The sequence below is a fragment of the Prosthecobacter vanneervenii genome, assembly GCF_014203095.1.
Classification (GTDB): Bacteria; Verrucomicrobiota; Verrucomicrobiia; order Verrucomicrobiales; family Verrucomicrobiaceae; genus Prosthecobacter; species Prosthecobacter vanneervenii.
In genome coordinates this window covers 857,650-972,992 of sequence record NZ_JACHIG010000001.1, presented here as the reverse complement: position 1 = coordinate 972,992, position 115,343 = coordinate 857,650, and the positions used below count along the sequence as shown (strand labels likewise).

The window sequence follows — 115,343 nt, the reverse complement described above, 5'->3', positions numbered from 1 at the left end:
CGGGCAGCCGCGCCAACTACCCCAGCAAAGTTACGGAGCTGATCGGCGCTGGCATGACGGAGTTTCCCCGTCGTGGCGACAAGCTGGCGCATGAAACCCTCAAGCGCATGGCCGATGGCGGCGAGAACACGCTCAAGATCGTCGCGGACGCCTGCCACGAGGCCGGGCTGGCCTGCTATGCCTCCCTCCGCATGAACGGAGACTACCCGGAAAACATGTGGCAGGGCAGCTTTCCCAAATACGCCAACAGCACTTTCTGGTGGCAGCACCCGGAGCTGCGCATCATCGATGCCAAGGGCAAGACCGGCTACCGCTTCTCCTTCGCCTTTCCCGAGGTGCGCGAGTTCAAGCTGAGCATCCTCCGCGAGGCTGTGCAGCAGGACATCGACGGCATCAATCTCGACTTCCAGCGTCATCCCGTGTTCTTCGGCTTTGAGAAGCCCATGGCCGATGCCTTCAAGGCCAGATACGGTGTCGAAGCCGCCACCGTGGGCCAGGATGATCCGCGCTGGGTGCCGCTGCGCTACGAGGTCATGACGCAGTTTGTGCGCGAGGTGCGCCGGATTCTCGATGAAGCTGGCAAGGCCAAGAACAAGCACCTCGGCCTCTCCGTGCGCATCGACTGGCAGAAATACCCCACCTGGGGCTGCGACATCGCCACCTGGCTCAAGGAAGGCCTGCTCGACTACCTCGTGGTGGGTCAGTATGGCCTCGGTGGTTACGACTTTGACATCGCCCCCTTTGTGCAGATGGCCAAAGGCAGCGGCTGCGCGGTGCTCTTTGGTGAGGAAGCCATCACCAAAGGCCATGACCGCACCGCCGAGGAGGACCGCCTCATCGCCGCAGGCAAGCTCAAGCCGCCACCCAGCGAGCTTCTCACACGCGAGCAGTATGAGGCCCGCGCCGCCAAAGTGTACGCCGCAGGTGCGGACGGCCTGCATCTTTTCAATGAGACACGGAAAGAAATGTTCACCGGTCTCGGTGATGTAAAGACCGCCCATGCACGCTGAAGCGGTCTTCTCTCCTCACCATCCACTTCTCTCATGAAAGCCCTGCTCCTCCTCGCCTTGTTCCTTTCACCCCTCGGCCTCGGGCAGTCCGCACGCGCCGCCGAGCCTGTGCGCATCGCCACCTTTGACGTGGACGCCACGCCGCCGCTCGGCTCGGCCATGGCCTATGATCCGGTGAAGCGGGTGGATGAGCTGACTCTGCGCTGCCGTGGCATCGTCATTCTCGGCTCCGCGCAGCCCGTCGTGCTCTGCGCGGTGGACTGGATCGGCATCGCCAATGAAGGGCACGATGCCTTTCGCACCGCGCTCTCCGAGGCCGCAGGCACTGTGCCGGGCCGCGTGGCCGTGCATGCCTTGCATCAGCACGATGCCCCCGGCTGCGACTTCACGGCGGAGAAAATCATCCAGGAACTCGGCGTGCAGGGCTACACCCGTTTCGACGGCACCTTTCACCGTCAGGTCATCCAGCGCGCGGCAGATGCCATCCGCGCGGCATTGCCCAATGCCCAGCCCGTCTCTCATTATGGCTATGGCGAGGCCGTGGTGAAGGAGGTCGCCTCCAACCGCCGCGTGGAGCGCCTTGCCGATGGTCGCGTGGGCCGCATGCGCGGCAGTGCCTGCAAAATCGAAGGACTGATCTCCCTGCCGGAAGGTCTCATCGATCCCCTCGTCTCTGTGCTCAGCTTTTGGAATGGCGACAAGCCCGTGGCGGTGCTCACCAGCTACGCCTGCCATCCGCAGAGCTACTACCGCCTCGGCATTCCCAGCCCGGATTTCCCCGGCATCGCGCGCTTCATTCGCGGTCAGGATGTGAACGCCGCGCTGCATGTGCACTTCAATGGCGCAGGTGGAAACGTCGCCGCAGGCAAGTACAACGACGGCGCTCAGGCCAATCGCGTCATCCTCGCCACACGCCTCGCAGCAGGCATGCGCGAGGCCTACGACAAGACTGTGAAGCAGCCGCTCACCAGCGCGGAAATCGGCTGGGGCAGTGTGCCGGTGAAGCTGCCGCTCTCCCCACGCCTGAACGAGGAGGACCTCATCGCCAAGCTCAAATCCACCGCCGCCAAGGGCTACATCTCCTTTGCCGACCAGCTCGCCTTTGTGCGCCGCAGCAAGGCCGGTCATCAGATCGACATCACCTGCCTCCAGGTCGGAGACACGCGCATGCTTCATCTGCCCGGCGAGCTCTTTGTCGAATACCAGCTCGCCGCCAAGGCCTTGCGCCCGGACCTCCACGTCATGATGGCCGCCTACGGCGACTACGGCCCCGGCTACATCGGCACCGCTGCCGCCTATCCCGAGGGTGGCTACGAAACCGGTCCCACTTCCTCCAATGTCGCCCCCGAGGTCGAGCAGGTGCTCACCGGCGCCATGCAGCAGCTGCTTGGCAAAAAGCCGTGAGTCAGACAACCGAACACGCTTTTGAGACATGAAGGTCAGCAGCAAAATCCTCGGCGAATACGAACGCGATGGCGTGGTGCTGATTCATCAGTTTCTCAATGCCGCTGAGATTGCCGCCGTGCGTGCGGAGCTGGAGCGCTATATCCGAGATGACCTCGCAGCGCTGCCTGCAGATGCACGCACCTTTGAGAAGGACGAGAAGACCGTGCGCAATCTCTGGCGTCTGGAAAAGTACAGCACCTACTTCCGCCGTCTTGGCGAACGTGCTGATATCCTCACACTGGTGGCTCCGCTGGTGCATGGAGATCCGGTGCTGGTCGGAGTGGAGACTTTCAACAAGCCTGCGCGCATCGGTTCCGGAGTGCCCTATCACCAGGACAACGCCTACTTCTGCCAGAGCCCGCCGGACATGCTCACTGTATGGATCGCCATCGATTCGGTTACCCAGGCCAATGGCCCTGTCTTCTTTGTCAAAGGCTCACATCTCGGCGGCATGCTGCCCACCCGGCCCAGCGGCGTGCGCGGAAACAGCATCGGCATGGCGCATCCGTCCGATGTGCCGCTCAGCGAGCAGTTCTGCGCCCTCCTGGCCCCCGGAGACGCCACCATTCATCACTGCGAGACGATTCATCACTCTGCGCCAAACACCACAGAGCACTCACGCCTCGGGCTCCTGCTCGTCTATCGCGGCAGCCACACGCAGACCGATCCGCATCTCAAAACAGCCTACGCAACGGCTGTGGCCGCCACGCCTCCTGCATGAAGCACCTCCTTGCTCTTTTCTGCCTGCTCGCAGCGCTGGTGCCGCTCGGCGCTCAGGAAAGCTACGCGCCCATGCACCGGCTCACGTGGGATGAGTACGTGGGCACGCTGATCCACTGGCGGCAGATGTTCCCCAAACGCATGACGATGGAGTCCCGCGGCATGAGCGGGCAGACCATGCCCGTTTATCTCCTCAAGATCACCGACACCACCGTGCCCGCTGCGGACAAGCAGGTGTGCCTCATCACCACGCTGCATAGCGGCCCCGAGCGCACCGGCACCACCGGTGCCATGGCTTTTGCGGAGTGGTGTCTGAGCGATGATCCGCTCGCGGTGGAGACGCGAAAGAAGCAGATCATCCTCGTCATGCCCTGCGTGAATCCGCTGGCCATGTTTTACACCGACCGCTTTCGCAATGAGCATGGAGTGGACCCCTACACAGGCGGCGGCCGTCTCAGCAAGCTGTGGGATGTGAAGACCCTCACGCTCACCCGACCGGAGGATGCACCCGAGCTCACCGCAGTGCTTTCCGTCATCGATGAATACCAGCCCGATGTGCATGCCCATCTGCATGGCACCGGTCTTCAAGAATACGCGCCCGAGCAGCTCGGCGCACGCCGCTTGTATCACGGTCAGATAATGACGGAGGTCACCGGCGGTGCGTATTCCAACTACGCCCTGCGCCCCTGGGACTGGCGCGTGACGGAGGCGATGATCGAGGCCGGACGCGCAGCCGGATTCCCCTCGGATCGTTTTGAGGCCGATGCCCAGCGCACCTTCTGGGGCCCGGAGCTCGCCCCGCTCGGGCGCAAGCTCTGGCACGGCATGCCGCTCTTCTACTCCGCGCACTACGGCTACGCCAAATACCACACCATGCTGCTCACGCAGGAGGTGGCCTGGGAGCAGAGCCTCGTGGCCCGCATGCAGGGCCTCATGCGCATCGGCAATGGCGTGTGGCTCGATGAGCGCACTCCCGGTTATCCCGTGAACCGCATGCGCCACTTCGTCGGCCACTACGTCACCGCCTATGGCAGCGCCGCTGCAGAGCGCCGCGCCAGCCGCGTGGAGCTGTGGAATCAGCAGAGCGACTTCGCCCTCGGCTTTCTCTATCCGCAGACCGTGGGCCGCGAGACCTTCGTCGTCGCCACCACCGCAGCCGCCAAGCACGCCATCGCCCTCAATGACTTCCGTCATCTGCTGGGAGATTCCGCCACCGAGATCGAGCGCTTCATCAAAGCAGGCCCCGAGCTCAAGATCGCCATGGAGCAGACTCCAGAGCAGCTTCTCGCCGCCACGACCGACGCCTCCTTCTCCCACGGCATCGGCTTCCGCCTGCGCCTGCCTTATCGCGAGCCCCGGCAGATCGAGGTCCGACTCAATGGCGCGGCATTGAAACAAGATGCCGCCGACGGCTACGAGAGCTGGCATGCCGATGGCTTCACCCAGGTGCAGGTAAACGTGCCACCACAGAAGCTGCCCGCGCATGGCCTTTACTTCATCACCTGCGCCTATACGCCCGACGAGCAGCGCCCCACTGGCTGGATGCCGCCTGCGGAGGTGCAGAAAAAGTACGCCACGGACAAGCTCGACGCCACACCCGCCACCTTCACCGATCTGCCCTACGGCTCCCACTTTCGCCAGAGCATGGACGTCTGGCTCACCGAATCCACCAAGCCCACCCCAGTCGTGTTTTACATCCACGGCGGCGGCTGGAATGCGCAGGACAAGACGGACATCCACCAGCACCTCGACGTCCGCGCCCTTCTCGATGCCGGCATCTCCGTCGCTTCGATCAACTACCGCTTCCTCGCCGATGCCAATGCCGCCAAAGTCACGCCGCCGCTCCAGTGGCCTCTGCAGGATGCCGCGCGTGCCTTGCAGTTTCTCCGCTCCAAGGCGGACGAATGGCATCTCGACAAAACACGCATCGCCGCCAGCGGTGTGAGCGCAGGCGGCTGCTCCTCTCTCTGGCTGGCTATGCACGATGACATGGCCGAGCCGCAGAGCGCCGACCCCGTCGCACGTGAATCCACCCGTCTCCTCTTCACCGCCACCAAGGCACCGCAGGCCTCCTTCGATCCGCAGCAGCTTGTCGAATGGATCCCTAACAGCGAATACGGCGCGCACGCTTTTGGCTACCCGCTGTCAAAGTCACGCAAGGAAACATTCCCGCTCTTCCTCGCCGATCGTGAAAAGCACATCGCAGACATTCGCCGGTGGTCGCCCATCGCCCACGCCAGCGCAGACGATCCACCCGCTTTCGTTGTTTACACCAAAGACGACAAGCCTCCCGTCAAAGGCCAGCCGCAGACAGACCCGAGCCACAGCGTGCTGCATGCGCTCATGCTCCAGGCCACGCTGCAGCCTCTCGGCGTGTCATGCGAGGTTCACCATCCGCAGGATGGGAAGCCCGCCACCACTATGCAGGAACTCCTCGCGCAACATTTGAAACCCGCTCAACCATGAAACCACAGCTCCTTTTCTCCCTGCTGCTTGCCAGCTCTCTGCCTGCTGCCGACGCCCCCGTCCAGATTGGCAGCCGTCGCGAGCTGTTTGCGGACTCCTTCTTGATCGAGAGCTTCAGCGGCACGCACCTGCAGCTGCAAACTCCGCGCGATGAGGGCGTGGCCTTTAAGTTTGACCAGCCATGGGAGGGGCTCTTCAGCGGCTATGCCACGCTCGTCACACTCGGCGATGGCCGCCTGCGCGCCTACTACCGCGGCAAGGCCGTGGCCAACAAGGACGGCAGCGAGGAGGAGCTGACCTGCGTCGCGGAGTCCGCCGATGGACGCACCTGGACCAAGCCCGAACTCGGCATCTATGAGGTGATAGGCACTCGAAAAAACAACGTCGTGCTCATGAAGGCGCACACCGCCACGCACAATTTCAGCCCATTTCGCGACCAGCGCCCTGGCGTGCCGGAAGGCGAGCGCTTCAAGGCCTTCGGCGGCACCATGGAGGGCGGCGGCCTCACCGCGTGGAAATCTCCCGACGGCCTGCGCTGGGAAAAGCTCGCTCCCGAGCCAGTCATCACCAAGGCCATGGTACCCTACAAGTACATGTTCGATTCGCAGAACGTCCCTTTCTGGTCCGCAGCCGAGGGCAAATACGTCGCCTATTACCGCGTGTTTGAGGGCGGCATCCGCCGCATCGTTCGCAGCGAGAGCAGCGACTTCCGCACCTGGTCCGCGCCCGTGCTCATGGAGTATCGCCATCCTTCCATGCAGGCGCCCATTGAGCATCTCTACACCAATCAAACGCACCCCTACTTCCGCGCACCGCATCTGTATGTCTCCATCGCCGCGCGCTTCATGCCGGGCCGCCGCGTGCTCACTGATGAGCAGGCCGCCGCCATCAAGGTGAACCCCAATTATTTCAAGGACACCTCGGACGCCATCTTCATGACCACACGCCCCGTGGAGGGCACCGCGCATTCAGGCGTGTATGACCGCACCTTTTTGGAAGGCTTCATCCGGGGTGGCATCGGCGCACAAAACTGGGTCTCCCGTACCAATTATCCCGCCCTCAATGTCGTCCCCACCGGTCCGCATGAGATGTCTGTGTTTGTGAATCAGGACTATGCCCAGCCCACCGCGCACATGCGCCGCTACTCGCTGCGCACGGACGGCTTTGCCTCCCTGCATTGCAGCTACGCAGGCGGTCATGCCATCACCAAGCCGGTGGTCTTTGCCGGACGTGAGCTATCGCTGAATTTCTCCACTTCTGCTGCTGGCGGTGTGAAAGTGGGCTTTGAAGACGTCGATGGCAAACCCGTGCCCGGTTTCGGCCTTGAGGACTGTGTCATGCAGATCGGCAATGAACTCGACCGCAAGGTCGCATGGAAATCCGGCACCGATGTCAGCAAGCTCGCTGGAAAGCCGCTGCGCCTGCGCATCTCCATGAAAGATGCCGACGTCTTCTCCTTCCAGTTCATGCCGTGAAATGCTGCTTCCTCCTCCTCCTCCTCCTCCTCCTCGCGCTCACCGGGCTGGCGGGCGCTGCGGATTCCACGACCGCCATCTCCGGCATCTGGATGATGGGCCAGTCCTTGTGCGATGGCTCCGAGTCCCTGCCCATCGTCACCAGCGCGGACACCGGCTGGGGAAATCGAGCCTTTCAGCGCGGCGTGCGCACCTGGCTTGCATCAGATCATCCTGCCTCGCCCGATCAGCGGGCGCCAGAGTCATTCCAGCTCGTGCCGCTGCTCGCGCAGACGAATGGTGGCCTAGGCGAAACCATCGCCAATGGCATGGCCGACCACTGGAAGTCGCTGCGATTTGAAAACAACAAGACGCGGGCCGCTCAGTCAGCCTCCCGCTTCCTCGTCGCCTGCGCAGGGCAGGGGGGAAGGCAAATTAATGAGCTCTCCAGCGCCGACCTCTCCACCGACACACGCACGCCTGAGTCCCGCAGGCATGGCGGCGGCTACTACCGCACCAGTTTGGACGATGCACGCCGCGCCGTCGCACAGGCCAAAGCTGCGGGCTCGTCATTTCAAATCGCCGCGCTCTACTGGATGCAGGGGGAGGGAAACAGCGGCCCCACCGGCAGCATCGTCCCCACGCGTTGGGATGCCGAGCTGCCACGCGCGCAGGGCCTCGCCTGGTATCGCGATCAACTCATCGCTTATCGCAAGCAGTGGTCGGCTGACCTGTGCGCCATCACCGGACAGAAAACAGAACTCCCCCTCTTCACCTACCAGACCCTCGGCCCCGCAGGCGAGGCGCAGCTCATGGCCGCCGATGCCGATGCCAGCATCTGGCTTGTCGGCCCCCACTACGCCGTGCCCAGCGCCATCAACAGCCGCACCAAACCCGGCCGCCATGGCGCCCCCATCCATCTCTCCGCCGATGGCGAACGCTGGTGGGGCGAGCAGGTGGGCAAGGTCATGCACCGTGTGCTGGATCGCGGCGAGCGCTGGCAGCCGCTGCGCCCGCACAAGGCATCCTTGGAAGCCACCCGCGACACCATCCTCGTCAGCTTCAGCGTGCCCCGTCCTCCTCTGGTATTAGATACCACCTTCCTCCCTCGACAAGAAATCACCGCAAACGGCACCTTCACCTCGCTGGCCGGATTCCGCGTGCACGACAGCACCGGCGCTGCCGTTCCTCTCACCTCCATCGAAGTCGTCGCCCCCGCCCAGCTCCGCATCCGTCTGGCCGCACCCTTGTCCGCAGGCAAAACCTGCCGCCTCAGCTACGGCCACCCGTATGCAGGCGCGCTTGGCAAGGTGGCCTCAGTGCGTGCTGGCGAGCTCCTTCTTTCCAGCGGCATCACAGAATCCATCAAGCAGCTCATGAACGAAGGCGCCTTCCTCGCCACCACCACCTCCGACGCCGTCGCCCGCGTCCCGGTGCGCTCCGTGCGCGAAGAAAACGGAGCCGCCGTGCTGAGCTACGACCCCGCAGAACTCCGCGACGCCCGACCCTTCGAGCCCGGCCAGGACCTCGTGGCCATGCGCTCCTTCAGCTACGGCAACCTACGCGACTCCGACGACGAGCGCTCCGTCTTCACCTTCACCGACTCAGCTTACGGCACCCGCTCAGGCCAGCCCTATCCGCTGTGGAACTGGTGCGTGCTATTTTCGGATCTGCCTGCGGAGTGATACCACGCACAGCTGAAAACGGGTCCCATGGGTGAAATCCAGTATCCCATGCGGCCACCCAGCGCTCTGCGGAGTGGGATCGTCCCGATCCCACACGCTCCCGCATCATCCAGCGCCATCGCACATCCGCGAACCCCTTGCAGGTGGGGGGATCAAGATGATGCCCCTCCGTCGGCTCGTGCCTCCGCCTTCAGACCCGTTTTCATCGCATCGTGGTATGAGTGTGGGCGCAGAATCGAATGCGTCATTCCTGGTTCTCGTAAACGCTTCTCCTGCGGGCTGTTGTTTGACGAATGAATCAGCAGATGCCACAAGGCCCGCTGTCATCCGCATGCCAAACAAAACGGGCGGCTGAGCTTGTGGCTCAAACCGCCCGTTTGGGGAAGAGGCTTTCAGGTCTGTTCTGCGGGGCGAACGGACTGCTGGGGCATCAATGGTTGAAGTAGAACTCCTTCGAGTTCAGCAGGGCCCAGAAGAGGTCTTCCAGCACCGTCTGGCGGCCGTTGGGATCGTCTGCGATGGCCTGCTGCACATTGGTCCATTCTTTCTCAAGAGGCATGCGGCCAAAGACACGCAGGAAGAGGTCTTCCACGATCTCGCGGTCGGTCTTCTTGTCCTTGATCATGTTGGCCACCACACGGCCCTGCTTGATGCGGTCGTTCACGGCGTCGCCGTTCATGAGGTGCAGGGCCTGGGAGAGCGTGGGCTCCATCTTCACCTCGCAGGAGCAGACGGATTCACGCTTGGCGCGGCCAAAGGTGGTGAGGAAGTAGTTCGTCACCGCACCGTCGGCGATCTGCACGGCACGTGCGCCCAGCGGCAGGCCCTGGAATTTGTTCGGCGTGTCGGTGATCTGGGAGATGGCGTCCAGCAGCACCTCGGCACGCACGCGGCGCACCTGGGCGTGGGAGAAGTTGCGCTTGTCCCCGGCGTTGGTCTCGTTAACCTTGGTGCTGCGCTGGTAGGTCTGGGAGGTGCAGATGTCCCGCACAAACTTGCGCATGTCGTACTTGTACTCCGTCAGGTGCTCGGCCAGCGCGGCGATCAGCGCGGGGTTGGACGGCGGGTTGGACACACGCACATCATCCACCGGCTCCACCACACCGACGCCGTTGAAGTGCGCCCAGATGATGTTGGCGATGTTGCGTGCAAAGAAGGGATTGCGCGGGGATGCCATCCACTCGGCCAGCACCTTGCGGCGGTCTTCTCCGGGCTTCATCTCTGGGGTGTCTCCGCCGAGGAACTTCGGCTTCATCACTGCCTGCGTCAGGAAGTGCTTCGATTCACCGCCCTTGCTGTTGTAGATGATGACTTCAGCAGGATCGTCCGTGGGCTTGCGGCCGATCTGGGAAAAGAAGGCCTTGAAGCCGTAGTAGTCGTCCATCGTCCAGCGGTCAAAGGGGTGGTTGTGGCACTGCGCGCACTGGATGCGCATGCCCATGAACACCTGGGCCACGTTTTCCGTCAGCTTCAGCTGGTCCAGCTCGGTCTGGTAGAAGTTCACCGCAGGATTGGAAACGGTGCCGCCGGAGGAGGAGAGCAGCTCCTGCACGATCTCATTGATCGGAACGTTCTTGCCGATGCGCTCAGAGAGCCAGTTGTAGTAGAGCAGCGCGTTCTTGTAGAAGGGCGGCTGGTTGTTGTTGCCAGCGATGCCGGAGCGGATCTGCAGCAGCTCGGCCCACTTCATGACCCACAGCTCGGTGAATTCCTTGCGCTCCAGCAGAGTGTCCACCAGCGCGGCGCGCTTGTTGGGGTTGGTGTCCGTGATGAAGGCGCGCATGTCCTTGGACTCCGGATACACGCCAGCGATGTCGATGTAGGCGCGGCGCACAAACTCTTCGTCCGTGCAAATGGGGGAGGGCAGGATGCGCAGCTTGTGCAGGTTTTCGTCCACCAGCGTGTCGATGTAGTTCGTCTCAGCCAGCTTGGGCCGCTCATACTTGAGTTCGGCGGGAATGACCAGCACCTGCGCGGTGACGGAGTACACATCAAAGCGGGCCAGCATGAAGGCTGCGCCACGGTCGCCGGAGGTCACCACGCCGGCCTTGCTGATGGTGGCGGTCGGGTCGTTGTTGGACATGAACAGCGCCAAGTTCGTCACATCGCGGTCGGTGCCGTCGGAGTAGGTGGCGCGCACGGTGATCTGCTGTGTGGCGTTCTTGCCCTCCAGCACGATCTGGCTGGGGAAGACCTCGATGCCGGTCACCTTGGCCACATCGGCAGCATCGTTCGGAGCGCCTGCGGCGATCCATTCCAGCAGCGTCTTGTTGTAAACGGAGTCAGGTTCAAAGCACTGGTTGCCGGAGTGCGGCACGGCGCCCACGGCTTTTTCGATCAGCGCGCTCTCTTCCGGGATGGCCAGATTGATGCGGCGGCCGGGCATCTCGCGGGTGATGCGGATGTAGTCGCCTGCGGGGTCCATGCCAAAGAGGGAGGTGCGGAAGCCGTCCTTGCCACGGGCGGCGCCATGGCAGCCGCCCTGATTGCAGCCGCCGCGCATCAGCACGGGCATGCAGTCCAGGCGGAAGGAGATGGCGCGGTCCTTGGTGCCGTTCTTCACATCCACGGGGGCCTTCACCGTCTGGCCGCCGATGGAGGCGATGACCTCCGTGCTGCCGGCATCGGCCACAGGCTTCAGCGTCAGGCCGTCGAGCGTGGCTACTTTGGAGTCGGCCACTTTGAGATCGCACAGGCCGGTCACGTCCTTGGTGGTGGCGTCCTTAAAGGTGGCCAGCACCACCACGCGGTGGTAGTCGCGCTTGGTTTCCAGGGAGTACTTGTCCGGCAGAATCTGCAGGTTCTTCAGCGTTGGCAGCTTCTTGTTCAGTTCGGCCAGGGCCTGGCGCTGCTCGGGGGTCTTGTACTGCAGCGTGAGGTTCTGCGGCCAGGGGGCGCCAGCTGCCACCCAGCGCTTGAGCACGTCGATCTCATGGGCCGCGAGCGGTCCGCCCTTGGGAGGCATGATGTCGTCGTGATCTTTCGGCAGCACGAGGCGCTTGATCATCTCGCTCTCATCGGGCTTGCCAGCCACGAGGGCCGGGCCGGTGGAGCCGCCTTTGAGCAGCGCAGCCAGGGAGTCCATGAGGAGCTTGCCTTTGATCTTGCCGGGGTTGTGGCATTCGAGGCACTTGGCCTCCAGGATGGGCTGCACATCGCGCACAAAATCCATTGCTGCTACCGCAGGAGCGGCGGGTGCTGGAGCAGGTGCCGCCGCAGGGGCTGCGGGAGCCGGGGCCGGTGCAGGGGGAGCCGCCACAGCTGGGGCAGGGGCAGGGGGAGCCGCCACAGCTGGGGCAGGGGCAGGCGCTGCGGGATCGGCCGCAAAAAGGCTGGTGGAAACGGCGAGGGTAAAGAGAGAAGCTCGCAAGGGGCTTTTCATAAAGGTAGGCTGAAGGGGTTAATTCATGCTACGCCCCTGAGGGGATGCATTTATCACGGATGCGAAAAAAGGCTGTGAATAAGCTTGTCACTTTTCCAGTGCCGCCAGCCGCTGACCGATGGGCGGGTGGGAGTAGTGCAGCCAGACGGTGAGCGGGTGGGGGTTGGGGTGCGTCAGGTGGTCCACGGAGAGCTTTTTCAGCCCGTCCATCAGCGGTGCGCTGCCGCAGGCGCTGCGGGCATAGGCGTCTGCCTGAAACTCATGCCGGCGGCTCAGCGCGCTGCTCAGCAGGCCCAGCAGCAGGCTGGCGGGCTGATAGATGATGCTGAAAAGCACCAGCCCCAGGCCCAGCGGCTGCCCCGTGACTCCAAAGGCGCTGAAAAACTCCGGCGACTGCAGCGCCAGGTGCAGCAGATAAAACATCAGCCCGCTCTCCAGCAGCCCTAGGATGAGCTGCTGCGGCACATGGCGGCATTTGTGGTGGCCGATCTCATGCGCCAGGATGGCTTCCAGCTCCGCCTGCGTGTGTTTCTCGATCAGCGTGTCAAAGAGCGCGATGCGCTTGTTTTTGCCAAAGCCGCTGAGGAAGGCGTTCGCCTTGCTGGAGCGGCGGGAGCCGTCCACCACCGAGATGTCCACCACGGGAAACTTCAGCCGCGCGGCCAGCGCCAGCAGCCCCTCGCGCAGCGGGCCGTCATCCAGCGGTTTGAACTTCAGAAACAGCGGCATCAGCAGCCGGGGAGAGAGCCAGGCCATCACGATGCTGAAGCCCGCCACGGTCAGCCAGGTGTAGAGCACCGCGTGGACCTGCGTCTGGAAAAACCACAGGATCAGCCCCAGCAGCGGCCCGCCCAGCAGCGCGGTGAGCAGCAGGCCTTTCACGCGATCGCCGATGAAGGTGCCCACCGTGGTGCGATTAAAGCCGTACTCGGCCTCGATCTTGAAGGTGTCCCAGGCATCAAAGGGCAGGGAGAGGAGATTCTGCGCCAGCAGCAGCACACCGATCACGCCTATGCCCGTGTACACCGCGCTCCAGCCCCATCCGGCGCTCCAGCGCTGCAGCCAGTCAAAGCCGCCACCCCACCAAAAGCACACCAGCACCGCCACGGAGGCCGTGCTGCGCAGCACATCCAGATGCGAGGACTTGCCGGCATACTCGCCCGCCTTCTGCACCGTCTCTTCGGAAAAGATCTCCCGCAGGCGGGCAGGCAGCGCATGGCGGAACTGCGCCAGATTCAGAAACGTGGCCACGATCTCCAGATGAAAGACGCCGAGCACGCCGACGACGGCGGCGATGAACCAGGGATTGGATAAAGACATGTGGTTGGGGTTGGGAAGAAAAAGCGGGAAAGATGCAGCAGGAGCGGCACGAATCCCGAAATTTTGTGTAACCACTCGCCCGGTGCTGCATTTCAGTCAATGACCACCTCCCCTCGCACGCCATGATCCGCCCGCTGCTTTTTCTCCTCGCTCTTGTCAGCATCACCCCGGCCTCCGCCCAGCTCGGCGGCAGGCTGCGCGATCTCATTGCCAACCGCAGGCAGTCCGGCTCGGGCTCTGCGCAGCAGGGTGGCAAGGAAGAGCTGAGCTACGGCAGCGACTCGATGCAAAATCTCGACTACTGGCGGCCCACCACGCCGGGCTCTCCGCTGGTCATCTACGTGCACGGCGGCGGCTGGAAGCGCGGTGACAAAGGCCTGGCAGCAGGGGAGAAAAGTGTGCATTACCTCCAGCAGGGCTACGCCTTTGCCTCGCTCAATTACCGCCTCGTGCCCTCCTGCACCGTGGAGGAGCAGGCCAGCGACGTGGCACACGCTGTCTCCTTCCTCATCCGCCGCGCCGAGCAGCTCGGCTTTGATGGCAAGCGCGTGGTCCTCATGGGCCACAGCGCCGGGGCGCATCTGGTGGCGCTGGTGGGCACGGACATGAGCTATCTGCAGAAGGCCGATCTGGGCCCCCAGGCCGTGTGCGGCATCATCCCGCTGGATGGCGCGGCCTATGATGTGCCCCAGCAGATCGCGGAAGGCGGTGACTTCATGCACGACACCTACCTGCAGGCCTTTGGCACTGACCCCGAGCGCCAGGCCAAGCTCTCGCCCACCAAGCAGGCCGCTGCGCCCAATGCTCCCGCCTTCCTCATCCTGCACGTCCAGCGCGTGGACGGCACCGCCCAGTCCATCGCCCTCGGTGAGGCCCTGCGCAAAGCCGACACCCCCGCCGAGGTGAAAGGCTTCGAAGGTCACGGCCTCATCGGCCATGCAGAAATCAACCGCCGCATGGGAGATCCCACGTACCCGGCCACGCCAGTGGTGGATGCGTGGCTGAAGAAGATCTTTGCGAAGTAGGGCGCAGTCTTCAAATACGCAGCCCATTTGGAGTGCGGTCGCGGAGCGAGGCACGAGCGCAGCTACCGCTTTCGCAAGCTGCACGGCATACCAAATCTCTGGAGATGCACGCAGGCGACCGCTCGGCGTCTCTCGAAAGCCAGTTTGTTCTCGTTTACCACGAGATACTCGAAAGCGGCAGCTTTGCGTGCCGCACTCCAAATTGACGCTGGGCCGCCCGCACGCTACTCGGCATCCGCGTCCACTTCCACATTCACCGCCGCCTCATGCCCATGCGCCGCCTGATGCTCCAGATACCCCGCAAAGATGTCCTCCAGCTCCATCAGGCTGCCGATCTGTGAGAAGCGCTGGCGCAGCCATTTGCCGCCGGGGATGGACTTGGTGTAGTTCATGAGGCGGTTGCGCATGGAGCGCAGCGTGGGCAGCTCGCCCATGTGCGCATTGCGGGCGATCGCCATCTGGCAGTGCCGGCGCATGAAGTTGAAGCGCTCCTCCACCGTGGCATGCGGCACATGCGTACCCGTGGCCAGGTAGTGCTTGGCCTCTTTAAAGACCCACGGATTCGTCATCGCCGCACGGCCGATCATCACGCCCTTCACATTCGTCTGCGCGCGGCGGATCTCCACGTCTGCGCCGCTGGAGATGTCGCCATTGCCGATCACCGGCACCTTCACTGCATCCGCCACCTGGCCAATCACGTCCCAATCTGCCAGGCCGGTGTAGCCCTGCGCACGGGTACGCCCGTGCACGGCGATGGCCTGCATGCCGCAGTCTTCCAGAATACGCGCCACTTCGACCGCATTGACGTGGTTTGCATCCCAGCCGATGCGCATCTTGGCGGTGACGGGGATGGACACCGCCTTGGCCACCTCCCGCGCCACGCTGGCGAGAAGGGGGCAGTCTTTGAGCAGGGAGGAGCCGCCGTTTTTGGAGACGACCTTGTTCACCGGGCAGCCGAAATTGATGTCGATGAAATCGGGCTGCTTCCAGTCGATGATCTTGCGTGCAGCCTCGCCCATGCGCACGCCGTCGGAGCCAAAGAGCTGCACGCCGAGCGGGCGCTGGCTGTCGTCAAAGTCCGTGTAGTGGCGGGTGCGGTCGTCCCGCTGCAGGATGCCCTCGGCGCTCACAAACTCCGTCACCATCACATCCGCGCCCTGCTCCTTGCAGAGCTGGCGGAAGATCACGTCCGTCACCCCGGCCATGGGGGCCAGGTAGAGGGGGAAGCGGTCGTTTTGAAACCAATGTAGCATCTTCCATGATAGCCGCACTGGCACAGAGCGGCAAGTCGTGTCACATTATACGATGGCAAGACGCCGCCGACGCCAAAAACCTCTCCTCCCGGGCCTCTGGACCGTGCTGGTGGCGTTCGCCCTTCTGGGCAGCATCGGTGGCTTTTACTGGGTGCTGGGCAAGAAGACGCACCTCGTGCGGAATGACGCGCCGCCGGCGGCTGCGGTGGCGAAAAGGAAATAGTTTGGCCTATGCATACCCGCGTGGTTTGATTAATGCTGGAGAAACCAGCATTTGAGTCGTGCTGCAGTCTTATCTATACCATGCGCAAGCACCTGCCTTTTTTGATCTTCGCTCTTGCTCTCCCGTGTTTGGCTCAGCAGCGATCTACAGCTCCGAGGTTTCTGCAGAAGAGCGAGGTAGTAAATTTCATTTTCCAAAGACATGCAGCTGGAAAGACGGTGGTGTTTGTCTCACGCGATGGAAAAATATACGGGATGGATTCAGATTCCGTCATTAGTTTCGAGCCGGAAGGGAGGGTGGTCTTGGGAGAATTCGGGGCCGGTATTGCAGGCTATGGGGGCACGTATCAGGTGGCCAAGGATGGCAGCGTCTCGATCTCCCTGAAGGGGTACCGTGCCAAATGGCCAGAGATGAGGTTTTCGAACGAACTCGGGAAAATGAGGCTGTATGCGCCAAAAAGCGGCGATGGGTTTGTGATGGGCGGCCGTGGCGGGGCTGTGGAGATGGGCGGAATGAGACCATTTTGGCCGTTTTTTCTGGTTGATGGCGCGCGAACCCCGCAGGTCACGCCTGTCTGGTCTGGAGGAGAAGTGAAAATGTTCATCAGTCCGCAGTTGCCTCCAGATTTTAAATGGGGCGGCTCAAAGGCCAGCTTCCGTCTGAATTTCACCATATCTCCGGAAGGCAAAGCGTCAGTCAGCAAGGCAAATAGCGGCCCATTTGAAGATAATGACTGGAGAACGCCGTCGGTAAAAGTCGCGATTCAGGCTGTGGAGAACTGGAGTTTCAATCCACCGCTAGAGGATGGTAAGCCGGTGGCAAGGAGCGCAGCTTTGGACTTTACTCTTTCCCGTGTGGAGGACAGCATCCGCTGGATCGTGCAGGACAACGGGAAGACGCTTTTTGACAACGTGCCAGGCTACCCCACCGCTGACTGATCAGCGGCTGGCTCCCGGAGTGTTCATTACACCGCAGGCCGCACCACCACGATCTCTCCCAGCAGCTGCTCCTGCTCCACCTGCAGGTGGTTCAGCTTGATGAGCTCCAGCATGGCCAGGAAGGTCACGATCACCTCGCCACGGCTGGCGGCGCTGGAGAAGAGCTCTTCAAACTTGATGCGCGCGCCCACCGGCACCGTCTGCAGCAGGTGCTCGATCTTGTCCGCCACGGTGAAGCGGTCATTGACGATCTCACGGAAGTCGCTGGCGTTTTCAAAGCGCTTGAGGATGCGCTGGAAGGCGCGGATGAGGTCAAAGATGCCCACCTGGCCCACGCTGTCCACCGGGGCGTCCAGGTCTGGCAGCTCGGGGGTGGTGACGAAAAGCTCGTCGCTCTTCACCTCCTGAGAGCCCAGGAACTGCGCGGCCTCCTTGAATTTCTTGTACTCCACCAGCTGGCGGATCAGCTCCCAGCGCGGGTCATTTTCCTCCGCATCCTCCTCCGGCGGCTGCACATCCTGCGGCAGCAGCTCGCGGCTCTTGATGTACATGAGGTTGGCCGCCATGACGATGAACTCGCTGGCCAGCTCGATGTTCAGCGCCTGGAAGGTGTCGATGTAGTCGAGGTACTGCCGCGTGATGCGCTCCAGCGACACATTGTAGATGTCGATCTCCTCTTTTTTGATGAGGTAGAGCAGCAGGTCCAGCGGACCCTCAAAAATCTCAAGCTTAACTTTGTAGTCGGAATCTTCCACGGATCGAGATAGAACGGGGAATCAGGGATGGCGAGAGGAAAATGGTGGGGAGGGTGGCCCATCTACGCAGGTGACCTTCACCGCCGCCCTCGCTTTTTCCCGTCTATGCGTTTATCTGCCTTTCTCCCCGCATGCCCGCCAAAAAGAAACCCAGCGACAAGCCGCTCAGTGGTGCCGCCCTCATCAAAGAGGTGTGCCGGCGCATCCGCGTGGCGCGCAGCTACTGGGATGCGCACAACAACCGCGCCTGCCGGGGCGAGCGGGAGAAGGCGATGGCGCTTTATGAGACTTTGAGCGAGACCGAGCGTGACAAGGTGCCGCAGGTGCTGCGCGTGTGGCTTCGCTACCGCAGTGAGAAATACTTTGGCGAGCACCGCACGCCACCGGGAGGGGGCCGGTGAGCAGGTGACCGGCCGCAAAAAGGCACAAAAAACTCAAGAAATCAGCATGGGAAATCCTGTCTCTGATCCCCGTCTTTTTTGCTTTTTTTGCGGCTCTTTGCGGCCATCTGCATTCTGCTGACATGAACCACGCCACCAAAGCGGGACTACATCCGCGCAACCGCTTCAATACGCGCTACGACTTCCCCCAGCTCATCGCGTGCAGCCCGGCGCTGGCGGTGTTTGTGAAGCCGAATGCGTATGGCAGCGACAGCATCGACTATGCCGACCCGCAGGCGGTGAAGGCGCTGAATGAGGCGCTGCTGCGGCAGGCCTATGGCGTGGAGCAGTGGGACATCCCGCCCGGCTGCTTGTGCCCGCCCATTCCGGGGCGTTGCGACTACATTCATCATCTGGCGGATCTCATCGGCGTGCTGCGTGGTGCAGACGTGCGCGTGCTGGACATCGGCACCGGCGCGAGCTGCATCTACCCGATCCTCGGCGCATGCGCGTACGGCTGGAGCTTTGTGGGCGCGGAGGTGGACGCCGCCTCCTGGCGCTGGGCGCGCAAGATGGTGGCGGCAAATCCGGTTGTGGCGGGCTTTATTGACTGCCGTTTGCAGAAGTCGGCGCAGCATTGTTTTCAGGGCATCATTCAGAAAGGCGAGCGCTTTCATCTCACCATGTGCAATCCGCCTTTCCACACCTCCGCAGCCGAGGCGGCGGCAGGCACGCAGCGGAAACAGCGCAACCTCGGGCAGAAAAGCAGCGCGCTGAATTTCGGCGGCAAGGCCAACGAGCTCTGGTGCCCGGGCGGGGAGCTGGCGTTCATCCGCCGCATGATCGCGGAGAGCACGGAGTTCGCCACGCAGTGCGGATGGTTCACCACGCTGGTGTCGAAAAGCGATCACCTGGCACCGCTTCAAAAAACATTGCGCCAGGCCCAGGCGGCCGAGGTGCGCATCATCGACATGGCACAGGGCCAGAAGAAAAGCCGCATCCTCGCGTGGCGCTTCTGAGGTAGGGAGGGCTGTCCTCAGCCCTCCGAGTGAGGGGCAAGCGTGTGCGAATCATGAGTCGTAGCAGCGGAGTTTGCAATGTCCTGCGACGGCTGGTTGTCCTACTTGGTATTTCACAGCACGCTGGGCAACGGCGGCTGGAGGACCAGCCGCCCTACCTGCCCAGGGCATGCGCACGCCCAGCGCGAGAATCCTATCCTCCATCTTCCGCGCTGGCGCTAGATCGCGCGCTTCGGTTCGTATAGCCTTGCCACATCTCATGAAACTTTCCTTCGCCTGCGTCTCCCTGCTTCTGTTTGCCTCCGCCCTTCAGGCCGAGGTGAAGCTATCCAAGGTCTTCACGCCACACATGGTGCTGCAGCGTGGCATGGCGGTGCCCGTGTGGGGCACGGCGGCACCGGGTGAGAAGGTCACAGTCTCCTTTGCCGGACAGAGCAAGACGGCCACGGCGGATGACAAAGGTGCCTGGAGCGTAAAGCTGGAGGCCCTGCAGGCCAGCACCGAGCCGCGCACGCTCATCATTGGAGACAAGAAGATCGAAGACGTGCTGGTGGGAGATGTGTGGGTGGGCTCCGGCCAGTCCAACATGGACATGACGGTGAGCAGCTACACCAAGGATGACCCCGTTCTGGATGCCGCCTCCAAGCAGAGCTACCCGCACCTGCGCCTGCTGCGCAAGGACCCCACTGCCACCTGGGAGCAGGCCACGCCGGAGACGAATGTGAAATTCAGCGCGCTGCTGTTCTCCTTTGGCTTCCCATTGCAGAAAGAGCTGAACGTGCCCGTGGGCCTCATGGTGGGTGCAGTGGGCGGCACGCCCTCCGGCTTCTGGCTGAGCGAGGACATGTATCGCAGCGACGCCGCCTGCGCGGAGGCGGTGAAAGCCTTTGCTCCGACCTACAAGTATGACGAGCTGATGGCCAAATACACCGTGGAAAAAGCCAAGTGGGATGTCGAGCTGGCCGCGTGGAAGAAGCAGGCCGAGGCCGCGAAAAAAGAGGGCAAGGAACCCACCCGCCCACCGCGTGGACCCCAGCCTGTGGGCAAAGCTGGTGAACCCAATTTCGGCAAGGTGGGCCAGCTCTTTGAGCAGTTCATCCGCCCGTATGTAGGCTACGGCATCAAAGGCGTGCTGTGGGATCAGGGCGAGAGCCGCACCAACATCGCCGGTGTGGATCAGGTCACGCTCATGGGCGCGCTGATCGGCGGCTGGCGCAAGGCCTGGGGGCAGGGCGACTTCCCCTGGCTCTATGTGGAAAAGCCCAGCGGCGGCGGCTGCGCCTATGACTACACGCAGCCGATGAACCGGCTCGCAGAAAAATTCGCCCCGCTGCCCAAGACCATCCCCAACAATCCGGACAAGGAGTACTCGCACGTGGCCTTTGAGCAGATCATGAAGTACAAGAACACGCACATGGTCATCAGCAGTGATCTGGGCAATGGCATCCACCCGCCGAATAAGTCCGGCTACGGCGCGCGTGCGGTGCAGGTGGCGCTGGCCGTGGCGTATGACAGGGGCAATGAATACCTCGGCCCGCAGCTGGCCTCGCATAGCATCAGTGGCGGCAAGGTGACGCTGAAGTTCAAGCACAGCGGCAAAGGACTCGCCTTCAAAAACGGTGACAAGCTGCAGGGCTTTTCCATCGCCGGAGCTGACAAGAAATTTGTGTGGGCCGATGCCGTGATCGAGGGCGACAGCGTGATCGTCTCCAGCAAAGACGTGCCCCAGCCCGCCGCCGTGCGCTATGCCTGGAGCAATGCCTTCCAGTGGGCCAATCTCTTCAATCAAGACGGCCTGCCCGCGCAGCCGTTCCGGACGGATGCATGGTGAGGGGCGCAGGCTGGCAGGGTAGGGAGGGCTGTCCCCAGCCCGCCGAGCGAGGTCTTGAACAGGCTCAATGCAGATGTGCGGCAGCGAAGCCCATCAGCCTGCGAACGACGGCGCTTGGAGGACCAAGCGCCCTACCTCGCGCTGAGCCAGCGCGCAGTAGAACGGGCAATCCTGCCCGTGATCCGAAAGCGCTCGAAAGCGGGCAGGATTGCCCGCGCTACCTCGGAATGGGCAGCCCACTCGGCACTTTCTCCGGCGCAGTCTTGTCATAGTCATCACTATTGAGCGCGTCGAGAAACGCTTTGATCAGCGCGTGATCTTCCGGCAGCAGGTTCATGTGGCGGAGCAGGGGATCGAGGGCGGGCTGGGTGGCGGTGTCGGCACCTTCCAGAGTCTCGGCAGCCTGATCCATGAGGCGGTCGTAAAAGAGCAGCACCTCATCCAGCGTGGAGCTGCCGCCGTGGTGCATGTAGGGGGCGGTGTGTGCGAGATTGCGCAGCGTGGGGGTGCGGAATTCGCTGCGGTTCGTTGCATTGTCCGTGAGGCCGATGGCATGCAGCTTGTAGTCGGAGAGCATGGGACCATTGTGACACAGCGCGCAGCCGGCTCTCTGAAAGGCGGCCATGCCCTGCTGCTGCACGGGAGTCATCGCGGTCTTGTCGCCACGCATGAAGCGGTCAAATGGCGTGTCTGGTGTGATAAGCGTGCGCTCATAGGCGGCGATGGCCTGTGTCACTTTCGCAGCGGTGATCTTTCCGCCAAAAAGACGCACATACTCCGGTATGGTGCTCAGCCTCTCCACCATCGCGGGCACAGCCTCGGCCTCGCTGCACGCATCTCCGCGCATCTCCTCACGCTGGCGGATGGGCCCCAGCACCTGCGCCTCGAGACTGCGCATGCGGTTGTCCCAAAACATGGGGGCCTGCGTGGGATCATAGGGCTTGCCGATGGCAATGCCGTTGAAGGCGGTGTTCAGGATCGTGGGTGTGTTGCGGGTGAGCGGCAGAAAGGCACCACCCGCGACAAGCCTGCGTGCCGGGCCGATGCCGCTGGCATTCACCCCCAGCGGTGTGGGGCGTGCGTCCGCCCAGCCATGCTGCGGGCTGTGGCAGGTGGCGCAGGCCACCGTGCGCGTGGCGGAGAGGATGGGGTCAAAAAACAGCAGCCGCCCCAGCGCCACCTGCGCGGGTGTGTCTCCCGGCAGCGCCGCACTCTGCGGCAGCGCCTCCAACCGGGTGTCCGGCAGAGGCTCCGCAGCGGCGGTGGCCAGGATGACGAGCAGGGTGGGGAGCATGGGTACTTCAACGCGCCTCGGGCCGTGCTTCATCCAGCGGGCGGCTTTCGTGCTTGAGAAACTCCGCCACATCATGCTCGGCCTGCGCGGCGCGTGGGTGGCCGGCGGCGCGGTAGGTTTCCAGGCGGAATTGCAGAAACTCCAGACGCCAGGGCGGGTGCGGTTCAAAAAGGGACATCACCTCCACCTGCTGCGCGGGGCTCAGCGGCGAGCTGATGCCCAGCAGCGTGTTCACGCGCAGCGGCTCCATCAGGCCGCCGGGAATGGGCTTTTGCAGCAGCGGCAGGAATTCGCGCGCCAGATCGTGATTGTCCGCCACCAGCGGCGGCACCAGCGCCAGTGCGGCGCGCACCAGCGGCGGGCGCACCCACACCTGGCTGCGCAGCGCTGCAAAGCCCTGCATCAGCTCCGCAGCGGCATCATCGGCGGAGCCCTGGCGATAGGCGAACACCGCAGCGGCCAGATGCGCATCGGCAGGCCAGTCTTTTTTCACGGCCTCATGCAGCGGGCGGAACTGCTCCTCCGTGCCTGCCTGCGCGGCGCACTCCAGCAGCATGAGCTGCTCGTAGGGGCTGGTGGCGGGGCCCGTCCATGCGGCCAAGGCGTGGTCGTGCCGACCCATAGTGTAGGCGGCGCAGGCATGGGCGCGGCGTGCATCATCGCCCTCCAGCTCATCCATCAACGAGAAACTGGACTGGTCTGCCGAGAGCATGCGCTGGCGCTCGTAGGTCAGGCGTGTGCGGTCCACCTGCGCGGCGAGATGCGCGGGCACATCCGTGCTGTCTTGAATGGCCTGCGCCAGCACCTGCGTGGTGTTGAACCCGCCCTCCTGGGACAGCGCGCGGGCAAAGCCATACTCGAGCAGGTTGCGGTCATCCGTGTTCACGGTGGCGGGGCGGGTTTGCAGCAGCTTGCGGGCAAAGTCCGGCGTGGCCAGATGCCGCGCCAGCACGCCCTCGATGCTGTCCGTGAGCCACACGCGGCGCAGCGCCTCGGTGAAGAGCGGCAGCGCCATGCGTGCGCGCAAATGGTTCATGGTATAATCTGGTGCCACCAGATGCCCGATGAAGAGCAGGTCGTTGGGCCCTGAGACCCACGTCTCCACATGCGGAAAGACAGAGCATAGCGTGGCATACACCTGGCGGATGGCCTGCGAGTCCACCTCATACCCCTGCACCCACTGGGCAAAGAGCCCGCGCTCATTCAGCCGCGCCCTGGCGGCGGCGTAGAACTCCTGGGTGAAGAGCGTGGAGACTCCGGCGCGGTAGGGGTTAGACGGCTCTGAGATGACCAGATCGTATTTGCGGCCTGCAGCCAGCAGCGCCTCGCGGGCATCGCCGGGGATGAGGCGCACGTTTTTCTTGTCCAGCACATCACGGTTCACCGGGGCAAAGTGATCACGAGCCAGCGTGGTCATGGCGGGCTCCAGCTCCACCACATCCACCTGCTGCATCTCCGGCACATCGGCCACCCAGCCAGCGGTGGTGCCGGTGCCCAGGCCCACCACAAAGGCGCTGTGCGGCGCGGCATGCAGCAGCGCGGGGACGAGCCCCTGCATCACCTGCGTGTCGGCATCGCCAAAGGCGGAGCCGTCGCTCTTGCCGTTCACGTAGAGGCACCAGCCGTCGTCACTGGCCACGGCGGCCACGCTGGCCTCACGGCCTTCAAATTCATGCGCCACCCGCATGCGTGCGGCATTTAGCCAGGCGTGCAGGTCATTGATGTAGCCCGGCAGCACCTCCACGCGGCCGTAGCCGATGGGCTTGTGCCGCCATGCGGCGGTGGGCCCCGTGCCGCCCAGCATCAGCGCGCCAGCACCCAGCCAAAGCAGAGCGCACAGCGCCCACGCACGCCATGAGGCAAGGCGTGCGCCCAGCAGTGCCGCTCCCACGCTGAGCAGCAGCGTCAGCAGGAAAACCAGCCGCCACGCCCCCGGCGCGGTGAGCCACGGCAGCATCACAAAGCCACCTGCCAGCGAGCCTGCGATGGAGCCCAGCGTGTTCGCCGCATAGGCCAGACCCGTGTGCCGCCCGGCATCGCGACTGCCACGACCTAACAGGCCCACCAGCAGCGGAAACTGCACGCCTGCCAGCACGGAGGGGCCCAGCACCAGCAGCCCCGCGATCAGCGTCCAGCCGGTGATCTGCCCCGCCATGCCCAACGCACGAAGTTGATTCACATCCACCGCAAAGACCGCGATGCGATCTCCCAGCGCCCAAGGCAGCGCGAGAAAGAGCGCCTGCCACGCCGCCACCCGCGCCAGTGACGGAAGAGTCACCGCTCCGGGGCGTGCCGCCCACAGCGTGCGGTATAGCAGCCCGCCCAGCCCGATGCCTGCCAGAGCCAGCGCGAGGATCAGCCCAAAGCCATACACCGAGCTGCCCAGCAGCGGCGCCAGGATGCGAAACCACACCAGCTCCGCCAGGAAGAAGGTGAATCCGGTGATGCCTGCGGCTGCATAAACAAATCTCCGTTTCAAAGCACGAGCGGAATCTTCCTCCTCCTCTTCCTCATACTCCTCCTCCCTTTCTGGCATTCCATTCCCATCCTCCCCGAGCGCCGCATACCATGAAATACCACCAATCAGCAGGTTCACGCATGCCGCCGCATTTACCGTGGCGCGGATGCCCCACAGCTCCAGCAGCCAGAAGGTGCTGAGCAGCACGCCTGCCAGCGCGCCGAGGGTGTTCACCCCATAGAGAACGCCCAGGCTCCCGCGCTGCGCGTCGTGGTCGGTTTCCACCCATTTAAAGGCCGCTGGCAGGCTGCCGCCCATCAGCAGGCAGGGCGGAGCCAGCACCACCGTCGCGAGCAGAAGCTGCAGCAGCGTGGCCGGCACCACTCCCAGCGCGGCGATCCCTCCGGTGCTCAGATACAGCGCACGCACCAGCCAGAGTAGCAGCGGTGTCAGCAGCGCCGCCACGCCCACGCCCAGCTCGATCAGCGCATAAAGCCGCAGCGGATTGCACGAAGCCTCCGCCTTCCGGCCAAACAGGGCACTGCCCGCGCCCATGGCTCCCATAAAGATGGCCAGCACCGCCGCCGTGGCCGGAGTGGCCCCGCCAAACATCAGCCGAAACTCCCGCAGCCACGCCATCTGGTAGATCAGCGCGCACGCGCCGGAAAGCGCCAGCAGCGCGGCGAGGAAGGGCAGGCGGGGAAGGGGATGTTGACGGCCTGTCCTTCTCAGCTCGGAGAGCAAAGGAGGATTGTTGACGGTCTTTGGCGGTGATTGACGCTTTTTAATGATGAGGCCTCCGGTGGTTTGGTGGGGATTGGATAACAAACGTCGGCGAGCGTCAACCGTTGTAAGCCGCCATCAACGACCCCCAGCGGCTCCGTTTTTGCATTTACGGCTCTGAAAGCACACCGACGAAACCGACAAAACTAGGTTTCGTCAGTTTCGTCAGTGTGTTTTGCGCGCGCAGTTTTTTTTCGCGGTCTGAGCCCGGGCTGGCTACGGCCAGGGATGCGCTCTCAAAGAGGCAAAATGCGCTTTTGGCGGGGGGCATGAGGTTTCGTCAGTTTCGTCGGTGTGTTTTAGAGCGTGAGATTTTTTTCGTGAGCGGCCCCGCTGAATGAGGGAAGCCAGCCACTGCATTCCTCCAGGATCATTGGATTCCCACGGAACAGGAAGAAAACTCATGGAAGGAAGAGGTTCTCAGAGAGCATCCTGTGGATGTGATGGCATGAAAGTACATCGGCTCCCTTCTTTCATGTCATAGACATTCACTCTGCAGGTGGGGGGGGATCAAGATGATCCCCCTCCGTCGGCTCGTGCTTCCACCTTCAGACTCGCTTTCATCTCATCGTGGTATGAGATGGTTGTGCCATGAAGGTACGATGACTCTCGTAGCATTGCCTCACAGCGTTTTCAGTCAGTCTATGGAGACATCTTCATGATGTGTTATCAAAATACCACTAGATAACATGAGGTCATATGCAGCGCCTCAGGTTAGCAGGCTGTGTGCTAGGAGTGTCTTGGGTATTCTGGGGCAGGCTTCTTCATTCATCCTCCTGCCTGCTGGCTGACTGAATGAAAATTTTTCACTGCTGGAAAACACACCGACGAAACTGACGAAACCTAGTTTCGTCGGTTTTGTCGGTGTACTTCGGATCGGAAGCGGCGCAGCACCCGTCGAGTGAGTTGTGAGGCTTGAATCTCGGAGCTTCAAATGCCGTGCCTGTTTCAGTTTCTGGCCGGCTTAAACTCTGCACCGGAGTTGGTGGAGAGTGGCGACCCCTACGAGAATCGAACTCGTGTCGCATCCGTGAAAGGGATGTGTCCTAACCGCTAGACGAAGGGGTCGTTGTTTCGCTCAGAACGAGCGGGCATTCATAGTGCGTTTGATGCGAAGTTTCGCAAGAGGAAAATCATCATTTTGAAAACATTTTTTGTCATGACGCTGCTTTCACCGGCATGTGTGGCGCATTTCTGCCATTTCATGGCAGGCGGATGAAACAACAAAGCCGGAACCCGCCGCCGTTCTTCATCACGTGGATAAAGCTCTGGCCGACGAGATCCGGCTTCTCTGGAGGTCCTGATCTCAAGCGGTGCGCCTGAGTGCTAGTGGTGGTGCTGCCAGTTTCCTGGCGGCATGCTTTCATAGCAGAACCAGCCTCCACCTGAAAAGCAATGCTCAGCTGGCGGCGGTTCCCCCCATAGGGAGGCACCACGGACGGGCCGGGGTGAACCTGTGCTTGCAAATCACGCCAAACTCGCCAAGAAAGCAGGCTCATCTTATGCCAGCCACCCCAGTCATCAATCTCCGCAAGGGCCACGCCGTCCGCTACAACAACGACGTCTGCGTCGTCACCGACACCGAACTCAAGACGCCTCCGCGCATGGCTTCCTTCGTGCAGATGTCCGTCCGCAGCATCACCATCGGCAAGATGTACAACCTGCGCATGACCTCCAACGAGTCTCTCGAATCCGTGAACCTCGTGAAGGACAACCATGAGTTCAGCTACAAGGACGGAGACGGCTACCACTTCATCCACCCTGAGACGTTTGAAGACGTGCTCATCGGTGAAGACAAGCTAGACGCCAAGACCCGCGGCTACCTCATCGAAGGCCAGAAGTACCTCGTCGTCTTTGCTGACGATGTTGTCGCCGGCATCGAGCTTCCCGCCAACATCATCATGACCGTGACGGACAGCCCCGCCGGCGTGAAGGGAGACTCCGCCAACAACGTGTACAAGGAAGCCACCACCGAGTCCGGCATGCGTGTGCAGGTTCCTCTCTTCATCGGCCCTGGCGACAAGATCAGCGTCAAGACCGAAGATGGCACCTACCTCGGCCGCGCGAACTAATCCTTCCGCCCCGTTCATTCATCCAATCAGAAGCGCCCGCGTGAGATCACGCGGGCGTTTTTGTTGGGGGATGGGGGATGCCAAGGTGTCTGCCGTACGCAGAAGGACGGGACGGCTTTCGCCATGCCCGTCCTGCGTTGATTCATGAATCTGCTGCCGCCTTGATCAGCAGTCGCCGAAGGAGATGCCGATCGCGCGCGAGGCGCGGACGATCTCGCTGTCTTTGCTGACCAGGCGCAGCTGGTGCACGGCTTCTTCGATCGGCACGTCGCCCACCTGATACTGCTGGTAGCTGACCATGCGGCCAAAGCTGCCCTGGGAAATGAGCTCCACGGCCTTGGCGCCAAAGCGCACACCGAGGATGCGGTCCAGCGCCGTGGGTGCGCCACCGCGCTGCAGGTGGCCCAGGGTGCAGGCTCGGGTTTCCTTGCCGGTGTCTTTCTCGATGTGCTTGGCCACGTAGTCGCCGATGCCGCCGAGGCGGTCTTCGCCCTTGGTGCCCACTTTCTCCTTGGTCAGCAGCTCGCCTGTCTCCATGTGCGCGCCCTCCGCCACCACCACCAGGGTGCTGTGGCGGCCTGCGGCGTCACGTTTGCGGATGGCCTTGGCCACGTGCTCAAAGCTGAAGGGGATCTCCGGCAGCAGGATCACATCCGCACCACCGGCCATGCCGCCGTAGAGCGCGATCCAGCCTGCGTGGCGTCCCATCACTTCCAGCACGATCACGCGCTTGTGGCTTTCTGCCGTGGTATGCAGGCGGTCCAGGGCGTCCACTACAGCGGCCACGGCGGAGTCAAAACCAAAGGAGGTGGCGGTGGCCTGGATGTCATTGTCGATCGTCTTCGGCACGCCGATCACCGGCACACCCATCTGGTAGAGCTGCAGGCCGGTGGTCAGGCTGCCGTCTCCACCCACCACGATCAGCGCGCCCACCTCCAGGTGGCGCAGGGTGTTCTTGGCCTTTTCCACGATCTCTGCTGGCACCTGAGCCACATTGCCCTCGCCCACCTTGGCCACAAAGTGCCCCTTGTTGGTGGTGCCCAGGATGGTGCCGCCCAGTTTCATGATGCCGATGGTCTTCTCGGTGTTCAGCATCATGTAGTCGCCTGGGGGCAGCAGGCCTTCAAAGCCATCGCGGAAGCCCACGACTTCCCAGCCGAGTGTGTGCGCCGCGCCGACGACGCCGTGAATGACTGCGTTGAGTCCGGGGCAGTCCCCGCCGCTGTTCAAAATGCCGATTCTCATGGTGTTTTTCTTGGGAGGTTTGGGGTTGGGGGGAAAGGAAAGAAAAGGCGCTGAAGCGATGCCTGCCGGGAGGCCCCGTCTTAGTAATGATCCAGCATCTGCTTCTTGTCAGTGATCGGGCGTCCGGCTGCCAGCCAGCGGTCATAGGCAGCCCAGCCCTGATGCAGCAGCGCACGGGCTTCAGCAAAGGGGCTGGGGGAGTTCAGCACCACCACCACCATGCGGTGGCGGTAGATGAGGCTGGAATTGTCCGCCTGCACCTGCACGCTGGAGGGCTTTTCAGCGGAAATGACCAGGCAGCCGCCGGCACGCTGAGTGTTGCCCGATTTGAGTCCGTCGATCCGGTCCACACCTAGCAGCTCGTTGGTATTTGTGAGCGGCACGGAGATCTGCTGGCCGCTGCGGTAGATGGTGATGCTGCGGCTGGTCTGATTGGTATAAAAGCGCAGCGCAGGGCGGGACACCGCGTAGATGGAGAGGCGGGCGATGTCCGCAGCCGTGGAGTAGGGCATGGGGCGGGAGTTTTCCAGCCCGTGCGGATTGGTGAAGCGAGTGCCGCGTGCGCCCTCGCGTGCGGCGAGCTGGTTCATCTGTCGCACAAATTCCTCCATCGGGTGCCCGGCGCGGCCCAGGCGTGTCAGGTGGTCACGGCCCACGAAATCTCCCAGGGTGATGGCGGCGATGTTGTCTCCGCCCATCATGGTGGCGTAGATGAGGTCGCGCAGCGTGGCCTGGTCTCCGGGCTGAAAGCCCACAGAGCCGGCGTCAGACATCTGAAAGGCGTAGGCGGGCACGGTGGCCAGCACGCCCACGCCCACTTTGGAGGCCTCGGCCCAGTCCAGCGTGACCATGGCGGTGGCTATCTTGGCCAGGCCGCCCACCGGGCGCTTGGCATGGGCGTCTGCCGCCACGTGGACTTTTTTGTTGAAGGCATCCACCACCATGACGGCGGACTGCGCCTGCAGGACGGCACCGCCGGTGATGAACGAAAAACAGATGCCGAGGATCAATGCGCGGGAGCTGCTCCACGCCGTGCTGGGGGAAAACATAGACGTATGATGTTTAGCCGCCCCTCTCCGTCTCGCAACCTCCCATGCACGATTTTCTAGTTTGACGCCCGCACCACGGGATTCATGCTGGCTGCACTTTCATTCATCATGTCCACTCCGCAGCAACAGGCGCTCTCCCTCATCCAGACCTACTACACCACCTTCAATTCAGGAGACCGTGCGGCCTTCCTCGCGCTGCTGACCGATGACGTCGTGCACGACATCAATCAAGGCGGTGCCGAAACCGGTCGTGAGGTCTTCCGCGCCTTCCTGGAGCGCATGGACCGCTGCTACCGCGAGCAGGTGTGTGATCTCGTCGTCTTTGCCTCGGAAGACGGCACGCGTGGGGCGGCGGAGTTTTACATTGAGGGGCAGTACCTCTCCACCGATGACGGTCTGCCGCCAGCTACCGGCCAGCGCTACCGTTTGCGAGTAGGGGCCTTTTTTGATCTCAAAGACGGCAAGGTCAGCCGCATCACCAACTACTACAACCTCCAGGAATGGTTGCGCCAGGTGGGCGCGGCATGAGGTGAGGTCACACCACTGAAAAACAAAACTGCCATGCTGGGTTTCAGCATGGCAGCTTAGGGAAGGGGATGCTTGGGGCCGCAGCCTCAGATCACTTGTCAAAGAAGGAGGACTCTTCGCGGTCGCCCACCTTCAAGTAGCGGTAGTACACCTCCAGCTGCAGCGTGCAGAGGGTCTGGCGGTAGATGGCGTCGGCGGCGTCACCGGCAGGCCAGTTCGGGCGGCCATGCTTGAAGGAGCCGTCTGCCTGCTGGGCACTGAGGATCTGCGGCAGGAACTGCTGATTGTAGAACTTCCAGTCGTCTCCACCCTGCTGGAAGAAGGCCTGGGTGTAGTAGTACCAGCAGTAGAGATTGCAATTCTTGTTCCAGTCCAGCGGCTCAGCGGTGATAAACTCGCGCAGGAACTTGATGCCCTTCTTGATCGGGGTGGTCTTGCCCTTGGCCATGGTCTGCAGGCCCAGGATGCCCACGCCGGAGAGGCTCCACTGATTGTAGTGCGCGTCACGGTTGGTGCCGCCAAAGCCGCCGTCCTTGGTCTGCATGCTTTCCAGGTAATCGGTCATCTTGCCGATGGCGCTGTGCAGGCCGTCGATCTTCAGGCTGGTGTTCTTGGCCGCCTTGAGCGCCTGGAACTGCCAGCCCACCACGGAGAGGTCGGAGCCGCCCTGCTTGTTGTACACGATCTGGTCTTTGCCACCGTAGGCCCAGCCGCCCTTGTCGTTCTGGTAGTCGATGATGGTCTTCACACCTTTTTCAAAGGCCTCGCGCATGCCCGGCAGGCTCTTGCTGCCCAGACGTGCCAGGGTGTACATTTCACCGAGGGCGTAGGTGGCGATCCCGTGCTCATACGTGCCTGCACCGCCTTTGCCGCCTGCGGCCTCGCCTTTCCAGCCGGTTTCAGAGAAGATGCCAAAGGGGTTCTTCTTCCCGACTTCGATGAGGAACATGATGCCCTTCATCACGTTGTCGCCATAGAAGGGGGATTCCGGCGTCTCGCAGCGGCCGAGGTAGCACAGCAGGGCCAGACCGGTCATGGCGCACTTGTTGCTGCGCCCCCAGGAGCCGTCGGCGTTCTGCTGGGTTTTCAGCCATTCGAGAGAGGCGGACACGGCGGCCTCGCACTCAGGCGTTCCACCATTCTGGCGCAGCTTCTCCAGTCGCTCCTGTGTGGAGCAGCGGCTGCGCATGGAGGGCGGCAGCGTCACAAAACCGTTCGCTGCTCCCATGCCCACGCCTTTGCCAAAGCCGCCACCGGCTCCGGCCAAGCCCAGGCTGCCACCGGCACCCAAGGCTCCCCCGCCCATCATCGCGCTCATGTCCGGCATGTCCAGAGAGTCGGGCGGTGCCTCAGGAAGGGAGATGGCCGAATTCACGCTGGTGCTGACCAGCTTCTTCATCGGCATGGATTTATTGACCGAGCTGCGCTTCTTCTGCTGCACCTTGTGCTGCAGGTCGGAGCTGGCCTTGGCACCTGCGGCGGTGCCGCCACCGGGCAGGAAGTCCACCTGCTTGTCCATGACGCCGCTGGTGAAGACGATGAAGAGTGCGCCCACGCCCAGACCGGCGTGGATGGCAATGCTGAGCAGCAGGGAGCTGGCACCCGCCTTGCGCCACATCTGCACAAACTTGTTGGGCGGAGGTCCTGCCTCGATGTGGGTCAGCGCGGGAGGGTGGTACACCTGGCCTTCGACGTGTTCGACCGCCACTGCGGCCTCTCCTGCGTCATCGGCAGGCACCGCAGCCACGGCCACTGGTATGGCGGGTGCTACAGCAGAGGGGGCCGGCATCGCGGCAGCGACAGCCGAAGGAGCGGGCATGGAAGGGGTCGGCATCGCCACTGGCACGGCGGCGCTCACAGGCTTAACAGTTCCCGTGTTTCCTGTGGAGGGCGCGGGAGGCGGCATCATGGCCGGCATGGGCATGGCAGGCACATAGCCCGGAGGATAGCCCGGCATCTGCGGCGGGTAGCCCTGCGGCATGGGGTAGCCGGCAGGCATCTGCGGCGGATAACCCTGGGGCATCGGATAGCCCTGTGGATAACCCTGAGGCATCTGCGGCGGATAGCCCTGCGGCATGGGATAACCCTGCGGGTAGCCCTGAGGCATCTGCGGCGGGTAACCAGGAGGCGGCACGTACCCAGGCTGAAGCGGCTGGGTGGCTCCGGGGTTCTGCTGCGGATTCTGGGGGTTTCCTGACGGCGGCGGATTCATTGTAGTGACAGGCTAAAGCTCTATATACGCGGAAGCCCTGCTTCCCTACAAGGTTAATTTGCGCCCAAAATAAACGCGTTATGGACACTTTTGGTCCAGTTTTCGGCCAGATTCAGGCTGGGGGCTGTCCTTGGGGCCAGCGCTCAGGAGGAGTGGGATCATCCCGATCCCACACGCTCCCGCCCCGCCCAGCGCTTCCGCTCCATCCGCAAACCCCCTGCATGGGATCAAGATCATCCTTCTCCGTCGGCTTCCGCTGCCCATGGATCTGGCGTGGACTCACTTCTTCTTTTCTTCGTGAGCGTGGTCATGCCCATGCTCGCAGGTGCAGGCGTATTCTTTGTTTTTGCAGGTGGGGCACTGCTCAAGGTTGAGATTGAATTTCTCGTTCACGGGCTTGGCTCCTTCCTTGGCACGGATCTGCACCACGGTAGGGTGGTCGTTGCCAGAGGGGATGGCTTTATCGCTGATGAGCTTGTTGCCGTCCTGGGTGAAGGCCAGCTTGGTGGGGGCGGAGCGATCACCGAGTGTGACGGTGACGACCTGGCTGCCCGGAGGCACGATCTTGTTGTCATCATCGACAAAGCGGATCTCGACCTTGTTTTCCTTGTTCACAAAGAACTCGGCATGTGGCTCCACCTCCGTGATGAGGCGGCCGCCACTGGGGCCGGCTTTGATTTTTTCATGGTCATGATCATGCTTGTGCTCGGCGGCATTGAGCGTGCAGGCGAGGGCAAGGGCGGCGAGGGTGCTGAGCAGTTTGGTTTTCATGAGTGTGTTTGTGCTTGGGTGGATGTTTGCTGACGAAAATGGTTAATGAGATGCGGGCGCGTCTTCGGCGATGGCCTGCGCTGCGGCTTTGCGGCCAAGAAGCCAGAACATGGCGGGAGTGATGGCCATATCGAGGAAGGTGGAAGAGACGAGACCGCCGACAATGACGACGGCCACAGGATGCAGGATTTCCTTCCCCGGTTGATCGGCCGCGAGCACCAGCGGTATGAGGCCGATGCCGGCGCTGAGGGCCGTCATGAGCACGGGCACCAGACGCTCCAGCGTGCCGCGCTCGATCATGCTGCGGGAGAATTTCTCCCCCTCATGCCGCATGAGGTGCAGGTAGTGGCTGATCATCATGATGCCATTGCGCGCGGCCACACCACCCACGGCGATGAAGCCCACCAGCGTGGCGATGCTGATGTTGTTCAGCTTGAAGTAGGTGAAGGCGAGACCGCCCATGAGGGCGAGCGGGATATTGACCAGCACCTGCAGCGCCAGCGAGGCGCTGCGGAAGTAACCGTAGAGCATGAGGAAGACGGCGACGAAGACGACGGCGGAAAAGAGGGCGATGCGCTCAGTGGCTTCTTTCTGCGCCTGGAACTCGCCTTCAAAGGTGATGAAGTAACCCTGCGGCAGCTTCACTGTTTCGTTCACTTCCTTGCGCAGGCGCTCCACGAGGTTTGTCACATCCAGCACGGTGGGTTTGATGGCGAGCGCAAAGCGGCGCTGGCTGGCCTCGCGGAAGATGACGTTGGGACCTTTCGCTTCGCGGACATCGGCCACGAGATCGAGCGGGATGCGCTGGCCTTCCTCGGTCTCGATGGGAAGGGAGGCGATCTTGTCCGGTGAGTCGCGCCATTCGGGCGGCAGGCGCATGACAAGGCTGACCCTGCGCTGGCCTTCGCGCAGCTCGGCCAGCTCCTGCCCGCCGATGAGGGCGGAGAGCATGTTGTTCAGACGCCCGGGCGCGATGCCGTAGGCCTTGGAGCGGTCGCGGTCTGCCTCGATGCGGAGCTGCGGGATAGTCGCGGTCTGGTCGAGCTTGCAGTCTTCGAAACCGGGAATGGTCCGGGCAATTTTTTGAATCTCGATGCCGATGCTGCGCAGTTGTTCCAGGTCGGGGCCAAAGATCTTGATGGCGACGGGGGCGGAGACGCCGCTCATCATGTGGCCGATGCGGTCTGCCAGCGGCCCCCCGACAACGGCGAAGACGCCGGGCACGGTCTTGATTTTGGTGGTGATGTCTGCCAGCACTTCTTTGCGGGTGCGAGAGTTGGCCTGTTGCGCCGCAACTGGCGTGGAAGAGGAGGTGGCAGACTCCAGTTGCGGCGCAACTGGACTACTTGGCTCGCGGAAATCGACATCGAATTCAGCGGTGCTGACCGGTACCACGTGGTCACCACGCTCGGCGCGGCCAAGGCGGCGGCCCACCTTGCGCACCTCGGGCACGCTGAGGAGCTGCTGCTCGATGACGTCGGAGATTTTGTTCATTTCCTCCAATGAAGTGCCCGGCGCGGCGGTGGCGGCGACGAGCGCGGTCTCCTCCTGGAACTTGGGCAGGAAGTCCTTGTTCATCTGTGGGTAGAGCGAGAACGCAGCCACGAGAAGAACGAGTGCGATGGTGAGCACGAGCGCAGGCTGGAGCAGGGCAAAGCGCAGCAGCGTGCGCCGCAGCAGGCCCTTCATGGCGCGGGTCAGCGGGCCGTCTTTATGCTCATGCCCCTGCTTGGGCCTGAGAAACACTGAGCACAGCACCGGGATGGCGGTGAGTGACACGATGAAGGATGCGACCATGGAGATGATCGTGGCGATGGCGATGGGCGCAAAGAGCTTGCCCTCCACCCCGGTGAGGCCGAGCAGCGGCAGAAAGACCAGGATGATGAGCACCGTGGCGTACAGAATGGAGTTACGCACTTCACCGGAGGCGGCGGCGATGACCTGCAGGCGTGGCCGTGGCTGTGCAGCGCTGGCATTTTCCTGCAGCCGGCGGAAGACGTTTTCCACATCCACAATGGCGTCATCCACCACCATGCCGATGGCCACGGCCAGGCCGCCGAGGGTCATGCTGTTCACGCTGATGCCCAGCACCTGAAAGATGAGCATGGTGATGCCAAAAGAGAGCGGCATGGCCATCAGGGTGATGAAGGTGGTACGCAGATTCAGCAGGAAGAAAAACAGCACGATGGTGACCATGACCGCGCCTTCAGCGATGGCGCTTTTCAGATTGCCGATGGCGTTGTCGATGAAGTCTTTTTGCTGAAAGAGCAGGGTGGTTTCCACGCCTTGCGGAAAGGTGGGCTTCAGCTCGTCCAGCGCGGCCTTGATCTGCTCAGTGAGCTTGCGGGTGTCAAAGCCGGGCGCCTTGGTGATGGACATGATGACGCCGTAAGTGGGTGATTTCTCCGGAGCCTGGCTGACGGTGGCGTCTCCGCGCATGGGCTCGATGCCCCAGGAAACAGCGGCCACATCTCCGATGGCCACCGGACGGTCATTGACCTTTTTGATCATGGTCTTGGCGATGTCTCCGAGATCCACGCTCATGGCCAGATTGCGCACCATGATCTCGGTGGGGCCGGTGTTGATGAAGCCGCCGGTGGTGGTGTTGGCAGCTTCGGTGATGGCCTCCTCCAGCTCCGCAAAAGTGACGTTGTTGGCCTGCATCTTCCACGGGTCGGGCTGCACTTCGATGCGCTTCACACCGCCGCCCATGTTGAGGATTTCGGCGATGCCGGAGATGCTTTGCAAACGACGCTTGATCGTCCAGTCGGCGAGGGAGCGCACTTCACGCGGCGGGATGTAGCCGGGCTCTCCCTCCTTGAGGGTGCTGCGCACGCCGACGAGGAGGATCTCCCCCATGAGCGAGGCCACGGGCGTCATGAAAGGCTGCACGCCCTCCGGCAGGCTGCCACGCGCGCTTTGCAGGCGCTCCTGCACCAGCATGCGTGCGCGGTAGATGTCTGTGTCCCAGCCAAACTCGGCATACACGAGAGACAGCGAGACATCCGAATTCGACCGCAGGCGGGTGAGACCGGCGACGCCCATGAGCGCGCTTTCAATCGGCTGCGTGACGCGCATCTCCACCTCTTCAGGGGCGAGGCCGGGGGATTCCGTCAGAATAATGACGGTGGGCTTGGTCAGGTCTGGCAGCACCTCCACGGGGAGCTGCGTGGCCGTGCGCAGGCCCATGACCATGAGGATGAGCGTGGCACCAAGGATGAAGGCGCGATTGTGCAGCGCCCATTGGATCATTCGATTGAGCATGGCCTAGGCGACCTCCTTGGGCGTGGGTGTGTCCTTGGGCTGCGCGTGCTCATCGTCGGGCGGGCTTTTGCGCGTGAGCAGTGAGATGACGAGGAGCAGGCCCAGCACGCCGCTGGTGTACTTCCAGAAGGGGCTGGCCTCCTCAGCGTGATCGTGCCCCTCATGGTCATGATGAGCCCCGCCATTCTTTTTGGCATCCATCTCGGCGCGCTTCTCCGGTGTGAGCTCGCTGCCGTCTTCCGCATGCTCGTGACCATGCGCGGCGTCGAGTGCTTCTTTGAGCGAGACGGTGCTGGCTCCGGCGAAGGAGAGCGAATAAGCGCCACGGGTGACGACTTCATCAGCCGGGAGCAAACCGCTGACGATTTCCACATAGCGGTCATTGATTTCACCGACAGTGACCGGCGTTTTGATGAAGGCGTTTTTCAGGTCGAAGTCCTTCACGTAAACAAAGCGGTTGCCACCTTCTCCCTGCAAGGCGGAGCGCGGCACGGCGACGACGTTGTCGCGTTTGCTCATGACGATGCTGAATTCGGCCCTCATCTCGGGGCGGAGCTGGCCGCCCGTGTTCGGCAGGCGGAAGATGGCGTCGATGGTGCCGCTCTGACGGTCGGCGCTGGTGCCAAAGCGCAGGAGCTCGCCCTCAAATTTCTCCGTGGGCAGTGCGGCCACCTTGATGTGCGCCCTGGTCCCAGGCTTCATCTGCCCCGCCTGGTGCTCGGGCACGCGGGCCACGGCATAGACCTCGGTGAGGTCGGTGATCTCCAGCACGGCATTGCTCGGCTCAATGGGTGCGCCCGGGTGCTGGTTCACCTGAGTGACGAGCCCGCTGATGGGGGCTTTCAGCGTGATGGTGGGCGGTGGATCGCCGGGCTGACGGCTTTCTATTTTCACCACCTCATCTCCCTCCTTCACGGTGTCTCCGGGAGCCACACGCAGGTCCACGATGCGGCCGGCAATGCGGCTGCTGAGATCGGCGATTTTTCCTGGGATGGCTTGGATGCGGCCCAGGGAGAAGAGCGTGGTTTCAAAATCCGCCTCCTCGACTTCGACAGTTTCGATGCGCAGATTTTTCACACCGGTTTCATCCAGCACGATGGTGTTTGCCGCGCGTTTGCTGTCCTCGGCGGCAATCGTGAGGACAGAGGTGAAAAGCAGGGTTGTAACAAAGAAAGTTTTCATGGCTTCAGAGCTTGAAAGATCAGGGCTGGGGTGTCACCGGAGCTGCAGGTGCATGCTTGCCCACCGCAGCCTCGTAGCGGATGCGGGCCAGATGGAAGTCGCGCAGCGCATCGAGCGTGGAGGATTCGAGCTGGAGGCGCTGATCTCGGGAGCGCAGCACGGACTGGAGATCTGCCTGCCCGGCCTCGTAGGCTTTTTGCATGGCGTCCATCTGCTCCGCTGCGAGCGGGAGGAGATTCTCACGCGTCTCGCGCACGATGGAGGCATTGGTCTCCATTTCCTTGCGCGCGGTGCCGGACTCGCCGTTGATCTGCATGGCCAGCGCATCGCGCTCCAGGCGTGCGCGATCGGCGGTGGCGGTCTTTTCTGCAATCATTCCCTGATTGCGATTCCAAAACGGCAGCGGCAGCGAGAAGCGGAAGCCGATGTAGCCGGTGCGCACGCGTCCGGTGCCGGGCACGTCCTGCATTTCATTGGAGGCAAAGAGGCCCATCTTCACGTCTTGGAGGCGGTTGGCGCGGGCGAGGCTTTGGTCGGTTTCAGCCGCCATGATCTTGGTCTGCGCGAGCTGGTAGTCCGGGCGCAGCGTCCAGGTGGTGACGGTGGGCAGCTCCATGGGAGGAAGATCACCGGAGATGCTGAGGGTGTCTTCAGCACGCAGGCCCAGCATGGGCTTGAGCTGACCCAGCAGGCTGACACTCTGCGCCTCCAGCAGGCGGAACTCCACGCGCAGACGCTGCGAGTCCAGCCGCACCTGCTTGGCGTCCAGAGGGGAGACTTCGCCTGCCTTGGCGCGGCCTTCGGCAAAGTCGGCCAGCTTTTGCGCGAGTTCTGTCTGCTGCTGGCGCAGGGCTTTCTGCCGCGTGAGAGTAAGCAGCCGCACGACCTGCTGCTGGGCCTCTGCGATGAGCTTGCGCTCCACATCCCGCACCTCCAGCGTGGCTGCCTGCACGAGCTGGGAGGTGAGCTTTTTCTCCAGAGTCAGACGCCTGGTGACGGGAAAAGCCTGGTCAAAGGAGAAGACACCCGTCTGCGGGCTGACGTGGCTTTGATTTTGAAAGTCGTAATTAAACGATGGATTGCTCAGTCGGCCGGAGCCGAGCTGGCGGCCCTGAGCCTCGGCGATGGCAAGGCGGGCGGCCTTGAGGGCGGGATGATGAGTGCGCACGCGCGGTGCCACGTCTGCCAGAGACAGGCTGAGGGCCGATGCGCTGCCCGCGAAGGAGCCGAGCGCGAGAAACAAAAGAAAAGACGCTTTCATGGAAGCAAAAGGATTTGAGAACACTGGCATGGAGACCCCATGCCTGAAGAGTGAGATGGGTGCATCACAGCCAGTCAGTCATCCGTCTTGGGATGGGCAGGCCGTGCCATTTCTCAAATTCTCAAAACCAGCGTGCGCGCCAGGAGCTGCGGCCAGGGCCGCTGCGCGGCGGGTGGAGGGTGCTCTGAATGAACTGCGGTGGAAGCCGCGGCCTCAGTCAAAAAGAGCGGGCTGTGCCACTCCTCCAGCGCCAGATCCATGATGATGGGAGCAGGCGCGGAGAAAGAGAAGGCAGGGGAGAGACTGGCGAGCAGGCTCTCGATGAGTGCGGGATGCTCGTGCGTATCGCCATCGTGATGCCCGCCTGATTCTTCATGGCAGGGCTCCTCCGCCTCGTGATCATGGCAGGCTGCCGAGTGAGGGCCGTGGCAGTGATCTGCCGCCGTGATTTTCTCCATGCCTCCGCAGTCGCAGACGAAACCCCTGTCCATCCCAAACACCTGCGCGCACGCCACCAGCAGGATCGCCAGTGTGGAAAGTGCGCGCTTGAGGACAGAAGACATGCTGGATACTAAGATGATCAAGCCTCCGGCTTATTCAATGTTTTTCACCATGGCGCAAACATCAGCTGTGCTGTTCCCCACGTGATTCGTTAAGGGGCCTGACAGCAGTCGCATTCCGCAGGCGCTTCCTGCTACGCTCTCGATTTGTCTTCCGCGAAGTCGCCCCCTTGAAGCAGCATCCACCGGCGCTGGGGGATCGTAACACGAGCGCTTGTTTTTCTGATCGAGGACGGCGGCTGGGAAGGGCCCGGTGCTGTTGCTGATTCAGTCTCTCCAGCAGCTGCCAACCCTCATCCATGACCCCTTTTCAAAAGACCACCTCCGCCGAAATCGAAACCGCACGCGCCGCCCTGCTGGGGCATTCCCTCTACGCCAGGCTGCGCACTCTGGAGGATCTGGCGCAGTTCATGGAGTGCCACGTGTTTGCCGTATGGGACTTCATGTCTTTGCTCAAAGCTCTGCAGCAGCGCCTTACCTGTGTGCAGGTGCCTTGGGTGCCTGTGGGAGACAATCAGGTGCGCCGTCTCGTCAATGAAATCGTCCTTGGAGAGGAAAGTGATCGCACCCCGGATGGCACACCCTCCAGCCACTACGAGCTCTATCTCCAGGCCATGCAGGAGGCCGGAGCAGACACCACCGCCGTGCAGGGCTTGATCCGCCAGTTGCAGCAGGGCACGAGCGTGACCGAGGCGCTGGCCGCCAGCGGCGTGCCGGAGTGCGTGGCGGAGTTTGTCAGCCACACCTTTGAAGTGATCGCAGGTGGAAAGCCCCACGTCATCGCCGCCGCCTTCACCTATGGGCGGGAGGACCTCATCCCCGCCATGTTTCACGAGCTCGTGGCGCGGCTGGAGGCCGAATTCCCCGGCCGTCTCAAAATCCTCCGCTACTACCTGGACCGCCACATCCAGCTCGATGGCGACGAACACGGCGAGATGGGCCGTGCCATGGTCGAGCTGCTCTGCGAAGGAAACCCCCAGCGTGAATCCGAAGCCCGCCAGGCTGCCCTCGATGCTCTCAACGCACGCCTGCACCTCTGGGATGGGATCGCCGAGCGGATCGTGAGTCGGTGAGGTCGGGCAAGGAGCAGTCCAGTCGCTGTTGCTGTCAGTGGGTTAACCCAAAAAGGCGATGGAGGCAGGGGGCTGAGTTTGGATAGGTTAACCCACGCAATGGCAGCGCCACTGAGTGGCATCACTGCACTTTTTATCACCATCCACCCCTCACTGCTTTCGTCCGATGCTTGAATTTTTTTCGGCCAGCACGCGCATGGTTAATTCAAGGCACGCCATCCAGGAGTGCCTCGAAACCGCCCTCGGAACTGACAAAAAATGCGACCTCGTCATGCTCCATGCCTCCATCGGTCATGATTACCAAGTCTTGGCGGATGAGGTGCGGCGCCAGATCCCAGGCGTGCGCGTGGTGGGGGCCTCCTGCTGCGGGATCGTGGGCAGCGAAGGCGTGAGCGAATCGATGAAGGACGTGGCGCTGATGGCGGTGCGCGGACCGGAGCTGGCTGTCGCTCATTTGGACGGCATCCATGGCCACAATGCCTTCGAAAAAGCGTCGGAGCTAGCCCGTCAGCTCAAGGCCCAGCAGCCCGGCATCACGATGGTTCACTTCCTGGCCTCGGGAATCGACATCGCTAATGACAGGGCCATCGCCGGCCTCGAATCCGTCTTTGGGCCGGAGGTCACGATCTTTGGCGCCACATCTTCGGACAACATGCGCGGCGTGGTCAGCTACCAAATCGTCGATGACCAGGTCTTCGAGCATGGCGCATGGGCCGTGGGCTTTGCCGATCCTTCGCTGGAGGTGGACACCCAGGCCACGCATGGCTTTCTCGCTGTGGGAGAGCCCATGGTGGTCACTCGTGCCGAGGGCACCCGCATTCTTGAATTGAACGGCCGCCCGGCCTGGCAGGAGTACACCAGCCGCCTGGGGCTCGATCCTGAAAAAGCCACCTGCGGAGACTCGATCCCCGTGGGGGCGCTGGCCGAGGAGCTTCCCGCCAGTCTGGCCGAGGAGTATGGCAATCCGCACATCCTGCGTGTGGTGACCAAGCGGGATGCCGAGGGTGCCATGCACTACGCCACGACGATCCGCGAAGGCACACGGCTCTGGCTCACCGTGCGCGATGAGGAGCGCATCTTTGCCGACATGGACCGGATGATGGCCGCGATGGTCAAACGCGCGGGCGCACGCAAGCCGGTGGCTGTTTTCCACGCGGACTGCCTCGCACGAGGCCGCTACCTCCTGAACCGGGTGATGAAGGAAGAGCTCGTGGGCCGGATGCAGTTTCCGCTCAGCAGCCAGGGTGTAGTGCCGCCCTGGCTGGGCATGTACGGGTTTGGGGAGTTCGCACGACTGGGCGGCGTCAACACCTATCACAACTACACCACGGCCATCTATGCCATCTACCGCCGCTGAGCGTGTCTCATCCTGCAGATGACTGACAAAGAAGAAGATTCCCTTGAGGTGCTGAAGCAAAACTACGACGAGCTGCAACGCCGCGTCACGCGTTTCTCCGTGGTCGAGCAGGGGCTCATCGACATGCGGAACCGGCTCGACTGCGAAATCGGGCGCTTTGGCCGCATTCACGCCTTCAGCACCCAGGCGCTGAATGCCGCCTCGGATGAAGCGTTCGCCATCATGGTGGCAGACGCACTCCTCGACGTCTTCGAGCTTGAGGTGGGCTTGTTTTGGCTCTTCGATGAGCAGGGCCGCCTGCTTTCGGAACCGGCCGCCTCATCGGGGCTGCGCGTTGGTCATGCCTCGTTTGAGAGCATGCGTGCCTGGCTCGAATCGCGCATCACCGTCCTGGGGGACACGGCTTGCTTTTTTGCGGCGGAAAGCTTGGAGCTCCAGCAGGCGGACCTCGATTTCTCCCACATGATGGTCGGCTGCTGCAGGCATCCCGGCGGGAAACCGCTCGTGCTTCTCATGACCGGCATCACTACAGCGGTGTCAGATTTTCACGATGCGCTGAGCGAGAATGAAGCGCAGTCATTCCGTGTCTTCACAGCGCAGGTGGCCGCCCTGTATGCCAACCGTGCCAGCGCCGCGATCATCCAGCGGCAGATGACCGACCTGCATGAGTCGGAGGAGCGCCTCTCGCTGGCCGTCAAAGGCAGCGAGATCGGCTTCTGGGACTGGTGTTTGGATTCGGGCGCTATCGTGCTCTCACCTGAGTGGAAGGCCACGCTGGGCTATCAGGATGATGAGATCGTGAGCCACCTGGAGGCATGGCAGTCCCGTGTTCATCCGGAGGATCTTGAGCGCAGCCTGCAGCTCGTGAGCGAGCACTTGTCAGGCATGACGGAGATCTACGAGAATCTGCACCGCCTCCGCCACAAGGAAGGTCATTATGTCTGGGTCATGGCCCGCGGCCGCGCTTTCCGGGATGAAATGGGCCGTGTCAGACGTTTTGTCGGCACGCATCTCGACATCTCAAGGCAGAAAGCCCTGGAAGAGCGTTTGCGGGAGGCTGAGGAGCTCCAGCGCCAGGCACGCCAGCAGGCCGAGTCTGCCAGCCGCGCCAAAAGCGTCTTCGTGGCCAGCATGAGTCACGAGATTCGCACGCCGATGAATGGGGTGATCGGCATGCTGCAGCTGCTGCAGGACACTTCGCTCACCCCTGTGCAGTCCTCTCTCGTCACCATTGCCGAGCAATCAGCCACCGCGCTCCTCGACATCATTGGAGACATACTTGACATCTCCAAGGTGGAGGCCGGCAGGGTGGAGCTCAAACATGAGCCCTTTGACCTCCAGGCGCTGGTGAAAAACGTCATCCAGCTCATGCAGCATCGCGCCGAGGCCAAGGATATCCTGCTCGAATGCCAGATGCCGAAACTGCGGGAAAACAGTGTCCTGGGAGATGAAGGCCGGCTCCGCCAGGTCCTGATCAATCTCATCGGCAACGCCATCAAATTCACCGACCGCGGCAGTGTGCGGCTGGTGATCAAAAAGGGCCGCAGTACCATCAACCGCGATTCCTTCACCTTCCGTATCACAGACACCGGCGTCGGCATCTCGCCGAAGGCCTTGAAGCATTTGTTTGAACCTTTCAATCAAGGCGACTCGACCCTCAACGCCCGCAAAGACGCTGGCACCGGCCTCGGCCTGGCCATCTCGCAGGCGCTTCTGCGGCTGATGGGCGGTGAAATCACGGTGGCTAGTGAGAAGGGCTCCGGTTCTACATTCTGCTTCACCCTCTCGCTGCCCCGTGCCAGCCCGGGCGCTTCTGTGGCTGCTTTGGCCACTGAGCCGCCTGCAGCCATTCCTGAGCGGCTCACGGGACGGATTCTCCTCGTCGATGACAGCCAGACGAGCCGAATGGTGGCCAAGCTCATGATGGAGCCGGCAGGGTTGAAGGTGGATCTCGCCTGCGATGGCGAAGAGGCCGTCGGCAAGGTCAAAAAAGGCCGCTACGACGCCATCCTCATGGACTGCCAGATGCCTGGCATGGACGGTTATGAGGCCACACGGCTGATCCGCAAGCTGCCCGGAAAGCGCGGCCGGCTTCCCGTCATCGCCCTCACCGCCAATGTCGAGACCGGGTTCATCGGCGAGTGCTACGCCTCTGGCATGAATGACCACCTTTGCAAGCCGGTCCAGAAGTCAGCACTGCTCGCCAAAGTGGCCCACTACCTCGCCCAATCCTGACCGCTTCTGAGGTCGTGCTGACGAAGCCATGATCTCAGAGCCTATGAGGTCATCGGCTCTCCCAGCTAAGAAATCAGCCGCATCATCCAGAGCTGGGTGTTGCCGGTTCTTTACTGGGAGCGCCGGTTTTTAACCGGCTCTGGAAGCTCCGCCGCAGAAGGCGCTCCGCATTTCTCCCAACTAGATTCCCTCACACCGCCTCAGGGCCACTCGCCCAGAGGCCGATGAGGACATCGGCGCTCCCAGTAAAGAGCTCCGCCGTAGGACAGCAAAGAAAAAAAGATGCCAGGCATTTAGTTGATTGATTTCTCTTAAATTTCACTCATTTTTCCGCCATGCAACCCGCCCAATCCGCTCATCCCCAGTCTCTCCCGCTTGAGGAGCAGCTCGTCGGTGTGAATGCCAAAACCGGCCTCTATCCTGCCGCGCGGTCCTGGTCCGGCGGGCGCAAGCGCATCCTCGGCAAGGGGCCCTTCGAGTCCTACTGCTACCACGTCATGTCCCGCACCTGCGGCGGCGAGATCTGGTTTGATGACGTCGAGAAGGAGGCCCTCCGCCGCATCATCTGGCGCATGGCCGAGTTCTCCGGCATCAAGATCGTCACCTACTGCCTCATGGGCAATCACTTCCACCTCCTCGCCGAAGTGCCGCACAAGAGGACCTGGCTGGAACGCTTCGACGGTCCCGGCGGCGAATCCAAGCTCTTCCAGCACCTCAGCATCCTCTACAGCAAGACCTACCTCGGCCTCCTGCGCGATGAACTTGCCGACCTCCGTCAGCGCGGCATGGCCATCCTCGCCGACCAAAAAATCGACGCTCTCAAAAAGCGCTTTTGCGATCTCTCGCTATTCGTGAAGGAAATCAAAGAGCGCTTCAGCCGCTGGTTCAACAAACGCCGTGGCCGACGCGGCACCCTGTGGATGGACCGCTTTAAAAGCGTGCTCGTCGAAGGCAAAGGTGAAGCCCTGCGCACCATGGCTGCTTACATCGACCTCAACCCCGTCCGCGCTGGCCTCGTCAAAGACCCGAAAGACTACCGCTGGTGCGGCTACGCCGAAGCCCTCGGTGGCAGCCGGAGAGCCCAGCGCGGCCTCTGCAAAGCCCTGGGCAAACCCGTGGACGGCTGGAAAAGTGCCGCCGCCGCCGAAGCCTACCGCAGCCTGCTGCACACTGACGGCCGCGAGATCAAAGATGCCCAAAACGAAAACGTCGTACGCCAAGGCCTCAGCACCGAAACCGCCCGTGCTGTACTAACCGAGAAAGGCAAGCTCAGCGCCGCCGAACTCGTACGCCTCCGCGTGCGCTACTTCACCGACGGCCTCGCCTTGGGCGGCAAAGAATTCGTGGATGGCATCTTCGAGGCGCAGCGGGAGATGTTTGGCCCCAGGCGCAAGGCTGGGGCGCGGCGTCTCACGGAATCAGCCGAGCCCTTTTATACACTGCGCAGGCTGAGAGTCAGCCCGGTGGGCTAGGGGGGGAGAGTCTTGGTTTGCCAGCCATTGGGCAATGCGGGGCATGTTGCCACAGCGGGGCTTCCAGAGCCGGTGAGGACATCGGCGCTCCCAGTAAAGAGCTGCGTCGCAGGACAGCAAAGACCGTTCCCACCTCCTCACACCCGCTCTTCCTTGTGCTTCGCAAAGATGGCCAGGCAGCGGTCGCGTTCGGTGTGGTGATCGACCATGGGGATGGGGTAGCCTTTGGCGAGGGGGAGGCCGGGGCGGGAGGGGGGCTCGTGGAGGAGGGGGGCGGGGACGTCTTTGAGCTCGGGCACCCACTGCTTGATGTACACGCCCTCGGGGTCAAAGCGGGCGCTTTGCAGCCAGGGGTTCTGGATGCGGAAGTAGGGGGCGGCATCGGCGCCGGTGCCGGCGCTCCACTGCCAGCCGCCGTTGTTGCTGGCGTTTTCGCCGTCCACCAGATGCTGCATGAAGAAGGCCTCTCCCAGCCGCCAGTCGCAGTGCAGGTCTTTGGTGAGAAACATGGCCGTGATCATGCGCAGGCGGTTGTGCATGAGGCCGGTTTTCAGCAGCTGGCGCATGCCCGCATCCACGATGGGAAAGCCCGTGGAGCCCGTGGCCCAGCGCTGGAAATCCGCATCTGTGCCTGGCCAGGGCAGGCCCACCCAGTCGGGGGAAAACTCCTGCTCAAACACCTGCGGGAAGTGCCAGAGGATGGCCATGTAAAACTCCCGCCATGCCAGCTCTTTGATATACGTCTGGATGGACGCCTGCGCGGCGGCGGGCTGTGGCTTGCCGGATTCATCCACCAGCGCCTCCTGGCAGCGCTGATAGATCTCGCGGATGCTGAGCAGGCCGTAGCGCAGGTCCGGGCTGAGCATGGAGGTGGTCTGCCCGGCGGGAAGGTTCCGCTCCTGGCCGTAGCGGTGCAGGATGCCGCTGCTGATGAAGTGCTTCAGCCTCTCCCGTGCGGCGCGCTCTCCCGGCGCGGGGATCTGCGCGGTGCAGGGTGGGAGCTGCCAGTGCTCCAGCGTGGGCAGGGGCAGGCTGGTCACCGTGGCCGGGGCGGCGGGGCCCAGCGTGCGCGGGCGGCCATGGGGCGCGGTCTTGGGCAGGCTGAGCCAGTTTTTGGAATACGGCGTGTACACCCGGTAGGGCAGCCCTGCGCCCGTGAGCACGGCATCGGGCTCATGCAGCACGCTGTCCTGGTAGGAGTGGCACTCGATGCCCAGGCGCGTGCACAGCTCCTGCACACGTTTCTCCATCGCGCGGCCGTAGGGATCATAGTCACGGTTGAAGTACACGGCTTGCGCCTGCGTCTCGCGGATCAGGCGCTCCAGCTCCGCATCGGCGCGGCCACAGCGGATGATCAGGCGGCTGCCCAGCGCCTCCAGGTTCTTGGCCAGAGACTCCAGATTCCCGCAGAGGAACTGCTGGCGGTTTGGCCCCGTCCAGCCGTGGCGCTGCTTCCAGTCGCTCAGAATGTACACGGGCACCACCTGTTCGGCGGCCTGGGTGGCGTGGTGCAGGGCTGTGTTGTCAGTGAGGCGAAGATCGCGGCGGAACCAGTGAATGACAGTGCGTGGCATGCGGCAGGGAGGAAGGGAGAGGAGCACAAGATACGGTCAGAATCAGACAAAAGGCGTGGTCAATGTTTGCAGCATTCACCATCAGGTTCCTGATGAATCTTTCGCCCATCTGCCGTTAGATAGGAGCTTTAGTTTTCAGGATTCCTCCCACCCTCAACCAAATCCCGCCCAGAATCATGTCATCGTACTCCCACGACTCCGACGGACCCAAATCATTCACCATCGCCTGGATCGCCACCAGCGCGCTGCTGGCGGCCTTTGTGCTGGGCCTGCTGATTTTTCCGCCGCTGTACGATGCACCGAAGGGGGAGGCTTCCAGCATGGTGCTCTTTGTGGGGCGCTTTCACCCCATCCTGCTGCACCTGCCGGTGGGCATCCTGAGTGTGCTGTGCCTGTTTGAGCTCATCTGCTCCACGCGGCGCGGAGAGCAGAAATACGGCGAGGCCTCCCTGATCATGCTCATCTTGGGTGGCGCAGGCTCGGTGCTGGCCGTGCTGGCGGGCATCATGCTCTCCAGAGAGGGCGGCTATGTGGGGGGGAACTTCAGCCTGCACCAGACGATGGCGCTGGTGGGGACTTTTGGCGTGCTCGCCTCTCTGGTGGTGCGCCTCATGGCCATGGGCCGGGAGAGCATGGAGCTGCTGAATGCCTACCGCGCGCTCTACTTCATCAGCTTTGGCATCATGGGCCTGGGCGCGCACTTTGGCGGCAACATGAGCCACGGAAACAAATTCCTCGTGGAGCACGCCCCGCCCGCAGTGAAGGGCCCCATGGTAGCCATGGAGAAGTGGATGCTCTCCTTTGTGGAGAAGCCCAAGGCTCCCAAGGAGACCACGCCCGAAGCCCCCGCCGCACCCGAGGCGGCACCCAAGGCCGATGTGGCTGAAAAGCCCACGCCCGCCCCTGCGCCCTCCGGCATGCCTGCCCCGGCCGCACCCACCACACCCGCAGCCCCTGCTGGCGGCAATGAAAAGCTCGTCTTCCAGCACGTCATCCTCCCCGTGCTCACCGCCAAGTGCAACAAATGCCACTGCGAGGAGAAGTCCAAAGGCGACCTCCGCATGGACACCTACGAGATGGCCATCAAGGGCGGCGAGAACGGCAAAAACTTCGTGGCCGGAAATCTCAAAGACAGCCTCAGCATCACCCGCATCCTGCTGCCAGACAGCGATGACGAGCATATGCCCCCGGAGGGCAAGGACCAGCTGACGCCCGAGGAGATCGCGCTGCTCAAGTGGTGGGTGGAGCAGGGTGCCAGCGGCACGCAGAAGGTGGGAGAGGCCAAATTCCCCGCCGAGCTGCAGGCCACCGTCGATGGAATTCTGAAAGGCTAGTCCAATTCGCGCCTTTTGTTGCCTAGTGCCATCTGCATCCGCTTTCTGCTGAATCTCGTCTTCTCCCCCCAACCCCTCTCTTTGTCCTCCCATCCATGATGAAACCCACCTCTCTCCTCCTCGCCTTGGCGCTGGCCATGGCCCAGGCCGCGCCTGCCGCCGATGACAAAGCCGCCGCAGATCCCGCCGTGGCCGCCGCGATGCAGAAAGTGAACGCCACCGGGGCCTCGCTCATGCCCATCGCTGCGGATGCCAAGGCCTACCGCTTCACCGCGCTGAATGTGGCCAAGGAGTTTGGAGACGCTGGTCTGGAGCCCCTCGGCCCTATCGCCGACAAGATCGCCTCCCTCGACATCGCCCGCAGCAAGGTGACGGACGCTGGGCTCAAGGCGCTCGCTGGCATGAAGCACCTCAAGGAACTGCACCTCGAAGGCACCGCCATCGGCGATGCCGGGCTGGACCACCTCAAGGGACTCTCCGAGCTGGAATACCTCAACCTCTACGGCACCAAGGTCACCGACGCCGGTCTGACCAAGCTCGCCACCCTCACCAAGCTGAAATCCCTCTACCTCTGGCAGAGCGGCGTGACGAAGGCTGGTGTGACCGCCCTTAAGGCCAAGTTGGCCTCCACCCACATCAACACCGGCTGGACGGCCGAGGATGATGCCAAGCCCGTGGCCGTGGTGGCCGCAGCCCCTGCCGCCGCCGCTCCGGCTGCCAAGCCCGTTGCTGTAACCGCACCCGCCGCTGCTGCCAAGCCCGCCGCTCCAGCCCCTGCTGCCGCAGCACCCGCTGCCGCTGGTGCCAAGCTGGACCCCGCCATCGCCGCCAAGGCCGTCATTTACAAAGACGTCGTCGCCTCCATCATGAGCGCCAAGTGCGTCTCCTGCCACGGCCTGGAAAAGAAAAAGGGCAAGCTCCAGCTGCACGACTACGCCGCCATGCTCAAAGGCGGCAGCGACGGCGCCACCACCGTCATCCCCAAGAACACCAAGGAAAGCCTCCTGCTCGTCCGCGCCAATCTGCCCAAGGACGACGACGACCACATGCCCCCCAGCGACGAGCCGCAGCTGACCAAGGAAGAGCTGGCCATCCTCACTTGGTGGATCGAGAGCGGTGCCTCCGAATCCGCCACCGTCGCCTCTGCCAAGGCTTCCGCCGATGTGGAGAGCGCCCTGGCCGTGCTGCTCGCCAAAGGCCTGCCCAAGACCGAAGCCCCCAAGGTGGCCGCCAAGCCCAAGGCCAAGCCCCTGACCGAGGCCGAGAAGAAGCTGGTGGCTGACATCTCCGCCAAGATGCAGGCGCTCAATGCCTCCCTCATGCCCCTCGCGCAGGACACCGAGCAGCTCCGCCTCGGCGTCATCAATGCCGCTGACAAGTTTGGCGACAAAGAGCTCGCCCTCCTCGCCCCCATCGCCACGCAGATCCTCTGGGTGGACCTCTCCCGCAGCCAGGTCACCGATGCCGGACTCGACACCCTGGCCAAGATGACCAACCTCGAGCGCCTGCACCTCGAAAACACCAAGGTCACCGACGCTGGCATCGCCAAGCTCGGTGCGCTGCCCAATCTCGAATACCTCAACCTCTACGGCACCAAGACCACCGATGCCGGCATCGCCAAGCTCGCCACCGCCAAAGACCTGAAGAAGCTCTACGTGTGGGAAACCGGCGTCACGCAGGCCGGAGCCAAGGCGCTCGAAGGCAAGCTGCCCGGCCTCAAGGTCAATGTGGGCCTCACTGCCGAGGAGATCGCCAAGCTCACCGCCCCGCCCCCTGCGCCTCCCGCCCCGGCCAAGCCCGCCGCCGCACCTGCTCCTGCTGCCAAGCCCGCCGCCGGTGGCAGCGAAGCCATCAAGACCGCCATGAAGGATTTCCACAAAGGCGATGCCGCTCTCTGCAAGAAAGTCGGCACCACCGCCACGGATGCGGAACTGGCCACGCTGCTCAAGGCCTACCAGGCCATGTGCGCCGCCACTCCTCCCAAGGGCGACAAAGCTGCCTGGGTCACCAAATGCCAGGCCCTCATCGGAGCCGTGAAGAAGGTGCAGGCCAAAGACCCCGCCGGTGCCGCCGCCTACAAGGCCGCCGTGAACTGCAAAGCCTGCCACACCGACCACAAGGGCGCATAAGCACGCAAAGCATCGCATCTCCCAGCACCGGGCCACTGGGTCCGTGCTGGGACTTTTTCTGTACTGGGAGCGCCGGTGTTTCACCGGCTCTGGAAAACTCCGCCACGAAAGTAGGTGCCGTGTTTGCAGAAAGCTATCCCCACGGAAGAGCGCCGAAAGGCCGCACGCCCGGAGCCGATGAGGACATCAGCGCTCCCAGCAAAGAGCTCCGCCGCATGACCCAGCGCTGAGTGGGCCGGTTCTTTACTGGGAGCGCCGGTTTTTAACCGGCTCTGGGAAGCTCCGCAGCGAAGAGCGCGCCGCGTTTGGAGAAAGCCCTATTCGCGGATGAGCGCCGCAGGGCCGCGCGCCCGGAGCCGATGAGGACATCAGCGCTCCCTGCAAAGAGCTCCGCCGCATGACCCGGCGCTAAGTGGGCCGGTTCTTTGCTAGGCTATTTTTTTCTCACTCCCTTATCCCAATCTCCTCCACCGGGATCCTCTTGAACCCGAGCTTGAACGCGGGTGACTCCGGCTTAAGTCGGAAGTCGTCGTGCTCCCAGTCCACAAACAATGGATCGGCCACGAGGCTGTGTTTGTCCCATCCGGCGTTCTGCCAGGCGGACCACTCATCCAGCGGCTCGGCTTCGGAGATGCGCACGTCGTCGATGAAGACCTGGCCTTTGGGCTCGTGGCAGTCGATGCGCAGCCAGAAGGCGGTCATCCAGGGTTTCCAGCCGGTTTCGTTCTCGCGCAGCATTCTGCCGGTGGCTTCCACTTCCTTCCATTCATTCGTGGCGGTGATGCTGGTGCTGCCGGTCTGCCAGTAGCCCGCGCCATTTTTAAAGGAGGCCAAGGCCACGCTGATCTTCGCGGTAGGTTCGCTGCTCTTCACCCGCAGGCGCACGCGGTAGGCCGCGCCGGGCTTGATCGGTACATCGGGGCTGTGAAAGACGCTCTTCGGATTGGGCGGCGTTCCGAGCGCGCAGTCCACTCGCAGAGCGCCCTCGGCCACCACGAGCTGCACGTCCTTGTTCGGGCGGTGGTTGAATCCCCAGCCGGGAGGTGTCTTGCCAGCGTCGAGGCCGTCGAAGTTTTCCGACACAATGGGCGCGCCTTTGTCCGGGCCCACCTGATTGATGCCGGTCACGATGGGGTGTCCACCATTCCATGCGAGGTTGTAGTCGAGCGTGTTGTACTTCGGCGAGGCATTGCGGATGTCGCCATACTTCACGCCCGGTGTGTTGCTGAACATGATGTTGTGCTGAAAGCTGTTGCCGCTCATCATGGTGCCGTCTTCGCGGATGGCGTCTTTTGGGTGCAGGTCCATGTTGCGCATGCTGGTCCAGGCCAGCTGACCGGCCACGGACTCGTAGCCCTTGATCATCTCATTGATGTGGCTGGTGTAGAAGCGCTGTTCCTTGGTCCAGCCGTGCAGGTCAAACTGGAACTTCTCGCCCAGCGCGAAGATGTTGTTTTCCACGATGCAGTCGCGTGAGTTGTGCATGTGGATGGGCGTGTGGGCCACGCGATAGACGATGTTGCCGATGATGTCGATGCCGCCGCTGTTGTCGTCCGGGTAGAGGCCAAAGGTGAACCATGGGTGCTTGAGTCCACCAGATTCCTGGCCGCAGCCGATCACGTCGTGGATCAGGTTGTACTGCCATTTGCTGCCACGGCTGCTGATCCAGTCGCGCCCGCCGGTATAGATGGCACCGCCGTCCTGCGTTTCCAGGCAGAGGTGGTGCAGGTGATTGAACTCCACCACGAGATTGTTGCCGCTCATCTGCACGCCCATGCGCGGGCCGTCGTGGATGTGGTTGTGCGTGGCGGTGTTGTCCACGCCGTAGATGCTGATGCCGCAGGCGTTTTTGTTGAACACGCCCATGTGGTGGATGTGATTGTCCGCCGCCACGTGGCCGGGGCCGGTCAGCGTCTTGCGGTCGCCGCCGCTGAGGCTGATGCCGTTGCTGCCGGTGTAGCTGATCTCGCAGTGGGAGACGCGCACGTTCCTGCCATCGCTCACGCCCACGCCGCTGCCATGAAAGGCACCCACCTGCGTGATGATGCAGCGCTCCACCACACAATCCTCCGCACGCTCAAAAGTGATCGCACTGCCGTGGCAGCCTGTGAGTGTGAGACCGCGAATGGCGATCTTCTTTGCTCCGGCCTTCACTTTGAAAAAGCTCTCCAGAACCGGCAGGCGCACCTCAGGAGTGTCCTTGCTGACGGGAGGCATGAAGTAGAGAGTGCCTTCGCGCTTGTCGTAGTACCACTCGCCGGGTGCATCCAGCTCTTCGAGCGCGTTTTGGAAGTGGTAGCGGTTGTACGGGTGCAGGTCGTAGCTGCAGTCCTTCTTCAGCGTGAGCAGTCGTGTCTGGGGATCGAGCGAGGCCACGGGCTCCACAAAGTTCCACCAGCCGTACTGCGCAAAGATGTCCAGCTCCACCTCCTCAGGGTGCGCCCATGTGCGCACGTCCTCAGGCTTCACATAGAGCGTGCGTTTCCACAGGTGCCCCTCCGGCGCGCCTGCGGGTGGAAAGGCCGCCACAAAGGCCCAGCCGCCATAGAGCGGATCTTTGGCGTCAAAGTTCGGGTAGCGCGCCAGGATCTGCCGCTCGCCATTGCAGAGGAGCTGCTTGGGCACAAAGCCCTTGGGCACCAGCTTGGACACATCCGCTTTCAGGATATTGCCTGCCATCGGGCCCCAGTTGGTGATGACCGGCGCGCCGATGAGCGTGCTCTTGCTGCCAGTGATGGTCAGATTGGAATCCTGCGCTTCCAATTGAATGGGCTGCGTCAGCTCCGTCGTGCCCTCGGGGAGAAGGATTGTCGCAGGCGAGCTGTCGCCAGCTTTGCGCGCGGCTCGCACCTGCTCCAGCGCCTGCGGAAGCGAGAGGGTGGGGGAGACACGCACCTCCAGCGCGTGCGTGGTGGTAATGGCAGCAGCCAGCAGGGTAATCAGAGAGCGGGAAAAAGACATGGTTGCCCGCAGCGATACGCCGCACAGCCCCGAGGGCAAATGCGACTTGTGCGCTCCGGCTGGCATGATGAATGCCGTGCCTGCGTCTTCTTACTTCAGCGTCTTGCGCAGCCAGGCGATGAGCTGCTGCTGGTAGTCGCTGTTCAGCTTTTCCCAGCCGCCCATGCCGTGGCCGCCGCCGGGCACAGTGATGGTTTCGCAGGAGTTGCCTGCGGCTTTCATCTTGGCTTCAAACGTCACGCTCTGGGAGAGGGGCACAGTTTCATCTTTGTCGCCATGGATCTGCAGAAAGGGCGGCAGTCCGGCGCGGATGTGGTTCATGGGAGAAATCTCTGCCAGCTTCTGCCATGCGGCGTCATTCAGCTCCGTCATGCCGATCAGCCCGCCCAGGCGGTCGAGCACCTTGCGGCGCTGCACCTGCACCACGAGATCGTGCGGCGCATAAAACGGCACCACAGCGGCCACGCGTGTGTCGCCCTCTCCCTTCACTCCGGCCCACGAGACGAGATGCCCGCCTGCGGATTCGCCGATGATGGCGATGCGATTTACATCCACCTTGTATTCTGCGGCGTGCGCCTTCACCCACTTGATGGCGCTCAGCACATCCTCTGCACAGGCCGGCCACGGATGCTGCGGGGCCAAACGGTAGTTGATCGTGAACCAGGTGAAGCCTGCTTTCGAGAGCGGCTCAAACAGCGGCTTGATAAACGAATGCTTGTCCCCCTTGGTGAACCCGCCGCCATGCACCAGGATGCACGTGGCAAAGGGGCCTGCACCCTCTGGAGTGAAGGCGTCCAGCGTCAGGCTCACGTCCCCCGCCTTGGCAAACTCGATGTCCTGCTTCAGCCCCGGCATGGAAAAGGGCGCATCGGCGGCGCAGAGTGCGGAAAGAGAGAGCAGGCTGAGAAGCAGGAGTGATTTCATGGCACGATACAACGCCCCGGCAGGCGCGGCTTTGCAAGCGTTCCTGCTTTCAAATCGTGTGCTGCCCTCAGCCTCCGATGAGCCGCACGGCATGCGCCTCTGAGAGCGTGGGCACTTCGGTCTTGGCTAGCAGGCGGTGGATCACGCTTTCAGGCACGCTGGCTTCGCGTGCTTTGTTCTGGCGCAGGATGGTGGCCAGCGGGGGCTCGAGGTAGATGATCTCCACGCGTGCGTGGTAACTCAGAAAGAGGTCGATCCAGCGCCTGCGCAGCATGGAGGTGAGGTTGGTGGCATTGAAGGCAAAGCTGCGATGCGCACGAAGGTGCTCGCGGCAGTGCTCCCGGGCGGTCTGGATGACCTGCCCTTGGTTGTCGGTGGAGGAGACGTCCAGCTCCTCGCGCACGGCATCCAGCGAGACGACAGAGAGGCCGCGCCGCTCAGTGGCCAGCCAGGTATCCTTGCCCGCGCCGGGCAGGGCGCTCATCATCGTCACCGTGCAGGTGTAGTCTTCATGCGGTGTGTAGTGCAGGCTGGTCAGTTCATCGCGGTGGTAGAGCAGCCGCGCGTGGTCATTGGCAAAGGGATATTCACAGTTGAAGCAGCCATGCTCCAAAGCCGTGTCCCGCCACAGATGCAGCGTCTCCTCCGGACGGCTCATCTCCTCGGCATGGCGACCACGGGTGTCCGCCAGTGCAAAGAGATAGAGCAGACGGTTGGAGAGCAGGCTGGAAAGCTGGATGACGCTGCGCTCAGGCTCGCGGGACTCCAGCAGGTAGGGCGGGCGGCCGTGATAGCGCACGAGACGCACGATATGCTCGCGGGTGGGCAGGTCGCAGCCGAGATCCCGCAGGATCTGGCGCGTCATGGCTGCACCCACGAGGGAGTGCTTGGGCGAGCGCGTGCGTCCGGTTTCAGGATCCAGCATGGTCGTGGCCGGTTTCCCCGCATCATGCAGCAGCGCCACCAGCAGGAGCATGATCTGCTCCTGCCGGCTGAGATCAGGGTACTCCGCCAGCCGTGTGACCTGCTCATACACCATGCATGTGTGCGTCCACACATCTCCCTCCGCATGCCACTGCGCATCCTGCATGCAGGCACGCATGGGCGCGGCCCAGGGCTGGCGGGAGGCCCAGTCGAGGATGGTGGCGTCGTCCGCCCTGAGCATGTTCGCCCAGGATCTCATGACCAGATGTCGGCTCCTTCTGCCAGCTGATTGGGCACCATCTGCTGATGCTGCCAGTGTGCGCTCTGTTTCACTTTTTCGACAAATTCCGGCCGCACGATCTTTGCGCGTCCCGTCACTCTGTCGCCCGCCTCAGTGCGCAGGTAGAGGCCCTCCATGCGTGAATCCGTGCGGCCGGTGAGCGGATTCTGAAACTCGGCCTGGTAGGCGGAGGTGGTGATGATCTCCAGCAGCTGCTCGTGCCTGGCCGCACCCGTGTGCACCACGGGAACGGTGTGCAGGCCGGTGCCCTCCAGCAGGGCCAGCCTGCGCTGCAGGGAGAGGAAGCAGCCCGCTTCTTTGTCATAGATGTCGAACTCAAAGAAGTAGTGTGGCAGGGCGTGGTAGAAAATGCTGTGCTTGGCGTAAACCCACTCGCCAAAGAGGATGTGGCGGTCTGCCAGCATGCCCTCCAGCACGGGGCGCTTCACCGCCACCCATTGCTTGAAGAGGTCATACTGCGGGTGCATGCCCTCGGTGATCTCATGGCCACGGCATTGCAGCACCATGCGCCCGGTGGACGCGAAGTGGATGCCCACATTCGTTCCGTCCAGCTTTTCCTCCACGATGAGGGAGGGATCGGCGATGAACGCGGCGGAATCCTTCGACCCCATGTGGCGGTCGTCGTCCGTGCCCTTCGAACCAAAGAGGTGCGGGGTGCGCGGGTATTTGATGAAGTCGTCTCGTGAAGCACCCATGGCGGAGGGGTGTGTTCAACGATCAGCGGCGGAGGTTGATTAGATTTTTTTCTCCATCCGCTTCAGCTTGCTGCGCGGCGGCCGTTCGCAGCCACCGCGCCGGCAGGCTTTTACTTCTTCTTCAAGATCACGTCTCCGAGGCTGAACATGGGGCCGTAGATGGCGTAGATGAGGAAGCCCACCATGACGCCGAGGATGAGCATGGTCAGGGGCTCGATCATCTTGTCCAGGGTGGAGGCCAGGTTGTCGAGGTCCTCCTCGTAGTCGTCGGCGATTTCGGAGAGCATTTCCGTGCCGGAGCCAGTTTCGGAGGCCAGTTCGATGAGGCCGCAGAGGTTTCGCGCATCAGGGCCGAGCCAGTGGGACTCCATGAGGAAGGCCTCATGCAGCGTGCGGCCCACAGAGATGTGTTCGCGCAGACGGATGAAGAGCTCCTTGTAGTGGTAGTGCCAGCTGGCCTGGGCGGTGATGTCCAGCGCGCTGGTGAGGCGCACGTTGGACTCGGTGAGCATGGCCAGGGTGCGGAAGCCGGTGGCGGCGGCGGATTTACGCACGATGACGCCCACGGCGGGCAGTTTCAAAAACAGATCCTGCATCGGGCGCAGGGAGCTGATCCTGCCCCAGTTCACAAAGAAGTAGTACAGTCCCACAAACGGCAGCGCGGCCATGTAGGGGCGGTGCAGGAAGAGGTCTGAGAGGGCGATGAGCACCTTCGTGCCCATGGGCAGTTCCGTCTTGAAGGAGGCGAAGAGCTTGGCCATGGCGGGCACGAGCGTGAAGCTCATGGCAATGACCACCGCCACGCCGAGCACGATCACCACGGCCGGGTAGATCATGCCGCCTTTGAGCTTTTTGATGATCTTGGAGCTCTTTTTCTGCGAGACGGCGATTCGCTTGCACACCTTGGCCATCTGACCGGCTTCTTCACCTGCGACGATGAGGGAGAGCATGTCGTCGGGAAAGAGCTTGGGGAATTTGGCGATGGCGTCGCTGAACTTGTCCCCCACCGAGATGCCGTGCACCACCTCGGCGATCATGCCTTTGTAGGTGGCGGATTTGACGCGGTTGGTCTGCAGCAGCAGAGATTTGGTCAGGGAGATGTTGCGCTCCAGGCATCGGCCCAGTCCGGCGAAGAAGGCGGCGCTGTCTTCGGTGTTGGGCTTGGGGCTGGTGAGGCGGTGCAGCTTCTCATCCAGGCCGGTGATGGTCTGGATGGTGGTGGTCTCGTTCTGCGCCACCCCGGCGCCGATGAGGGCTTTGTCATCGGTGTCCGTGTCCACGAGAGTCTCGGAGGACTTGCCTGAGTGGACGTTGGTGATTTTGACTTTTTTAAGCATGGCTAGTGTGGCTGAAAGGTGGAGCTCAGGGCGGGGCGCGGAGATCGGTGACGAGGCGCGGGCGGTAGGCGGTGAGAGTGTAGGAGGCGCCGGCGCTTTTGGTGCTGGGGTTCTGGGAGCTGTTCACCACTGCGGTGCAGAGCAGCGTCTCCATGACGACGCCGTTGACGGTGGTCTGCCCGCTCTCCACCAGGGTGGGGGCGGCAAACATGGCCTGCTGCAGCACGGCATTCTGCGTGAGGGAGGGCATGAGCGCGTTTACCTGCACGGTGGAAAGCCCCAGCTGCCAGAGGCGCACGGCGTTTTCCTGGTAGTTGCGCGTGACGCTGATGCGCAGCGCCATTTCCTCCTGCAGCATCAGCGTGGCGGAGAGGCTGACCATGGCGGTGGCGCTCACGGAGACGATGGCCGCCGCCGCGAGCACCTCGATGAGCGTGTAGCCGCCGCGCGCCCTGCGGGCGGTTTGCGGTTGTCTGCGATGGTTTGCCGTTGTTTGCGGTTGTTTGGAAAACCACTGCAAACAATGGCCAGCCATTGCAAACCACGGCAAACTCTGCGTGCGAAGGTTCTTCATGGCGGGGCTACGGGGGCAAAGTAGGACTCGAGCCACGCATCGCGCGGGAGGAAGGTGGAGAAGGCGGGGCCGTTGTTGGTGGCGGCGGGCACGGCGGGGTCGTTGTCGCTGGTGAAGAGCAGGCGGCTGGGATTGGTGCCGCCGGAGGCATAGCGCTTCACGGTCCAGTTGGTCATCACACCTCCGAGCCAGCGGATGCTCTGGGTCAGGTTGGCAGGCATGTTGAACATGAGGGACGTGTATTCATTCACCAGCACACAGCGCCAGCGGAACTCGCTGCCGGAGATGGGGTTGTTGACCCAGGACAAGTCGATCACGGGCGGTGCCGCGGCGGCAGAGCGTGTGTTTTTAAATGCCAGCACATGGCGGCGGTTGTTTTCGCGCTCAAAACGGATGTCGCGTATGCTGTCTCCATTGAGGGCGGGCATGATGGTGATGATCACCGGCTTCAGATAGGCTGCGTTGGCAAAGGCCGTGGCGTTGCTCTGGCCCACGAAGATGATCTGGTTCACCGCGCCGGTGATGCGCATGTTTTTGAGATACTGGCTGTCCAGCTTGATGAAGAGAACCTTCAGGCTGTCGCTGTAGCCGCGAGGCCAGTCCGGCGGCTTGTAGGTGGGATTGGTCTGCTGCGCGATCCAGTAGGCCTCGGTGGAGGAGTTGAAGACATTGTTGGTGTCGATGGTGACAGTGGGTGTGCGGCCTGCGGCGGCTTCGCGGTCCTGGAAGTGCCAGAGGGAGTTGTCCGGGTTGTTGTTGTTTTGGACGACGTTGAGGTAGCCTTGAAAGTCGCTGGTGCCGCTGCTGTCGATCGGGCCGGAGGTGCTGGGCACCACGGGGAGGTTGGAGGGCAGCAGCGCCTTGCCATTGGGATCTGTGCCATACACCGGGTAGGGAATGGAGGGCGGCTCCAGCGTGGCGTGGGACTGGATGTAGAGTGATTTGGTGAGAAACGGGAGCTGCAGCGGGCTGGGGGTGTTGGCTACGAAAAGAGAGCGCGGGTGGTGAAGCACGGTGCGGCCCTGCACAGTCCAGCAGGCGATGTGGCCGCCGGAGCTGGAGCTGGCGTCGGTATAGACGTCGAGCTGCGTCCTGGCTGCATCAGGCTTGCGGTAGATGCAGAAGAGATCCCCGTTGAGCACAGGGGGCATGGTCTTGAGAAACTGCCAGCTGTTAAAGTCGTCGATGTTTCCCGCCGTGTCGGAATCTGGACGCACGAGCTGCTCCACATTGAGGTAGGAGGCTCCGGGGCGCAGGCCGGTGTAGTTGTAGGGATACACGGTGGTCATGCCTCCAGGCGTGTTTTCGGAGGTGTAGACATTGAGGGCGTTCCATCCGGATTTGGTATTGATGCTGCCGGTGTTCTTTCCGAGCACGATGTCTTTGGAGGAGCTCAGGGTGCTGTTGGGCACCAGCGCCTGGCTGCTGGTGCACTGCCAGGCCAGCAGGCGGGAGCTTTCCAGACCCACGTGGCGCTCGATCATGCTCTCCAGGTAGCTCACCTGGGAGGCGCGTGTGCTCATCAACGCCACCCATGAGGTGACGAAGATGCCGCTGACCACCATGAGCATGAGCGCCGCCGCCATGAGGGCGCCACGGCTGCTGCTGCTGAGAGGGGTCTGTGGGTGGATGCGCATGGGGGATCAGAGGGCCGGAAACATGGGCACGGTAAACATGAAGGCGGTGCGCCCGGCCATGTGGTTGTAGGCCTGGCGCGGGTCGGAGGAGGCAAAGGTGTTGGCCACGGCTCCGAGGTGGCGGGCGGTGGGGTCCGGCCACCAGATGAAGTAGAAGGGCCGCTCGTAGGCGCGCTTAAAGCGGTCGATGGTGGCAGGCGTCTCCCGCAGCGCCAGGCGCTCGGAACGCTCAAAGGTGACAAAAAGCGGGACAAAGCCGTCTCCGCTCCACTGGCTGGAGCTGGTGGGGCTGGGGACGGATGGCGGGAAAAACACGTCGTAGCCGCCCGTGTAGCTCAGCGTGGAGGTGGTGGTGGCCGTGCCGGAGTCTGAGTAGCGTTTGACGGAGGCGTAGATGCCGTTGGGCTGGCTGGCAGCCGTGAAGCGCATGACGTCGATGTCATAGAGCGCGGTGACTTTGAGGTAGCCGGGGTACTTGCTGTAGCCGAGCACGAAGATGCTGGCGTTTTGCGGCACGGCGGTGTTGTCGTTGAGGGGGTTGCGGTAGTCGCGGTAGAGGGTGGTGGAGACGGATGCGCGGGCGATGAGGTGGGCGCGGAATTTCTGCGGGGTGTCCAGCTCTGCATCCTGCGTGGCGTCATACGCGATCATGGAGGGCTTGTAGGTATTGACACCGTCCCGCGGCAGGCAGAAGACGGCGGTGGCGCTGATGGTGTCTGTGAGAAACTGCTCCCGCAGTTCCTCGGCCAGGGAGAGCGCTCCATACTGCGGGGCCATGCCGGTGTTGACCGATGAGCCTGCGGTGCCGTAAAAATTGAGCATGGCCTGGCTGCCGACCGGCACGCTGACGATGGAGGAGACGCTGGGCTGGCTGCGCACGATGGTGCCATACGTCACCACGACGCCGCCCAGGATCATGGCGGAGAGTGCCAGCACCAGCAGGAGCTCCACGGAGGTAAACCCCCCTGGCTGATGATGTGCACGGCGGTTCATCATTTGGGGGCTGGCGTGGGATTGCCAAAGAGCATGCGCACCACGGACTCCACGGCAGGAGAGGGCGGCTGGCTGGCCGGCTGCTGCTGCTGATCTGCAGGCGCGGGAGCGGCGGCAGTGGCTGCAGCACCAGTGGGTGCGGCGGGCTGTCCCGGGGCGGAGGGGGCAGGCTTTTGCTGGGCCACGGCTGGCGGCTCAGGCTGGGCGGGCTGCGCCATGCGGGGCGGGGAGAAAGGGGTGGGATCGTCCGCCACGAGCTGGGCACGTGGGGGTACGGCCTCGGGCGTTGCGGCTGCTGCGGGCAGGGGAGCTGGCGCGGTGGCTGCCGGGGCTGCTGCAGGCTGCTGAGGCTTGGCGGCCAGGGCTGGGTCTCGCGGTGGCAGGGACATCTTCGCGTTGACGCTGCGGGACTTCTTGGCCTCCTCCTCGGTCTGCCCGTGCATGATGTAGCGCACCTGCGGCGAGATGTTGATGGGGATGAGCATGAGCTTGGGCGGCAGGCCGGTCATGCGCTTCTCCGTCCATGCCAGCTCGATGTGCTCGGCGGTGATGTTTTTCACGCGCAGCTCCACGAGCTGCCCAGGCAGCACCGGGGGCACCACGCGGCCGGTTTCAAGAATGATGTCTCCCAGCAGCACGCGCATGCGGCCATCTTCCATCCGCTTGATGCCCACCACGGGCAGCTTCAGCAGCCTGTCGCGCACACGGTTTTCCTCGGTGTCTCCGGTGTTCTGGCGGCTGAGCGCCTCGTTTTCAGATTCAAAGGGGTTGTGCTCCTCCGGCTTGACGGTCTCGGGGGTTTTTTCATCCGGGAGCACCAGCTGGTATTGCACGCGCTTGTCCTCTTCCTCCTCCTTGCCAGGCGGGGTGGTCTGGGCGCGGGCTGTGGCGGCCATGATCGTGAGAATCAGGCCCGGTAGCAGCAGTCGGCAGGCGGCGTTCATGGCTAGGATTTTTTGGCGGGCTTGGCGGCGGCTGCAGCGGCGGCGGCCTTTTTCTTGTCCGCATCTGCGGCGGCGAGGTCAAAGATGGGAGTCTCAAAGGAGACATCCATCTTCAGCTGGGAACTGGTGCTGCCGCCGGTGATCTGCACCACGCGCATGCGCGCGGTGGGCAGGCGGCGCTCGATGTCCCCGAGCCAGTTGAGCACCTTGGCGTACTCCTCCTCGATCGTCATGGTGGTGATGATGGACTTGGGGATGATCTTGTTGCCGGAGGAGGACTTGGGCTCGGTCTTGCGGGAGCGGACGAGGTTGATGCCGCGCTCGCGCAGGCTCAGCTCGATGGTCTGCTCCGCCTCCTGCTGGGTCTGCATGTGCTCGATGGAGGGCAGCCAGGCGCGCAGAAAGCGGCGCACCTCCTCGGTCTGCTCCTTGAAGACGGCGGTCTCGATCTCCGCCGTGGAGCGCTCGTTTTCAGCGGTGACGGCGGCGGTCTCAGCGTCCTCCGCTTCAGCACGGGTGGTGGCCACGGTCTTGTGGATCATCTGCGCGGTGTAGGTCAGCACACCGACGAACGCGAGCAGGATGAAGCAGGCTATTTGCTTGGGGTTCATGAGGGGCGGTGTGGGGGTTAGTCGGCCTGGCGCACGAGGGTGGAGTGGTATTCCACAAAGTCTCCGTTCTTGGTCTGCTGCGGGGAGTAGGAGCGGTAGAGCAGCTGGCCCAGCGCGGACTCGATGGCGGCCAGTTCGGTGGAGACATTGGTGCCGTTCACATGGATGGTGAGGGCGATGTTGGAGGGCACCTGCTCATTGCGCTCCAGCGCCACCTGGGTGATGCGGGTGTCCGGCTGCAGAGCGCGGGCGATCTTGACGGCGATGGGCTGCATGTTGCGCGCGCCTTCCATCCACTGCGCCACTTTTTCCGCCTTGGTGGCTTCGGACTCCAGCTCGGCCTTTTCAGCCTTGAATGCATCGCGCTTCTCCGCGCTGATCTTTTCGCGCTGCTGTGCTTCCGTCTTCTGCTGCAGGGCCTTCTTGTAGTTAAAGTAGTCCATGGTCATGACGTAGGCGCTGAAGAGCAGGGCCACGTAAAAGACCACGGGGATGGCGCGGAAGCTGGAGGGCAGGCGGCGCGCGGTGTCGGTGCGCGGCGTCTTGAAGTCATGGCAGAGATACTCGTTCATGGCAGGGGCTGGTGTTTAGTGTTCTCCGATGATGGTCCAGAGCAGGTCGTCCTGCGTGAGGTCGGCGGCGCCCACCTTCTCCAGGTGCAGCATGAGCTCGGTGCGGAATTTGTTGTCGTGCCCGTCTCCCACAAAGTACACCGGGCTGCCCTGCGGCACCTTGGCCAGCAGGGGGCTGATGATCTGCAGCGCCGTCTCCACGGCTTCGGGGCCCAGGCCGCTGCGGCAGCGGATGTCGCGCCACTGGCCCTCCTGCTGCACCAGCACGGCCAGGGAGCCCTCGCACGCGGCGATGAGCACAAAGTCCGGCGGCGTGCCGCCGCTGCTGGCGCGGAAGATGCTGAGCACGGCATGCTCCAGCATGGCAAAGAGGCCGCAGCACACACGGCCGGGCTTGAGGTTCACCGTCTTCAGCGTGTCCTCCGTGACCTTGACCATGGACTCCTCCACGGCCAGCAGCAGGCTGGCGGTGGTCTCGGGGTGGTGGCAGATGGCGTAGCGCTTGCCACGGTCGTACTTGGGCCCCAGCACGGCGCGCGGGTTGGTGCGCAGCAGGCCCACGACGTTGTCTCCGCGCATGAGGTTGTTTTCCAGGCTGATGATGAAGCGGTGGTTTACGGAGACGGAGCACCAGCCGTTTTCCACCATGCCCTTCCATTCTTCAGCGCGGTGGGGGGCGGTGTCTGTCAGCTCGCCCTCCTGCGTGCCGCCTTCTTCAAAGCGGCCGCGCTTGTTGACGGAGCGCCAGCTCACGGCGCTGCGGCTGACGTTGAGGAGAAGAGACTTGCGCCCCTCGTAGCGTTTCCCCCACGGCACGGCTGAGTCGTCGGGGTCGGCTTTGAAGGCGGCAAAGCTCAGTACGGATTTGATTTCATCCAGCAGCATATACGGAGGTCAGTTGTTCTTTGGAAAGGAAGTCGTACACCTCATGCTCGGTGTAGCCGGTCTTGCGGGCGGTGGAGGGCTTCCAGCCGTCGGACATGCGCATGTTCAGGCAGCGCTCAAAGCTGATCATCCCGCGTGTAAAGCCCGCCTCCAGCTCCTGCTCCAGGTTCTTGAACTCGCCGCGGCGGATCATGCCGCACACGGAGTCATAGGGCAGGAGCAGCTCATGGATGGGGAAGCGCTTGCCGCGCGCCTCATCAAAGAGCAGGCGCTGGCAGAGGATGCCGCGCAGGGAGTCGGCAAAGGAGAGCATGGCGTTTTCCATGCGGTCGCTGGGGATGAGCTTCAGGTAGCGCTGCACCGTCTGTGCGGCGGAGGAGGTGTGCAGCGTGGCCACCACCACGTGGCCCGTTTCAGCGGCCTGCAGGGCGATCTCCGCCGTCTCCCCGTCTCGAATTTCTCCCACCAGGATGACGTCGGGTGCTTGTCGCAGAGCAGCGCGCAGGGATTTGTTGAAGTCGAGCTCGTCGGTGCCGATCTCGCGCTGGGACACCAGGGAGGGGATGCCGGAGGGATAGACGAATTCGATGGGGTCCTCAAAGGTGAGCACGTGCTCCTGGCGGCGCTTGGCGCGCTCCAGGATCATGGAGGCGATGGTGGTGGATTTACCGGAGCCGGTGGCACCGCACACGAGGAAGAGGCCGTTTTTGGCCTCCAGGAAGGCTTTGATGGCAGGGGGGGGCACCATGAGCTTGCTGATGTCCGGAATGTTTTCCGGCAGCAGACGCAGCACCCAGCGCGGACGGCCGCGCGTGACCATGCGGTTCACACGATAGCGGCGGGAGCCGAGCTGCAGCGCGTAGTCCACGCACCCGGGGGTAAACTCCAGCGGCCGCTCCGGCTGGTAGATGAAGGAGTCGTAGAAGAGCTTGCCGTTGCGCTTGTAGGTCAGCGGCTCCCAGGGAGTGACATAGAAGTCGCTCACCCCGTTGTCCTTGGACAGGTGGAGCATGCGGTAACCGAGCTGGCTGCGTTCGTGAATGTCTTCCATGGAGCGGGTGGGTCAGAAGTTGCTGGTGAAGCGGGCGCGCAGCTCCACGGCCGCCGTGGCGCCCTCAAAGATGAGGAGGTTGTTTCCCTGGACGACGCTGGAGCTGGGGTCGAGAGACTGCCACTGCAGCTCCAGGCGGTACTGCACGCCGTCGATGGTGATGGTGAAGTCGGTGGTGGGGTTCAGCAGCTGCACGACGTCCGCGCTGGAGAGGGGATCGCTGGTGTTGGGCGTGCTGACGAGGCCGAGATTGATGTAGGCGGTGTAGCTGACGGCAGGCTGGCTGAGGTTCAGGTTCACCGTGAGGGTCACGGCGGTGGCTTCGCTGTTGTAGAAGGTGGTGCCGTTGGCGAGCTGCATGGCGCCAAAGTCGAACCAGGTGTTGGGCGCGATGTTGTTGAACCCGGCTGGGGTGAAGCTGATGGAGTTCTGCATGCCGGCATCGAGGTACTGGCCGCCGCCGAGGTCGAGCTTGGTATTGCCGGACTTGAAGGTGGAGGTGGTGTCGGTGTTCTGCGTGTTCGTCACCAGATTGGGGCCGCCTTTGGCATTTCCCCAGCTGCCGGTGTCAGTACCGGTAAAGCCGCTGATGAGGCGGTAGTAGGTCTGTGAATTGACGTTGCTGTTGGCAAACTCCGCCGTGCGCGTGCTCACATTCTGCGCCTGGATGTTCATGGCCGGTGTCAGCGGGATGGGGCCTGTGTACGTCTGCCATGACCCGCCATTGATGCTGTACATGAGAAGGGAGGCGCCCGCCGGTCCTGCCCCCACGATGGCCACGGTGCTGGGAAAGCTGCCAAAGGCAAAGGTGCCGCCGCTGGGGGTGAAGATGGGCGTGGTGAGCATGGCCAGCGTGGGCTGCGAGCCGGGACCGCCACCGCTGCCGCCATCTCCGCCGCCGCTGCCGCCACCCGAGTCTGTAGGGGGTGTGGAGGAGGCGGGCGCAGTCTCATTAGGATCAAAGCCGGAGGCCGGAGTCACGGGCGTGGTGGCCGTGGGGTCCATGTAGTTCGGGGTGCCCGGCGTGCCGGGGTTGCTCCACACCCAGCCAGTCTTGCCGGAATTAAAGGCATACAGGGATTTGGTGCGCGTCTCCGTGCCGTAGTCAGCGGAGGCCAGGGCATTGTCCAGATAGAATTCCTTCACACCGCTGCCACTGGTGCCAATATAGAAGCGCTGCTTGGTGCGGTCCCAGAGGGCGCGCTGGGCTCCGGCAGGGTCCGAGGTCGTCGTCATCCGGGCCTGCAGGCGTACGTCCAGCAGCTTGCCAGAGACCATGCCTGCATGCTGCTGCCACTCGGACTGCGGGCGGCTGCGCTTCATCTTGTCGATGATGGCCTGCGGGGAGGAAAGGCCCGCCAGACTGCCGCCATCTGCCAGGTAGAGAGCGATCATGTGATTGATCCCCGCCACGTCGGCCTGCAGCTTGCCGGCATTGCTGCCGCCCACATCGCCACCCATGCTGTTGACCAGGATGCCGGTGATGACGCCGAGAATGGCGATCATGCTGACGAGTTCGAGCACTGAAAATCCACCACAGCAGTTCTCACTGCACGTGCCCGCTTTGGGAACTGTGGATTTTATGGGGGTCATCAATCAGATACTAAATAGTTAAACTTGCCTAAATTCAAGGCGAAACATATGAAAATTATAGAAAATGGCGTAAAACAGTCAATCCTCCTGAATATTTTGCTAAAATCATAAAATCAAGACAACGGAGTGTTAAATGTCATTTGATTTGCTCGACCAGTGAAGGTATAATTTCCATAATTATGCGCCAATTTCATGCTTTGTTCCAGCTAAAACTCCTGCTCTGCCTAGCTCTGGCAGCCTTCGCAGGAAGCTCTCTGCGCGCCCAGTTCAACTCCAACGCCGCCCAGCTGTTATCCCCTGAGTATGAGGCGGAAGCAGGCAAGCTCAGAATCGCCGCGCCACAGCAGTATGACTTTTCCAAAGCCATGCTGAGCGACGTACTGCGCTTTCTGGCCACCGATGCGGGCATCTCCTTCTTTTCCCTGCCGGACGACAGCGCCGAAGGCAGCAAGCTCATCACCTTTTCCATCAAGGCCAGCCCCTTCCAGGTGCTGGAGACGCTGTGCAAGGCCAACGGGCTCGCCATCATACCAGACCATGGCATCTGGTACATCCGCCCGGCGGACGACCGTGAGCTCATCGGCAAGTCCTATGAGATCAAAAACAACGCCGTGGAAATGGTGGAGCGCGTGTCCTCCTCCGGCACCACCTCCATGAGGACCGGGGCCATCAGCAGCGCCGCCACCGGCATGGACCTGCAGGGCACCAGCCAGGCCTTTGAGGTCAAGCGCAGCGAGGTCGTCAATGACATCCGCGCCCTGCTGGGCCTGGGCCCGGAGGAGGCAGAAGGCGCAGCCGCCATGGGCGGCGGTGGTGCCGGCATCCCTGGCATCGCGGCCGGTGCAGGGGGCGCAGGCATGGGCGGCGGTGCGCTGGATGAGGCCCGCGCCATGAACTCGAATGAACTCAGCTCCGTGCGCAAGCCCAAGGTCATCTGGAAATCCGACTCCAACACCCTCTACATCGTGGCCACACGCCTGCAGCACATGTGGGTGGAGGGCTTTCTGTCCGCTGCGGACAAGCCGCAGTCCCTCATCGCCATCGAGGTGAAGTTTATCGAGACCTCGCGCGACCCCTCGCGTGAGTTTGGCATGGACTGGAGCTCCACGCTGGGCAGCGGCGGCACATTCCGCCAGGTGACGGAGTCCAACACCACCGTGGACACCACCACCGGCCTGCCCACCACCACCATCAAGTACAACAACACGCCCACCACCGGCGGCTACGCCACCTCTGTGCAGTCGCTGCTGGAGGTCTTTAACGTGAACCAGATGGCGCACAACTCCTTCCCCATGACCAGCATCCTCAGCGCGCAGGACGTGAACCTGAAGCTGCGTGCGCTCATGCAGGACCAGGAGACCAATACCACCTCCTACCCGCGCATGGTCACGCTGAGCAACCGAGAGGTGGCCATCCGCGCCGTGGTCAACCAGCCCGTGCTCGATGCCAGCTCCACCGCCAGCTCCGGCTCCACCGGCGCCACCACCACCACCAAGGTGGCCTACCTGCCCATCGGCACCGTGCTCAACATCCTGCCCAAGCGCATGCAGTCGGACAAGGTGCTGCTGAACATGGCCGTGACCGTCTCCAGCATCATCGGCTCCCAGGTCATCTCCGGCAATCCCTACCCGGTGGCCTCCTCCCGCGTGTACAATGCCCCCGTGGAGATCGAATCCGGCTACACCGTGGCCGTGGGCGGCCTGGATGAGGCCACAGAGAAGGAAGCGCAGACCGGCGTGCCCTTCCTGAGCAAGATCCCCGGCCTGAAATGGCTCTTTGACTACAAGAGCCGCAGCAAGAACCACAAGAGCCTCATGCTCTTCATCACGCCCACCATCATCGATGCACGCAATGGCGGCCTGCCTGCCGAGCCGCAGTCCGTGGTGCCGCGCCGCCCCGGCCTGGCCTCCAAGCCCCGCGTGGACAGCAGCACCGGCACCCTGGTGGGCGGCAGCAGGGCCCTGCCAGACGCCGTGGCCTACCTCTCCCGCGAATGCGAGATCCTCGGCAACACCGTCAAGGAAAGCCGCATCACCCCCGAGCTGACGCAGAAGCTCAAGGAGCTCAAGATCGCCGTGGAGCGCATCAATGCACAGTGCGAAAACCTCAAGCTCTCCGAGCCCCAGCAGTTTGGCATGATCGACCAGCAGCAGCAGTCCCTGAAGACCATCCTGGAGCGCCTCGCCTCCTTCCAGCGCACGCTCTTCACCAAGAAATACCTCTGAGCTGATCCCGCCCCCGCCTTCTTCATAGCCGAGCGCCACGTGCAGCGATGCCGTGGCGTTTTGTTTTCCGCAACGCACGCACGGCAGGTGGAAAAATGCCATCTCATAGCACGACATGCCATGGCACTGCACAGCACGGAAACCTGGCGCAGCGCGCGCGAACAAGGCGCCAGCAAAGTGGTCCGCACAACGCGAAGCCAGCCGAAGGCAATCCTCTGTGCGGCACGGACAGCCCATTTCTCCCTTTTTGAGAAGAGCTTTCGAGCGTCACTTGCACCAGCTCGCGTTGAGAGCATGGGGCCCATCATCAGAGGGAGGCCGCTGGATTCTGCGCAGGTGGATGCTGGACTTATACCACGAGTCCTTGAAAACGGGTCTGCAATTCTGTCGCCGCAGGCATGGCGTGCATCTGGATTTGGAGTGCGGTCGCGCAGATGCAAGGCGCAGGCCTGCATCGGAGCCACCGCTTTCGCGGGGTCGTGAAGGTTCTTCGGCCTCAGCCAGCTGTCCGGCCTGCGGAGCCGAGCGAAGCGAACCGGAGCGTAGCGGAGATAGCCGAAGGCAAACAGACGACTGAAAGGAGCCCGTAGGGTGAGCGAAGCGAATCAAAGCGGTAGCTTTGTTCGTTCCTCACTGCTCGACCGCACTCCAAATGGGACGCTGCGCTTTCAGGCCCCAGAACCTGCGTCACGCTCATGCACTTACGGGCTATCGCCACACCCATCCCACGATCCAAGATAGCGGACCAGCCATTCCACTTGTTATCCGAGGAAGACTCTGAGTCTGTGATCCTGTGAAGACTCGTTTTCAACTGCCAGTGGTATTATTCATCGGGGAGCTTGCGCACCGCACAGAGGATTGCCTTCGGCTGGCTTCGCGTTGTGCGGACCACTCTAAAACCCAGCTCCCCCGCGCAAAAAAAAAGCGCCGGGCTGCACTCAGGCATCCGGCGCTCGCTTGCTGCCATCTTGTGGCATCGGCATCCTCAGCGTGCGGCCACGCGCTCAAACACGCGGGGTGTTTCCAGTGCGGCACTCTTGGGCTTCGGCGCGGGCTTGGGGTCCAGATTTTGCGCCAGCTCCTCTTCAGTGACCTTCGATTCCACGCCCTTCTCAGGCACGTCCACCTTGGTGACCCACAGCAGGGCGTTCAGCACGGCCTTGCGCACGTTGTCATTGCCCCAGTTGGCATGGAAGTGACCGCCGGTGAAGCCAAAGCCGCGACCGCCATCGGTGCGCTCCACGGTCCACATCATGGTCTCAGGCGTGCCCTTTTCCGCCTGGATGTGCGGGTAGGGGCCCTTGGGGGCCACGTAGGGGCCGTCGCGGGTGGCATCGCTCGGAGGTGCCACCAGGATGGGCACAAACTTCGCCGCGCCATCCGTGGCCGGCTTGTCGCCATGACCAAAGGCCGGGCGGAAGCGCATGTGGATGTACCACTCGTCCTTGGTGGTGAAAGGCTGCACGCCATTCGTGATGGGGTGCTGCGGCAGCTGAGTGTAGTTTGCGTCCCAGATCGGGTTGCAGGAATACGCATTCTCATAGTGTCCGCCCAGCCACTCCTGGAATTCCTTGCCCGCCTGACCGGCTACGACTTCGACTCCGTAGTGCATGCAGCCAAAGCCCACGCCCTTGGCCACCAGGCCGCGCAGCGTCTCCAGATGCCCGTCCACCACGGCAGGGTGCTTGCCGCCGCCATCGGCGTAGATCACCACGGCATCCGCATCGGCAAAGGTCTTTTCATCGCTGACCCAGCCCATCTCATGGCGGTCCACCACCAGATTCGGCACGCTTTTCAGGCACTTTTCCAGCAGGATGGTTCCTGCGCGGAATTCATGCATGCCCGCCGGGTGCGAGGGCTTTCCGGCGATCAGCACCAGCTTCTTCTTCCCATCCGGCGTGACGGCCTGGAGAGATGCAGCGGCGGCGAGAAACAGAGCGAGCAGATGAAGCGGCTTCATGAAAGGGAAGGGGAGAGTGTGGTTGGGTATCCTGAGCCCGCACCATTCCTGCCACGCCGAGCAAATCAAGAGGCAGTACGGCAGGGTGCAGCAGCCTTCGGGGAGGCGTTGAAGGAGGGGCTTCTGGAAAGGGTGAGAGTGAACGGGACAGCAGAACGTGCTGGGACGAAGGATTCCAGGGACACGGCGCAGCGCGTCCCTACCAGCTTGCGCGGTGCGTCACGTGAAAGGAATGGTAGGGAACCGCTGCGTCGGGTCCGTGATTTCGGGTCTGTCGCGTCGCAGGCGATCAAAAAAGTGCGCCGTCCTTGGAGCGGTGAGCGGCAGGCCACTTCCGCCGAGCGCACAAATCCCATCGATGGACGAAGACACCGCCTAAAGTTCCCGACTACGCTGATTTCCGCTCGCCAAATCACCGCGCCGGGCTTGGGTGGGGTGCTGAGCGATGTGCTGCCGGTGCAGTCCCGCTCTGCATTCCCAGAGAATAGCCGTTCATGCCATTTCCGCATCAGCTACAAGCACAAGCCATCTGCGACCAGCTCGGTGTTCTTGCTGATCAGTTGAAAGCGCGCACACGGGCGGGGCACAACGATGCCAATCACTGGCTGGAGTCGGTCATGAAGAGGTTCTTCAATGCCCTGATGGGCTGGGAGCTGGTGAACCTGAATACCGAGCAGTCCAATTATCCCGCAGCAGACCTCGGCGATGCCACTCTCCGCATCGCCGTGCAGGTGACCAATCAAAATGCGGGAAGCAAGATCACAGAGACAGCAAAGAAAGCCATTCAGCATCAGTTGGGGGGAAAGTTTGATCGCATCATCATCTTCTTCCTTCTTCCCGAAAAGCCTTCCGTGCCCAAGGCCTTTGAGCAGCCAGCCAACGGCCCCGGCATCGAATCCTGGGATCTTGCCGATCTGCTCAAGCTCATGGCCGAACTGCCAGACCAGAGTCGTATCGCGGATGCGGCGGCAGTGCTTTCGAGGGAACTGAGCCGCGAGGTCACAGGCATAGCCCCGCCTCCCTCCAATCTACCCGGCGGGTATATCGGTCAGACGTTTGTGGGGCGGGAGGAGTTCTTGAAGGATCTGCGTGCTTCGCTGCTCAAGCAGACACATGCCACGGCCATCACGCAGTCGATGAGGCGGCAGCAGCAGCCTGCGGCCACGGTGGCGGAGGGGCTGGGCGGTCTGGGCAAGACCCATGCCGCCGTGGAGTATGCGCACCGGCACCGGGCAGAGTATAGCGCGCTGCTGTTTGTTGGTGGTGACACTCCGCAGAAGTTGCAGTCTAGCCTAGCGAGCTTGTGCGAAGTGAAGGGGCTGTCGTTGGACAAGGACCTGCCGAATGAGGAAGAAAAGCGGGCACAAATCGCCTTGCGCTGGCTGGCTACGCACAAGGGCTGGCTGCTGATCGTGGACAATGTGGATGATGAGAAAGCCGCAGCGGCGCTGACCACGCACTTTGACCAGCTCCGCCACGGCCATGTGCTCATTACCTCCCGTCTGCATCATTGGTCGAATCAGGTGGACTCTCTGGACCTCTCCGTGCTGAGCACCGAGGACGGCGCCGACCTGCTGCTGCAGCTCACGGACAGGCACCGCCGCAAGACCGCCGATGACGACACCCAGGCCCGCACCCTGGCCGAACAGATGGAGGGCCTGCCCCTGGCGCTGCATCAGGCCGCTGGCTACATCAATGAAAACGCCTGCACCCTGGCCCAGTACCTGACCACCTATAAAGACAAAGAGCAAACGCTCGAGTTGCTGGGGTGGTTCAATGACCACAGTATCCCCTACGAGCGTCCCATTAAAAAAGCACCGCGTCCCGTCCTCATCACCTGGAAGACCAGCTTTGACCAGCTCACCGAAGACGCCCGCCTCTGGCTGCTCGTCTTCTCCCACTACGCGCCCGAACCCATTCCGGAGTTTCTGGTGGAGGCTGCGCCGGGTGCGGATGAGCAAGACAAGGCCCTGCTGCGTAGTGCCCGCCAGGCACTCGCGCAGATGGACAAGCTGGGACTGATCACACGCTACAGAGATGATCCGCCCCGTTTCAAGATTCATCGCTTGGTGCAGGAGGTGACAAGGCTCAGTGGTGGTGTGGCGAAGCGTGCTGCGGCGCTGGATTTGGGTATTCGGCTTATGAATTTAGGCTGCCCAGGTGATCCGCAGGATGTTCAAACCTGGAAGAAGTGGAATCCGCTAATGTCTCATGCACAGGCTCTTTGCTATTATGCGTCGGATGAACCTGCGCCAGAGAGGCTGTCGTGGTTGCTGAGTTGCCTGTCTCTACTGCTGGACACCAAATCACTGTATGCACAGGCCGAGCCGCTGATACGTCGGGCCTTGCAGCTTGATGAGGCCAATTTCGGCCCGAACCATCCAGTAGTCGCTACGAGACTCAACAATCTTTCTACATTGCTGCTGGACATGAACCAAATGGCGGAGGCCGAGTTGTTGATGAATCGGGCCTTGCAGATCGATGAGGCTAGCTTTGGCCCGGATCATACCCAAGTCTCCATCCGCCTCAATAACCTAGCGCAGTTGTTCCAGGCTACGAACCGGCTGGAGGAGGCCGAGCCGCTGATGCGCCGGGCCTTGCAGATCGATGAGGCCAGCTTTGGCCCGGATAATCCCAGTGTCGCCATCCGCCTCAATAATCTCGCAAGATTACTACAGGAAACGGATCGGCAGTCGGAGGCTGAGCCGCTGATGCGCCGGGCTCTGAAAATAAATGAGGACAACTATGGTCCGGCTCATCCCGCAGTAGCCATTGGCCTCAACAATCTTGCAGGGTTGCTCCTGGTCACAAACCGTATGGCGGAAGCTGAGTCGCTGATGCGCCGTGCCTTGCAGATCGACGAAGTCAGCTTTGGCCCGGGTCATCCCGATGTCGCACTCGATCTCAACAACCTTGCGACGTTGTTCCAGGATACAAACAGGTCGGCGCAGGCGGAGCCTCTGATGCGCCAGGCGGTGGGAATCTTTGTGCGCAGGCTGGGGATGGAGCATCCGAATTCTCAGGCAGCTTTTCGAAACTACATAGACCTCCTCCAAGCCCTAGAACTACCTGAAGCAGAAATCGAAAAGAGGGTGCGGGAGGCGGTGGGCGGGGGAGCTGGGGAGGGGTGAGGACCAGCCGCTGGCTGGCTGCAGGGAGGGGGCTTCGCGGCGGTGGGGGGCGTGGTTTCGGCTGTGGCAGGGGATACCACGACCTGCTGCTTTCCGGCTCATCGTGGTTCGGTGGTCGGCAGCGGGGTGCGGGATGGTTCATTTTTGTGCGACTTGGCGGTTGACTTTTAAAAAAGGGTCCCAAGCGAGTGGTTGTCATGAAACAACATCCTAGACCGACACAGAACATGAATACGTCCTCCTCCACTTCTTCCACCTCCACCACCGCCCGGGCACGGGGCGGGCAGCCGGAGGGGCTGCCGGGCCGAATGATCACACGGCAGCAGATGGCGGCCCATGTGGGGCTCTCCGTGCGCATGATCGATGAGCTCACACACACGGGCGTGCTGCCATATTTCAAGATCGGCAAGGCCGTGCGCTATGACCTGGCGGAGGCGGAGGCCGCATTCCGGGCGCGGTATCATGTGGCTGCGCACCCAGCGCTGGGTAGGGCGGGCTGTCCCCAGCCCGCCGCGTCGGAGGATGGCGGCACCGTAGCAGCCACACAACGCCAAGAGGGCCTGGGGTGCGGGGTTTGCCCTGGGAGCGCAGAGAGTCAGGGGACGCCCGGCGGAGGCTTGGGGACAAGCCTCCCTACCTTAAACCTTCCGGCCTCCGGCAGCCCTACCTCATCTGGCTGCGCCGTCGCATCTGCCAATACCACGAACTACCACGAGCAGGCAGCGCCTGCCGCTTCCTCCTCCTCCTCCTCCTCCTCCTCCTCCTTCACAACCCTCAACCCCGCCGCCTGAGGTACACGCCATGAGCCATCCTACTGAATTTACCGGATCCCAGCTTTCCGCGCCGGAGAGCGAGGAGCAGATTCTCTCCGTGGTGCTGGACGGGCATGCCGACTGGCTGCCTGCGCTGCAGCGCGTGCTCCGCATGCCGGAGGTGTTTGTGGACCCCGAGCGTCGCCGACTCTGGGTGCTGCTGCTGGAAATGCACGCACGCGGGGAGGTCATCACCATGGACAGCGTGGCCGTGCACCTGCGCCGGCAGAGCGGCATCGAGGGCGTGCGCAGTCTGGGGCTGATCATGGGACGACATGCCATCTTCAGCTATGAAATGGCAGAGTGGCACGCGCGGCAGCTGGCCCACGCGCATGGCCGCCGCCTGCTGGCGGAGGCTGCGGAGATGGCCCAGCGCGCCGATGCCGGACCGCAGGAGATGGCCGCCGTGCTGCGCCAGAGCCTGCACAAGATGGAGCACATCGCCTACACCACGGGGGAGGACGCCCCGCGCCCGCTGCCGCTGGTGGCGGCGCTGCCACCCGTGCTGCCCTTTGATCCCGACTGGCTGCCGGAGACCTTCCGCCCGTGGATCACCGACATCGCCGAGCGCATGCAGTGCCCGCCGGAGTTTCCCGCCGTGGCGGCCATGACGGCGCTCTCCAGCGTGTGCGGCCGGCGCTTCTGCATCCAGCCCAAGGAGCATGATGAGGGCTACACCGAGTTTCCCCATCTCTGGGGCATGATCATCGGCAATCCCTCCCTGATGAAGTCCCCCTCCATGCAGGCCGCCATGCGCCCGCTCAAGACGCTGACCGCCGATGCGCAGCGCAACTACGCCGAGCAGGTGCGCGCACGCCAGGCCACGGAGATCGAGGCCCGCATGCGCCGCAGCGCGCTGGAGAGTGCGGCCAAGAAGGCCACCAAAAACGGCGAGGCCTTTGACTACGCGCAGCTCATCCAGAACGAGGACGAGGAAGGCCCGCCGCTGCGCCGACTCACCGTCAACAATCCCAGCCTCGAAGCCCTGGGCGAGGTGCTGCGCGAGAACCCCACCGGCACGCTCCTCTACCAGGACGAGCTGGCCGGTCTGCTGGCGCTGCTGGAAAAGGAGGGGAATCAATCCCTGCGCGCCTTTTTGCTGCAAGCCTGGAGCGGCAAGGAAGGGTTCACCTTTGACCGCATCGGGCGCGGGCGTCGCTACATCGAGGCCTGCGCGCTCAGCGTGCTGGGCAGCATCCAGCCGGGCGTCATCGCCAGTCATGTGCGTGCCGCCAGCAGCCACAGTGCGGGGGCAGACGGCTTCCTGCAGCGTTTTTCATTAATGGTGTGGCCGGACGTGAAATCCGAGTGGCAGGACATCGACCGCCCGCTGGACCGCACGGCCGAGTGGGATGCGGAGTGCGTCTTTGTGGCCATGGAAAACCTGACTGCCGAGGAGCTGCTGCGCCAGGGCGTGGCCCCCGGGCGCGATGACATCCCCACCTTCCGCTTTGACCCGGAGGCGCAGGAGCTCTTCCGCGACTGGCGCAGCCGTTTTGAGAACCGCCTGCGCGCAGGCCGCATGCCCGCGCCCTTTGAGGCGCACCTGGGCAAATACCGCAAGCTCATCCCCGCGCTCTCCGTGCTCATCCACGCAGCGGAGAGCTTTGGCGGCCTGGTGCCCCTCAGCGCCCTGCAGCGCGCCCTCTCCTGGGCCGACTGCCTGGAAAGCCACGCCGCCCGCGTCTATGCCTCCAGCACCACCGCCGACACCGACGCCGTGCACACCCTGCTGAAAAAACTGCTCGATGGCACCGCAGGCCTGCCCGAGGAGTTTCGGGCACGGGATGTGCGGAGAAAGGGGTGGAGCGGACTGTTGAGGCCGGAAGATGCCGAAGCCGCCTGTGAGCAATTGGCAGAGTACCGCTGGCTCATCGCCACCACGCAGCCTGCGGTGGTGAAGGCCGGACGCCATACCATCAGCTACCATCTCAATCCACAGGCGAAAAACGCAATGCATGCCGCCTGAAAGCATTGCCGAAACCGCCGAAATTGCCGCGCATGGGTATTTCGGCGGTTTTGGCGGTGTGTTTCTCAGCGTGAAATTTTTTTCTGCGAATCTGGTCTGCGCTGGTGATGCCTGAAAGTTCGTAAAACTGCCTTAAATGCCACAACCTACCATCTCAATCTGTGGATGAAAAATGCAGCGCATGCCGCCTGAAAGCACTGCCGAAACCGCCGAAATTGCCGCGCATGGGTATTTCGGCGGTTTTGGCGGTGTGTTTCTGAGCGTGAAATATTTTTCTGTGTGCTGTCGTGGGCCATGCTGCTGTGGCAACCGCATGCCTGACAACCCCGGTAAGGGCTCCTGGAAGGAGCAGAGACATTAGCCGGTGGTGGAGCGAAACCGCGCAGCGGTGCAGCGGGAACCACCGGACCCTGACACACCTCTGATTCCCTTCAGGGGCGCATGCCGAAGGTATGCGAGAGGGAAGCGGCCGCCCAGCGTGCACGAGGAGACTGCGCACACTTCTCGCATGCCTCCAGCATGCGCTCTTGAGCACAATGGTATGACATACCATATCCGGTGGTTCCCGCTCGCCAAGCCTCGCTCCACCACCGGCTAATATCCGGGCTCCTTCCAGGAGCCAATGGCAGATGTCGAGCAGGGGAGGGAGGCTGCGTTATCGAAAGAAAACGCACCACACATCTGACATGAGGCTCACTCGGAAAAAGCAGGCACCAGCTTGCTTTCTCCACGCTTCAGCCCGCCAATATGATTGAGCATCTTCTGGTAGTCCGGAGTACCTTTCTTATAGACAAAAAAGGCGTCTCCCACCGCGCCGTCGTCACTCTCGGCACGCAGCATGACTTCGAGCATGCCATCTCGGGTCAGGTGTGCGGAGCCAATGGTACGGCCCGCTGGATCGGGTGGAGGCGGTGTCTTGGCCGACTGGCATCCTACGATGAAGAGCAGAGCCAGAGGAAGAGGAGATGTCCAGATTTTCATTGGTGGGCTTATGAGCGTCATCGGGGTGTGGCGGCGATGCCAGCCTCAAAATAAAAATACGCGGCTGAAAATGTACTGCCAAAACCGCCAAAATTACGGAGGACGGGTATTTCGGCGGTTTTGGCGGTGCGTTTTAGAGGGTGTGATTTTGTTTTTTGATCGAGCTGGGGCGTGTCGAGGACGGCAGGATGGAGAAGAGGCGGTGAGTTGGGAATGGGGGAGAGGGATGGGGCGGGAGAGGGCGCTGGGAGGAAGGATTCTACGGACGCGGCGCAGCGCGTCCCTACCATCCGGAGTGGTGGGGCTGGGGCTGGTTTCTGCCTTAGAGCGGCGCGTGCCGCAGGGCTGGTAGGGACCCGCTGCGCCGGGTCCGTAGATAAGGGTCTGTGGTGCAGCAGGCTATCCAAGAGGTTCGCCGTCCGCAGCGTGTGGCAGGGCGGGGTATCTCTGTCCTACGCTGGCGCGATCTTGGCCCTTCAGGTTCCTTCTTGCCACGGCATGCCAGATTCTCTATTCTGATGCACCTCAGATGACTCTGCGCTTCTCTCTTCCGCGCCATTGGCTGGCATGCTGTGTTCTGGTATGCCTTATGGCGGCGGCTGCGCGGGCTGAGGAGGGATGGACCTCTCTACTGGCCATTTCTAAACAAGCAGACACTGACCTGAGGGGATGGCTGAGAGTCTCAGACATCGACGACCGCGCGCAGTCCATCGCCAAGCTGGAGCGGGTGCGGGCGCTCCCGGGGCTCTTTTTCCTGCCGAGAATGAAGGCAGCTCCTGCGCCGACACTGGTGGTGGGGCGCGAGACGCCGCTGCCCCCTCTGTTTCTGAGTCCGGAGTGCTGGGCGGACTGCGGCTGGGTGCGCATGCCTGCAATCAGGCAGTCATTGATGCTGGAGCATTTCCTCCGCCGTCTCGACTCCAGCAGGCCCACGCTCTCTGAGCTGCCCTGCTACGACACCGCTTATGACCGGGCGGTGAATGATCTCTCCGCTGCCTATGGCTGCTGCCAGGAGTACTTTGCCACACGGCTGGCCAAGTCGATGCATGGTGTGGATGATGTGGCGTTTCTCGACCTGATCGAATGGGAGATGAAAAAAGGGGATGGGTGATCAGGTGAGGTGCATCACCAAATCAAATACGCGGCTGAAAGCGTACTGCCAAAACTGCCGAAATTACGGAGGACGGGTATTTCGGCAGTTTTGGCAGTGTGTTTTGAGGATGCGATTTTGTTTTTTGGGTTGTCGGCGAGGTGTGAACTTGCCGGGCGAGGTTCCTTCTTGCCACGTCATGCCAGATTCTCTACGCTGATGCCACCTGAGATGAATCTGTGCCGCTTTATTCTGCGCCATTGGCTGGCATGCCATGCTCTGGTATGGCTGGTGGTGGTGGGTGGGGTGCGGGCGGAGGACACGCTGATCAAGCGCTGGCCGGTGGCAGGCGGGGCGGAGGTGGTGCTGGTGCGTACGGCTGACCCTGGCGCGGGCGGGATTCGCTCGGGCGGAAACTACTGCCTGCGCTACCGCCATCCGAATGGCGGCGCACGGGAAGTGTACCGCATGCAGGCGCTCGACAATCCAGACCAGCAGATCTGCCTGGGCGAAAGGCGCGTCAGTCTGCGCTTCTTTACACGGTATGATAACATCATCGTGACTCTCGATGTGAACGCCGAGGAGCCCCGGCTGTATGAGGATGTGTTTCCTTCCACCTACGGGCTTGATCCTGGCATCGGTCTGAAGCTGCTGACGGCGGATGAACTCGTGCTGCGTGATGACAGAGATCCGGTGTGCAGGGAAAAGCATCTGCTGCGCGATGAGTCCGGGCGGTGGACGTTTCAGGGGCTGCCCTATCGGAAAGACCTGCACACCAAGCTGACCGTTTTTTCTCCCGACTATCAGCAGCTCCGCGTGATGGAGCTGCCGATTCGATTTGGGTGGACGGTGGGTGTCCAGTCGAGCTATCCCATCACGGCCATGCCGGGGCTTTACCAGCGGCTGCAGGATGTGCATGCGGTGTTTTCTAATCTCGTGAGCTGGTCCGCTCCGTCAGCCACGGTGGCAGACGAGGAGGAGCTTCTGCTGGCACAGCTCGATGCCATGGCGTGGCCGAGAGTAGATACTGCATTGACGGGGCTAGCCCCCCCTTACTTCAGGTATGACTGGCCTTGGGTTCGCTCCGTCTTTTTTAGCAAAGTCCGCTTCACCGACTGGGAGCTGAAGCTGCCCTGCCGCGTGACAGAATACGACGACGCGGTGGCGGAGCTGCGTGAGGCCTACCTGTTGTATGAAATCTACTCCACGGAGCTGCTGGCACAAAGCGCGCAAAGCTTTGATGAACTGGCCTTTTCCGCACTCATCGTGCACGAGCTGGAAAAGGCTGGTTTTTGAAGCGGGGAGGGGTGGTGGAAAAAATCATCGTCTCCACCAAAAACAAACCACCGAAACCCCCACAACCGGTTGTGGGGGTTTTGGGGGGTCTTCTTGGGGGATGATTTTTTGTGTTGGCTCCAGAGGCTTTGCCGCAGAGACGGAGGGGGATCATCTTGATCCCCGCACATGTGACGGGTTCGCGGAATGGCGTGGTGGTGGCGCGTGTTTGCGGAATGCGCTGGGCAGGGGTGTTTTTGGATGTGCGGGAGGCGCCGGTGATTTTCACCCGCTGGCTTACGGGCAGGATTGCCCGTGCTACTGCCGGAGTTGCGGTCTACCGCACGGTCTGAAACTCGGGCAGCATGCAGACGGCCCAGAGGAGGTCTTCGAGGGATTGGGCGGTGGGTTTGTCGCCGAGGATCTCCTGCGCGGTGGCCAGCTCGGCGGCGGTGGGCGGGCGGCTGAGGGCCTGCTGGTAGATGCCCACGATGAGTGCCTGCGGTGTGGCGGCGGGGGACTGCAGCAGACGCTGCGCGCCTTTGGCGATGGCTGCGGAAAGCACGCTGCCATTGGCGAGGTCGATGGCCTCCAGCGTGGTCAGGTCATTGGGGCGGGTGGTCACGATCTGGTCGCGGTTTGGGCGGCCCAGGGTGCGCATGAGAAAGTCGGACTTCATCAGCGCGGCGCGCACCATGCGGCCGGAGGCGGCGGCACCCTGTGCCAGCAGCGCGGGGGCCTGCGCCTGGATGGTCTTTTCCCACACGGGCAGCGCCTTCACCACCACCACGGGCTTCCAGTCCTTGGCGTCAAAGGCACCCAGGCGGCCCTCCTTGGTGGCAGGCACCTTGGCGGTCCACTCCCAGGTGGCGTCGCTGCTGATGGTCGTCTCCTTGCCGGAGGCGCTGCGCACGCGGGCGTCAAAGAAGAAGCCTGCGGCATTGGGGCCTTTGCCGGCATTGGTGGCCACCACGAGGAGGGTGTTGGCCCCTTTTTTCAGGGCGGTCTGCAGCGGCACGGCGGCCATCTTGGTCCAGTCGTCCCCGGCGCTGATGCGGCGGTTGTTGATAAATAAAGTGTAGCCGTTGTCGCAGGTGACCACGGCGCTGGCGCTGGCGGGGTCTTCATCCAGCGTGAAGGTCTTGCGCAGGGTGATGGCCTCTCCCGCAGGCGGCGTGCTGCCGGGACTGGCGCTGTGGCCCCAGATCCACTGGCCGCTGATCTTGATCTGCTGCGCCAGCTTTGGGTCCACCTTGCCACGCAGTACTCCGGCATCCATCTTCACGGGGGCTGCGCCGGTGATCTGCCAGATGGCATCCACAAACTGCTCCGCTGTGAGCCGCCGCACGCGCGGGCCTGCGTAGGTGTAGCCGTGGTCGTCGGTGTCTTTTGCCAGCACCTCGGCGTGGGACTGGTAGGCCTGGGAGCTGGCGATGAGCCCGAGCGTGTGCTTCAGGTCATAGCCATGCTGCGCAAAGTCCGCCGCCAGGTAGTCGAGCAGGTCGGCGCTCCAGGGCTCGGTCTGCATGGCATCCACCGGGTGCACGATACCACGACCCACCAGACGCTGCCAGAGGCGATTGACCAGCGTGCGCGGCACTCGGCCGTTCCTGGGGTGCGTCATGAGCGCGGCCAGCTGCTTGAGGCGCTCGGCGGGCGGGGCCTGCGGGTCCACCTGACCGATCTCTGGAAAGAGCCATGAGGGCACGGCTTTCTGCCCGGTGGGCTTGTCGCAGCGGTTCACCTCCAGCGGGCGGGTGGAGTAGATGGCGGCCAGGCCGTAGGCCTCGCTGAGCTTCCAGCGGTCGATGAAGCTGTCGTGGCATGACGCGCACTTCATATTGATGCCGAGAAAGCTCTGCCCCACGCTCTGCGCAAACTGGATCTCCACCGTCTGCCCGGCGCTGACATCGCCACGCCATTTGATGCCATCAATGAAGCCCCGGCTCTCGTCATTCGGCGGTGCGATGAGCTCGCGCACAAACTGGTCGAAGGGCATGTTGGTGACGAGCGCCTGATAGAGCCAGTTGCTGATCTGCTTGCGCCCGCCGGTGATGAATCCGGTGCCGCCGTAGTCATTGCGCAGCAGGTCATTCCAAAAGGTGAGCCAGTGCTCGGTGTAGTCGATGTCGCGCTGCAGGAGGGACTCGATGAGGCGTGTGCGTTTGTCGGTGGCCTTGTCTTGGGCAAAGGCTTCCTGCTCCTGCGGCGTGGGCAGCAGGCCGATGAGGTCCAGGTGCACGCGGCGCATGAAGGTGGCGTCGTCGATCGCAGCAGGGCGGGGGAGTTTCTTGGAAGCGAGATACGCATCCAGGATGCGGTCGATGGGGTTCGTGCGCCCGTCCACGGCTGCAGGCAGCGCGGGCATGCGCGGCTGCAGCGGCGGCTCATACGCAGGCTTTTTGAAGGCGAATCCCTCCTCCCACGCGAGGCCTTCATCGATCCACTGCCGCAGCAGCGCCACCTGCTCGGCGGGCACGCGTTTGCCCTTGGGCGGCATCTGCTCATCGGGATCGGTGGAGAGAATGGCTTTGATGAGCTCGCTCTCGGCGCTCTTGCCACTGACCACCGCAGGCCCGTCCTCGCCGCCCTCCATGAGAGAGGCGCGGTCATTGAAGGAGAAGCCGCCTTTCTTTTTGTCCCCCGCATGGCACTCCGCGCAGTGCTCGCGCAGGATGGGCACGATCTGGTGTGAGAAATCGACCGCCGCCGCAGCAGGCAGGCTGATGGAGAGCAGGAGAAAAGGCAGGAGACGCATTCGGTGTGAGAATGTGACGAACGTTTGAAGGAGGTGGAATCTCTCGCGCAGGGTGGTGACTTGGGAAGGCGGGAGTGTGAAAAGACAAAAGAGGAGCGGGGGCTGGCTGGGGCATGGCTGGCTGCTTCAAGAGTTGAGCTGGCTTGGTGGCGTGGTAAAATCGGCCATGCTCAACGTCGCACGCACTTTCATGACACGCTCGAAAAGCATGGGGCTGCTCTGCTGCCTGCTTCTGGTGCTGGGGTTCGTGTTTTCAAAGAAAAAGCCCTCGGTTGATCCCAAGGTGGCTGAGATTCTGACGTCCATGATCCAGGATATTTTGGAAGGAGATGCCAACCGGAGTGCACGGGATTTTTATGGCACCCCAGGCGATAAAACGGTGATCCTGATCGATGGGCATGAGCTTTCCGGAGAGCCTGTGAAATGGCCGCCGGGTTTTGTCCCGTCTGTGCCAGGTTATACCTTCCTCTTTGATCATCAGGTATACCGGCATCATGAGTCGGAAAACCGCAGGCTGGCGATCCGGCTTGAGCGCTGTGTCATTGACACACCGGACAAGCCGGAGAGTGAGAAACACATCCTTTTGGATAAAAGCCCCATACGGGTGGAAATTGTAAATGGTGGCGGTTCCAAAAACGGAGCTGTGATGGGTGGGCACACCACCTTTTATTCCTTTTTCTGGAAGGATGGCCGCTGGGTCGCTGTGCAGGAAGGATTTTTCAGCTAGAGGGTCCGCCATGCGAGAGCTGCTGCCTGCGGGCGTCTCGTGGTGCTTGCACCTCTGCTCGGCCCACGGAAAGCGGTAGCTGCGGTCGTTCCTCCCTCCGCGACCGCATTGACTCGCTGCGCTCGCCCTTCGGGCAGCCTGCGGCTGTCTATCTCCACTTCGTTCCGGTTCCAAATGGGCTGCGTGAGCACGCGCAGTGAATTTGGAGTGCGGTTGCGCAGATGCGAGGCGCAAGCCTGCATCGGAGCCACCGCTTTCGAGCGTCTCGTGGTGGGCGTGGGCTGACCGGCCTGCGAGGGATGTATCGTTCGTGAGAGCTGCTGCCTCTCATAGCTACGTGATGCTCGCACCTCTGCTCGGCCCACGAAAAGCGGTAGCTGCGTTCATTCTTCACTCCGCGACCGCACTCCAAATGGGCTGCGTGAGCACGCGCAGTGAATTTGGAGTGCGGTTGCGCAGATGCGAGGCGCAAGCCTGCATCGGAGCCACCGCTTTCGAGCGTCTCGTGGTGGGCGTGGGCTGACCGGCCTGCGAGAGATGCATCGTTCGTGAGAGCTGCTGCCTCTCATATCTACGTGATGCTTGCACCTCTGCTCGGCCCACGGAAAGCGGTAGCTGCGTTCATTCTTCACTCCGCGACCGCACTCCATATTCTGCTGCGGCACATCAGGCAGCATCTGAGGCTTTTGCTTGCGCGATGCCTTCACTCGCCTTTCATCGCTGCAAGATGCCGCTCCCAACCCTCGTTCGCTTTTCCTCCATGAAGTTCCCGTTTCTCCCACTCGCTGCTGTCTCGTTCCTTTTCGCCACGCTCGCCCCTGCGGCTCCGCAGGATGATCAGTATGTCCTCGGGCCGGACTCCCAGGTGAAGGAGGATGTGCCGCATGGCAAGGTGACGCAGATGCCTGCCTGGACGGAGTCCAAGATCTTCCCCGGCACCACACGCGACTGGTGGGTGTACGTGCCCGCGCAGTACAAGCCCGAGCAGCCAGCCAGCGTGATGGTCTTTTGCGACGGCGGCGGCTTTGTGAAGGCAGACGGCCAGTTCCGCGTGCCTGTGGTGTTTGACAATCTCATCGCCAAAGGGGAGATGCCCGTCACCATCGGCATCTTCATCAATCCGGGCGTGTTTCCCACCAAGAACCCCAAGGAAAAACCGCGCAGCAATCGCAGCTTTGAGTACGACTCTCTCGGAGATCAGTATGCCAAGTTTCTGCTGGAGGAGATCCTGCCCGAAGTCAGCAAGACCTACAAGCTGACCAGCGACCCCGACCAGCGCGCCATCTGCGGCAACAGCAGCGGCGGCATCTGCGCCTTCACCGTGGCGTGGGAGCGCCCGGACGCCTTCCGCAAGGTGGTCAGCCACATCGGCTCCTTCACCAACATTCGCGGCGGCTACGTCTATCCCGCCCTCGTGCGCAAGACGGAGAAGAAGCCTCTCAAAGTCTTCCTCCAGGATGGCAGGAACGACCTCGACAACCAGTTCGGCAACTGGCCGCTGTCCAATCAGGACATGGCCGCCTCCCTGAAGTTTGCAGGCTACGACTACACCTTTGTCTTCGGCGAAGGCACCCACAGCGGCAAGCACGGCGGCGCCATCTTCCCGGACACGATGCGCTGGCTGTGGAAGAAGTGAGAGGCTGCGTGTGCCCAGTCCGTGGTTCTCCTTTGAGCAAACCAATCCTTCATCCTCATGAGCGCGGTGCTTGAAATCAAAAAAGCCATCGAGTCACTGCCGCAGGATCAGTTCTGGCAGCTTGTCGAATGGATGGACGCCAAGCGCGCAGAGGTGGAAGATGCCGCCGATGTAGCCAGAGCTGAAGCCCTCCTGGTCGAAGGCGGTGAGAATGTCTCATGGGATGAGGCGAAAAAAGAAATGGGCTGGAAGTAAGTGAACTGCAGCCTCGAACTTCATCCTCTCGTTTTGAGCACACCTTGAACCTTTGACTGCCACAAGACTCCAAGCTCGTCGTCCTGATTGTGGACGTGGGGCATCGCAAAGACATTTACAACTGATCACAACCACTCGCGCATGAAACGCACCCTTCTTTCCCTCTGCCTCCTTTCTTCCTCCCTCTTCGCGCAGGACACCTCGCTGCATGATTACCTCATCGAGGGCGAGCCCTGGCGCGAGGCGGCCTCCGGCTATGTCTTCACCGACGGCCTATGCTGCGATGCTGCGGGCAATCTCTTCTTCACCGACGTGAAGGGCGGCAAGGGCATCTACAAGCTGGACGCCGCCACCGGCAAGACGGACCTCTTTCTCGACAATCTCCCCGGCATCAGCGGCCTGCAGATCGGGCCGGACGGACGCTTCTACGCCTGTCACAATAAAGAGCAGCGCATCATCACCATCACCATGAAAGGGGAGGTGGAGGTGCTGCTCACGGGTGTGAAATGCAATGATCTGGTAGTCAGCAAGGCAGGGCACCTCTACTTCACCGAGACGCCCACGCAGCGCATCCACCTCATCACGAAAGACAAGAAGCATATCATCGCCGATGAGGGCCATGTGGTGAAGCCGAATGGCATCACCATCTCCACCGATGAGCGCACGCTCTTCGCCTCCGAATACGGCGGCAAGCACGTGTGGGCCTGGCGCATCGAGGACGACGGCACGCTCTCCGGCGCGGAGCCCTACTCCACGATGTGGCTGCCTGTGGGCAAGGAGAGCGCCGCTGGAGACGGTGCCACCACCGAGGCCGCAGGGCGCGTCTTTGTCACCACCGAGCTGGGCGTGCAGATCTTTGACACCGCAGGCCGTCTCTCCGGCATCATCGCCAAACCGGACCCCGCAGGCAAGGTCGTCAGCGTCGAGTTCGCCGGCAAAGACCACGACATCCTCTACGTCGCCGGAGGCGGCGGCATCTACGGCCGCAAGGTCAAGGTGAAGGGCTATTTCGGGAAGTAAGCGGGGCAGTGATGCAGGCGGTTATGCCTGCAATCTGTGCGTCATCGTTATTCCTGGTGCTTGCTTCAGCGCCGAGACGTTCGTCTTTGCCGCAGAGGGGCAGAGTAGCAGAGGAGGCGGTGTTTTTGATCCTGGCTTATACCACGATCAGTTAAAACGGGTCTGAAGGTGGAGGCGCGAGCCGACGGAGGGGGGATCATCTTGATCCCCACACATGGCGCTTGTTTGTGGATGTGCGACGGCGCTGGATGATGTGTGGGAAATTCGGCTTTGTGGAGACGCGAGAATGCTAGGCGATGCGGGAGCGTGAGGGATCGGGACGATCCCTCTCCGCCAGAGGCTTCGCCGCAGCGACGGAGGGGGATCATCTTGATCCCCACACAGGGCGCTTGTTTGTGGATGTGCGATGGCGCTGGATGATGTGTGGGAAATTCGGCTTTGTGGAGACGCGAGAATGCAGGGCGTTGCGGGAGCGTGAGGGATCGGGACGATCCCTCTCCGCCGGAGCGCTGGCTTCCACCCATGAGAGCCGTTTTCAGCTGTGCATGGTATGAAATCTCTGCTGCCTCTGCCTCTGCCTCTGCCTCATTGCCCCTCTGCGGCTGAATCGAGCGGCCTTTGGGTGCGCCCACCTTTGCCCGCCTATTTCGGGAAATGGGCGGGGGCTGTGTAGCGCTGTGGCGTGCGGTGTTTGTCTATGGAGCCGGGCTTGAGATGCGGCGGGAGTGTGGCTATTTTTGGAGGATGGTCGCTGCTGTGATCTCCAATCGCCGGGAAGGTTTGTCTGCTGCTGCCATGAAGCCGCCTGCTCGGTGGCGTGGGGTGGCGATGCTCACGCTCGCGGCGCTGCTCACCGCATCTGCCAGCGGCGCAGCGGAGAGCCGTCAGGACAAGCCGCCCGCCGCAGGATCACCGCAACTGCCGCAAGCGCCTGCCGCCCAGCCCGTGGAGGCAGCGCCGGAGCCTGTGGCCAAGCCGCCTGCTCCCAAGGCCAAGGTGCCCGAGCCACCTGCGCCACCCAGCTTTGTGCCGGGCAGCGGATCGCGGGCGGATGTGCGGCCCTTTTACTTTGCCATACCGGCACCGCGTGGGCAGATCCTGGACCGCGCTGGCAGGCCGCTGGCGCAGAACTCCCTCGTGCGGCGTGTGCAGCTCACCGTGCCCGCCGCGCAGCACACCACGCTGGAGGCCTACACCGCCTGGCTGCAGCAGGAGATCGAGGCCATGCACGCCGACCTGCCCATGCTGCGCATGCCCGATGCCGACACGCTGCAGCGCCACTATGAAAGCCGCCGCGAGTTGCCCATCCCTGTCAGCGATGCCATCACCCAGGAGCTGAAGCTGGATGCGCAGAAGCATCCGCATGCCCTGGTGCGCACGGAGTATGTGCGCCACTACCCGCAGGGCAGCATGGCCGCACATCTGCTGGGTTATGTTTCCGCAGATGGTGCAGCCCCCGGCGGGCAGGTGCTGCGCAATGAGCCGCTGTGGCAGCGCACACGCGGTGCCACCGGGCTGGAAGCCGCCTACAACAAGCAGCTGACCGGCACCGATGGCACGCTCTGCCTCATGGTGGGCAATGACGGCCACGTGGCCTATGAGCAGGTCTTCACCCCGCCGGTGGCCGGGCGCGATGTCGTCACCACGCTGAGCCTCGACACCCAGCGCATCGTGGAGTCCGCGCTGGCGCAGACCGGCCGCCGCTGCGCCATGGTGGTGGTGGACGGCTACACCGGAGACATCCGCGCCATGGCCAGCCTGCCGCGTTATGATCCCAATGCCTTTGCAGGCGGCATCTCGGAGGCGGATTTCAATGCGCTGACACAGGACATCAACGGGCCTTTGTTTGACCGCGCCGTGCTCGGCACGTACCCGCCCGGCTCCGTCTTCAAGCCCATGGTCGTGCTGGCCGGGCTGCGTGCCGGCACAGTGCCCGCCATGCAGGAGTTTGAGTGCGGGCCCACGCTCATGATTGATGGCAGGGAGTTCGACAACTGGTCCAAGGATGACTACGGCTGGTTCAATGCACGCTCCGCCATCATCCGCAGCTGCAACACCTACTTCTACCAGTCCGCCATGATGACGCGGGATGCGCCCATCCTCTACATGGCGCGGGAGTTTGGCTACGGTGCCGCGCCCGTGCTGCCCATCAAGACGGCCGCAGGCTCCCTGCCGCCACGTGCTGTGGCCAATGGGGATCTGGCCAATCTTTCCATCGGTCAGGGTGTCACCGAGGCCTCGCCGCTGCAGGTCGCCATGGCCATGGCCACGCTGGCAAACGGGGCCTGCAGGCCGCGCCCGCGCCTCGTCATGCAGACGCAGTCCCAGCGCGGTCAGGTGGGAGATATGGTGACGCCATGCCGCGAGACGCTGCTGCCTGTGGGGCAGGGGGATCTGGACATGATCCGCCACGCCATGTACGGCGTGGTGAATCACGCCAATGGCACCGGCCGCGCCGCGCGCCTCAAGAAGATCCCCGTGCATGGCAAGACCGGCACCGCCCAGTGGGTGCTGCGCGGAGCCAAGGCGAATGTGGTGTGGTTTGCAGGCTACGTGGAGACCAATCCGCCACTGGCCTTTGCCGTCATGCTGGAGGGAAATGCAGGCGAGGGTGGCCTCTCCGGTGGCGGCACGGCGGCACCCGTCATCGCCAAAGTGTTGCGGGAGATCGAGGCCAAACCCTCCGCGCACGAGGTGGCCTACGAGCCCGTGCGGGTGGAGGAGGAAAACGACCCTCTCACGCTTTCGGCAGAGCCAGGCTACTACGGCATGGATGGCCGCCCGCCGCCACCCCCTGGCTACTACCCCAATGACGGGCCGCCCTACGGCTACTACGGCAGGCCGCCACCCGGCTCTGGCTATGGCCGCAGACCGCCGCCGCAGTATCAGGGAAATCCGGTCAGTGAATTCTTCCAGCGTCTCTTCCGCCCCTGATGCGCCGGACTTCGGGCTCCCGCTGATTTCTTCAAAACGTATCCCGCTGCACGCTGTCATATCCTCTCACATTCCATCCTCTTCCGTTTCATTCCTTCCTCTGTGCCTTCGTTCATCCGCCCTCTTTTGAGCCTCCTCTCCGGCCTGCGCAGCCGCTGGCTGCGTGTGCCGCGCTGGCTGCGCATCCTGGGCGGTGTGGCGGCGGTGCCCGTGGGGCTGGGGGCGCTGGCGCTGGCGGCGGTGTGGTGGCACTACTCCGCCGTGGCGGCGGGCTATGACATGGCCGCTCTCACCCGGGGCCAGAACGAGACGCTGATCGTGGACGCACGCGGAGAGCCCGTGGGCAGCGCCAGCGAGATCGAGCGCGAGCTGGTGGATCTCAAGGAGCTGCCCACCTCGCTGGTGGAGGCCGTGCTGGCCACGGAGGATGCGCGCTTCTTTTCGCATCCCGGATTTGATGTCATCGGCCTGACACGCGCTGCGCTGAAGAACTTCAATGCCAAGGGCATCCGCCAGGGCGGCAGCACCATCACGCAGCAGCTCGCACGCAATGCCTTTGGCCTGCAGGGCCGCAGCTACGAGCGCAAGATCACCGAGATCTTTCTGGCCATGCGCATCGAGCATGAGTACAGCAAGGAGCAGATCCTCTCGCACTACCTGAACCGCATCTACCTCGGCACCGGGTGCAGCGGCGTGGGCGCGGCGGCGCGCTGCTACTTTGGCAAAGACGTGCGCGAGCTCACGCTGCCGGAGTCCGCCACACTCGCGGGCATCATCAAGGCCCCGGTGGCTTATTCGCCCATCACCCAGCCCGCGCTGGCGCGGCAAAAGCGCGATCTCTCGCTGCAGCGCATGGTGGACACCGGCAGGCTGGGCAAGGAGGAGGCCGCCGCTGCCAAGGCCCAGCCCCTCGTGGTGCGGCATGACAAGACCCGCGTGCGCACCGGTTACATGCTCGCAGCGGCACGCTCGGAGTTTCAGCGCCTGGGCATGAAGCCCGGCACCCCGCCGGAGATGCGCATGACCCTGCGCCTGGACTGGCAGCGGCGGCTCGATGCCCTGATGCGCCAGCACCTGGAAAGCGTGGAGGGGAAGGACAAGGACAAAGGCGCTGCCACATTGCAGGGTGCCGTCATCGTGCTGGACAATCGCTCCGGCGCCATCCTGGCCATGCAGGGCGGCAGGGACTTCACCACCAGTCCTTTCAATCGTGCACTGGAGGGCACACGCCCGCCGGGCACCGGCTTCCTCCCGCTCGTCTATGCCGCTGCGCTCACCGCGCTGCCAGAGGCCACCGACACACCGCTGATCGACGGGCCGCTGGACAACCGCCAGGCCATGATCGGCGGGCTGGCCGGCACCCTGGGGGAATGGGGCGCGGATGGCGAGCCCGTGGCCTACACCGGCGGCACCATCACCCCCATGCAGGCGCTGCTGGAGGGGCGCACCGCCGCCACCGTGCGCCTGTGCTATCAGGTGGGGCTGGACGCCGTGAGGTCTGAGCTGGGCCGCTGCTCATTCACCACACCGCTGCGCACGGAGGCCGCCTTTACCCTGGGGCAGAGTCCTGTGCGCCTCATCGAGCTGGCGCGTGCCTTCACCGCTGTGGCCAATGACGGCCGCCTCTGCACCGCTCCGCATGTGCTGCTGGCCCCCACCGTGCGCAGCGCGGAGATCTTTGCGCCCTCCGCCATGGCGCACATCCGCGAGACCCTCATCGCAGGCATGACACGGCCCGAGTACCGCGCCCCGCTGGTGCAGCACGGGCTGGCTGACAAAAGCATCGCAGGCTATGGCGGCATCACCTACGACCGCACCGACGCGTGGTTTGCCGGCATGGACCGCAGCATGACCTGCCTCGTGTGGGTGGGGCATGACAAAGATGCGCCCATCAACCCCAAGGCCACCGCCGCCCAGGTGGCGCTGCCGCTGTGGGCGGCCGTCTTTGCCATGGTCACGGAGGGCAAGCCCCACGGCTGGGATGTGAAGCCCGGCCTCACCCAGCTCCTCGTCACCGCACCGCGTGCCATCCCCGTGGGCCGCACACGAGGCCCCTCCCAGCCCGAGCCTCTGCCGGTGCATCCCGTCTCCGGAGCCGTCATCGGCAACGACCCCTACCAAAGCGTCGGCGCAGTACCCCGCGCCGTCCCCGTGCCTCGTGCAGCCAATGAGGAGTAGAGGATGTGGAAGCGCAGGTGTTCAGTGTTCATGTTGTGGCATCAGATCGCAGGTGGAACGTATTAAGAAATAATGTAGCCATATGATGCATGGCATGCGGTCGCCTGCACGATGCTGCCAGACGATCCACCCTTCAAAACGCGGCTGCTTTATTTTTTAATACCATAGGCAATTGAAAACGAGTCTGAGCAGGCTTGTGCACGAGTAGCGTGGCACTCCGGTCGTAGGTTGGATGTGTTTGGCGTCGCAAACGCTTCATCGTCCCACCGCGCTCTCCGCCAAACCGTCCGACCATGAGGATGTCCGTACGCCGTGTTGCTTGCAGCACGCTGATGGACGGGCGGGCTGTCGCCACACCCATCCTACGTGTGCCGGGCATGCAAGCAATGGCTGCCGGATCTGCCTTGAAGCTTTGCGGACCACGATGCTGCCGCTCCCTTACTTCGCCTCTCCCGCCGGTGCCTTCAGCACGGACACCTGCACGGCGGTGTTCGGAGCCTTGCCGGAGTAGTAGGAGAGATAATGCGTGTCCCCGATCACCGTGGCGTTCACGTTTCCGGCATCGATGGTGCTGTCGCTTCCGGCGGCCACGGCTTCGGGCGCGGGCCAGCGCAGCGGATGCTCAAACACGCTCTCCGGCTTCACCAGCCTGCGCCACAGCACGCCTGCCTGGCCGCGCTGGTAGTAGTAGTTGCTCAGCAGGCCGGTCTTGGCATCGAGGATCAGGCTGGGGGTGGAGATCAGCACGTTGGTGATGTTGGTCTGCTCGCGCTTCCAGGTCTTGCCATGGTCGGTGGAGGTCATCTGGAACTGCGCACGCTCGGTGGTGGGTGCGCCGCTCTCCGTGCGGCCGATGGCGAGGATCCTGCCCTCGCCGAGATACACAGCGGAGGGTTCGGTGGGCCACTGCGCTTTCGTCAAACCGGACTCGATGGTGGTTTGCGTCCACGTTTTGCCATCGTCCGTGCTGGTCAGCTTGCCCCAGGAGTGGGTGGGGCCTTGATCGCCATAGTCACCGGCAAACCACAGCGCCATGAGCCCCACGGTGGGCACGGAGAAAATATCCGTGATCTGCACGGGGCGCGGGTCCAGCGTGGGCGTGGTCACCAGGGTGAAGTTGACCCCATCGGTGCTGCGGTAGAGATCCTGGTGCCATTCCTTGCCCACACGGCGCACCCAGGCGAGCAGCGCGCCGGTGGAGTCCAGGCCCTTGCCCACAGGCACATCGCCGTAGCCGGGGCTGTTGGCCACGGTGGTCTCGGGCGTCCACGTCTTGCCGCCATCGGTGGAGGTGCGTGCGTAGGTGGCGCGCGCGTCTTCGCCAATGGTGTGGCCGGAGCCACGGGTGTACACGCACACCAGCTTGTCGCCCATGGCCTGGAGCATCGGCCAGGAGTTGTAGCCCGGCACGTCCTGCACCACGAAGGGCGCGGCGGGGGCTTTGACGGGGGTGATTTTCACCGCAGCCAGCCCCATCGGGCGGGTAAAGGTGTCGGCGGGGTCGCCGGGCTCGCGCTGAATGCGCACGCACAGCGGCGCACCGGGCTGCACCTTGTAGTAGGCATTGAGCACGATGCTGCGGGAATGCAGCGGCCCGGCAGGCAGCGTGGTGCGCACGGGATCGCCCTGCAGATGGCGGGCGGTGAAGGGGGCTCCTTCAATCATCTGAGAGAGGTGCACGCGGTACACATCCTCAAAGGCTGGGCTCGTTTCTGTATCGGTGGACGTCACGGTGATCTCCACGCGCACCCCGCCGCAGTCGTTCGGCAGGCCGGTCACCACCCCGCAGACGGACTGCCCCTCCGTGCCGCCGGACAGGGACCACACCGGGATGTGCGTGGACGCGCCGGACATGAGCACCAGCGAGGGCTTGCCCGTGGCGATCGAGAGCTGGCTGGCATTGAGAAACAGCGGCGCATCCTCCGCCGCGTGGCTGGCGAGAGCGGGGGCAAGCAGGGCTGCGGAGAGGAGGGAAAGACGCATGGGCAGAGGTTGTCGGCAGGAGTGGTCAGGTGGTCAAGAGGAGGGTCGGTGGGGCATCGAGAAAGAGGCGGGCGCTTTTTCTATACCCCCATGCAGCCGTCAACCGGCGCAGGCTGCGGTGAGAGGCTGCATTTTGAATGTTATTCCCGTCTTTACACCAGCCCATCTCTGATCATTCATGCCCGCCCGATTTTTCCGCCCATGACCACCAAGCTCGATCCCAAATTCATTGCCCTCCTTGCTGACACTGCGCAGAAACTCCAGGCGCTGGAAATCCAGCCGCGTGTGCTGGAGGAGGCTGTCGAGGGCCTGACCGCCACGGCTGCGGAGCTCAGCCAGAAAATGATCGACTTCAGCCTGCAGCTCACCGCCGCCACCGAGGCCAAGGTGGCAGCAGACATCGCCGCGCGCGAGGCCGCCAAGGCCCAGGCGCTGGCAGACAAGGAAGCTGCACGCCTCGCAGCCATCGCCGAGAAGGAGGCTGCCCGCATCGCCAAGGAAGAAGCCGCCGCCGCCGCCAAGGCGCAGGCCGCGCTGGAGCTGGAGGCCATGCGCGCCGCCGCCGCCGCCATCAAGGCCAAGGAACAGGCTGAAAAGGAGGAGGCCAAAGCCCGTGCGCTGGCCGAAAAGGAGGCCGCCAAAGAAGCCGCCCGTCTGGCCAAGGAACAGGCAGAGGCTGAAAAGATCGCCGCCAAGGAGCGCGCCCAGGCCGAGAAGCTGGCCGCCATGCTCGCCGCCGCCGAGGCCAAGGCCCAGGCACTGGCCGAGAAGGAAGCTGCCAAGGAGGCCGAGCGCCTCGCCAAAGAGCAGGCCGCCCTGGAGAAAGCCGAGGCCAAGGCCCGCGAACTCGCTGAAAAGGAGGCTGCCAAAGAAGCTGCCCGTCTTGCCAAGGAACAGGCTGAAGCCGAGAAAGCCGCCGCCAAGGAGGCTGCCCGCCTGGCCAAGGAACAGGAAGCCGCTGAAAAGGCAGCCGCCAAGGCTCAGGCCCTGGCCGAAAAGGAAGCTGCCAAGGAGGCCGCACGCATTGCCAAGGAGCAGGCCGAGGCCGAGAAACTGGCTGCCATGCTCGCTGCCGCTGAGGCCCGGGCTCAGGCGCAGGCAGAGAAGGAAGCCGCCAAGGAAGCCGCTCGCCTGGCCAAAGAGCAGGCCGAGGCTGAGAAAGCCGCCGCCAAAGCCCAGGCTCTGGCAGAGAAAGAAGCGGCCAAGGAAGCCGCCCGCCTGGCCAAAGAACAGGCCGAGGCTGAAAAGGCCGCCATCCGCGCCCAGGCCGAAGCCGAGCGCGAGGCCGTCCGCGCTGCTGCTGCCGAGCTGAAGGCCAAGCAGCTGGCCGAGAAGGAAGCCATCCGTCTGGAGAAGGAAAAGCGCGCCGCCGAAGCCGCCGCCATCAAGGCTGCTCAAGACGCCGAGCGCGCCAAAGCCAATCAAGCCGAAGAAGAAGCCAAAGCCCGCCGCGCCGAAGCCCGCGCCAAAGCCATCGCTGAATACGAAGCCAAGCAGAAAGCCCGCCAGGCCGAAGCCCTCGCCCAGATCGCCGCCGACAAAGCCGCGCTGCAGGCCGAGAAGAAGGCTATGGTGAAGGCATGATGCGCTGCTGAATCTTCCTCCTCCCGCGCTTGGGTGGGGCATGCGGCTTGATCGCCGCATGCTCAGCACGTGTGGCCGCGAAAGCTCCATGCCATTCGAATGATCAAGCGGCCTGCGGAGCCGAGCGAAGTGAGACAGACGACTGAAAGGAGCCCGTAGGGTGAGCAACGCGAATCAAAGCGGTAGCTGCGTTCATTCTTCACTCCGCGACCGCACTCCAAATTTAAATGCGCAAGCACGAGCGCAAATTTGGAGTGCGGTTGCGCAGATGCGAGGCGCAAGCCTGCATCGGAGCCACCGCTTTCGAGCGTCTCGTGGCATGCATTGCTGGGTGCGTATGCGCACTCCAAAGAGAGGTGACTTTCGGTTGCCTCATTGTATTCGCAGGCTCGCCCAGCCCACAGAGCCGAGCGAAGTGAGACAGACGACTGAAAGGAGCCCGTAGGGTGAGCGACGCGAATCAAAGCGGTAGCTGCGTTCATTCTTCACTCCGCGACCGCACTCCAAATTTAACTGCGCAAGCACGAGCGCGAATTTGGAGTGCGGTTGCGCAGATGCGAGGCGCAAGCCTGCATCGTAGCCACCGCTTTCGAGCGTCTCGTGGCATGCATTGCTGGGTGCGTATGCGCACTCCAAAGAGAGGTGACCTTCGGTTGCCTCATTGTATTCGCAGGCTCACCAGCCCACAGAGCCGAGCGAAGTGAGACAGACGACTGAAAGGAGCCCGTAGGGTGAGCGACGCGAATCAAAGCGGTAGCTGCGTTCATTCTTCACTCCGCGACCGCACTCCAAATGGCTCTGGGCCATGCGCGGTGTGATTTCACCGCAAGTGCGCACCCGCATTTGCCATCCCACCTCAGCACGCCTATGGCACACGCCCCCTATGAAGAAAACGATCTGGTTCATCCGTCACGCCGAAAGCCTCAGCAATGCGGGGTTTCCCACGGACACGCCGCATGCCATCGGGCTCAGCGACAAGGGGCAGGCGCAGGCCGAGGCGCTGGGTCAGCAGTGGCAGACGGTGCCGGATCTCATCGTGGTCTCGCGCTATGCACGCACGGGATTGACCGTGGAGCCGCTGCGCAGGCGGCTGCCGCAGGTGCCGGTGCTCACGCTGCCGCTGCACGAGCTGACCTTTCTGGCCCCCGCACGCTACGTGGGCACCACCGAAAACCTGCGCCGCGAGCCCGCGCGCCAGTACTGGGAGCGCTGTGACCCCGACTACTGCGATGGCGAAGGCGCGGAGAGCTTTCGCGAATTCTGCGCCCGCATTGACGAATCTCTCGCCGCACTGCGGCAGCGTACGGAGCAGGGCATCCTGGTGGTCTGCCATGGCTACGTCATCAAAGCCATTCTCTGGCGGCAGATGAATCTGGAAGCTCCTGTGACCGCCGACTACATGCGCGCCTTCTACGACTTCCACCTGCGCTGCGTGGTGCCGAATGTGATGGTGTACCCCTTTGAGGATGCGCCGGGCGCACCGCTCTCCATGCTGACGCCGTTTGAGATCCAGGTGGAGTGAGGTTCAGACTTCTAAAATCAAAATTCGATTGCTCGACAATCGTCAATCCTCCGGCCTCAAGGCATCGTGGGCATGATTGATTGACGATTGATGAACAAGGATTGTCGATTTTTGAAGTGAAGAGAATTGCTGCGCAAGCGTGCGCCCTCGGCCTGCGTACACTCCGCATGTCCGATCTCTCCGCGCTCTCACGTCGTGCACTGCTCTCCCGCATGGGGGGCGGCCTGGGCACGCTGGGCCTGGCGTCTGCGCTGCAGGGCGCGCCGCGCACAAACTTTGTGCCGAAGGCCAAGCGCGTGATCCAGCTCTTCATGAACGGCGGGCCGTTCGGGCCGGACTTCTTTGATCCCAAGCCGGGCCTCACCCGATACTCCGGGCAGAAACCCGAGGGCGCAGACCTGCGCACCGAGCGCCCCACCGGCGGCCTGCTGGCCTCTCCGTATGCTTATTCCAAGCATGGGCAGAGCGGGCTGGAGATCAGCGAGCTGCTGCCCAATCTGGCACGCCATGCCGATGACCTCTGCGTGCTGCGCTCCTGCCACACGGACAATCCGAATCACGGCCCCGCGCTGCTGCTGATGAACAACGGCACCATGACCGAGCGCGTGCCCAGCATGGGTTCGTGGCTGAGCTACGGTCTGGGGAATGAGAATGCGAATCTGCCCTCCTTCGTCGTGCTCTGCCCCGGCAAGCCGGTGCGCTTTTCCGTGCTGTGGACCAGCGCCTTTCTCCCCGCGCAGCACCAGGGCGTGTACATCAACCACTCCAATCTGGATCCGAAGCAGATGATCCCGTGGCTGACGAATGAGAAGCTGGCGCGCACAGATCAGCGGCGTCAGCTGGATCTCATGCAGGCGCTCAATGCCGAGCACCTGGCCGCACGCGGTGGTGCGGATGTGGCGCTGAATGGCCGCATCCAGGCCATGGAGACGGCCTACCGCATGCAGTCCGCCGCCACCGATGCCTTTGATGTCAATCTGGAGCCTGAGAAGGTGCGCGAGATCTATGGCAAAAGCCATTTCTCCAACGGCTGCCTCATGGCCCGCCGACTGGTGGAGCGCGGCGTGCGTTACGTGCAGCTCTACTACGGCAACGGCCAGCCCTGGGACACGCACTCCAAGCACGATGAGCAGACCCGCAAGCTGGCGGCGGACATCGACCGCCCCATCGCCGCACTCATCGGAGATTTGAAACAGCGCGGCATGCTGGAGGACACCCTCATCATCTGGGGTGGTGAATTTGGCCGCACACCCGTGAGCGAGAATGGCAACGGCCGCGACCACAATCCGCACGGCTTCTGCATGTTCCTGGCCGGTGGCGGCGCACGCGGCGGTCAGGCCTACGGCCAGAGCGATGACTTTGGCTTCAAGGCCGCCGTGGACAAGATGCATGTGCATGATGTGCATGCCACCATCCTGCACCTGCTGGGCATGGACCACGAAAGGCTGACCTATCGCTACGCCGGACGCGACTACCGCCTCACCGATGTGCACGGCCGTGTGCCGCAGGCGATCGTGGGCTGAGGCTTCAGGCGGAGAGCGATCGTCCCGATCCCTCACGCGCACACATAAGACCAGCGTTCTCGCGTCTCCTCAGAGCCGAGCCTCCCATATCATCCAGCGCCATCGCACATCCGCGAACCCGCTGCAGGTGTGGGGATCAAAATGATCCCCCTCCATCGCTGCGGCGAAGCCTCTGGCGGCTCGTGCCTGCACCTTCAGACCCGTTTCCAACGCATCATGGGATGACTACTTCGACGGATTCTCGGCTGGAGTGTGCTTGAAGGTCGTCACGGTCATGCTCAGCTTGAACTTCTTGTCTCCGATCATCTCGTAGGAACTCCAGGGCCGGCCTTCGATGAAGGTCACTTTGCGCTGGGAGATCTCCTTCTCCGTGCCGTCCGCCTGCACCTCGCTGATCACGGCCCTGAGCAGCATGATGTTGGGCCGCACGTCCATCTCGGCCAGCTTTTTCCGCAGCTCGGCATACTGGGCGTGGCCGGAGTTCAGCGTCAGCGCATTGGGGCCTATCTGGATGTCCTGCACCATCTCAGCGATCTTGGGAAAGGACTCCTTGAGCTTCTGGTAGGCCTCGGCGGCATCCAGGTATTTCAGCGGCACGCTGACCTTGAGGGGCGCTCCCAGCGGGGCCTTTGGCAGAGCATCCTTCTTGGCCTGGCTGTTCACGACGAGGATCAACAAGGCAGCACAAAGACAGAGCAGCGTTTTCATGGCATCATCATGCAGACTAAGACGATTGCTGGCAAGAAAAAGCCGCGCATGTTCGGACTGTGGGTTGCTGCTCACTCGCCCACCACGCTGATCACGATGCTGCGGGTGTGCGGGGCGCGGCGGTGCTCAAAGAGGAAGATGCCCTGCCAGGTGCCCAGTGCCAGGCGGCCGTCCACCACGGGGATGACCTCCGAGGTGCGCGTGAGCGCCATGCGCAGGTGGCTGGGCATGTCGTCCGGGCCTTCGTAAGTGTGCACAAAGTAGGGCGTGTCCTCCGGCACCAGATGGTCAAAGAAGCTGTGCAGGTCCGTGCGCGCAGACGGGTCGGCATTCTCATAGATCACCAGACTGGCGCTGGTGTGCTGGACAAAAACGGTGGCCATGCCGGTGCGGATGCCGCTGGCTCTCACGATCTGCTGGCAGCGCTCGGTGATCTCGTAGGTGCCTTTTCCCCGCGTGGGGAGGGTGAAGTGATCTGCGTGTGCGGCCATGGAATCGGGGGAGGGGTTTGCAGCTAGAGAAGCCACTTTCTGTCCCTGCGCTCAACCACAAAAATGCCATGCGACTCAGCATCGCATGGCATCGGATGGTTATCTTGAGCAGTGGGCGGCAGCTTAGGCCAGTTCGGCCAGCTTGGCCTTCACGGCTTCAAAGTTCGGCAGATCCTTTGGGGTGGGGGTCTGCTCGGCGTACTGGATGACGCCGTTCTTGTCGATCACGAAGGCGGCGCGGGCGGAGGTGTCGCCGATGCCGGCGAGGCCCGGGAAGAGCACGTCGTAGGCCTTGGTGGTTTCCTTGTTGAGGTCGCTCACCAGGGTGATGCCGATCTTTTCCTTCTGCGCCCAGGCTTCCTGAGCAAAGGGGCTGTCAACGCTGATGCCGATGACTTCGGCGTTCAGGTCGCTGTAGGAGCTGAGGCCGGCGGTGATGTCGCACAGTTCCTGGGTGCACACGCCCGTGAAGGCGAGGGGGAAGAAAAGCAGGACGGTGTTCTTGCCAGCGGGGAGCGAGACATCGCTGAGGCCGGAGGCGGATTTGGACTTGAGGGTGAAGCCAGGGGCTTTGGAACCGACGGAGAGTGCCATGGAGGTTGAGTGGAGTGAGGGTTGCGTTCAGGCCGGAAGCGGCCAGGAGTGCAGTTATCAAGGCCAGACTGGCCTCCGGGTCAAATCCAATGCTGCCTTTCTGGACAGGGGGAGATGGGGGCTATATTTGGGAGTGCAGTCGCGCAGATGCAGGCGTCAGCCCCGCATCGAGCCACCGCTTGTGAGAGGGGCGTGGCAGGCGTAGGGTGCGCATGCCTGTGAGTGCCGATGGGCGGATGGCATCGTGGGTTTGATCGTATTCGCAGGGGCAACCGGCCTGCAAAAGCGGTAGCTGCGTTCATTCTTCACTTCGCAACCGCACTCCAAATTTAACTGCGAAAGCACGAGGGCGAATTTGGAGTGCGGCTGCGAAACGAGGAACGAGTGAAGCTGCCGCTTTCGCTGGCCGGACGGTGAGGTTGGTGACGGAGATCGTCTCTGCTCCGGCTCAAAGCGGTGTTGCCGATGCTGGCTTGCGCCTGCATCTCTGCCACCGCATTGATTGATTCGCTCTTACCGGTTCCACTGGGCTCCGGTTCCAATGACGCCGTCGCGTGTGCTATTGCTTTCTCACTCCTCCAGCTCCAGCGCCTCCACGCCCTCATAGCGTGCGCACAGGGCGGCGATCTCATCCTTATCCATGATCATGAAGGAGGTCGAAAGCGCGTCCGACAGCGCGGCGGTGGGGGCCAGGGCGTAGGTGCGGCGGTTCCTGATCGGCACGGGCATGAAGAGGCGCGGGTTCATGATGTGCGCTCCCTTCACGGCAAAGCCGGAGCCGCTCACGGCGCGGTCGATGAGTGAGAGCCTGCGCTGCCCGCCGCCGAGGGTGATGCTCCACGCCTCCTTGCCCGCAGGTGTGCCCACGGCCAGGATGGTGCTGTCTCCGGCATTGAGCACAAAGCTGCCGATCTTCCAGTCCTGCAGCACGTCGGCGGCCTGGTCGAGCGCGTAGCCCTTGCCCATGGCCCCGAGATCAAAGATCATGCCGCTGGCGTGCACGGTCACGCTGAGGTTGTCCTCATCCAGGTCAAAGCGCTGGCTGCCGATGATGCCGCGCGCCTGCTCCAGCACGGCGGCGTTCACCTGACGCGGCTCCCCATCGGAGGTGACGAAGAGGGTCATGAGCGGGCCGATGGTGATGTCAAAGGCCCCCGCCGTCTCCTGATGCATGGCCTTGGCCAGCGAGAGGCAGTCCCATGCGGCCATGCCCACGCGGATGCTCTCCCCGGCCTTGAGCTGCCCCAGGCGGTAGATGTCGCTGGTGGCGCGGAAGCGGCTCAGCTCATCCTCCAGGCGTGCGATCTCCTGAAACACCGCCTGCGCGGCCTGTGCGGCGTAGGTTTCATCCGCCGCATCGTGGCTGATGATGACATCAAAGGTGGTGGCCATCGCGTTCTGGGTGAAGCGATGGTGCTGGGGGGCGGCGTCTTCGCTCACGGTGCGGGGGCTTCCTTTTGCTGCTGCTTGCGCAGGGTGTTTCGCTCCCAAAGGGTCTGCTCCACCCAGAGGTTCAGCATGACGCCGGGGCGCAGGCCGTACAGGTCCAGCGTGGTGTAGGGGGTGCCGTCAAATTTGGCCTCCAGCGCGGTTTTCATCTCGGGCTCGGCGATGATCACACGCGCGTCGATCTTGTCCGGCACGGCGTTGGTGTAGTGCACGCTCTTGATGTCGCGCAGATACCAGGGCAGGGGCCATCCGGCATCGCGGTTCACCACGAGGACGTCAAAGGCTCCATCGGGCGCTGTCTTCTGCAGTTCGCGGATCACCGGCAGCAGGCGCAGCAGGTTGCTGGAGGTGTGGGAATAGACATAGGGGTTTCTCGAATCCGCCGCATACAGGTGGATGGCCAGGTTTGTCTGCGCCACCAGGTTGTAAAGGCCGAGGCCAAAGGCGATCCTGAAAACCACCCGTGAAAAGGAGCCGCTGAGCGCGCTGGAGATGGCCGCTGCGCCCACGCCCGCCAGCAGCGTCAGAGCATGCTGCGCGCTGAGGATGGACCAGGGCGTCTTGTAGGCCAGGAAGGAGTAGATGGCAAAAAGCGCCAGGGTATAGACCGAGAGGAAGACCAGAAAGGCCTGCCGCGCGGGCTGCTTGCTGTGGTTTCCCAGAAAGGCATACAGCATGCCCACGATGCCCAGGCCCCCGATCATGGCCTCGCTCCACACCAGGCCGTCCTTGCGCCAGAAGATCAGGGTGAGGTAGTAGTACCATGGCTTCTCATGGCCGCTGCCCTCGGCACGCTTGAGGTAGTTCAGGTAGGTCAGCGCGCTGTCCTTCACCGCCACCCAGTCTTTAAATCCGCCGGAATACAGCGCGACGCTGGTGAGCACGGCGGGAATAATGACCCACAGCCAGGGGCGCAGGGCGCGGCGTTTGCCAGGGCCGGAATCAAAGCCGCTGCGGCGCGGGGCAAAGTCTCCCACCAGCAGCTTCGTGGCGGCAAAGCCCGCCAGAGCGGCGGCCACATTCAGCACAAAGGTCTCCTTGGTGGCGTGCTGCAGGCCCAGGCACACGCCTGCCAGCACCAGCCACCAGCGCCCGCTGCCCTGCGAGTAATGCCACAGCGCCGCGATGCTCAGCGTGATGAGCAGCACCAGCGGCACCTCCATGATGAAATAGCGGGAGTAATAGACCATCATGGGGGAGATGGACATCAGCAGCATGGCATAGCCCGCCGCCGCGCGGCCCAGCGCGTGGCGCAGCAGCAGCGTGGCCAGGATCAGCCCCAGCCCGCACATCACCGGCACCATGCGCAGCTGTGCCTCTGTCCACGTGCTGGAGTCTCCCCAGCCCGCCAGCCAGCCCCACACGCGTGTGATGTAGTGCAGCCCCGGTCCGTGAAAGTCCTTGGGGTCATACTGGAAATGGCCCGTGGCCTGATACTCCGCCGACTTCATGGCCAGGATGGCCTCGTCCGTGTGCATGGGCCGGTCTCCCAGCGAGGGCAGGCGGTAGTAAGCGCCTACCGCCAAGGAAATGACGGCAAAGATGATCAGGCCGATGGGGCCCAGGGGTTGTTTCTTGGAAGAAGGGGGCATTTGAGGAAAAAAAGGCGGGATAGGTAGCAGGATGGCTGCCAGCAGGCTCAGCAGACGGGCGGGGTGGTGTGCAAATTCACACGATCTCCCGGCGCTCCACCTGCAGGCTCTGCTGGCGGTTTCTCCGCAGGTGGAAGCGCTCGCGCGTAGGGGGCAGGGTCTCGCTGCCGCCGTGCTCGATCACCAGCGTCACATGCTGTGGGTGTACCGTCATTTCCAAAAATCGCATCACAGGGGTGCCGCGCGTGCGGAAAAAGATGTGCACCGGCACGTGCAGATGGGCGGCGTTCCACAGCCAGCGCGCTGGGGGGAAGCGCTCTTCATCCATCAGCGCGCACAGGACCTCCCGCATGATCCTTTCGCCGTGGCGGCGTGTCCATTTCCAGGCCTCGCGCCGGTTCATGAGTTCGTTGAACTTGGCCACGATCGGGTTCGCATGCGCCTGCTCCATCTCCTGGATGATCTCGCCCGCATGCACGGCCATGGCGGTGCGGAATTCCTCACGGGTGATGCGGCCGCTGTCCAGCCAGCGGAAAAGCTGCTGCGGGGTGGGGACGGGGTCGGTGGGAAGCATGGTGGAAGGTCCCGCCAAGATGGGCGCGTTCCAGCCTGCGCGCAAATTCACTCTGCGGCGGTGTGGGGTAGGGCTGGTTGCTGGAGGTAGGAAGGGCTGGCCCCAGCCCTCCGCCGCCGAAGCCCGGTGGGTGCGTGAAACCCACCGCTCAGCGAGCCGGTCGTCCTTCTCTTCCTCCTACTCCTCCTCTTCCTCTCAGAAAGGGAGGAAGAGGAAGATCTGAGCTGCGAATGAGCTGGGTCTTCTCACCGCCACAGACCACGGCGCTTGGAGGACCAAGCGCCCTACCTGCGCCGGGCATGCTTTACCCCTCACTCCTTCACATTCTCCGGGATGTCCAGGATGCGCAGCAGGTTGTGGTAGCGGTCGGTCCAGAGGCGGACGTCGTGTTTCAGCTCCACCTCGGTGCCCACGAGGCTGGGCGGCGTGGCCTTGAGAAAGGCCTCGTTGCGCGTCACCAGGATGTAGTCGGTGGAGTCGTGGTCGCCTTCCAGCTCGGTGGCGATCCGGGTGGTCTTGAAGCCGGTGGCAGCGGCGATCTTTTCGATCACCGGGGCCAGCACCAGGTAGCTGTTGGTGATGTGCACGGCGATGATGCCGTCCTTCTTCATATGCCGGTCATAGATCGTGAAGGCCTCCTGCGTCAGCAGGTGCACCGGCACGGAGTCGCCGCTGAAGGCATCCAGCAGCAGCACGTCAAACTGCTGGGACTTCTCGCGCTCCAGCGCCAGGCGTGCGTCTGACACCACCACCTCCACCGTGGCACCGCGCTTTCGTGCGTCCGCCAGGTAGGTGAAGTACTTGTCCGCGATGCGCACCACATCCGGATTGATGTCATAAAAGCGGATGCTCTGCCCGCTGCGTGCATAGCAGGCCGCCGTGCCCGCGCCCATGCCCACCACACCGATTCGTGCGCCCGCCTTCTCCTTGATGCTGTCCAGCGCCTTGCCCACACCGGTCTGGTGGCCGTAGTAGGTGGTGGGCTCCTCCTGCAGGAAGTTGCCCAGATTCTGCATGCCGTGGATGATGCCGCCATTCACCAGCTCGCGGTAGGTCAGGCGCTGGCCCTCGCTTTCGAAGTGGTCCTCGCTCACCGAGAGCATGCCGTAGAAATTGCGCACGCGCTCGATCTTCTCGTCCTTCTTGAAGCCGAGATCGCTCATGGTCATGAGCAGAAAGGTGAAGAGCATGGCCAGCTGCATGGCGGAGAAGAGGCCCGGGCGCAGGCTGCCCCGGCGCACCATGCGCCAGACCAGAATGAGAATGCAGAGCCCGATGGCTGCCAGCGAGCCATACAGCGCACTCATGGGCAGCTTTTGCTCCTCGATCTGCTTCTGCACCAGCTCCCAGTCCAGCAGGCCGGCGTCATACATCATCCCGAGAATGCCGCCCGTGATGCCGGTGATGAGCACCAGCAGCGCCCACTCCTTCCAGCGCCGCATTTTCAGCACCGCACGCAGCAGGATGATGCACACCACGCCGCACACCACGATCAGGCTGATGGGCCACTCCGCAAAGCTGGTGAAGACATGCGGCGCACCCAGGCTGACGAAGAGGCCGCCCAGCGCCCCGCCGGCAGACATGAGTAGGTAAAACTCCGTGAGCCGGCGTGGCGCGGGCTTCAGCCGCACCAGTTCGCCGTGGCAGAGCATGCAGGCCAGAAACATGGCGCCAAAGGACCAGCCCAGCTCCCAGACGAAATTGGGCGTCACATCGATGTCGGCCAGGTTCCAGTCCTGCCCTGTGACCTTGTTCAGCACGGGCTGCACATGGTTGTGCATCATCTGCTCAAATTTCGTCCACACCGGCTTGGCCTGCAGGCGCTGCTCCGTGCAGGTGAGAAAGAGCACCGGCAGCGCCACCACCGCCCACAGCACGGAGATGCGCACATACCAGCGCTCGTGCTCAAAGCAGATGATGAAGGTGAGCAGGTACAGACTCAGCGGCACCACCCAGAGGAAGGGGATCACCGCAACGTCCTGGCACACGTGATTCGTGGCCGCCAGCAGCACGCTGCTGGCCAGCGCAGGCAGCAGCACCCAGAACAGCCGTCGCCACCAGCCGGGGTGGTCATTCGCCGCAGCTTCGCTGGCGGCGGGGGCAGGGGAGTCCTCCGCCTGCGGGGCCTCGGCCTCCAGCGCCTGCCGCCGGTCCAGCCACACGCCTGCCAGAGAGAGGACCACAAACGCACCAAAGCCCACCGCCCACAGCGTGGTCTGCTCCAGCACATCCCAGTGCACCTCAAAGAAAAGCGGGTAGCTCAGCAGTGCTGCCAGGGAGCCGATGTTGGAAAGCGCATACAGCCGCCAGGGATTGGCCCCGCCCGTGGTGCGGGTGAACCACACCTGCACCAGCGGGCTGGTGCTGGAGAGCACAAAGTACGGCAGCCCCACGCTGGCCATCAGCAGCAGCAGGATTCGCAGCGCAGGATCCTCCGTGCCGGTGGGCTTCCACGCGTCTCCGGGCGCGATCGGCAGCATGGCGATCGCCGCGCCCAGCAGCACCCCGTGCAGCATGCCCTGCCAGCGCCGTGGCAGCAGCGTCAGCGTGTGCGCATACGCATACCCCGCAAACAGCACCAGCTGAAAGAACAGCATGCACGTCGTCCACACACCCGGGCTGCCGCCAAACCATGGGAGGATGAATTTGCTGATGATCGGCTGCACCTGAAACAGCAGAAAGGCGCTCAGCAGGCTCAGTGCCGCGAGGATCAAACCGGGGACGGCACGGGAAGAAGTGGAGGGCATGGCGGGAGAAACGGCGGAGGAGGCTGTCATATCGCAGCTCATCATGGAAGATAAAAGTAAGGACATTGTGCGGAGCCGCTGGCATTCCCCGCCCGCTGCGGCATCATGCCCCATGCCGCCGCCCCCACGCCGCCCTTTCAGCTCCCAGCCCAGCCCACGCCCCGGACCTCGCCCGCGTACACGTCCTGCTGGCGGCCCGTCGGCTGGCCCCGGCGGCAAGCCTCTGCGCGAGCACGGCACCTCCTGGGAAAAATCCGCCGACTGGTATGACCGCATCATCGGCGAGCGCGGCTCCGAGCTCTACCAGGCCGTGGTCATTCCTGGTGCTCTGAAACTGCTGGCCCCCAAGCGTGGCGAGCGCGTGCTGGATCTCGGCTGCGGGCAGGGCGTCTTTTCCCGTGCGCTGGCCCAGGCCGGGTGCCAGGTCACCGGAGTGGATGCCGCCCCCACGCTCATCCAGAAAGCGCGTACTTATCCAGTGAAGCCCCCCGTGCGCTACCTTGCACGCGATGCCGCCCAGATCGGCGATCTCGGAGAATTCGACGCCGCCTCCGCCATCCTCTGCGTGCAAAACATGGAGCACCTCGACACCGTGGCCGCCGCCGCCGCCAAGGTGCTGCGCCCCGGTGGCCGCATGCTCTGGGTGGTGAACCACCCCGCCTTCCGCATCCCCCGCCAGTCCGCCTGGGGCCACGATGAGGAGCGCAAGATCCAGTACCGCCGCACGGACGCCTACAGCAGCACGCTGAGCATCCCCATCGTCATGCACCCCGGGAAGGCCGACAGCGAGAGCACCGTCTCCTTTCACCGCAGCATGCAGACCCTCACCGGCACCGGCTTCTCCGCCGGTCTGGTATTGGCTGGTATGGAGGAGTGGTACTCCCACAAGGAAAGCCAGCCCGGCCCCCGCGCCCGCGCCGAAAACCGCGCCCGCAAGGAGTTCCCGCTCTTCCTGGCGCTGCTGTGGGAGAAGCGCTGAGCTGCCGCGCCCTGTTCACCCTTTTCAGTCCGCAGGCAGCTCTATCTGCCCACCGGCCCTTGCCCCATCGCGCAGGCACGCTAATTTTCCGCGCATGGCACTCGACACCATCCAGACCCTTCTTCACTCCGAATCGGCACGCAATGGCATCACCGCCCGTGGCTGGGTGCGCACCAAGCGCGACTCCAAGTCCTGCTCCTTCCTGGAAATCTCTGACGGCTCCTGCTTCAAGGGCCTGCAGGTCGTGGTGGACGCCGCGCTGCCCACGGCCGAACTGCTGCCGCGCATCCTGACCGGCGCGTCTGTGGAGGTGGTGGGCGATCTCGTGGCCTCTCCCGCCGCCGGGCAGAAGTGGGAGATGCAGGCCGCCGAGCTGTGCCTGCTCGGCGAGGCCGACGCCACCTACCCGCTGCAAAAGAAGGGGCACACGCCCGAGTTTCTCCGCACCATCGCCCACCTGCGCCCGCGCACCAATCTCTTTGGCAGCGTCTTCCGCGTGCGCAGCAAGATGGCCTACGCCGTGCACCGCTTCTTCCAGGAGCGCGGCTTCTTCTACGTGCACACCCCCATCATCACCAGCAGCGACTGCGAAGGAGCAGGGGAGATGTTTCAGGTGACCACGCTGAAGCCCAACACGCCCACCAAGCCTGAGCAGGACTTCTTCGGCCGCCCCACCTACCTCACCGTCAGCGGCCAGTTGCAGGGAGAGGCCTTTGCCTGCGCGCTGGGAAACATCTACACCTTTGGCCCCACCTTCCGCGCGGAGAACAGCAACACCACGCGCCATGCCGCCGAGTTCTGGATGATCGAGCCCGAGATGGCCTTCTACGATCTCACCGCCGACATGACGCTGGCGGAGGAGCACGTGCGCTACCTCGTGCAGGCCATGTTTGATGAATGCCCGGACGAGCTGGAATTCTTCAACAAGTTCATCGACAAAGGACTCATCGACCGCCTCAAGCAGACTCTGGCCAAGCCCTTTGAGCGTATCAGCTACACCGATGCCGTGGACATCCTGCTCAAATCCGGCCGAAACTTCGAACACCCCGTTGTCTGGGGAGACAGCCTGCAGACCGAGCACGAGCGCTACCTGGCCGAAGAGCATGTCAAAGGCCCGGTGACGATCTTCAACTACCCCAAGGACATCAAGCCCTTCTACATGCGTCAGAACGACGATGGCAAAACCGCTGCCGCCATGGACCTCCTCGTTCCCGGCATTGGCGAAATCGTCGGCGGCAGCCAGCGCGAGGAGCGCCTGGATGTGCTCGAAGCCCTCATGTCCAAGCAGGGCCTCGATCCCGAAAACTACTCCTGGTACGCCGATCTCCGCCGCTACGGCAGCGTGCCCCATGCCGGCTACGGCCTCGGCTTCGAGCGCCTGCTCATGTTCGTCACCGGCGTCCCCAACATCCGCGACGTCATCCCGTTTGCCCGCACGCCGGGGCATGCGGCGTACTAGCGAAAGCCTGCCGGGGGAGTCGGCCGGATGAATTCTCATTTGACCGCAGGCGCTACTTCTTTACATACCAACCGGTCTGTATGTCAAAGAAAGCTGCCAGCACGAAACGTGAGCGCGATCCCGCAGCCAGCAGGCAGCGGCTGATCGACGCTACCGTGCGGCTCATGCTGCGGCAGGGGTTTGCGGCCACCTCGGTGGACATGATCTGCCAGGAGGCGGGCATGACGAAGGGCGGCTTTTTCCACCACTTTGAAAACAAGGAGGCGCTGGCTCTCGCGGCCGTGGATTGGTGGGGCCGCATGGGCACCGCGCTGTATGCAGAGGCGTGGAAGGACGAGACGCTGGATCCCCTCAAGCAGCTGCACCGCATGCTGGACATCATGGCCGGATTCACCAGACGGCCTGAAGAGAACTGCGTATGCATGGTGGGCATGATGTCGCAGGAGCTGGCCGCCACCAGCCCCGCCCTGCGGGCCGCGTGTGAAAAAGAGCTGACTCTCTGGACTTCCAACACGGCCAAAATGCTGGCTGCTGCGAAGAAGAAACATCAACCGAAGACAAAGTTTGACCCCATGCAAGCGGCCTGGTTTCTCAACAGCCTCTGGCAGGGCTCCATGCTCGTGGGCAAGACCTGCCGCTCCCAGGAAATGATCCGCCACAATCTCAAGCTGGCCCGCGCCTTTGTGGACGGCCTTTTTCAAGCACGCTGAACCCTTCCGCATGAACGAACCAGCCACTCCAGACGACCCCACCAGCAAAGATGCCTGCGCCCAGCTGGCCACGGAGCACTTCTTCCGGCACGAGTCGGCACGTCTGGTGGCCACGCTGGCGGGGCAGTTTGGCGCGCAGCGGCTGCAGTGGGTGGAGGACGTGGTGCAGGAGGCGCTGGTGCGTGCTCTGCAGACCTGGCCCTATCGGGGAGTTCCGGACAATCCGGCGGCATGGCTCACCCAGACGGCACGTCATCTGGCGCTGGACCAGCTGCGCCGCGAGCAGCGCTGGAATGAGCGCGAGGAGGGTGTCTCCACCGAGCAGGCACGCTGGATGGCGGTGCCAGTGGAGGAGGCCTCATGGGACGATGCGCATCTGCGCGATGACATCCTGCGCCTGATGTTTGTCTGCTGCCACCCGCAGCTCTCGCCGGAGGCGCAGATCGCGCTGGCACTGCGCACGCTGTGCGGCCTCAGCCCGGCGGAGATCGCGGCGGCGTTTGTCACCACCGAGGCGGCCATCTCCAAGAGGCTGGTGCGCGCACGGGCGCGCATCCGCGAGCTGGAGCTGCCCTTTGAGCTGCCGGAGGCGCATGAGCTGCCGCAGCGGCTGGATGCCGTGCTGGCCACTCTATACCTGCTCTTTAATGAGGGCTACAAGGCCAGCAGCGGCGAGCACCTGGTACGCGCGGACCTCTGCCATGAGGCCATCCGTCTGGCCGAGCTGCTGGCCACGCATCCTGCCACCAGCCAGCCGCGCTGCCATGCCCTGCTGGCGCTCATGCTGCTGAGCGCTGCACGACTGCCCGCACGCACGGACGATGCCGGAGACATCCTGCGCCTGCATGAGCAAAACCGCAGCCTCTGGGATCAGTCGCTGATCCAGCGCGGCATCCAGCATCTGCAGCTCTCGGCTCAGGGAGACACGCTCACGGAGTATCATCTTGAGGCTGGCATTGCCGCATGCCATAGCACGGCCACCACTCATGAAGCCACGGACTGGTCGCGCATCCTCGTGCTTTATGATCAGCTCATGCAGCTGAAGCCTTCTCCTGTGGTGGCGCTGAACCGCGCCATCGCCGTGGGGCGCGTGCATGGGGCGCAGCGTGGGCTGGATGCCCTGGGAACCGTGAAGGGGCTGGACACCTATCTCTCCCTGCACGCCGCGCGCGGGGCCTTTGCCACAGAGCTGGGGCAGCACCAGACCGCCGCCACTCACTACTGCCGCGCGCTGGCGCTCGCCGTGCTGCCCTCGGAGCGCCGCTTTTTTGAAAGCCGCATCGCCGACAGCGAGGCCGCTGCTGCTGGCTTCGGGACATAAAGGAAAAATTTTTTCACCACGCTGTCCTTTTCCGTCCCGCCCATTCGTCGTCCCTTTTGAAGCCACCTTGTTTCCTCCCTTTCCATGAACGCCAAAGCCCCCCTCAATGACTACCTTGTGATCTCACGCGGCCACTGGGACAAAGACAAGTCCAAGGAGCAGATCGACGCGGCCATAACCGACTTTTACGCCTGGCTGTATGCGCACATCGACGCAGGCCGCATGCGTGCCGGCAGCCGCCTCAGCACCGAGGGGGCCTCGGTGTCCAGGACGGGCTTCGTGACAGACGGCCCCTTTGGCGAGGCCAAGGAAGTGGTGGGTGGTTACTGGTTTGTCAGCGCCGCCAGTCTGCCGGAGGCCGCCGAGCTGCTCTCCCACAGCCCCACGCTGCCCTGCGGCATTCACTACGAGGTGCGTCCGCTGGAGTCCCAGCGCTGCACCGCCTCAGATCTGACCAACGAAACCCCTCCCCGATGAATCCCCAAAACCCCACTGACGAATACCTCCTCCTCATTCGCGGCACCCACTGGAACCACGGCATGTCCCCCTCTGAGCTGCAGCATGTGATGACCGACTTCTACGCCTGGGTGGACCGCCTGGGAAAGACCGGCATCCATCGCGGCGCGCAGCCGCTGATGGAGGAAGGAAAGCTCGTCTCCGGCCCCAGGGGCACCAGCGTGACCGACGGTGTCTTTGCCGAATCCAAGGAGGCCATCGCCGGGTACTTCCGCATCGCCGTGGGCAGCATGGAAGAGGCGGTGCGCATCGCGCAGGAGTGCCCCATCCTGCAATACGGCGCCAGCATCGAAGTGCGCCCCATCGCCGATCTCTGCCGCCCTATGGCGGAGGTCAAGGCCGCCGGAAAAGAATGATCTCAACCCAACCCCCACCCTCCACCACCATGAGCACCCCCGACCACAGCTACCCCGCCTTCAGCCCCTACATCACCGTGCAGGATGCCGCCAAGGCCATCTCCTTTTACCAGGAGGCCTTTGGCGCCACCGAGCGCTTCCGCCTCGTGGACGCCGCCACCGGAAAGATCGGCCACGCCGAACTTAATCTCCAGGGCGGTCTCCTCATGCTCTCCGATGAAAATCCCGCCTGGAACAAGTCGCCGCAGACGCTGGGCGGCACGCCGGTGAAGTTTTCCCTCATGGTGGAGAATGCAGACGCCGCCATAGCCAAGGCGGCAGCAGCCGGAGCCACGGTGCAGATGCCCGCAACAGACATGTTTTACGGCTTCCGTAGCGGCTGTGTGTGCGATCCCTTCGGCCACATCTGGATGCTGCAGCACGAGATCGAAAAAGTCTCCCCGGAGGAGATGCAGAAGCGCTGGAACTCCATGACGGAGAAGTGCCCGGCCTCCAAGGAGTCAGACAAGTAACACCACCCACCCAACGCACATCCCATGATCAAGAAAATCATCCTCGGCCTCGTGGCCGTCATCGCCCTCATCTGCATCGCCGCCTCGTTTCAGTCGGACGATATGACTGTGACGCGCAGCGCCACCACCACGGCGGCACCGGCCACGGTGTTTAAAATCGTGAACGACTTCCGCCAGTGGGATGCGTGGTCTCCCTGGTCAAAGCTGGACCCCGCCATGAAGAAAACTCTGGAAGGCCCGTCCGAAGGCGTGGGCGCGGTTTATCGCTGGAACGGCAACAACGAAGTGGGCGAAGGCAGCACCACGCTCGTCGAGAGCAAGCCCCATGAAAAGATCGGCATGAAGCTGGAGTTTGTGCGTCCCTTTGCCGGCAGCAGCGATGTGCAGTTCACCTTCGCCCCGGAAGGCACCGGCACCAAGATCACCTGGGCCATGCAGAGCAAGAAGCCCTTCATCGGCAAGATCATGAGCCTCTTCATGAACTGCGAGAAGATGTGCGGCGACCAGTTCCTGGAAGGTCTGGCCAATCTGAAAAAGCTGGCCGAGGCAGCGCCGAAAGCCTGAGCCACCCCATTCCACCATGCCCTGCTATGCTTGACGAAATTTCATCGCCCATCTCCACCACCGCGCAGCCTGCGGCGGTGATCCACATCACCGTTCCGCGAGACCAGATCCAGCAGGTCATGGGCCCCGCCATCCACGAGGTGATTGGTGCCGCCAGCACGCAGGGCATTGGCCCCAGGGGGGCGGTGTTTGCGCATCACTTTGGCATGACACCCGGCATCTTTAATTTTGAAGTGGGCGTGCCCATCTCTGGTGAGCTGCAGCCGGCAGGTCGGGTCAAGGCGGGCGAGATCCCCGCCGCTACCATCATCCGCACCGTGTACACCGGCCCCTACGAGGGGCTGGGTCAGGCATGGGGAGACTTTCAGGATCTCATCGAGGCACAGGGGCACACGCTGGGCCCCAGTCTGTGGGAGCGCTATCTCTCAGGCCCCGAGGCCAGCGATGATCCCGCCACCTTCCGCACCGAGCTGAATCAAACGATTCAGGACTGAACCACCCCACCACCAATCATGCCATGAATGCACATCCCATCGTCTCCCAGGATGAATGGCTGGAGGCGCGCCGCGCTCTGCTGGCCAAGGAAAAAGCCCACATGCAGGCCAATGATGAACTGGCCCGCCTGCGCCGCGAGCTGCCCTGGGTGAAGATCACCAAGCCCTACGTCTTTGACACGCCCTCCGGTCAGGCCACGCTGAGCGATCTCTTTGACGGTCGCAGCCAGCTCTTTCTCTACCACTTCATGTTTGGCCCGGACTGGGAGGAGGGCTGCACCGGCTGCTCTTTTCTTTGCGATCACGTGGACGGCGCACGCCAGCATTTTGAGCATCATGACCTCACCTTTGTGGCGGTCTCCCGCGCACCGCTCGAAAAGCTGGAGGCTTACCGCAAACGCATGGGCTGGGGCTTCCGCTGGGTGTCCTCCGCACACACGGACTTCAACTACGACTTCCACGTCTCCTTCCCACCTGAACGTGTGACGAACGGCCGGATGACCTACAATTTCTCTGAGCAGGACTACAGCCCCGACTGCCAGGAGCTGCCCGGCTTCTCCGTCTTTTCCAAAGACGACTCCGGCCAGATCTTCCACACCTACTCCTGCTTCAGCCGTGGCGGCGAAACCCTGCTGGGCGCGTATCAGTTCATCGACCAGACGCCGAAGGGCCGCATGGAGAAGGTGAATGGCAACCTCATGGACTGGGTGAAGCGCCATGACCGCTACGAAAACGACGGTCGCACGACGACAAAGCCATGCTGCGGCTGCAGCGCCGCCACCTGAACATCTCCTATTTCAACCATCTGATATCCCATGCCACTCCCAACACCCATCGAATCCCCTCTTTCCGAACGTGAGCTTGTGCTCGTTCGCGAAACCGACATTCCAGCCGCCAAACTCTACGCCGGATGGACGCAGCCAGACCTGCTCGTGAAGTGGTTCACGCCTGCGCCCTGGACCACCACCGCGTGCGAGATCGACCTCCGCCCCGGCGGCACCTGCAAGACCACCATGCGCAGCCCCGAAGGCCAGGAGTTTCCCAATGTGGGCGTGTATCTGGAGGTGGTGCCGAATGAAAAGCTCGTCTTTACCGATGCCTATCTGCCCGGCTGGGAGCCCAACCCCAATCACTTTTTCACCGCCGTGCTCACCTGGGAGACGCTGCCGAGCGGCAAGACCCGCTACACCGCCCGCGCCCTGCACTGGACCAAGGAAGCCTGCGAAAAGCACGCCTCCATGGGCTTCGCCGAAGGCTGGGGCAAGGCCTTTGACCAGCTCGTCGAACTCATGAGCAAGTAACACACTTCAACTTCACATCCACCCCATACCACCATGTCCCAGTCTTACATCCAGCCCTATCTCTTCTTCGGCGGCCGCTGCGAGGAAGCACTCGAGTTTTATAAAACCGCCATCGGCGCCGAGGTGCAGATGCTCATGCGCTACAGCGACAGCCCCGAGCCCGCGCCCCCGGGCATGCTGCCCGCCGGCTACGAGAGCAAGGTCATGCACGCCAGCTTCAAGGTGGGCGGCAGTGTCATCCTGGCCTCCGATGGCTGCGGCGGCGAAGAGAGCAAGGGCTTTCGCGGCTTCTCGCTTTCGCTGGCCCTGCCTGCTGAAGCGGATGCCCAACGCGTTTTTGAGGCCCTCTCCGCAGGCGGCAGCGTCACCATGCCCTTGGGCAAGACCTTCTGGTCCTCCTGCTTTGGCATGCTGCAGGACAAATTCGGCATGGGCTGGATGGTCACGCTGGCACCGAGTGCTGATCCGCTGAATGCGTGAACCCAGCCCGCCTTCATCCCATGAGCCTGTCCCCCTCCCAGATCATCAGCACCCGCCTTTTCGAAACCAGCCGCGAGCGCCTGTTTGCCGCGTTCAGCGATCCAGCCCAGCTCGCACAATGGTGGGGCCCCAAGGGCTTTACCAACACCTTTGAGGAGTTTGACCTTCGTC

At 62.9% G+C, this 115,343-nt stretch carries 89 protein-coding genes and 1 tRNA gene (2 of these 90 only partly in view); 49 read left to right on the top strand and 41 right to left on the bottom strand.

Features of this window, described 5'->3' with window-relative positions; translation table 11 throughout:
- The 6 genes in view from HNQ65_RS03765 to HNQ65_RS03740 are tightly spaced (at most 33 nt apart) and all read left to right on the top strand, a layout consistent with a single transcriptional unit that may run on beyond the window.
- Window positions 1-1,010, top strand: the 3' portion of a protein-coding gene (locus HNQ65_RS03765) for a family 10 glycosylhydrolase (RefSeq protein ID WP_184338129.1). The gene continues 214 nt to the left of window position 1, outside the view; 1,010 of the gene's 1,224 nt are visible here — the last part of the coding sequence; the start codon falls outside the window, past its left edge; it ends in the stop codon at window positions 1,008-1,010.
- A 33-nt stretch (window positions 1,011-1,043) separates the two neighbouring features.
- Window positions 1,044-2,414 (top strand): hypothetical protein, encoded by a 1,371-nt coding sequence (locus HNQ65_RS03760; protein WP_246437546.1) that lies wholly within the window; start codon window positions 1,044-1,046, stop codon window positions 2,412-2,414.
- Between the two features lie 28 nt (window positions 2,415-2,442).
- Window positions 2,443-3,177, top strand: coding sequence for a phytanoyl-CoA dioxygenase family protein (locus HNQ65_RS03755; protein ID WP_184338128.1), 735 nt, complete (start codon window positions 2,443-2,445; stop codon window positions 3,175-3,177).
- Window positions 3,174-5,642, top strand: coding sequence for an alpha/beta hydrolase fold domain-containing protein (locus HNQ65_RS03750; RefSeq protein ID WP_184338127.1), 2,469 nt, complete (start codon window positions 3,174-3,176; stop codon window positions 5,640-5,642). Before HNQ65_RS03755 ends, HNQ65_RS03750 begins: the two co-directional genes overlap by 4 nt.
- Window positions 5,639-7,117 (top strand): glycoside hydrolase family protein, encoded by a 1,479-nt coding sequence (locus tag HNQ65_RS03745; RefSeq protein ID WP_184338126.1) that lies wholly within the window; start codon window positions 5,639-5,641, stop codon window positions 7,115-7,117. Before HNQ65_RS03750 ends, HNQ65_RS03745 begins: the two co-directional genes overlap by 4 nt.
- On the top strand, window positions 7,114-8,781 hold the full coding sequence (locus HNQ65_RS03740) for a phosphate ABC transporter substrate-binding protein (protein ID WP_343076546.1): 1,668 nt from the start codon (window positions 7,114-7,116) through the stop codon (window positions 8,779-8,781). Before HNQ65_RS03745 ends, HNQ65_RS03740 begins: the two co-directional genes overlap by 4 nt.
- Before the next feature lie 430 nt (window positions 8,782-9,211).
- Here HNQ65_RS03740 and HNQ65_RS03735 read toward each other — a convergent pair whose 3' ends face one another.
- The gene (locus HNQ65_RS03735) at window positions 9,212-12,163 is read right to left on the bottom strand and encodes a PSD1 and planctomycete cytochrome C domain-containing protein (RefSeq protein ID WP_221306026.1); all 2,952 of its coding nucleotides are present in this window, start codon (window positions 12,161-12,163) and stop codon (window positions 9,212-9,214) included.
- Between the two features lie 87 nt (window positions 12,164-12,250).
- The gene (locus HNQ65_RS03730; protein ID WP_184338125.1) at window positions 12,251-13,483 is read right to left on the bottom strand and encodes a M48 family metallopeptidase; all 1,233 of its coding nucleotides are present in this window, start codon (window positions 13,481-13,483) and stop codon (window positions 12,251-12,253) included.
- 122 nt (window positions 13,484-13,605) lie between these two features.
- Between HNQ65_RS03730 and HNQ65_RS03725 the strand changes: the two genes are divergently transcribed.
- Window positions 13,606-14,508, top strand: coding sequence for an alpha/beta hydrolase (locus HNQ65_RS03725; RefSeq protein WP_184338124.1), 903 nt, complete (start codon window positions 13,606-13,608; stop codon window positions 14,506-14,508).
- A 224-nt stretch (window positions 14,509-14,732) separates the two neighbouring features.
- Here the strand turns inward: HNQ65_RS03725 and dusB are convergent, their stop codons facing one another.
- Window positions 14,733-15,761 (bottom strand): tRNA dihydrouridine synthase DusB, encoded by a 1,029-nt coding sequence (gene dusB / locus HNQ65_RS03720; protein ID WP_184338123.1) that lies wholly within the window; start codon window positions 15,759-15,761, stop codon window positions 14,733-14,735.
- Between the two features lie 52 nt (window positions 15,762-15,813).
- On the opposite strand from dusB, the gene HNQ65_RS03715 reads away from it, so the two are divergent.
- Window positions 15,814-15,984 carry a hypothetical protein gene (locus HNQ65_RS03715; protein WP_184338122.1) on the top strand — a complete coding sequence of 57 codons (171 nt, stop codon included), beginning with the start codon at window positions 15,814-15,816 and terminating at the stop codon, window positions 15,982-15,984.
- An 80-nt stretch (window positions 15,985-16,064) separates the two neighbouring features.
- Window positions 16,065-16,922: an energy transducer TonB gene (locus HNQ65_RS03710; protein WP_184338121.1), complete on the top strand. Its 858-nt coding sequence runs from the start codon at window positions 16,065-16,067 to the stop codon at window positions 16,920-16,922.
- A 26-nt stretch (window positions 16,923-16,948) separates the two neighbouring features.
- Here HNQ65_RS03710 and HNQ65_RS03705 read toward each other — a convergent pair whose 3' ends face one another.
- Complete coding sequence (locus HNQ65_RS03705) at window positions 16,949-17,677, bottom strand: segregation/condensation protein A (RefSeq protein ID WP_184338120.1); 729 nt, start codon at window positions 17,675-17,677, stop codon at window positions 16,949-16,951.
- 131 nt (window positions 17,678-17,808) lie between these two features.
- Here HNQ65_RS03705 and HNQ65_RS03700 point away from each other — a divergent pair, with 131 nt between their 5' ends.
- From HNQ65_RS03700 to HNQ65_RS03690, 3 genes are all read left to right on the top strand, one after another.
- On the top strand, window positions 17,809-18,078 hold the full coding sequence (locus HNQ65_RS03700) for a Precorrin-3B methylase (RefSeq protein WP_184338119.1): 270 nt from the start codon (window positions 17,809-17,811) through the stop codon (window positions 18,076-18,078).
- Between the two features lie 122 nt (window positions 18,079-18,200).
- Window positions 18,201-19,076: a 23S rRNA (adenine(1618)-N(6))-methyltransferase RlmF gene (gene rlmF / locus HNQ65_RS03695; RefSeq protein ID WP_184338118.1), complete on the top strand. Its 876-nt coding sequence runs from the start codon at window positions 18,201-18,203 to the stop codon at window positions 19,074-19,076.
- Window positions 19,077-19,335: 259 nt separating this feature from the next.
- Window positions 19,336-20,907 carry a sialate O-acetylesterase gene (locus tag HNQ65_RS03690; RefSeq protein WP_184338117.1) on the top strand — a complete coding sequence of 524 codons (1,572 nt, stop codon included), beginning with the start codon at window positions 19,336-19,338 and terminating at the stop codon, window positions 20,905-20,907.
- Between the two features lie 217 nt (window positions 20,908-21,124).
- Here HNQ65_RS03690 and HNQ65_RS03685 read toward each other — a convergent pair whose 3' ends face one another.
- From HNQ65_RS03685 to HNQ65_RS03675, 3 genes are all read right to left on the bottom strand, one after another.
- Window positions 21,125-22,201, bottom strand: a complete 1,077-nt coding sequence (locus HNQ65_RS03685) for a cytochrome-c peroxidase (protein ID WP_184338116.1) — start codon at window positions 22,199-22,201, stop codon at window positions 21,125-21,127.
- 7 nt (window positions 22,202-22,208) lie between these two features.
- On the bottom strand, window positions 22,209-25,403 hold the full coding sequence (locus HNQ65_RS03680; RefSeq protein ID WP_184338115.1) for a fused MFS/spermidine synthase: 3,195 nt from the start codon (window positions 25,401-25,403) through the stop codon (window positions 22,209-22,211).
- Window positions 25,404-26,435: 1,032 nt separating this feature from the next.
- Window positions 26,436-26,510, bottom strand: a tRNA-Glu gene (locus HNQ65_RS03675).
- A gap of 434 nt (window positions 26,511-26,944) precedes the next feature.
- On the opposite strand from HNQ65_RS03675, the gene HNQ65_RS03670 reads away from it, so the two are divergent.
- Window positions 26,945-27,514, top strand: a complete 570-nt coding sequence (locus HNQ65_RS03670; RefSeq protein WP_184338114.1) for an elongation factor P — start codon at window positions 26,945-26,947, stop codon at window positions 27,512-27,514.
- Between the two features lie 165 nt (window positions 27,515-27,679).
- On the opposite strand, the gene HNQ65_RS03665 is transcribed toward HNQ65_RS03670, so the two are convergent.
- Window positions 27,680-28,759 carry a 6-phosphofructokinase gene (locus HNQ65_RS03665; protein WP_184338113.1) on the bottom strand — a complete coding sequence of 360 codons (1,080 nt, stop codon included), beginning with the start codon at window positions 28,757-28,759 and terminating at the stop codon, window positions 27,680-27,682.
- Between the two features lie 80 nt (window positions 28,760-28,839).
- Window positions 28,840-29,808, bottom strand: coding sequence for a D-alanyl-D-alanine carboxypeptidase family protein (locus HNQ65_RS03660; protein WP_184338112.1), 969 nt, complete (start codon window positions 29,806-29,808; stop codon window positions 28,840-28,842).
- Between the two features lie 108 nt (window positions 29,809-29,916).
- Between HNQ65_RS03660 and HNQ65_RS03655 the strand changes: the two genes are divergently transcribed.
- Window positions 29,917-30,336 carry a ketosteroid isomerase-related protein gene (locus HNQ65_RS03655; protein WP_184338111.1) on the top strand — a complete coding sequence of 140 codons (420 nt, stop codon included), beginning with the start codon at window positions 29,917-29,919 and terminating at the stop codon, window positions 30,334-30,336.
- A 91-nt stretch (window positions 30,337-30,427) separates the two neighbouring features.
- Here HNQ65_RS03655 and HNQ65_RS03650 read toward each other — a convergent pair whose 3' ends face one another.
- From HNQ65_RS03650 to HNQ65_RS03625, 6 genes are all read right to left on the bottom strand, one after another.
- Entirely contained in the window at window positions 30,428-32,548 is a 2,121-nt protein-coding gene (locus HNQ65_RS03650) for a prenyltransferase/squalene oxidase repeat-containing protein (protein ID WP_246437543.1), read from the bottom strand.
- A gap of 279 nt (window positions 32,549-32,827) precedes the next feature.
- Window positions 32,828-33,319: a hypothetical protein gene (locus HNQ65_RS03645; RefSeq protein ID WP_184338110.1), complete on the bottom strand. Its 492-nt coding sequence runs from the start codon at window positions 33,317-33,319 to the stop codon at window positions 32,828-32,830.
- Window positions 33,320-33,361: 42 nt separating this feature from the next.
- Window positions 33,362-36,571 carry an efflux RND transporter permease subunit gene (locus HNQ65_RS03640; protein ID WP_246437541.1) on the bottom strand — a complete coding sequence of 1,070 codons (3,210 nt, stop codon included), beginning with the start codon at window positions 36,569-36,571 and terminating at the stop codon, window positions 33,362-33,364.
- Window positions 36,572-36,586: 15 nt separating this feature from the next.
- A complete protein-coding gene (locus HNQ65_RS03635; protein ID WP_184338108.1) occupies window positions 36,587-37,765 on the bottom strand; it encodes an efflux RND transporter periplasmic adaptor subunit in 1,179 nt (392 codons plus the stop codon).
- Window positions 37,766-37,784: 19 nt separating this feature from the next.
- Window positions 37,785-39,026 (bottom strand): TolC family protein, encoded by a 1,242-nt coding sequence (locus HNQ65_RS03630; protein ID WP_184338107.1) that lies wholly within the window; start codon window positions 39,024-39,026, stop codon window positions 37,785-37,787.
- Between the two features lie 113 nt (window positions 39,027-39,139).
- Window positions 39,140-39,589 (bottom strand): hypothetical protein, encoded by a 450-nt coding sequence (locus HNQ65_RS03625; protein ID WP_184338106.1) that lies wholly within the window; start codon window positions 39,587-39,589, stop codon window positions 39,140-39,142.
- 296 nt (window positions 39,590-39,885) lie between these two features.
- On the opposite strand from HNQ65_RS03625, the gene HNQ65_RS03620 reads away from it, so the two are divergent.
- The 4 genes from HNQ65_RS03620 to HNQ65_RS03605 all read left to right on the top strand — a co-directional run bounded on the left by HNQ65_RS03620 (window position 39,886) and on the right by HNQ65_RS03605 (window position 45,723).
- A complete protein-coding gene (locus HNQ65_RS03620) occupies window positions 39,886-40,659 on the top strand; it encodes a DUF3050 domain-containing protein (protein WP_184338105.1) in 774 nt (257 codons plus the stop codon).
- 166 nt (window positions 40,660-40,825) lie between these two features.
- On the top strand, window positions 40,826-42,016 hold the full coding sequence (locus tag HNQ65_RS03615) for an FIST signal transduction protein (protein ID WP_246437531.1): 1,191 nt from the start codon (window positions 40,826-40,828) through the stop codon (window positions 42,014-42,016).
- An 18-nt stretch (window positions 42,017-42,034) separates the two neighbouring features.
- Window positions 42,035-44,251, top strand: coding sequence for a PAS domain-containing hybrid sensor histidine kinase/response regulator (locus tag HNQ65_RS03610; protein ID WP_184338104.1), 2,217 nt, complete (start codon window positions 42,035-42,037; stop codon window positions 44,249-44,251).
- A 335-nt stretch (window positions 44,252-44,586) separates the two neighbouring features.
- Window positions 44,587-45,723: a transposase gene (locus tag HNQ65_RS03605; protein WP_184338103.1), complete on the top strand. Its 1,137-nt coding sequence runs from the start codon at window positions 44,587-44,589 to the stop codon at window positions 45,721-45,723.
- A gap of 137 nt (window positions 45,724-45,860) precedes the next feature.
- Here HNQ65_RS03605 and HNQ65_RS03600 read toward each other — a convergent pair whose 3' ends face one another.
- Window positions 45,861-47,297 (bottom strand): cryptochrome/photolyase family protein, encoded by a 1,437-nt coding sequence (locus tag HNQ65_RS03600; RefSeq protein ID WP_184338102.1) that lies wholly within the window; start codon window positions 47,295-47,297, stop codon window positions 45,861-45,863.
- Window positions 47,298-47,473: 176 nt separating this feature from the next.
- Here HNQ65_RS03600 and HNQ65_RS03595 point away from each other — a divergent pair, with 176 nt between their 5' ends.
- Together HNQ65_RS03595 and HNQ65_RS03590 are read left to right on the top strand one after the other, a co-directional pair.
- The gene (locus tag HNQ65_RS03595; RefSeq protein ID WP_184338101.1) at window positions 47,474-48,631 is read left to right on the top strand and encodes a c-type cytochrome domain-containing protein; all 1,158 of its coding nucleotides are present in this window, start codon (window positions 47,474-47,476) and stop codon (window positions 48,629-48,631) included.
- A 95-nt stretch (window positions 48,632-48,726) separates the two neighbouring features.
- On the top strand, window positions 48,727-50,760 hold the full coding sequence (locus tag HNQ65_RS03590) for a c-type cytochrome domain-containing protein (RefSeq protein ID WP_184338100.1): 2,034 nt from the start codon (window positions 48,727-48,729) through the stop codon (window positions 50,758-50,760).
- Window positions 50,761-51,204: 444 nt separating this feature from the next.
- Here HNQ65_RS03590 and HNQ65_RS03585 read toward each other — a convergent pair whose 3' ends face one another.
- From HNQ65_RS03585 to HNQ65_RS03520, 14 genes are all read right to left on the bottom strand, one after another.
- Complete coding sequence (locus tag HNQ65_RS03585) at window positions 51,205-53,721, bottom strand: right-handed parallel beta-helix repeat-containing protein (RefSeq protein ID WP_184338099.1); 2,517 nt, start codon at window positions 53,719-53,721, stop codon at window positions 51,205-51,207.
- Between the two features lie 90 nt (window positions 53,722-53,811).
- Entirely contained in the window at window positions 53,812-54,645 is an 834-nt protein-coding gene (locus tag HNQ65_RS03580; RefSeq protein WP_184338098.1) for an alpha/beta hydrolase, read from the bottom strand.
- Window positions 54,646-54,712: 67 nt separating this feature from the next.
- Entirely contained in the window at window positions 54,713-55,828 is a 1,116-nt protein-coding gene (locus HNQ65_RS03575; RefSeq protein WP_184338097.1) for an ATP-binding protein, read from the bottom strand.
- Window positions 55,825-56,565 (bottom strand): RNA ligase family protein, encoded by a 741-nt coding sequence (locus HNQ65_RS03570; protein ID WP_184338096.1) that lies wholly within the window; start codon window positions 56,563-56,565, stop codon window positions 55,825-55,827. The genes HNQ65_RS03575 and HNQ65_RS03570 overlap by 4 nt, the downstream gene beginning before the upstream one ends.
- A 110-nt stretch (window positions 56,566-56,675) precedes the next feature.
- On the bottom strand, window positions 56,676-57,902 hold the full coding sequence (locus HNQ65_RS03565; RefSeq protein WP_184338095.1) for a type II secretion system F family protein: 1,227 nt from the start codon (window positions 57,900-57,902) through the stop codon (window positions 56,676-56,678).
- Window positions 57,903-57,927: 25 nt separating this feature from the next.
- Window positions 57,928-58,476, bottom strand: coding sequence for a prepilin-type N-terminal cleavage/methylation domain-containing protein (locus HNQ65_RS03560; RefSeq protein WP_184338094.1), 549 nt, complete (start codon window positions 58,474-58,476; stop codon window positions 57,928-57,930).
- On the bottom strand, window positions 58,473-60,113 hold the full coding sequence (locus HNQ65_RS03555) for a hypothetical protein (RefSeq protein WP_184338093.1): 1,641 nt from the start codon (window positions 60,111-60,113) through the stop codon (window positions 58,473-58,475). Before HNQ65_RS03555 ends, HNQ65_RS03560 begins: the two co-directional genes overlap by 4 nt.
- A gap of 6 nt (window positions 60,114-60,119) precedes the next feature.
- A complete protein-coding gene (locus tag HNQ65_RS03550; RefSeq protein WP_184338092.1) occupies window positions 60,120-61,109 on the bottom strand; it encodes a type II secretion system protein in 990 nt (329 codons plus the stop codon).
- Window positions 61,106-62,050 carry a hypothetical protein gene (locus HNQ65_RS03545; protein ID WP_184338091.1) on the bottom strand — a complete coding sequence of 315 codons (945 nt, stop codon included), beginning with the start codon at window positions 62,048-62,050 and terminating at the stop codon, window positions 61,106-61,108. The genes HNQ65_RS03550 and HNQ65_RS03545 overlap by 4 nt, the downstream gene beginning before the upstream one ends.
- A gap of 2 nt (window positions 62,051-62,052) precedes the next feature.
- On the bottom strand, window positions 62,053-62,661 hold the full coding sequence (locus HNQ65_RS03540; RefSeq protein WP_184338090.1) for a hypothetical protein: 609 nt from the start codon (window positions 62,659-62,661) through the stop codon (window positions 62,053-62,055).
- Window positions 62,662-62,678: 17 nt separating this feature from the next.
- The gene (locus HNQ65_RS03535; RefSeq protein WP_184338089.1) at window positions 62,679-63,233 is read right to left on the bottom strand and encodes a hypothetical protein; all 555 of its coding nucleotides are present in this window, start codon (window positions 63,231-63,233) and stop codon (window positions 62,679-62,681) included.
- Window positions 63,234-63,248: 15 nt separating this feature from the next.
- Entirely contained in the window at window positions 63,249-64,118 is an 870-nt protein-coding gene (locus HNQ65_RS03530; RefSeq protein ID WP_184338088.1) for a hypothetical protein, read from the bottom strand.
- Window positions 64,105-65,169 (bottom strand): type IV pilus twitching motility protein PilT, encoded by a 1,065-nt coding sequence (locus HNQ65_RS03525; protein WP_184338087.1) that lies wholly within the window; start codon window positions 65,167-65,169, stop codon window positions 64,105-64,107. Before HNQ65_RS03525 ends, HNQ65_RS03530 begins: the two co-directional genes overlap by 14 nt.
- Window positions 65,170-65,181: 12 nt before the next feature.
- Complete coding sequence (locus HNQ65_RS03520) at window positions 65,182-66,675, bottom strand: choice-of-anchor K domain-containing protein (protein ID WP_184338086.1); 1,494 nt, start codon at window positions 66,673-66,675, stop codon at window positions 65,182-65,184.
- A gap of 266 nt (window positions 66,676-66,941) precedes the next feature.
- Here HNQ65_RS03520 and HNQ65_RS03515 point away from each other — a divergent pair, with 266 nt between their 5' ends.
- A complete protein-coding gene (locus tag HNQ65_RS03515; protein ID WP_184338085.1) occupies window positions 66,942-68,987 on the top strand; it encodes a type II secretion system protein GspD in 2,046 nt (681 codons plus the stop codon).
- 985 nt (window positions 68,988-69,972) lie between these two features.
- Here HNQ65_RS03515 and HNQ65_RS03510 read toward each other — a convergent pair.
- The gene (locus HNQ65_RS03510; RefSeq protein ID WP_184338084.1) at window positions 69,973-70,947 is read right to left on the bottom strand and encodes a ThuA domain-containing protein; all 975 of its coding nucleotides are present in this window, start codon (window positions 70,945-70,947) and stop codon (window positions 69,973-69,975) included.
- Between the two features lie 494 nt (window positions 70,948-71,441).
- Here HNQ65_RS03510 and HNQ65_RS03505 point away from each other — a divergent pair, with 494 nt between their 5' ends.
- The 4 genes from HNQ65_RS03505 (at window position 71,442) to HNQ65_RS26780 (ending at window position 76,974) form a co-directional block, all read left to right on the top strand.
- Window positions 71,442-74,078 carry a tetratricopeptide repeat protein gene (locus tag HNQ65_RS03505; RefSeq protein ID WP_184338083.1) on the top strand — a complete coding sequence of 879 codons (2,637 nt, stop codon included), beginning with the start codon at window positions 71,442-71,444 and terminating at the stop codon, window positions 74,076-74,078.
- A 227-nt stretch (window positions 74,079-74,305) separates the two neighbouring features.
- On the top strand, window positions 74,306-74,869 hold the full coding sequence (locus HNQ65_RS03500) for a MerR family transcriptional regulator (RefSeq protein ID WP_184338082.1): 564 nt from the start codon (window positions 74,306-74,308) through the stop codon (window positions 74,867-74,869).
- Window positions 74,870-74,879: 10 nt separating this feature from the next.
- Complete coding sequence (locus HNQ65_RS03495; protein ID WP_184338081.1) at window positions 74,880-76,859, top strand: YfjI family protein; 1,980 nt, start codon at window positions 74,880-74,882, stop codon at window positions 76,857-76,859.
- Window positions 76,849-76,974, top strand: a complete 126-nt coding sequence (locus tag HNQ65_RS26780; protein WP_281382051.1) for a hypothetical protein — start codon at window positions 76,849-76,851, stop codon at window positions 76,972-76,974. Before HNQ65_RS03495 ends, HNQ65_RS26780 begins: the two co-directional genes overlap by 11 nt.
- A gap of 578 nt (window positions 76,975-77,552) precedes the next feature.
- On the opposite strand, the gene HNQ65_RS03490 is transcribed toward HNQ65_RS26780, so the two are convergent.
- Complete coding sequence (locus tag HNQ65_RS03490) at window positions 77,553-77,840, bottom strand: hypothetical protein (RefSeq protein WP_184338080.1); 288 nt, start codon at window positions 77,838-77,840, stop codon at window positions 77,553-77,555.
- A gap of 529 nt (window positions 77,841-78,369) precedes the next feature.
- On the opposite strand from HNQ65_RS03490, the gene HNQ65_RS03485 reads away from it, so the two are divergent.
- Both HNQ65_RS03485 and HNQ65_RS03480 read left to right on the top strand, forming a co-directional pair.
- A complete protein-coding gene (locus HNQ65_RS03485) occupies window positions 78,370-78,951 on the top strand; it encodes a hypothetical protein (protein ID WP_184338079.1) in 582 nt (193 codons plus the stop codon).
- Window positions 78,952-79,161: 210 nt separating this feature from the next.
- Window positions 79,162-80,226, top strand: coding sequence for a hypothetical protein (locus HNQ65_RS03480; protein WP_184338078.1), 1,065 nt, complete (start codon window positions 79,162-79,164; stop codon window positions 80,224-80,226).
- Window positions 80,227-80,542: 316 nt separating this feature from the next.
- Here HNQ65_RS03480 and HNQ65_RS03475 read toward each other — a convergent pair whose 3' ends face one another.
- On the bottom strand, window positions 80,543-82,963 hold the full coding sequence (locus tag HNQ65_RS03475) for a DUF1549 domain-containing protein (protein ID WP_184338077.1): 2,421 nt from the start codon (window positions 82,961-82,963) through the stop codon (window positions 80,543-80,545).
- A 304-nt stretch (window positions 82,964-83,267) separates the two neighbouring features.
- Between HNQ65_RS03475 and HNQ65_RS03470 the strand changes: the two genes are divergently transcribed.
- From HNQ65_RS03470 to HNQ65_RS03445, 6 genes are all read left to right on the top strand, one after another.
- Entirely contained in the window at window positions 83,268-83,690 is a 423-nt protein-coding gene (locus HNQ65_RS03470) for a hypothetical protein (RefSeq protein WP_184338076.1), read from the top strand.
- Window positions 83,691-84,450: 760 nt separating this feature from the next.
- Entirely contained in the window at window positions 84,451-85,326 is an 876-nt protein-coding gene (locus HNQ65_RS03465) for an alpha/beta hydrolase (RefSeq protein ID WP_184338075.1), read from the top strand.
- Between the two features lie 57 nt (window positions 85,327-85,383).
- Window positions 85,384-85,581: a hypothetical protein gene (locus HNQ65_RS03460; RefSeq protein ID WP_184338074.1), complete on the top strand. Its 198-nt coding sequence runs from the start codon at window positions 85,384-85,386 to the stop codon at window positions 85,579-85,581.
- A 141-nt stretch (window positions 85,582-85,722) separates the two neighbouring features.
- A complete protein-coding gene (locus HNQ65_RS03455; RefSeq protein WP_184338073.1) occupies window positions 85,723-86,601 on the top strand; it encodes an SMP-30/gluconolactonase/LRE family protein in 879 nt (292 codons plus the stop codon).
- Between the two features lie 795 nt (window positions 86,602-87,396).
- Window positions 87,397-89,535 (top strand): penicillin-binding transpeptidase domain-containing protein, encoded by a 2,139-nt coding sequence (locus tag HNQ65_RS03450; protein WP_184338072.1) that lies wholly within the window; start codon window positions 87,397-87,399, stop codon window positions 89,533-89,535.
- A gap of 126 nt (window positions 89,536-89,661) precedes the next feature.
- The gene (locus HNQ65_RS03445; RefSeq protein WP_184338071.1) at window positions 89,662-91,713 is read left to right on the top strand and encodes a transglycosylase domain-containing protein; all 2,052 of its coding nucleotides are present in this window, start codon (window positions 89,662-89,664) and stop codon (window positions 91,711-91,713) included.
- Window positions 91,714-92,151: 438 nt separating this feature from the next.
- On the opposite strand, the gene HNQ65_RS03440 is transcribed toward HNQ65_RS03445, so the two are convergent.
- Entirely contained in the window at window positions 92,152-93,696 is a 1,545-nt protein-coding gene (locus HNQ65_RS03440) for a sialidase family protein (RefSeq protein ID WP_184338070.1), read from the bottom strand.
- 201 nt (window positions 93,697-93,897) lie between these two features.
- On the opposite strand from HNQ65_RS03440, the gene HNQ65_RS03435 reads away from it, so the two are divergent.
- The 3 genes from HNQ65_RS03435 to HNQ65_RS03425 all read left to right on the top strand — a co-directional run bounded on the left by HNQ65_RS03435 (window position 93,898) and on the right by HNQ65_RS03425 (window position 98,325).
- Window positions 93,898-95,280 carry a hypothetical protein gene (locus HNQ65_RS03435; RefSeq protein ID WP_184338069.1) on the top strand — a complete coding sequence of 461 codons (1,383 nt, stop codon included), beginning with the start codon at window positions 93,898-93,900 and terminating at the stop codon, window positions 95,278-95,280.
- A gap of 883 nt (window positions 95,281-96,163) precedes the next feature.
- Window positions 96,164-96,802, top strand: coding sequence for a histidine phosphatase family protein (locus tag HNQ65_RS03430; protein WP_184338068.1), 639 nt, complete (start codon window positions 96,164-96,166; stop codon window positions 96,800-96,802).
- A gap of 167 nt (window positions 96,803-96,969) precedes the next feature.
- Entirely contained in the window at window positions 96,970-98,325 is a 1,356-nt protein-coding gene (locus tag HNQ65_RS03425; protein ID WP_221306025.1) for a DUF1501 domain-containing protein, read from the top strand.
- Between the two features lie 225 nt (window positions 98,326-98,550).
- Here HNQ65_RS03425 and HNQ65_RS03420 read toward each other — a convergent pair whose 3' ends face one another.
- From HNQ65_RS03420 to HNQ65_RS03390, 7 genes are all read right to left on the bottom strand, one after another.
- A complete protein-coding gene (locus HNQ65_RS03420; RefSeq protein WP_184338067.1) occupies window positions 98,551-99,033 on the bottom strand; it encodes a hypothetical protein in 483 nt (160 codons plus the stop codon).
- Between the two features lie 71 nt (window positions 99,034-99,104).
- Window positions 99,105-99,524 carry a secondary thiamine-phosphate synthase enzyme YjbQ gene (locus tag HNQ65_RS03415; RefSeq protein ID WP_184338066.1) on the bottom strand — a complete coding sequence of 140 codons (420 nt, stop codon included), beginning with the start codon at window positions 99,522-99,524 and terminating at the stop codon, window positions 99,105-99,107.
- Between the two features lie 123 nt (window positions 99,525-99,647).
- Window positions 99,648-100,118, bottom strand: coding sequence for a redoxin domain-containing protein (locus HNQ65_RS03410; protein ID WP_184338065.1), 471 nt, complete (start codon window positions 100,116-100,118; stop codon window positions 99,648-99,650).
- Window positions 100,119-100,688: 570 nt separating this feature from the next.
- On the bottom strand, window positions 100,689-101,558 hold the full coding sequence (locus HNQ65_RS03405) for an FAD:protein FMN transferase (RefSeq protein WP_184338064.1): 870 nt from the start codon (window positions 101,556-101,558) through the stop codon (window positions 100,689-100,691).
- The gene (locus tag HNQ65_RS03400; RefSeq protein ID WP_184338063.1) at window positions 101,555-103,159 is read right to left on the bottom strand and encodes a flippase activity-associated protein Agl23; all 1,605 of its coding nucleotides are present in this window, start codon (window positions 103,157-103,159) and stop codon (window positions 101,555-101,557) included. The genes HNQ65_RS03405 and HNQ65_RS03400 overlap by 4 nt, the downstream gene beginning before the upstream one ends.
- A 76-nt stretch (window positions 103,160-103,235) precedes the next feature.
- On the bottom strand, window positions 103,236-103,733 hold the full coding sequence (locus tag HNQ65_RS03395) for a hypothetical protein (protein WP_184338062.1): 498 nt from the start codon (window positions 103,731-103,733) through the stop codon (window positions 103,236-103,238).
- Window positions 103,734-104,044: 311 nt separating this feature from the next.
- A complete protein-coding gene (locus tag HNQ65_RS03390) occupies window positions 104,045-106,480 on the bottom strand; it encodes a spermidine synthase (protein WP_184338061.1) in 2,436 nt (811 codons plus the stop codon).
- Between the two features lie 112 nt (window positions 106,481-106,592).
- On the opposite strand from HNQ65_RS03390, the gene HNQ65_RS03385 reads away from it, so the two are divergent.
- From HNQ65_RS03385 to HNQ65_RS03325, 13 genes are all read left to right on the top strand, one after another.
- The gene (locus HNQ65_RS03385; protein WP_184338060.1) at window positions 106,593-107,459 is read left to right on the top strand and encodes a class I SAM-dependent methyltransferase; all 867 of its coding nucleotides are present in this window, start codon (window positions 106,593-106,595) and stop codon (window positions 107,457-107,459) included.
- A 94-nt stretch (window positions 107,460-107,553) separates the two neighbouring features.
- Complete coding sequence (asnS, locus tag HNQ65_RS03380) at window positions 107,554-108,918, top strand: asparagine--tRNA ligase (RefSeq protein WP_184338059.1); 1,365 nt, start codon at window positions 107,554-107,556, stop codon at window positions 108,916-108,918.
- A gap of 80 nt (window positions 108,919-108,998) precedes the next feature.
- Window positions 108,999-109,628, top strand: coding sequence for a TetR/AcrR family transcriptional regulator (locus tag HNQ65_RS03375; protein WP_184338058.1), 630 nt, complete (start codon window positions 108,999-109,001; stop codon window positions 109,626-109,628).
- A gap of 10 nt (window positions 109,629-109,638) precedes the next feature.
- Window positions 109,639-110,949 carry an RNA polymerase sigma factor gene (locus tag HNQ65_RS03370; protein WP_184338057.1) on the top strand — a complete coding sequence of 437 codons (1,311 nt, stop codon included), beginning with the start codon at window positions 109,639-109,641 and terminating at the stop codon, window positions 110,947-110,949.
- An 84-nt stretch (window positions 110,950-111,033) separates the two neighbouring features.
- Window positions 111,034-111,426 (top strand): YciI family protein, encoded by a 393-nt coding sequence (locus HNQ65_RS03365; protein WP_184338056.1) that lies wholly within the window; start codon window positions 111,034-111,036, stop codon window positions 111,424-111,426.
- Window positions 111,423-111,821: a YciI family protein gene (locus HNQ65_RS03360; protein WP_184338055.1), complete on the top strand. Its 399-nt coding sequence runs from the start codon at window positions 111,423-111,425 to the stop codon at window positions 111,819-111,821. Before HNQ65_RS03365 ends, HNQ65_RS03360 begins: the two co-directional genes overlap by 4 nt.
- Window positions 111,822-111,850: 29 nt before the next feature.
- Complete coding sequence (locus HNQ65_RS03355) at window positions 111,851-112,333, top strand: VOC family protein (protein ID WP_184338054.1); 483 nt, start codon at window positions 111,851-111,853, stop codon at window positions 112,331-112,333.
- A 24-nt stretch (window positions 112,334-112,357) separates the two neighbouring features.
- Window positions 112,358-112,897 carry an SRPBCC family protein gene (locus tag HNQ65_RS03350; protein ID WP_184338053.1) on the top strand — a complete coding sequence of 180 codons (540 nt, stop codon included), beginning with the start codon at window positions 112,358-112,360 and terminating at the stop codon, window positions 112,895-112,897.
- A gap of 26 nt (window positions 112,898-112,923) precedes the next feature.
- Window positions 112,924-113,391: a GyrI-like domain-containing protein gene (locus HNQ65_RS03345; RefSeq protein ID WP_184338052.1), complete on the top strand. Its 468-nt coding sequence runs from the start codon at window positions 112,924-112,926 to the stop codon at window positions 113,389-113,391.
- Between the two features lie 23 nt (window positions 113,392-113,414).
- Window positions 113,415-114,176 carry a DUF899 domain-containing protein gene (locus HNQ65_RS03340; protein WP_184338051.1) on the top strand — a complete coding sequence of 254 codons (762 nt, stop codon included), beginning with the start codon at window positions 113,415-113,417 and terminating at the stop codon, window positions 114,174-114,176.
- Between the two features lie 30 nt (window positions 114,177-114,206).
- The gene (locus HNQ65_RS03335) at window positions 114,207-114,692 is read left to right on the top strand and encodes an SRPBCC family protein (protein ID WP_184338050.1); all 486 of its coding nucleotides are present in this window, start codon (window positions 114,207-114,209) and stop codon (window positions 114,690-114,692) included.
- Between the two features lie 33 nt (window positions 114,693-114,725).
- Window positions 114,726-115,172 carry a VOC family protein gene (locus HNQ65_RS03330; protein WP_184338049.1) on the top strand — a complete coding sequence of 149 codons (447 nt, stop codon included), beginning with the start codon at window positions 114,726-114,728 and terminating at the stop codon, window positions 115,170-115,172.
- A gap of 20 nt (window positions 115,173-115,192) precedes the next feature.
- Window positions 115,193-115,343, top strand: the start of a protein-coding gene (locus HNQ65_RS03325; RefSeq protein ID WP_184338048.1) for an SRPBCC family protein. The gene runs 275 nt beyond the window's last position; 151 of the gene's 426 nt are visible here — the first part of the coding sequence; it begins with the start codon at window positions 115,193-115,195; the stop codon falls past the right edge of the window.

Bases quoted from the DNA above. Each gene is read 5' to 3' on its own strand.
- HNQ65_RS03760 (WP_246437546.1), top strand. From the start codon at position 1,044: ATGAAAGCCCTGCTCCTCCTCGCCTTGTTCCTTTCACCCCTCGGCCTC.
- HNQ65_RS03755 (WP_184338128.1), top strand. From the start codon at position 2,443: ATGAAGGTCAGCAGCAAAATCCTCGGCGAATACGAACGCGATGGCGTG.
- HNQ65_RS03750 (WP_184338127.1), top strand. From the start codon at position 3,174: ATGAAGCACCTCCTTGCTCTTTTCTGCCTGCTCGCAGCGCTGGTGCCG.
- HNQ65_RS03745 (WP_184338126.1), top strand. From the start codon at position 5,639: ATGAAACCACAGCTCCTTTTCTCCCTGCTGCTTGCCAGCTCTCTGCCT.
- HNQ65_RS03735 (WP_221306026.1), bottom strand. From the start codon at position 12,163: ATGAAAAGCCCCTTGCGAGCTTCTCTCTTTACCCTCGCCGTTTCCACC.
- HNQ65_RS03730 (WP_184338125.1), bottom strand. From the start codon at position 13,483: ATGTCTTTATCCAATCCCTGGTTCATCGCCGCCGTCGTCGGCGTGCTC.
- HNQ65_RS03725 (WP_184338124.1), top strand. From the start codon at position 13,606: ATGATCCGCCCGCTGCTTTTTCTCCTCGCTCTTGTCAGCATCACCCCG.
- dusB (WP_184338123.1), bottom strand. From the start codon at position 15,761: ATGCTACATTGGTTTCAAAACGACCGCTTCCCCCTCTACCTGGCCCCC.
- HNQ65_RS03715 (WP_184338122.1), top strand. From the start codon at position 15,814: ATGGCAAGACGCCGCCGACGCCAAAAACCTCTCCTCCCGGGCCTCTGG.
- HNQ65_RS03710 (WP_184338121.1), top strand. From the start codon at position 16,065: ATGCGCAAGCACCTGCCTTTTTTGATCTTCGCTCTTGCTCTCCCGTGT.
- HNQ65_RS03700 (WP_184338119.1), top strand. From the start codon at position 17,809: ATGCCCGCCAAAAAGAAACCCAGCGACAAGCCGCTCAGTGGTGCCGCC.
- rlmF (WP_184338118.1), top strand. From the start codon at position 18,201: ATGAACCACGCCACCAAAGCGGGACTACATCCGCGCAACCGCTTCAAT.
- HNQ65_RS03690 (WP_184338117.1), top strand. From the start codon at position 19,336: ATGAAACTTTCCTTCGCCTGCGTCTCCCTGCTTCTGTTTGCCTCCGCC.
- HNQ65_RS03685 (WP_184338116.1), bottom strand. From the start codon at position 22,201: ATGCTCCCCACCCTGCTCGTCATCCTGGCCACCGCCGCTGCGGAGCCT.
- HNQ65_RS03670 (WP_184338114.1), top strand. From the start codon at position 26,945: ATGCCAGCCACCCCAGTCATCAATCTCCGCAAGGGCCACGCCGTCCGC.
- HNQ65_RS03665 (WP_184338113.1), bottom strand. From the start codon at position 28,759: ATGAGAATCGGCATTTTGAACAGCGGCGGGGACTGCCCCGGACTCAAC.
- HNQ65_RS03660 (WP_184338112.1), bottom strand. From the start codon at position 29,808: ATGTTTTCCCCCAGCACGGCGTGGAGCAGCTCCCGCGCATTGATCCTC.
- HNQ65_RS03655 (WP_184338111.1), top strand. From the start codon at position 29,917: ATGTCCACTCCGCAGCAACAGGCGCTCTCCCTCATCCAGACCTACTAC.
- HNQ65_RS03650 (WP_246437543.1), bottom strand. From the start codon at position 32,548: ATGAATCCGCCGCCGTCAGGAAACCCCCAGAATCCGCAGCAGAACCCC.
- HNQ65_RS03645 (WP_184338110.1), bottom strand. From the start codon at position 33,319: ATGAAAACCAAACTGCTCAGCACCCTCGCCGCCCTTGCCCTCGCCTGC.
- HNQ65_RS03640 (WP_246437541.1), bottom strand. From the start codon at position 36,571: ATGATCCAATGGGCGCTGCACAATCGCGCCTTCATCCTTGGTGCCACG.
- HNQ65_RS03635 (WP_184338108.1), bottom strand. From the start codon at position 37,765: ATGAAAACTTTCTTTGTTACAACCCTGCTTTTCACCTCTGTCCTCACG.
- HNQ65_RS03630 (WP_184338107.1), bottom strand. From the start codon at position 39,026: ATGAAAGCGTCTTTTCTTTTGTTTCTCGCGCTCGGCTCCTTCGCGGGC.
- HNQ65_RS03625 (WP_184338106.1), bottom strand. From the start codon at position 39,589: ATGTCTTCTGTCCTCAAGCGCGCACTTTCCACACTGGCGATCCTGCTG.
- HNQ65_RS03620 (WP_184338105.1), top strand. From the start codon at position 39,886: ATGACCCCTTTTCAAAAGACCACCTCCGCCGAAATCGAAACCGCACGC.
- HNQ65_RS03615 (WP_246437531.1), top strand. From the start codon at position 40,826: ATGCTTGAATTTTTTTCGGCCAGCACGCGCATGGTTAATTCAAGGCAC.
- HNQ65_RS03610 (WP_184338104.1), top strand. From the start codon at position 42,035: ATGACTGACAAAGAAGAAGATTCCCTTGAGGTGCTGAAGCAAAACTAC.
- HNQ65_RS03605 (WP_184338103.1), top strand. From the start codon at position 44,587: ATGCAACCCGCCCAATCCGCTCATCCCCAGTCTCTCCCGCTTGAGGAG.
- HNQ65_RS03600 (WP_184338102.1), bottom strand. From the start codon at position 47,297: ATGCCACGCACTGTCATTCACTGGTTCCGCCGCGATCTTCGCCTCACT.
- HNQ65_RS03595 (WP_184338101.1), top strand. From the start codon at position 47,474: ATGTCATCGTACTCCCACGACTCCGACGGACCCAAATCATTCACCATC.
- HNQ65_RS03590 (WP_184338100.1), top strand. From the start codon at position 48,727: ATGATGAAACCCACCTCTCTCCTCCTCGCCTTGGCGCTGGCCATGGCC.
- HNQ65_RS03585 (WP_184338099.1), bottom strand. From the start codon at position 53,721: ATGTCTTTTTCCCGCTCTCTGATTACCCTGCTGGCTGCTGCCATTACC.
- HNQ65_RS03580 (WP_184338098.1), bottom strand. From the start codon at position 54,645: ATGAAATCACTCCTGCTTCTCAGCCTGCTCTCTCTTTCCGCACTCTGC.
- HNQ65_RS03575 (WP_184338097.1), bottom strand. From the start codon at position 55,828: ATGAGATCCTGGGCGAACATGCTCAGGGCGGACGACGCCACCATCCTC.
- HNQ65_RS03570 (WP_184338096.1), bottom strand. From the start codon at position 56,565: ATGGGTGCTTCACGAGACGACTTCATCAAATACCCGCGCACCCCGCAC.
- HNQ65_RS03565 (WP_184338095.1), bottom strand. From the start codon at position 57,902: ATGCTTAAAAAAGTCAAAATCACCAACGTCCACTCAGGCAAGTCCTCC.
- HNQ65_RS03560 (WP_184338094.1), bottom strand. From the start codon at position 58,476: ATGAAGAACCTTCGCACGCAGAGTTTGCCGTGGTTTGCAATGGCTGGC.
- HNQ65_RS03555 (WP_184338093.1), bottom strand. From the start codon at position 60,113: ATGCGCATCCACCCACAGACCCCTCTCAGCAGCAGCAGCCGTGGCGCC.
- HNQ65_RS03550 (WP_184338092.1), bottom strand. From the start codon at position 61,109: ATGATGAACCGCCGTGCACATCATCAGCCAGGGGGGTTTACCTCCGTG.
- HNQ65_RS03545 (WP_184338091.1), bottom strand. From the start codon at position 62,050: ATGAACGCCGCCTGCCGACTGCTGCTACCGGGCCTGATTCTCACGATC.
- HNQ65_RS03540 (WP_184338090.1), bottom strand. From the start codon at position 62,661: ATGAACCCCAAGCAAATAGCCTGCTTCATCCTGCTCGCGTTCGTCGGT.
- HNQ65_RS03535 (WP_184338089.1), bottom strand. From the start codon at position 63,233: ATGAACGAGTATCTCTGCCATGACTTCAAGACGCCGCGCACCGACACC.
- HNQ65_RS03530 (WP_184338088.1), bottom strand. From the start codon at position 64,118: ATGCTGCTGGATGAAATCAAATCCGTACTGAGCTTTGCCGCCTTCAAA.
- HNQ65_RS03525 (WP_184338087.1), bottom strand. From the start codon at position 65,169: ATGGAAGACATTCACGAACGCAGCCAGCTCGGTTACCGCATGCTCCAC.
- HNQ65_RS03520 (WP_184338086.1), bottom strand. From the start codon at position 66,675: ATGATCGCCATTCTCGGCGTCATCACCGGCATCCTGGTCAACAGCATG.
- HNQ65_RS03515 (WP_184338085.1), top strand. From the start codon at position 66,942: ATGCGCCAATTTCATGCTTTGTTCCAGCTAAAACTCCTGCTCTGCCTA.
- HNQ65_RS03510 (WP_184338084.1), bottom strand. From the start codon at position 70,947: ATGAAGCCGCTTCATCTGCTCGCTCTGTTTCTCGCCGCCGCTGCATCT.
- HNQ65_RS03505 (WP_184338083.1), top strand. From the start codon at position 71,442: ATGCCATTTCCGCATCAGCTACAAGCACAAGCCATCTGCGACCAGCTC.
- HNQ65_RS03500 (WP_184338082.1), top strand. From the start codon at position 74,306: ATGAATACGTCCTCCTCCACTTCTTCCACCTCCACCACCGCCCGGGCA.
- HNQ65_RS03495 (WP_184338081.1), top strand. From the start codon at position 74,880: ATGAGCCATCCTACTGAATTTACCGGATCCCAGCTTTCCGCGCCGGAG.
- HNQ65_RS26780 (WP_281382051.1), top strand. From the start codon at position 76,849: ATGCCGCCTGAAAGCATTGCCGAAACCGCCGAAATTGCCGCGCATGGG.
- HNQ65_RS03490 (WP_184338080.1), bottom strand. From the start codon at position 77,840: ATGAAAATCTGGACATCTCCTCTTCCTCTGGCTCTGCTCTTCATCGTA.
- HNQ65_RS03485 (WP_184338079.1), top strand. From the start codon at position 78,370: ATGACTCTGCGCTTCTCTCTTCCGCGCCATTGGCTGGCATGCTGTGTT.
- HNQ65_RS03480 (WP_184338078.1), top strand. From the start codon at position 79,162: ATGAATCTGTGCCGCTTTATTCTGCGCCATTGGCTGGCATGCCATGCT.
- HNQ65_RS03475 (WP_184338077.1), bottom strand. From the start codon at position 82,963: ATGCGTCTCCTGCCTTTTCTCCTGCTCTCCATCAGCCTGCCTGCTGCG.
- HNQ65_RS03470 (WP_184338076.1), top strand. From the start codon at position 83,268: ATGATCCAGGATATTTTGGAAGGAGATGCCAACCGGAGTGCACGGGAT.
- HNQ65_RS03465 (WP_184338075.1), top strand. From the start codon at position 84,451: ATGAAGTTCCCGTTTCTCCCACTCGCTGCTGTCTCGTTCCTTTTCGCC.
- HNQ65_RS03460 (WP_184338074.1), top strand. From the start codon at position 85,384: ATGAGCGCGGTGCTTGAAATCAAAAAAGCCATCGAGTCACTGCCGCAG.
- HNQ65_RS03455 (WP_184338073.1), top strand. From the start codon at position 85,723: ATGAAACGCACCCTTCTTTCCCTCTGCCTCCTTTCTTCCTCCCTCTTC.
- HNQ65_RS03450 (WP_184338072.1), top strand. From the start codon at position 87,397: ATGAAGCCGCCTGCTCGGTGGCGTGGGGTGGCGATGCTCACGCTCGCG.
- HNQ65_RS03440 (WP_184338070.1), bottom strand. From the start codon at position 93,696: ATGCGTCTTTCCCTCCTCTCCGCAGCCCTGCTTGCCCCCGCTCTCGCC.
- HNQ65_RS03435 (WP_184338069.1), top strand. From the start codon at position 93,898: ATGACCACCAAGCTCGATCCCAAATTCATTGCCCTCCTTGCTGACACT.
- HNQ65_RS03430 (WP_184338068.1), top strand. From the start codon at position 96,164: ATGAAGAAAACGATCTGGTTCATCCGTCACGCCGAAAGCCTCAGCAAT.
- HNQ65_RS03425 (WP_221306025.1), top strand. From the start codon at position 96,970: ATGTCCGATCTCTCCGCGCTCTCACGTCGTGCACTGCTCTCCCGCATG.
- HNQ65_RS03420 (WP_184338067.1), bottom strand. From the start codon at position 99,033: ATGAAAACGCTGCTCTGTCTTTGTGCTGCCTTGTTGATCCTCGTCGTG.
- HNQ65_RS03415 (WP_184338066.1), bottom strand. From the start codon at position 99,524: ATGGCCGCACACGCAGATCACTTCACCCTCCCCACGCGGGGAAAAGGC.
- HNQ65_RS03410 (WP_184338065.1), bottom strand. From the start codon at position 100,118: ATGGCACTCTCCGTCGGTTCCAAAGCCCCTGGCTTCACCCTCAAGTCC.
- HNQ65_RS03400 (WP_184338063.1), bottom strand. From the start codon at position 103,159: ATGCCCCCTTCTTCCAAGAAACAACCCCTGGGCCCCATCGGCCTGATC.
- HNQ65_RS03395 (WP_184338062.1), bottom strand. From the start codon at position 103,733: ATGCTTCCCACCGACCCCGTCCCCACCCCGCAGCAGCTTTTCCGCTGG.
- HNQ65_RS03390 (WP_184338061.1), bottom strand. From the start codon at position 106,480: ATGCCCTCCACTTCTTCCCGTGCCGTCCCCGGTTTGATCCTCGCGGCA.
- HNQ65_RS03385 (WP_184338060.1), top strand. From the start codon at position 106,593: ATGCCGCCGCCCCCACGCCGCCCTTTCAGCTCCCAGCCCAGCCCACGC.
- asnS (WP_184338059.1), top strand. From the start codon at position 107,554: ATGGCACTCGACACCATCCAGACCCTTCTTCACTCCGAATCGGCACGC.
- HNQ65_RS03375 (WP_184338058.1), top strand. From the start codon at position 108,999: ATGTCAAAGAAAGCTGCCAGCACGAAACGTGAGCGCGATCCCGCAGCC.
- HNQ65_RS03370 (WP_184338057.1), top strand. From the start codon at position 109,639: ATGAACGAACCAGCCACTCCAGACGACCCCACCAGCAAAGATGCCTGC.
- HNQ65_RS03365 (WP_184338056.1), top strand. From the start codon at position 111,034: ATGAACGCCAAAGCCCCCCTCAATGACTACCTTGTGATCTCACGCGGC.
- HNQ65_RS03360 (WP_184338055.1), top strand. From the start codon at position 111,423: ATGAATCCCCAAAACCCCACTGACGAATACCTCCTCCTCATTCGCGGC.
- HNQ65_RS03355 (WP_184338054.1), top strand. From the start codon at position 111,851: ATGAGCACCCCCGACCACAGCTACCCCGCCTTCAGCCCCTACATCACC.
- HNQ65_RS03350 (WP_184338053.1), top strand. From the start codon at position 112,358: ATGATCAAGAAAATCATCCTCGGCCTCGTGGCCGTCATCGCCCTCATC.
- HNQ65_RS03345 (WP_184338052.1), top strand. From the start codon at position 112,924: ATGCTTGACGAAATTTCATCGCCCATCTCCACCACCGCGCAGCCTGCG.
- HNQ65_RS03340 (WP_184338051.1), top strand. From the start codon at position 113,415: ATGAATGCACATCCCATCGTCTCCCAGGATGAATGGCTGGAGGCGCGC.
- HNQ65_RS03335 (WP_184338050.1), top strand. From the start codon at position 114,207: ATGCCACTCCCAACACCCATCGAATCCCCTCTTTCCGAACGTGAGCTT.
- HNQ65_RS03330 (WP_184338049.1), top strand. From the start codon at position 114,726: ATGTCCCAGTCTTACATCCAGCCCTATCTCTTCTTCGGCGGCCGCTGC.